Source organism: Allobosea sp. RAF48 (assembly GCF_052114025.1).
Lineage (GTDB): Bacteria > Pseudomonadota > Alphaproteobacteria > Rhizobiales > Beijerinckiaceae > Allobosea.
Map to the genome: position 1 here is coordinate 113484 of NZ_JBFRDZ010000002.1, position 112075 is coordinate 225558.

General features: G+C 65.9%; 99 protein-coding genes, 1 tRNA gene, 1 pseudogene and 1 riboswitch (2 of these 102 only partly in view). Of the genes and pseudogenes, 47 read left to right on the forward strand and 54 right to left on the reverse strand.

What is annotated here, in order from left to right; translation table 11 throughout:
* Together AB4Z10_RS03945 and AB4Z10_RS03950 are read left to right on the forward strand one after the other, a co-directional pair.
* Window positions 1-295, forward strand: partial view of an ABC transporter ATP-binding protein gene (locus AB4Z10_RS03945; protein WP_441469076.1) — the 3' end only. It extends 437 nt beyond the left edge of the window; 295 of the gene's 732 nt are visible here — the last part of the coding sequence; its start codon lies off the left edge, out of view; its stop codon occupies window positions 293-295.
* Window positions 296-512: 217 nt separating this feature from the next.
* Window positions 513-740, forward strand: coding sequence for a hypothetical protein (locus tag AB4Z10_RS03950; RefSeq protein WP_441469077.1), 228 nt, complete (start codon window positions 513-515; stop codon window positions 738-740).
* 108 nt (window positions 741-848) lie between these two features.
* On the opposite strand, the gene AB4Z10_RS03955 is transcribed toward AB4Z10_RS03950, so the two are convergent.
* Window positions 849-2243, reverse strand: coding sequence for an RNB domain-containing ribonuclease (locus AB4Z10_RS03955; protein WP_441469078.1), 1395 nt, complete (start codon window positions 2241-2243; stop codon window positions 849-851).
* 282 nt (window positions 2244-2525) lie between these two features.
* Here AB4Z10_RS03955 and AB4Z10_RS03960 point away from each other — a divergent pair, with 282 nt between their 5' ends.
* Window positions 2526-2789 carry a hypothetical protein gene (locus AB4Z10_RS03960; protein WP_441469079.1) on the forward strand — a complete coding sequence of 88 codons (264 nt, stop codon included), beginning with the start codon at window positions 2526-2528 and terminating at the stop codon, window positions 2787-2789.
* Window positions 2790-2870: 81 nt separating this feature from the next.
* Here AB4Z10_RS03960 and AB4Z10_RS03965 read toward each other — a convergent pair whose 3' ends face one another.
* The 5 genes from AB4Z10_RS03965 to AB4Z10_RS03985 form a co-directional block, all read right to left on the reverse strand.
* Window positions 2871-4145 (reverse strand): sensor histidine kinase, encoded by a 1275-nt coding sequence (locus AB4Z10_RS03965; RefSeq protein ID WP_441469080.1) that lies wholly within the window; start codon window positions 4143-4145, stop codon window positions 2871-2873.
* A 74-nt stretch (window positions 4146-4219) separates the two neighbouring features.
* A complete protein-coding gene (locus tag AB4Z10_RS03970) occupies window positions 4220-4894 on the reverse strand; it encodes a response regulator (RefSeq protein WP_441469081.1) in 675 nt (224 codons plus the stop codon).
* Window positions 4895-4936: 42 nt separating this feature from the next.
* Window positions 4937-7816: an NHLP bacteriocin export ABC transporter permease/ATPase subunit gene (locus AB4Z10_RS03975; protein WP_441469082.1), complete on the reverse strand. Its 2880-nt coding sequence runs from the start codon at window positions 7814-7816 to the stop codon at window positions 4937-4939.
* Entirely contained in the window at window positions 7806-10007 is a 2202-nt protein-coding gene (locus AB4Z10_RS03980; protein WP_441469083.1) for an NHLP family bacteriocin export ABC transporter peptidase/permease/ATPase subunit, read from the reverse strand. The genes AB4Z10_RS03975 and AB4Z10_RS03980 overlap by 11 nt, the downstream gene beginning before the upstream one ends.
* A gap of 12 nt (window positions 10008-10019) precedes the next feature.
* Window positions 10020-11306: an NHLP bacteriocin system secretion protein gene (locus AB4Z10_RS03985; protein ID WP_441469084.1), complete on the reverse strand. Its 1287-nt coding sequence runs from the start codon at window positions 11304-11306 to the stop codon at window positions 10020-10022.
* 178 nt (window positions 11307-11484) lie between these two features.
* Here AB4Z10_RS03985 and AB4Z10_RS03990 point away from each other — a divergent pair, with 178 nt between their 5' ends.
* Window positions 11485-11727: a hypothetical protein gene (locus tag AB4Z10_RS03990; protein ID WP_441469085.1), complete on the forward strand. Its 243-nt coding sequence runs from the start codon at window positions 11485-11487 to the stop codon at window positions 11725-11727.
* A gap of 268 nt (window positions 11728-11995) precedes the next feature.
* Here the strand turns inward: AB4Z10_RS03990 and AB4Z10_RS03995 are convergent, their stop codons facing one another.
* The gene (locus AB4Z10_RS03995) at window positions 11996-18055 is read right to left on the reverse strand and encodes an autotransporter outer membrane beta-barrel domain-containing protein (RefSeq protein WP_441469086.1); all 6060 of its coding nucleotides are present in this window, start codon (window positions 18053-18055) and stop codon (window positions 11996-11998) included.
* A 540-nt stretch (window positions 18056-18595) separates the two neighbouring features.
* The gene (locus tag AB4Z10_RS04000) at window positions 18596-20662 is read right to left on the reverse strand and encodes a sensor histidine kinase (protein ID WP_441469087.1); all 2067 of its coding nucleotides are present in this window, start codon (window positions 20660-20662) and stop codon (window positions 18596-18598) included.
* Window positions 20663-20760: 98 nt separating this feature from the next.
* On the opposite strand from AB4Z10_RS04000, the gene AB4Z10_RS04005 reads away from it, so the two are divergent.
* The gene (locus AB4Z10_RS04005) at window positions 20761-21519 is read left to right on the forward strand and encodes a response regulator transcription factor (RefSeq protein WP_441469088.1); all 759 of its coding nucleotides are present in this window, start codon (window positions 20761-20763) and stop codon (window positions 21517-21519) included.
* An 85-nt stretch (window positions 21520-21604) separates the two neighbouring features.
* Window positions 21605-22231 (forward strand): alpha/beta hydrolase family protein, encoded by a 627-nt coding sequence (locus AB4Z10_RS04010; protein ID WP_441469089.1) that lies wholly within the window; start codon window positions 21605-21607, stop codon window positions 22229-22231.
* Between the two features lie 200 nt (window positions 22232-22431).
* Here the strand turns inward: AB4Z10_RS04010 and AB4Z10_RS04015 are convergent, their stop codons facing one another.
* The 4 genes from AB4Z10_RS04015 to AB4Z10_RS04030 form a co-directional block, all read right to left on the reverse strand.
* Window positions 22432-22707, reverse strand: coding sequence for a hypothetical protein (locus AB4Z10_RS04015; protein WP_441469090.1), 276 nt, complete (start codon window positions 22705-22707; stop codon window positions 22432-22434).
* Between the two features lie 285 nt (window positions 22708-22992).
* A complete protein-coding gene (locus AB4Z10_RS04020; protein ID WP_441469091.1) occupies window positions 22993-23808 on the reverse strand; it encodes a hypothetical protein in 816 nt (271 codons plus the stop codon).
* The gene (locus tag AB4Z10_RS04025) at window positions 23805-24218 is read right to left on the reverse strand and encodes a DUF3617 domain-containing protein (protein WP_441469092.1); all 414 of its coding nucleotides are present in this window, start codon (window positions 24216-24218) and stop codon (window positions 23805-23807) included. The genes AB4Z10_RS04020 and AB4Z10_RS04025 overlap by 4 nt, the downstream gene beginning before the upstream one ends.
* Before the next feature lie 10 nt (window positions 24219-24228).
* Window positions 24229-25221: an OmpA family protein gene (locus AB4Z10_RS04030; protein ID WP_441469093.1), complete on the reverse strand. Its 993-nt coding sequence runs from the start codon at window positions 25219-25221 to the stop codon at window positions 24229-24231.
* A gap of 133 nt (window positions 25222-25354) precedes the next feature.
* Between AB4Z10_RS04030 and AB4Z10_RS04035 the strand changes: the two genes are divergently transcribed.
* From AB4Z10_RS04035 to AB4Z10_RS04050, 4 genes are all read left to right on the forward strand, one after another.
* Complete coding sequence (locus AB4Z10_RS04035; RefSeq protein WP_441469094.1) at window positions 25355-26401, forward strand: helix-turn-helix transcriptional regulator; 1047 nt, start codon at window positions 25355-25357, stop codon at window positions 26399-26401.
* A 150-nt stretch (window positions 26402-26551) separates the two neighbouring features.
* On the forward strand, window positions 26552-27604 hold the full coding sequence (locus tag AB4Z10_RS04040) for a glycosyltransferase family 4 protein (RefSeq protein ID WP_441469095.1): 1053 nt from the start codon (window positions 26552-26554) through the stop codon (window positions 27602-27604).
* Window positions 27605-27640: 36 nt separating this feature from the next.
* On the forward strand, window positions 27641-29911 hold the full coding sequence (locus tag AB4Z10_RS04045) for an amylo-alpha-1,6-glucosidase (protein ID WP_441469096.1): 2271 nt from the start codon (window positions 27641-27643) through the stop codon (window positions 29909-29911).
* 140 nt (window positions 29912-30051) lie between these two features.
* Window positions 30052-31008 carry a glycosyltransferase family 2 protein gene (locus tag AB4Z10_RS04050; RefSeq protein WP_441469097.1) on the forward strand — a complete coding sequence of 319 codons (957 nt, stop codon included), beginning with the start codon at window positions 30052-30054 and terminating at the stop codon, window positions 31006-31008.
* 470 nt (window positions 31009-31478) lie between these two features.
* On the opposite strand, the gene AB4Z10_RS04055 is transcribed toward AB4Z10_RS04050, so the two are convergent.
* Both AB4Z10_RS04055 and AB4Z10_RS04060 read right to left on the reverse strand, forming a co-directional pair.
* Entirely contained in the window at window positions 31479-33362 is a 1884-nt protein-coding gene (locus AB4Z10_RS04055) for a methyl-accepting chemotaxis protein (RefSeq protein WP_441469098.1), read from the reverse strand.
* Between the two features lie 496 nt (window positions 33363-33858).
* Complete coding sequence (locus tag AB4Z10_RS04060) at window positions 33859-34950, reverse strand: hydroxyacid dehydrogenase (RefSeq protein WP_441469099.1); 1092 nt, start codon at window positions 34948-34950, stop codon at window positions 33859-33861.
* Between the two features lie 188 nt (window positions 34951-35138).
* On the opposite strand from AB4Z10_RS04060, the gene hutC reads away from it, so the two are divergent.
* A complete protein-coding gene (gene hutC, locus AB4Z10_RS04065) occupies window positions 35139-35879 on the forward strand; it encodes a histidine utilization repressor (protein WP_441469502.1) in 741 nt (246 codons plus the stop codon).
* Between the two features lie 9 nt (window positions 35880-35888).
* On the opposite strand, the gene AB4Z10_RS04070 is transcribed toward hutC, so the two are convergent.
* The 7 genes from AB4Z10_RS04070 to AB4Z10_RS04100 are packed head-to-tail and all read right to left on the reverse strand — an operon-like array spanning window position 35889 to window position 41758.
* Entirely contained in the window at window positions 35889-36563 is a 675-nt protein-coding gene (locus AB4Z10_RS04070; protein WP_441469100.1) for an RraA family protein, read from the reverse strand.
* A gap of 36 nt (window positions 36564-36599) precedes the next feature.
* Complete coding sequence (locus tag AB4Z10_RS04075) at window positions 36600-37379, reverse strand: amino acid ABC transporter ATP-binding protein (protein ID WP_441469101.1); 780 nt, start codon at window positions 37377-37379, stop codon at window positions 36600-36602.
* Entirely contained in the window at window positions 37379-38044 is a 666-nt protein-coding gene (locus tag AB4Z10_RS04080; protein ID WP_441469102.1) for an amino acid ABC transporter permease, read from the reverse strand. The genes AB4Z10_RS04075 and AB4Z10_RS04080 overlap by 1 nt, the downstream gene beginning before the upstream one ends.
* A 2-nt stretch (window positions 38045-38046) precedes the next feature.
* Window positions 38047-38697: an amino acid ABC transporter permease gene (locus AB4Z10_RS04085; RefSeq protein ID WP_441469103.1), complete on the reverse strand. Its 651-nt coding sequence runs from the start codon at window positions 38695-38697 to the stop codon at window positions 38047-38049.
* Window positions 38698-38724: 27 nt separating this feature from the next.
* Window positions 38725-39567 (reverse strand): transporter substrate-binding domain-containing protein, encoded by an 843-nt coding sequence (locus AB4Z10_RS04090; RefSeq protein WP_441469104.1) that lies wholly within the window; start codon window positions 39565-39567, stop codon window positions 38725-38727.
* A gap of 41 nt (window positions 39568-39608) precedes the next feature.
* Window positions 39609-40520 (reverse strand): HpcH/HpaI aldolase/citrate lyase family protein, encoded by a 912-nt coding sequence (locus AB4Z10_RS04095; protein ID WP_441469105.1) that lies wholly within the window; start codon window positions 40518-40520, stop codon window positions 39609-39611.
* 2 nt (window positions 40521-40522) lie between these two features.
* Window positions 40523-41758 (reverse strand): CaiB/BaiF CoA transferase family protein, encoded by a 1236-nt coding sequence (locus tag AB4Z10_RS04100; RefSeq protein ID WP_441469106.1) that lies wholly within the window; start codon window positions 41756-41758, stop codon window positions 40523-40525.
* A 106-nt stretch (window positions 41759-41864) separates the two neighbouring features.
* Here AB4Z10_RS04100 and AB4Z10_RS04105 point away from each other — a divergent pair, with 106 nt between their 5' ends.
* The 3 genes from AB4Z10_RS04105 to AB4Z10_RS04115 are packed head-to-tail and all read left to right on the forward strand — an operon-like array spanning window position 41865 to window position 44219.
* A complete protein-coding gene (locus tag AB4Z10_RS04105; protein ID WP_441469107.1) occupies window positions 41865-42812 on the forward strand; it encodes a hydroxymethylglutaryl-CoA lyase in 948 nt (315 codons plus the stop codon).
* 55 nt (window positions 42813-42867) lie between these two features.
* A complete protein-coding gene (locus tag AB4Z10_RS04110) occupies window positions 42868-43974 on the forward strand; it encodes an aminotransferase class I/II-fold pyridoxal phosphate-dependent enzyme (protein WP_441469108.1) in 1107 nt (368 codons plus the stop codon).
* A gap of 59 nt (window positions 43975-44033) precedes the next feature.
* Window positions 44034-44219, forward strand: a complete 186-nt coding sequence (locus AB4Z10_RS04115; protein WP_441469109.1) for a hypothetical protein — start codon at window positions 44034-44036, stop codon at window positions 44217-44219.
* Between the two features lie 274 nt (window positions 44220-44493).
* On the opposite strand, the gene AB4Z10_RS04120 is transcribed toward AB4Z10_RS04115, so the two are convergent.
* The 3 genes from AB4Z10_RS04120 to AB4Z10_RS04130 form a co-directional block, all read right to left on the reverse strand.
* Window positions 44494-44570: transfer RNA gene (locus AB4Z10_RS04120), tRNA-Arg, on the reverse strand.
* A 136-nt stretch (window positions 44571-44706) separates the two neighbouring features.
* Window positions 44707-45081: a phosphoribosyl-ATP diphosphatase gene (gene hisE / locus AB4Z10_RS04125; protein WP_441469110.1), complete on the reverse strand. Its 375-nt coding sequence runs from the start codon at window positions 45079-45081 to the stop codon at window positions 44707-44709.
* Between the two features lie 134 nt (window positions 45082-45215).
* Window positions 45216-45422, reverse strand: a complete 207-nt coding sequence (locus AB4Z10_RS04130; protein ID WP_441469111.1) for a hypothetical protein — start codon at window positions 45420-45422, stop codon at window positions 45216-45218.
* Between the two features lie 306 nt (window positions 45423-45728).
* On the opposite strand from AB4Z10_RS04130, the gene ykgO reads away from it, so the two are divergent.
* Window positions 45729-45854 carry a type B 50S ribosomal protein L36 gene (ykgO, locus tag AB4Z10_RS04135; protein WP_038363015.1) on the forward strand — a complete coding sequence of 42 codons (126 nt, stop codon included), beginning with the start codon at window positions 45729-45731 and terminating at the stop codon, window positions 45852-45854.
* 137 nt (window positions 45855-45991) lie between these two features.
* Window positions 45992-46642: a tetratricopeptide repeat protein gene (locus AB4Z10_RS04140; protein ID WP_441469112.1), complete on the forward strand. Its 651-nt coding sequence runs from the start codon at window positions 45992-45994 to the stop codon at window positions 46640-46642.
* Between the two features lie 30 nt (window positions 46643-46672).
* On the opposite strand, the gene pyk is transcribed toward AB4Z10_RS04140, so the two are convergent.
* The 3 genes and pseudogenes from pyk to AB4Z10_RS04155 form a co-directional block, all read right to left on the reverse strand.
* Complete coding sequence (gene pyk / locus AB4Z10_RS04145; RefSeq protein WP_441469113.1) at window positions 46673-48112, reverse strand: pyruvate kinase; 1440 nt, start codon at window positions 48110-48112, stop codon at window positions 46673-46675.
* A gap of 209 nt (window positions 48113-48321) precedes the next feature.
* Window positions 48322-48717 (reverse strand): annotated as a pseudogene (locus AB4Z10_RS04150) (DUF1036 domain-containing protein); the annotation flags it as partial.
* 20 nt (window positions 48718-48737) lie between these two features.
* Window positions 48738-50051 (reverse strand): glycerate kinase type-2 family protein, encoded by a 1314-nt coding sequence (locus AB4Z10_RS04155; protein ID WP_441469114.1) that lies wholly within the window; start codon window positions 50049-50051, stop codon window positions 48738-48740.
* A gap of 230 nt (window positions 50052-50281) precedes the next feature.
* On the opposite strand from AB4Z10_RS04155, the gene AB4Z10_RS04160 reads away from it, so the two are divergent.
* On the forward strand, window positions 50282-50524 hold the full coding sequence (locus tag AB4Z10_RS04160) for a DUF2312 domain-containing protein (RefSeq protein ID WP_038363023.1): 243 nt from the start codon (window positions 50282-50284) through the stop codon (window positions 50522-50524).
* Window positions 50525-50557: 33 nt separating this feature from the next.
* Here the strand turns inward: AB4Z10_RS04160 and AB4Z10_RS04165 are convergent, their stop codons facing one another.
* Window positions 50558-51277 (reverse strand): ribonuclease activity regulator RraA, encoded by a 720-nt coding sequence (locus tag AB4Z10_RS04165; protein WP_441469115.1) that lies wholly within the window; start codon window positions 51275-51277, stop codon window positions 50558-50560.
* Between the two features lie 203 nt (window positions 51278-51480).
* Here AB4Z10_RS04165 and AB4Z10_RS04170 point away from each other — a divergent pair, with 203 nt between their 5' ends.
* The 3 genes from AB4Z10_RS04170 (at window position 51481) to AB4Z10_RS04180 (ending at window position 55160) form a co-directional block, all read left to right on the forward strand.
* The gene (locus AB4Z10_RS04170) at window positions 51481-52164 is read left to right on the forward strand and encodes a FadR/GntR family transcriptional regulator (protein ID WP_441469116.1); all 684 of its coding nucleotides are present in this window, start codon (window positions 51481-51483) and stop codon (window positions 52162-52164) included.
* A 202-nt stretch (window positions 52165-52366) separates the two neighbouring features.
* The gene (locus AB4Z10_RS04175; protein WP_441469117.1) at window positions 52367-53389 is read left to right on the forward strand and encodes an ABC transporter substrate-binding protein; all 1023 of its coding nucleotides are present in this window, start codon (window positions 52367-52369) and stop codon (window positions 53387-53389) included.
* Window positions 53390-53423: 34 nt separating this feature from the next.
* Entirely contained in the window at window positions 53424-55160 is a 1737-nt protein-coding gene (locus AB4Z10_RS04180; protein ID WP_441469118.1) for a cache domain-containing protein, read from the forward strand.
* A 6-nt stretch (window positions 55161-55166) separates the two neighbouring features.
* Here the strand turns inward: AB4Z10_RS04180 and AB4Z10_RS04185 are convergent, their stop codons facing one another.
* The gene (locus AB4Z10_RS04185; RefSeq protein WP_441469119.1) at window positions 55167-55832 is read right to left on the reverse strand and encodes a Crp/Fnr family transcriptional regulator; all 666 of its coding nucleotides are present in this window, start codon (window positions 55830-55832) and stop codon (window positions 55167-55169) included.
* Between the two features lie 702 nt (window positions 55833-56534).
* On the opposite strand from AB4Z10_RS04185, the gene AB4Z10_RS04190 reads away from it, so the two are divergent.
* The 3 genes from AB4Z10_RS04190 to AB4Z10_RS04200 are packed head-to-tail and all read left to right on the forward strand — an operon-like array spanning window position 56535 to window position 60377.
* Window positions 56535-58289: an adenylate/guanylate cyclase domain-containing protein gene (locus AB4Z10_RS04190; RefSeq protein ID WP_441469120.1), complete on the forward strand. Its 1755-nt coding sequence runs from the start codon at window positions 56535-56537 to the stop codon at window positions 58287-58289.
* A 50-nt stretch (window positions 58290-58339) separates the two neighbouring features.
* A complete protein-coding gene (locus AB4Z10_RS04195; RefSeq protein WP_441469121.1) occupies window positions 58340-59341 on the forward strand; it encodes a phosphatase PAP2 family protein in 1002 nt (333 codons plus the stop codon).
* A 10-nt stretch (window positions 59342-59351) separates the two neighbouring features.
* Complete coding sequence (locus AB4Z10_RS04200; protein WP_441469122.1) at window positions 59352-60377, forward strand: G1 family glutamic endopeptidase; 1026 nt, start codon at window positions 59352-59354, stop codon at window positions 60375-60377.
* 38 nt (window positions 60378-60415) lie between these two features.
* On the opposite strand, the gene AB4Z10_RS04205 is transcribed toward AB4Z10_RS04200, so the two are convergent.
* The gene (locus tag AB4Z10_RS04205) at window positions 60416-61369 is read right to left on the reverse strand and encodes a carbohydrate kinase family protein (protein ID WP_441469123.1); all 954 of its coding nucleotides are present in this window, start codon (window positions 61367-61369) and stop codon (window positions 60416-60418) included.
* A 398-nt stretch (window positions 61370-61767) separates the two neighbouring features.
* Here AB4Z10_RS04205 and AB4Z10_RS04210 point away from each other — a divergent pair, with 398 nt between their 5' ends.
* Entirely contained in the window at window positions 61768-62604 is an 837-nt protein-coding gene (locus AB4Z10_RS04210; RefSeq protein ID WP_441469124.1) for an alpha/beta fold hydrolase, read from the forward strand.
* A 65-nt stretch (window positions 62605-62669) separates the two neighbouring features.
* Here the strand turns inward: AB4Z10_RS04210 and AB4Z10_RS04215 are convergent, their stop codons facing one another.
* From AB4Z10_RS04215 to AB4Z10_RS04235, 5 genes are all read right to left on the reverse strand, one after another.
* Window positions 62670-64484 (reverse strand): ABC transporter ATP-binding protein/permease, encoded by a 1815-nt coding sequence (locus AB4Z10_RS04215; RefSeq protein ID WP_441469125.1) that lies wholly within the window; start codon window positions 64482-64484, stop codon window positions 62670-62672.
* Window positions 64485-64952: 468 nt separating this feature from the next.
* The gene (locus AB4Z10_RS04220; protein ID WP_441469126.1) at window positions 64953-65642 is read right to left on the reverse strand and encodes an ankyrin repeat domain-containing protein; all 690 of its coding nucleotides are present in this window, start codon (window positions 65640-65642) and stop codon (window positions 64953-64955) included.
* Window positions 65643-65717: 75 nt separating this feature from the next.
* A complete protein-coding gene (locus AB4Z10_RS04225) occupies window positions 65718-66206 on the reverse strand; it encodes a GlcG/HbpS family heme-binding protein (RefSeq protein ID WP_441469127.1) in 489 nt (162 codons plus the stop codon).
* Between the two features lie 157 nt (window positions 66207-66363).
* Window positions 66364-66969: a response regulator transcription factor gene (locus tag AB4Z10_RS04230; RefSeq protein WP_441469128.1), complete on the reverse strand. Its 606-nt coding sequence runs from the start codon at window positions 66967-66969 to the stop codon at window positions 66364-66366.
* Window positions 66966-68519 carry a sensor histidine kinase gene (locus tag AB4Z10_RS04235; RefSeq protein ID WP_441469129.1) on the reverse strand — a complete coding sequence of 518 codons (1554 nt, stop codon included), beginning with the start codon at window positions 68517-68519 and terminating at the stop codon, window positions 66966-66968. The genes AB4Z10_RS04230 and AB4Z10_RS04235 overlap by 4 nt, the downstream gene beginning before the upstream one ends.
* 167 nt (window positions 68520-68686) lie before the next feature.
* On the opposite strand from AB4Z10_RS04235, the gene AB4Z10_RS04240 reads away from it, so the two are divergent.
* From AB4Z10_RS04240 to AB4Z10_RS04255, 4 genes are all read left to right on the forward strand, one after another.
* Window positions 68687-69709, forward strand: coding sequence for an amino acid ABC transporter substrate-binding protein (locus tag AB4Z10_RS04240; RefSeq protein WP_441469503.1), 1023 nt, complete (start codon window positions 68687-68689; stop codon window positions 69707-69709).
* Between the two features lie 183 nt (window positions 69710-69892).
* Window positions 69893-71065, forward strand: coding sequence for an amino acid ABC transporter permease (locus AB4Z10_RS04245; protein ID WP_441469130.1), 1173 nt, complete (start codon window positions 69893-69895; stop codon window positions 71063-71065).
* 1 nt (window position 71066) lies between these two features.
* Window positions 71067-72188 (forward strand): amino acid ABC transporter permease, encoded by a 1122-nt coding sequence (locus AB4Z10_RS04250; RefSeq protein ID WP_441469131.1) that lies wholly within the window; start codon window positions 71067-71069, stop codon window positions 72186-72188.
* A 124-nt stretch (window positions 72189-72312) separates the two neighbouring features.
* Entirely contained in the window at window positions 72313-72996 is a 684-nt protein-coding gene (locus AB4Z10_RS04255) for a lysophospholipid acyltransferase family protein (protein ID WP_441469132.1), read from the forward strand.
* 120 nt (window positions 72997-73116) lie between these two features.
* Here AB4Z10_RS04255 and AB4Z10_RS04260 read toward each other — a convergent pair whose 3' ends face one another.
* Entirely contained in the window at window positions 73117-73923 is an 807-nt protein-coding gene (locus AB4Z10_RS04260) for an EipA family protein (RefSeq protein ID WP_441469133.1), read from the reverse strand.
* A gap of 72 nt (window positions 73924-73995) precedes the next feature.
* Here AB4Z10_RS04260 and AB4Z10_RS04265 point away from each other — a divergent pair, with 72 nt between their 5' ends.
* The gene (locus AB4Z10_RS04265; protein WP_441469134.1) at window positions 73996-75339 is read left to right on the forward strand and encodes a sensor histidine kinase; all 1344 of its coding nucleotides are present in this window, start codon (window positions 73996-73998) and stop codon (window positions 75337-75339) included.
* Between the two features lie 24 nt (window positions 75340-75363).
* On the opposite strand, the gene AB4Z10_RS04270 is transcribed toward AB4Z10_RS04265, so the two are convergent.
* From AB4Z10_RS04270 to AB4Z10_RS04305, 8 genes are all read right to left on the reverse strand, one after another.
* On the reverse strand, window positions 75364-76047 hold the full coding sequence (locus AB4Z10_RS04270; RefSeq protein ID WP_441469135.1) for a response regulator transcription factor: 684 nt from the start codon (window positions 76045-76047) through the stop codon (window positions 75364-75366).
* A gap of 146 nt (window positions 76048-76193) precedes the next feature.
* Entirely contained in the window at window positions 76194-76838 is a 645-nt protein-coding gene (locus AB4Z10_RS04275; protein ID WP_441469136.1) for an outer membrane protein, read from the reverse strand.
* Window positions 76839-77059: 221 nt separating this feature from the next.
* Window positions 77060-77935 carry an alpha/beta hydrolase gene (locus AB4Z10_RS04280; RefSeq protein WP_441469137.1) on the reverse strand — a complete coding sequence of 292 codons (876 nt, stop codon included), beginning with the start codon at window positions 77933-77935 and terminating at the stop codon, window positions 77060-77062.
* Window positions 77932-78939: an ABC transporter ATP-binding protein gene (locus tag AB4Z10_RS04285; RefSeq protein ID WP_441469138.1), complete on the reverse strand. Its 1008-nt coding sequence runs from the start codon at window positions 78937-78939 to the stop codon at window positions 77932-77934. The genes AB4Z10_RS04280 and AB4Z10_RS04285 overlap by 4 nt, the downstream gene beginning before the upstream one ends.
* On the reverse strand, window positions 78936-79916 hold the full coding sequence (locus AB4Z10_RS04290; RefSeq protein ID WP_441469139.1) for an ABC transporter ATP-binding protein: 981 nt from the start codon (window positions 79914-79916) through the stop codon (window positions 78936-78938). Before AB4Z10_RS04290 ends, AB4Z10_RS04285 begins: the two co-directional genes overlap by 4 nt.
* Complete coding sequence (locus tag AB4Z10_RS04295) at window positions 79913-80821, reverse strand: ABC transporter permease (protein ID WP_441469140.1); 909 nt, start codon at window positions 80819-80821, stop codon at window positions 79913-79915. Before AB4Z10_RS04295 ends, AB4Z10_RS04290 begins: the two co-directional genes overlap by 4 nt.
* The gene (locus tag AB4Z10_RS04300; protein WP_441469141.1) at window positions 80818-81795 is read right to left on the reverse strand and encodes an ABC transporter permease; all 978 of its coding nucleotides are present in this window, start codon (window positions 81793-81795) and stop codon (window positions 80818-80820) included. The genes AB4Z10_RS04295 and AB4Z10_RS04300 overlap by 4 nt, the downstream gene beginning before the upstream one ends.
* 85 nt (window positions 81796-81880) lie before the next feature.
* Window positions 81881-83494 (reverse strand): ABC transporter substrate-binding protein, encoded by a 1614-nt coding sequence (locus tag AB4Z10_RS04305; protein WP_441469142.1) that lies wholly within the window; start codon window positions 83492-83494, stop codon window positions 81881-81883.
* A 92-nt stretch (window positions 83495-83586) separates the two neighbouring features.
* On the opposite strand from AB4Z10_RS04305, the gene AB4Z10_RS04310 reads away from it, so the two are divergent.
* A complete protein-coding gene (locus AB4Z10_RS04310) occupies window positions 83587-84459 on the forward strand; it encodes a MurR/RpiR family transcriptional regulator (protein WP_441469143.1) in 873 nt (290 codons plus the stop codon).
* Between the two features lie 118 nt (window positions 84460-84577).
* Here AB4Z10_RS04310 and AB4Z10_RS04315 read toward each other — a convergent pair whose 3' ends face one another.
* From AB4Z10_RS04315 to AB4Z10_RS04335, 5 genes are all read right to left on the reverse strand, one after another.
* The gene (locus AB4Z10_RS04315; RefSeq protein ID WP_441469144.1) at window positions 84578-85561 is read right to left on the reverse strand and encodes a MurR/RpiR family transcriptional regulator; all 984 of its coding nucleotides are present in this window, start codon (window positions 85559-85561) and stop codon (window positions 84578-84580) included.
* Window positions 85562-85667: 106 nt separating this feature from the next.
* Window positions 85668-86513 (reverse strand): ABC transporter permease, encoded by an 846-nt coding sequence (locus AB4Z10_RS04320; protein WP_441469145.1) that lies wholly within the window; start codon window positions 86511-86513, stop codon window positions 85668-85670.
* 10 nt (window positions 86514-86523) lie between these two features.
* Window positions 86524-87465, reverse strand: coding sequence for an ABC transporter permease (locus AB4Z10_RS04325; RefSeq protein ID WP_441469146.1), 942 nt, complete (start codon window positions 87463-87465; stop codon window positions 86524-86526).
* A 98-nt stretch (window positions 87466-87563) separates the two neighbouring features.
* Window positions 87564-89129 carry an ABC transporter substrate-binding protein gene (locus AB4Z10_RS04330; RefSeq protein ID WP_441469147.1) on the reverse strand — a complete coding sequence of 522 codons (1566 nt, stop codon included), beginning with the start codon at window positions 89127-89129 and terminating at the stop codon, window positions 87564-87566.
* 245 nt (window positions 89130-89374) lie between these two features.
* Window positions 89375-90259 (reverse strand): LysR family transcriptional regulator, encoded by an 885-nt coding sequence (locus AB4Z10_RS04335; protein ID WP_441469148.1) that lies wholly within the window; start codon window positions 90257-90259, stop codon window positions 89375-89377.
* A gap of 88 nt (window positions 90260-90347) precedes the next feature.
* Between AB4Z10_RS04335 and AB4Z10_RS04340 the strand changes: the two genes are divergently transcribed.
* The 5 genes from AB4Z10_RS04340 to pcaDC all read left to right on the forward strand — a co-directional run bounded on the left by AB4Z10_RS04340 (window position 90348) and on the right by pcaDC (window position 94689).
* Window positions 90348-90788: a PACE efflux transporter gene (locus AB4Z10_RS04340; RefSeq protein WP_441469149.1), complete on the forward strand. Its 441-nt coding sequence runs from the start codon at window positions 90348-90350 to the stop codon at window positions 90786-90788.
* 200 nt (window positions 90789-90988) lie between these two features.
* Complete coding sequence (locus AB4Z10_RS04345; protein ID WP_441469150.1) at window positions 90989-91699, forward strand: CoA transferase subunit A; 711 nt, start codon at window positions 90989-90991, stop codon at window positions 91697-91699.
* Window positions 91699-92361 carry a 3-oxoacid CoA-transferase subunit B gene (locus tag AB4Z10_RS04350; protein ID WP_441469151.1) on the forward strand — a complete coding sequence of 221 codons (663 nt, stop codon included), beginning with the start codon at window positions 91699-91701 and terminating at the stop codon, window positions 92359-92361. Before AB4Z10_RS04345 ends, AB4Z10_RS04350 begins: the two co-directional genes overlap by 1 nt.
* Window positions 92358-93497, forward strand: a complete 1140-nt coding sequence (locus tag AB4Z10_RS04355) for a lyase family protein (protein ID WP_441469152.1) — start codon at window positions 92358-92360, stop codon at window positions 93495-93497. Before AB4Z10_RS04350 ends, AB4Z10_RS04355 begins: the two co-directional genes overlap by 4 nt.
* 10 nt (window positions 93498-93507) lie before the next feature.
* Window positions 93508-94689: a bifunctional 3-oxoadipate enol-lactonase/4-carboxymuconolactone decarboxylase PcaDC gene (gene pcaDC, locus AB4Z10_RS04360; protein ID WP_441469153.1), complete on the forward strand. Its 1182-nt coding sequence runs from the start codon at window positions 93508-93510 to the stop codon at window positions 94687-94689.
* A gap of 6 nt (window positions 94690-94695) precedes the next feature.
* Here the strand turns inward: pcaDC and AB4Z10_RS04365 are convergent, their stop codons facing one another.
* Complete coding sequence (locus AB4Z10_RS04365) at window positions 94696-95571, reverse strand: helix-turn-helix domain-containing protein (protein WP_441469154.1); 876 nt, start codon at window positions 95569-95571, stop codon at window positions 94696-94698.
* Between the two features lie 127 nt (window positions 95572-95698).
* On the opposite strand from AB4Z10_RS04365, the gene pobA reads away from it, so the two are divergent.
* The 6 genes from pobA to AB4Z10_RS04395 all read left to right on the forward strand — a co-directional run bounded on the left by pobA (window position 95699) and on the right by AB4Z10_RS04395 (window position 101842).
* Window positions 95699-96871, forward strand: coding sequence for a 4-hydroxybenzoate 3-monooxygenase (gene pobA, locus AB4Z10_RS04370; RefSeq protein ID WP_441469155.1), 1173 nt, complete (start codon window positions 95699-95701; stop codon window positions 96869-96871).
* Window positions 96872-97142: 271 nt separating this feature from the next.
* Window positions 97143-98336 (forward strand): ABC transporter substrate-binding protein, encoded by a 1194-nt coding sequence (locus AB4Z10_RS04375; protein ID WP_441469156.1) that lies wholly within the window; start codon window positions 97143-97145, stop codon window positions 98334-98336.
* A gap of 175 nt (window positions 98337-98511) precedes the next feature.
* Window positions 98512-99375, forward strand: coding sequence for a branched-chain amino acid ABC transporter permease (locus AB4Z10_RS04380; protein WP_441469157.1), 864 nt, complete (start codon window positions 98512-98514; stop codon window positions 99373-99375).
* Window position 99376: 1 nt separating this feature from the next.
* Window positions 99377-100384 (forward strand): branched-chain amino acid ABC transporter permease, encoded by a 1008-nt coding sequence (locus tag AB4Z10_RS04385; RefSeq protein WP_441469158.1) that lies wholly within the window; start codon window positions 99377-99379, stop codon window positions 100382-100384.
* Window positions 100381-101145 carry an ABC transporter ATP-binding protein gene (locus AB4Z10_RS04390; RefSeq protein WP_441469159.1) on the forward strand — a complete coding sequence of 255 codons (765 nt, stop codon included), beginning with the start codon at window positions 100381-100383 and terminating at the stop codon, window positions 101143-101145. The genes AB4Z10_RS04385 and AB4Z10_RS04390 overlap by 4 nt, the downstream gene beginning before the upstream one ends.
* Entirely contained in the window at window positions 101126-101842 is a 717-nt protein-coding gene (locus AB4Z10_RS04395; protein ID WP_441469160.1) for an ABC transporter ATP-binding protein, read from the forward strand. Before AB4Z10_RS04390 ends, AB4Z10_RS04395 begins: the two co-directional genes overlap by 20 nt.
* Before the next feature lie 157 nt (window positions 101843-101999).
* On the opposite strand, the gene AB4Z10_RS04400 is transcribed toward AB4Z10_RS04395, so the two are convergent.
* Both AB4Z10_RS04400 and AB4Z10_RS04405 read right to left on the reverse strand, forming a co-directional pair.
* Window positions 102000-102965 (reverse strand): 2-hydroxyacid dehydrogenase, encoded by a 966-nt coding sequence (locus tag AB4Z10_RS04400; protein WP_441469161.1) that lies wholly within the window; start codon window positions 102963-102965, stop codon window positions 102000-102002.
* A 20-nt stretch (window positions 102966-102985) separates the two neighbouring features.
* Window positions 102986-104662 carry a cephalosporin acylase I gene (locus AB4Z10_RS04405; RefSeq protein WP_441469162.1) on the reverse strand — a complete coding sequence of 559 codons (1677 nt, stop codon included), beginning with the start codon at window positions 104660-104662 and terminating at the stop codon, window positions 102986-102988.
* Window positions 104663-104800: 138 nt separating this feature from the next.
* Window positions 104801-104928: riboswitch (TPP riboswitch) on the forward strand.
* Between the two features lie 89 nt (window positions 104929-105017).
* On the opposite strand from AB4Z10_RS04405, the gene AB4Z10_RS04410 reads away from it, so the two are divergent.
* From AB4Z10_RS04410 to AB4Z10_RS04435, 6 genes are read left to right on the forward strand one after another with little or no spacing between them, the layout of a single operon-like run.
* Entirely contained in the window at window positions 105018-106094 is a 1077-nt protein-coding gene (locus AB4Z10_RS04410; protein WP_441469163.1) for a LuxE/PaaK family acyltransferase, read from the forward strand.
* A 5-nt stretch (window positions 106095-106099) separates the two neighbouring features.
* Window positions 106100-107548 carry an acyl-CoA reductase gene (locus tag AB4Z10_RS04415; protein ID WP_441469164.1) on the forward strand — a complete coding sequence of 483 codons (1449 nt, stop codon included), beginning with the start codon at window positions 106100-106102 and terminating at the stop codon, window positions 107546-107548.
* Window positions 107538-108335 (forward strand): ABC transporter ATP-binding protein, encoded by a 798-nt coding sequence (locus AB4Z10_RS04420; protein WP_441469165.1) that lies wholly within the window; start codon window positions 107538-107540, stop codon window positions 108333-108335. The genes AB4Z10_RS04415 and AB4Z10_RS04420 overlap by 11 nt, the downstream gene beginning before the upstream one ends.
* On the forward strand, window positions 108332-109081 hold the full coding sequence (locus tag AB4Z10_RS04425; RefSeq protein WP_441469166.1) for an ABC transporter permease: 750 nt from the start codon (window positions 108332-108334) through the stop codon (window positions 109079-109081). Before AB4Z10_RS04420 ends, AB4Z10_RS04425 begins: the two co-directional genes overlap by 4 nt.
* 5 nt (window positions 109082-109086) lie before the next feature.
* Entirely contained in the window at window positions 109087-110079 is a 993-nt protein-coding gene (locus tag AB4Z10_RS04430) for an ABC transporter substrate-binding protein (RefSeq protein ID WP_441469167.1), read from the forward strand.
* The gene (locus tag AB4Z10_RS04435) at window positions 110076-110843 is read left to right on the forward strand and encodes an SDR family oxidoreductase (RefSeq protein WP_441469168.1); all 768 of its coding nucleotides are present in this window, start codon (window positions 110076-110078) and stop codon (window positions 110841-110843) included. Before AB4Z10_RS04430 ends, AB4Z10_RS04435 begins: the two co-directional genes overlap by 4 nt.
* A gap of 138 nt (window positions 110844-110981) precedes the next feature.
* Here the strand turns inward: AB4Z10_RS04435 and AB4Z10_RS04440 are convergent, their stop codons facing one another.
* Together AB4Z10_RS04440 and AB4Z10_RS04445 are read right to left on the reverse strand one after the other, a co-directional pair.
* Window positions 110982-111935, reverse strand: coding sequence for a catechol 2,3-dioxygenase (locus AB4Z10_RS04440; protein WP_441469169.1), 954 nt, complete (start codon window positions 111933-111935; stop codon window positions 110982-110984).
* Window positions 111932-112075, reverse strand: partial view of a 5-methyltetrahydropteroyltriglutamate--homocysteine S-methyltransferase gene (locus AB4Z10_RS04445; protein WP_441469170.1) — the final stretch only. It continues 966 nt past the right edge of the window; only the last 144 of its 1110 coding nucleotides appear in the window; its start codon lies off the right edge, out of view — the gene reads right to left on this strand; its stop codon occupies window positions 111932-111934. The genes AB4Z10_RS04440 and AB4Z10_RS04445 overlap by 4 nt, the downstream gene beginning before the upstream one ends.

Sequence of the window (112075 nt, forward strand, 5' to 3'; positions counted from 1 at the left end):
GGTCGCGGTTGCGCGGGGGCTGATGGCGAAGCCGCGCATCCTGCTGCTCGACGAGCCTTCGCTCGGCCTGGCCCCTGTCATCGTCCAGGCGGTCTTCGCGATCATCGCCGAGATCAGGCGGCGGGGGACGACCGTGCTGCTGGTCGAGCAGAACGCCCGGATGGGCCTCTCTGTCGCCGATCGCGGCTATGTGCTGGAAACCGGCAAGCTCGTGCTCTCCGGCACACCGGAACAGCTCTGGTCGAACGAGGAAATCCGCGCAGCCTATCTCGGCGGACGCACCGCGGCGGCCTGACGGCCCGCGGGAGGATCCATCGTAAACTGAGCGTGCAGTGGTGCCTGAGGCCGACGGCTCCGGCAGGCGGCAATCCCGCTGGAGGCTCGGTGTCAGGTCGGATTTCGCTCAGGCGCGGGAGCTGGGGTGCTGTAAGAATCCTGTAAGCGCAAAGTGCTCCAATGCCTCTCATCGGGTCGGGCAAAGAGTCTGCCGGACCGAAGGAGGAAATCTGACGATGACTAACGACACCGAACCGTCCGTTGCCCTGACCGATGCCGAACTCGACACCGTTGCAGGCGCTGGCATCGCGAGCCAAACCGCCAAGGGCGTCGGCCTCATCGTTGGCGGCGTTTTTGTCACCGTCACAGGTGCAGCCATCCGCAATGACGGTGTCGCAGGTCACGGTCGCGACATGTTGGTCGAAGGAATTGGTCAGCTGACTGCTGCCGGGAAAAGCAGCTGACCGTGCAGGGCGCGAGGGGGCCCGATCAGCCGTTGCCGGCGAAGGCGCCTCCGCTCCCTGAGAGCAATTCATCGACGCCATACTTCTGCAGGATGGGATCGCACAGCGTCATGAAACGCCACCTATCCGCTCGAAGCTGATCGTATGCCGCAAAGGGTCAGCGGATGTGAGGCGGACCAGGATCCTGTCACCCGGCTTGTCGCCTTGCCCACGAACGCGCGCGGTCACGGGCACTTCGCAGAGCTGGATCCGCAGACCATGATCATCCATGTCGGTCACCAAAGCTTCGAACGACAGTCCCTCACTGCCCTGAAGCACCAAGGCTTCGGCTAGACTCACGACGGCCCGCTCGACTTGCCCGTCGCGGGCATCGGCCCGTCCCATCACGGCAGGCAGTGCCTCGAACGCGGCCGTCACCGCGGCCGGCACCGGTCGTCCGTTTGCTACCGCCAGGGCGGCGCGGATCACGTAGCGGTCAGCGAGGCGGCGCAGCGGCGCCGTGGCATGCGTATAGGTCGCCGCCATAGGCGCGTGCCAGGGCCGCACGCCTTCGCGATAGGGAACATAGCTCGCGCCGCCGCTGGCCCTGCGCACCGCCAGCATGAAGGCGGCATGGCTGCTGTCGGCGGGGTTCAGCGCCCTTTCGAACTGCACGAGTGTTGCTGTTTCCGGCCAATGCAGCCCCAGGGCCCGCGCGGTTTGGCGCAGGCGCAGGACGGCCTGCTGATCCGGGTCGGGCATGACCCGGAAAAGTCCGGTCCGGGCCGCCAGAAGCGCGTCCGCGATGGCGAGATTGCTGGCCAGCGACAGGGCCGCGTTATGGTCCTCGGCCAGTAGGCGCGGGCGGAAGAGCAACTGAAAATGGCCGCCTTCCACAGCCGCAACCTCCTGCTCGGGCGGATCCACGCGCGCCGCGCCGCGTCGGCTCTCGGCGGCTTCAATGCGGCGCGCCAGCTCGGCAAAATCGGGGGGCAGATCCGCGTCGCGGACACTGTCGTAGGCGAGTTTGGCGGTGTTGCGAACGATGGCGCGTTCGGCTCCGTCGAGATGAACGTTCCCGTCCGGGTCGATCCTGGTCGTGAAGATCACCGCCGGCCTGGGACCGGCGGGCAACAGGCTGGCCGCCCCCTCGGCGAGAATCGGCGGATAGAGCCCGGCCTTGCCGTCCGGCAGGTAGAGCGTCGTTCCGCGCTGCCAAGCTTCCTGGTCGACGACGTCGCCGTCGTCGACAAACCAGGCGACGTCGGCGATGGCGTAGTGGAGCAGCAGGTCGGCGCCGCTGCGCTCGACGGCGAAGGCCTGGTCGAGATCCGTTGATGTGGCGGGATCGAGCGTGACGAAGCGCCGATCGGTGCGGTCGACATGTTCGGTCGGCGCTCGCCGCGCCGCAACCTCCGCCGCCGCAAGGACGTCCGGCGGGAAATGCTCCGGCACGCCGAATTGCTGGCGTATCGCCGCGAGTCCGCCGATCAGCGCATTGGTGGAGTCGATGAGCGTCTTCATCGTTGGCTGCCGTGCCTCTGCCTTCAGTTCGGCTGGCCGCGAACGCGCCGGCACGATGACTCGCGAAATGCGATGAACACACTTGCACAGGCTTGGCATTCAGTGACAGCGGCCTGTCAAGTCGATCTCGCGCCCTGCCGGAGCGTTCCGCTCCAGCGCTCTTGTTGCGGCAGTAACGGGCTCGGGATCGGTAAGGTCGGTGTAAGGCAGCCCGGCCTAATGTCCGCTCACGAGAAGAGCCGATCGGGAGCCGGTCGGATGGATCGAGAGAGGACGAAGCCAATGACCAAGCAGGACCTGAACAACATCGCCCTGACCGACGAGGAGCTCGAAGCAGCTGCCGGCGGCGCGGGCCAGTGGGTGGCCCCCTCTCGCGGCTCCTGGTGGGTCTGGAAGGAGAGTGCGTCCTCCGTTTCAGGAGACGCCTCCTCCTTCCATCAACAGTCCAGCAGCTCGACCGGCACGGTGCGCAGTGAGCTCGCCGGAGGCAAGACGAACTTCTACAAGTTCGACGGCACCAAGGAGATCCTCGTCGGCAGTCGCTGACATATCGCGGGGACGTTTCATGATCGCCCGGTTCCGCGAGGAGCCGGGCGATTGCCGTACCGGGCGGGCAATGCCGCCGCTTCAGCCGGCCGGCGGTAGCCTGACGATGAAGGCGGTGCCTTGGCCGTCCGCCGATCGCAGAGTGATCGAGCCGCCATTCGCCTCTGCGACGCGCTGGACGATCGCCATGCCGAGCCCCGCGCCGGAACCGTCGCTGCGCTGACGTCGCCAGAAGCGCTTGAAGATATGCTCGTGGAGCTCTTGCGGAATGCCTGGCCCGTCATCCTTCACGGTCAGAATTCCATCGGCGCCGATCGCGACGTCGATCGAGGTACCTGGCGGCGTATGGCGGATCGCGTTTTCGATCAGGTTGCGCAACATGTGCCAAACGTCTTGCTCATGGGCGAGCACGAGCAGCGAGGATGTCCGCTCCGGCTCGGTCAGGCCAAGAATCTGCCCTTTCCGGATCGCCTCGATCGCGAGATCGCCGACGACTTCGCGTGCGACCGCCAGAAGATCCGTCTCGCCGCCCGTGGCGTCCGGCCGGTCGAGCTTGGCCATTTCCAGCAGTTGCCCGACGATCCGTCCCATCCGTCGCGCATCATCGAGCAGGGCAGCACGAGACTCGGATGTCGGCAGGTTCTGCAGGCGCGCGTCGAGCACGGTCAGCGGCGTGCGCAGCTCATGCGCCGCGTCGGCGGTAAATTCCTTCTGTAGCTGGTAGCTCCTTTCGACGCGTGCGAGCGCGGCGTTGAAGGCGTCTGCCAGCGGCAGGATTTCGGAGGGCAGGTTCGTGGTCGAGAGGCGCGCTTCAGCGCGTACCGCATCGAGCGCTTGCACCTGTCGCTTGACCTCGAGCACCGGCTGAAAAAAGCACCGCACCACCAGCGCGTTTAGCAGCAGCAGCAGGCCCAGCAACGGCAACGTGATGAACAGGGAGTTGCGCAAGAAATTGTGCAGCACATCGTCATGGATTACGTCCTCCTGACTGAGATTCCAGCCGAGCAGGATCCACAATGGGCGGTCTGCCACGGTCACGGGGAAGCTGACGGCCCGATACTGACGCCCATCCAGAGACAGGGAAGAGAAAGCTTCGCCATCGCTGCGGGCAAGCCCTCCGAGCAGCCGCTCTGCGAAGGGCGATGACGAAACCAGCTTTGCTCCCGACCCGTCAGCGACGACGTACCCGAATTCACCAGCCTCGCCCTCACGCGAAAAGCGGCTAGCCGACAGCGAAACCCCTCCGAATTGCGTGGTCTCCAGCGCTTCGGCGATCAGCCTCGCGCGGTCGGCGAGCACCTTGCGCTCGAAAAAGGCGGCTCGCTCTTGCAGCATCGTGTTGATGACGACCGGCACGGCCACCGCCGCCAGGCAGAGAAGCGCGGCCTGGAGCAGGAATATCCGCGAGAGCAGGCTCCGACCGAGGCGCCTCATGCCGAGGCCGTCAGCACATAGCCGACGCCGCGCACCGTCGTGATCGTCACTGCCGCCTGCCCGTCCTGCAGCCGCTTGCGGAGCCGGTGAATATAGACCTCGACCGCATTGGAGCCGAAATCGTCGTCAAGGCCGAAGAGGTGATCCTCGACGCTGCTCTTGGGCACCACCTTGTCGGCGCGCCGCATCAGCAGCTCAAGCAACTGCGCCTCGCGCGCCGAGAGCGAGACGGGGCGATCGTCCACGCGCGCTTGCTTGGCATGCGTGTCATAGGCGAGGTTGCCAACGGTGAGCTGCGCGCCCAGTAGCGCGCCCGGTCGGCGCAGCAGTGCTGCGATACGCGCCTTCAGCTCCTCGAAGGCGAAAGGCTTGGCGAGATAGTCGTCAGCACCGAGCTCCAGCCCCTTGACCCGCTCCTCCATCGCGCCGCGCGCGCTGAGGATGAGCACAGGCAAGGGCTGTTGCTTGCCGCGCACATGGCGCAGCACCTTGAGGCCGTCGCCGTCCGGCAGGCCGAGATCGAGGATCATCGCCGCGTAGCTGCGCGAATCCAGCACCGCGATCGCGTCGTCGACGCAATCGACGCGGTCGAGCCCGTAGCCACTCGCCTCGAGATGGCTGCCGACCAGGCCGGCGAGTTCGTCATTGTCTTCAATCAGCAGCAGTCTCATGGCCCTGGCCTTGATGGAAATGGGCTTCGGGAAGGGCGCAGATCACGTCACCTGGCGGCGGATCAGCCCGGCAAACACGCCGCCGGCGGCCGCCAGCGTCTCGTAGTCGCCGTGTTCGACGACGCGACCTTCCGACAGCACATAGATTCGGTCCGCGTACCGCACCGTGCTCAGCCGGTGCGCCACCACCACCCGCGTGACATTCATCCGCGCCAGCGTTTCCATGACATGGGCCTGCGCGGCGTTGTCGAGCGCGCTCGTCGCCTCATCCAGCAGCATGATCCGCGGCCGTCTCGCGATCGCGCGGGCGAGTAGGAGCCGCTGGCGCTGTCCGCCGGACAGCGTCGCGCCGGCATCGTCGACATAAGTGTGCAGCCCCATCGGCATCGCCGCGATGTCGGGGCCGAGGCCGGCGCGTTTCGCCGCTTCCCAGGCCTCCTCGAGGCTCAACGGAGCGGCACCTGCGATGTTGTGGTAGAGGCTGCCGGCCTCGATGCGGCTGTGTTGCAGCACCACGCCGAGCTGGCGCCGGACGGCACCTCGGTCGAGGTCGCGCAGATCGTGGCCGTCGAGCAGCACCGACCCGCTGTCCGGCTCGTCGAAGCCGAGCAGCAGCCGCAGCAGCGAGGATTTTCCGGAACCGGATGGGCCGACCAGCGCGACGAAGGCGCCGGCCGGAATGCTCAACGAGACATCGCTGAGCGCGGTCTGGCCACCGGGATAGCTGAAGCTCACGCGGGACGCCTCGATCTCGCCCTGCAGCGTTCCGGGATCGAGACTGCCCGCGCTGTCCTCGGTCGGCTCCGCCAGGATCGGCCGCGCGCGCTCCCACAGCGGCAGCACCGTGGCCAGCGCGGGGATGAGGCCGGCAAGCGAGAGGATGGCGGAGACGAATTGGCCGGAGACGCCGGAATAGGTGACGTAGTCCCCGAGTGACATCTTGACGCCGCCGAAGCCGACGAGCGCGATCAGCGCCGCCATGACGAGGATGTTCCAGCCCGCGCCGAAGGCGGTGACCGCGCTGCCGACGACGTTGGCACGAAAGTTCACCGCCTGGTCCACCGCGAAGAGATGCGTCCAACGCGCCAGGAAGCGGTTCTCGGCGGCGGCGACACGCAGCTTCGCGATGCCCTGGAAGATCTGCACGGTGAGCGTCTGCATCGCCCCGCCATTGTCGAGCGCGCGCCGCTGCAGCCGCAGCTCGAACAGCGCCATGCCGAGCAGGATCACCAGCTGGACCGCGCAGATGGCGAGGGCGAGCAGGGCGGGCTTCAGCCCGTAGCTCAGGAGCACGACGAGATTGACGGAGGAGAACAGCACGCCGATCAGCGCCGTGATGCTGGCGACGCCCACGGTCCGGCGGATCTGGTTCACCGCATCCGCGCGCAGGGCAAGATCGCCGGCCCCATAGCGGCGGAAGAAGCCGGGCGGCAGCCGCAGCAGGCGGCTCCACAGCGCACCTTCGACGGCGGAGCCGAGCACGGATTCGACGCGCAGCACTGCAAGGCCGCGCACCAGCTCGAAACCCATCACCCCGAAGGCGACCGCGACCATCGTCAGGATGAGCTGCAGAATCTCGCTGCGCACCCCGTCCGGAATGACCGATTGCACAAGCATGCCGGAAAGGAACGGCGTCGCCATCGCGAGCAGCCCGGCGGCGAGGCTCGCCAGCGCGATCAGCGCCATCTCCCCGCGCACGATCGCGAAGACGAAGGCGGCGAGCGCCCGGCCGGGACGCTCCTCGCTGCCGGTAAAGCCGCGATAGAGCACATGGGCATGCGCAGCCAGCGAACCCGCGACGCTTTCATCGAGCCGGATGTGCTCGCCGCTGCCCGGGCGGACCATCCGCCAGCCGCTGCGCGCCGGAAGAAGCGCGACGGGCGTGCCGTCGCGCAGTTGCCCGATCATCGCCTCGCCCGCTTTGCGCCACCAGCCTTCCTGCAGCCGCAGCTCGCGCGACCTCAGCCCGGCCTTCGCGCTGTAGAGCGCCAGTGCGTCGCCATCCGCGCCAGCGGCACGGATGCGGCCGAAATCCGCCGGAAGCCTGACGCCCATCGCCTTGGCGACGGTTCTGATCGCGGCCGCGAGCGGCGGTTCCAGCCCCGGGCGGTCTTGTCGCGCGCCCCGTGCTCCGTGCCCGGCGAGCCTCGACATCGCCGCCGAGATTGCGGCAGCGTCCGCGTCCGCGGCGGCCGCAACATGCCGGCCAAGCGCCTCCATCCTGGCGCCGCACCAGGCCTGCAGCAGCCGGCCGAGAACGGCGTTGAAGCCAGCGAGCGCGGCAGCGAGCGAGCCCCCGCGTGCCATCGTGAAGCTGTCCGCCACCAGAATCTCGCTCGCGTTCTCGGCGTGAAGCGGTGCGCTGCGCAACACCGGCACCGGAAGATCATCCGGACCGGAGCTCCGCCCCCACATGTTCAAGCAGGCGCCCGCCTGCACATGGCACCAGAGCACGGCCTGCTGACCTTGGGGCAAGGCAGCTTCGCCCGCCGCCAGGCTCTTCAGGCCCGGCTCCAACCGCTGCGATGGCGGCAATTCGCCCGGAACGCCGGCATGCGCGACCTGCCCGGGAACGTCGGCGAAATGCCGTGCGCGTTCGGCGATCGCGGCGACCCAGGCCTCGGCGCAGCGCGCGAAGTCATCGGGCCGGCCCATCAGGGCCTGCAGGGAAATCGTCTCCACGGAGGTGCCGTCCTGCGGGATCAGGACGAGGCGCGTCCCCTTCCCCGCGATGCCGAAGGCCGCGGCGCCCGCGCCGAGCGTCGCGACATGGCGCAGGCTGCCGGCCTGGTCCTTCTGCTCGACGAAGAGCTCGGCTCCTGTACCGGCGAGCCGGTAGGCGAAGCCTTCCTCGCAGCCGATGCGCGCGGCCGGCCGGCTTGCGGAGGCGAAGGTTGCGCTTCGGGTCAGCTCACTCTGCACGGACCAGCTCCGCGTAACGGCCGCCGGCCAAGATCAGCGTCTGATGCGTGCCGCGCTCCACGACGACCCCGCGGTCGAGCACGATGATCTCGTCGCAGTCCCGCACCGTGCTCAGCCGGTGCGAGACCACGAGGGCGCTGACGCCGCGCCGGCGCAGATTGGCGAAGACCTCTGCCTCGGTCACGGGATCGAGCGCCGAGGTTGCCTCGTCGAGGATCAGGATGGCCGGATCGGTCGCGAGCGCGCGGGCGAGTTCCAGACGCTGGCGCTGGCCGCCGGAGAAGTTCAGCCCGCCCTCGGCGACGGTCGCGCCATACTGGCCGCGCCGGCGCACGATCTCCTCGTGAACGCCGGCATCGCGTGCGGCAGTGATGATGCGGGCATCGTCGAGCGAGCCGTCCCAGAGCGCGATGTTGTCGCGGACCGTACCCTCGAACAGCACGACATCCTGCTCGACATAGCTCAGCGAGCCGGCCAGCACGCGGCGCGGAACATCGCCGGCAGGCGTTCCATCGAAGAGGATGGTTCCCGCCGCCGGATGCAGCAGCCCGGCGACCAGCCGCGCCAGGGTCGACTTGCCGCTGCCTGAGCCGCCGACCACGGCGACCCATTGGCCGGGGGCGATGGTGAGGTCGAGCTTGTCGAGCAGCCCCGCCTGGCCGGGATAAGCGAAGCCGAGCCCGCGGATGTCGATGCCGCCGGAGAGCCGGCCGTGCTGCACCGGCCAGCCGGCCGCGATCTCCGCATCCCGCTGCAGGCGGGCTGCAGGCGCGTGGCGCATCGTGTCCTGCACGCGCTCCAGGTCCCCGCGCAGCTCCTGCAGCCCGGCCACCGCGCCGACCAGCGACTGGACCGGGGTGTGGAAGGCCTGGAGCACCGCCAGAAACGCGATCAGCGTGCCGACGGTCATCTCGCCGTCCATCACCTTCAGCGCGCCCCAGCCGAGCAGCGCCGCATAGGACAGGCCCTTGATCGCCGAAGGCGCGAGAGTGAGGAAGAGCGTGGAACGCTCCAGCTCCTGCATCATGTTGAGCAATTGGGCCTGCGCGCCCATCAACCGCGCGAAGAAGGCGTCCTCGGCACCGGAGGCCTTGATCGTCTCGATCGACTGGATGCCGCCGAGTGCGACGCTGGCCATTCGCGAGCGCTGCACCACCACCCGCCGGACGCCCTCGACGCGGATGCGGGTGATGAAGGCAATCGCAGCGACATCCGCCGCCGCGAAAGCGAAGCAAGCCAGCGCCATCGGCACGTCGTAGACCATCATGATCGCGGCGCTGATCAGCGCGCCCATGATGCTGAACAGCGCCGAGGAGATCGAAACCACCGCGCTGTGCGACAGGCGTCGCGCAGCCTCCATCCGAGAGGCGATGTCACCGACATGGCGCTGCGCAAAGAAGCCGATCGGCAGCCGCAGCATATGCGCCATCAGGCCGATGGCCGATTCCGTGCCCCGCCGCCGCTGCAGCCGCGCCAGCACCAGCCCGTGCAGCCAGGACAGCAGAATCGAGAGTAGCGCCGAGCCGAGCAGCGCCGTCAGCAGTGGGCGCAGCCAGCTGGTCGCGTGCTGGACCATTATGTTGTCGGCGAAGATCTTGCCGGCCGCGGGCACGAAGATCGGCGGCAGCACGTTGCAGAGCGCGATGATGCCGAGGAAGCTCAGCGCCGCTCGGGTCTCGCCGCCCTTTGGCAGCAGCGCACGCAGCAGGCTCGGCCGCTCGCCCGCGGGCCGGAACGCCGGGGTGGGCGCGAAGGTCAGCAGGATCCCGGTGAAGGCGCCGTCGAATTCCGACACATCGACGCTGCGCCGGCCATAGGCCGGGTCGTTGATCTGGACGCGTCCGCGCGAGACGCCCTCGATCACGACGAAATGGTTCATCTGCCAGAAGGCGATGGCCGGAAAACGGTGCTGCGCCAGCGCCACGGGTTCCACGCGCCAGCCCTTGGCCTCCATGCCGAAACCGCGCGCCGCCCGCAGAAGCGAGGCGGCCGTGGCGCCGTCGCGGGTGACCTGGCAGGCCTCGCGCAGCCGCTCCAGCGGCAGCCAGAGCCCGTGATAGGCCAGCACCATGCCGAGCGCCGCCGCGCCGCACTCGACCGCTTCCATCTGCAGGATGGTGGGCACGCGGCGGGGCCGGCCCGCGCTCGGCAGGGTCGGCGCGGCGGCGGCCGTTGTGGCGCTCTCAGCCATGGTCGATCGCGCTCATAACCCGGTCCAGCGGCGGAGCGCCGGAATGACCAGGGTGATCGGCGGTGCGCGCCGCACCGTAACGTTCGCGTTGAACAGCAGCCCGCTGCTGAGCGGGATCTCCTGTCCGCGCCGGGACGTCCAGGCATAGCCTCCGGTCTCTCCCGGGATGGTCTCGAGCGTCGCTCGCACTTCGAAGGGGGCGCCGTTGCGTGCCATCTGCCGTGCGAGATCCGGATTGCCGAGCCTCTCGGCGATCTCGGCCTGCCCCTCCGGCTGCGGCGACACCGAGACGACCTTGCCGACGACCATGCCGTATTCCTCGCGCGGCGCGATCGACGGCGAGATCCTCACTTCCATGCCGGGCGTCAGACGCTTGCCCATGTCGCCGGGCACGAAGAACAGGGCCTCCAGCCGCTCGCCACCGGTCTCCAGCGTCATGATGCGCTGCCCGGCCGCGACCAGGGCATTCATCGTCACGGGCACCAGCGCGACCATGCCGTCGCGCGGCGCCCGGATCTCGTCGGCGAGCTTGCGGCTCAACCTGGCCTGTTCGAGCTGTCCCCTGAGGTCGAGGATCTGGCGCTGGCTCGCCTCCAGCTCCTGGTCGCGCGTTCCGCCCAGCGCGAGGATCGCGCCGTTCAGCGCAGCCAGCTCCGATTGGGTGCGCGACAGGCTCGAGCGTGCCCCAAAGAGCCGCTCGCGCGCTTCCTGCACGCGATCTGTCGTGCCGGCGCCGCGCGAGAACAGCATCTCGCGATTGGCCAGCGTCGCCTCGGCCTCGGCGATCCGCTGGCGGGTCAGGTCGGCGGCCTCGTCCAGCTCCTCGCGCCGGCGCTGCTGCGCGGCCGTCTCGGCCGCGATGCGAACCTCGTAGCGCTGGGTGATGGCGGTGCGATGGTCCTCGGCCTGGTCGATGCGCCGCTCCAGATCGGCGATGCGGGCATCCTCCTCCGGCGTCGTCAGCGAGGCCACGATCTGGTCGGCCGTGACCTTCTGGCCTGCCGGCACAAGGCCGTCGATCCAGCCCGCTTTCGGGGCATTGAGCCCGATGAAGACGCCGCCGCCACGCACGAAGATGCCCGGGCCTTCCACGGTCTCACGATAATGCGCGAGGCAGGCCCAAACGACGACGGCGACGCAGAGCGCGAGGCACAGCAGGCCGGCAATCCACTCGACGCGGCCGACCACACGCAGCGGCGCGTGGAAATCCTCCGGCCTGTCGAGCTGCTGCAGGGACTGTTGCCGGAACAAGCTTCCGGTGCCCCGCTGCGTCGCCGGGGCTGGCTGAACCTCTGACATCCGCAGCGATCCTGAACTCTCTTTTTCCGGGCCAGCTAAGCCGGCCAAATGTTGAACATTCGCAAATGCCGGCCGTATTTCTGCCGGCGAAAACCGCTGTCAGGTTGATGTAAGCGGCCCTCGCTAGGGTCTCTCATCGAAACGGCGGGCACCGAGCCCCTGGAAGCGGAGAGATCAGATGAATACCCGGCAGAACGGCATCGCCCTGAACGACGACGCCCTCGAGGCGATCGCCGGTGGCGGCCTGAAGAACGCCCTCACCTTCGGCATGGCCGGCTCGCAGACGGGCGTCCTGGGCGGCGGCGTGGTTGGCGGCCCGGTCGGAGCGCTGATCGGTGGCGTGATCGGTGGCGTCGGTGGCCTCATCGGCGGCGCTCTGAGCAAGGACGATCCGAAGGGCGACATCCACGTCATGTACTGAGCGGCAAAGCCGCGCGTACCCGGCCCGCATCCCGCGCGGCCTCACGGAACTGCCGCCCGACGGCGTGCAAGCGAATCCGGGGCCGCCTGCGCTCCCGCGCCGCCGGAAAGGCAGATCGCAGCAGCGCCCGCCGCGACGCTGGCGAAGAACAGACGTCGCGAGGCTCTTCTCAGTATCGTCGCAGCTCGCCCTCCACTCGGCGGTGGGCAGGGCCACGATGCCGGGCCCCACCTGCCTCGCAGTTTCTCGGGTGCTCCACATCCGGGGACTAGAAACGCCAGGCCAGGCGGGCCGAACCGGTGTGGGACAGGAAGTCCCGGCCAGTCTGCGCCTGGTACTCACCCGTAAACTCCAGCCCCGTCCCGGAGCTGATCTGCAGGCCCAGGCCAAGGTCCACGAGCTTGTCCGGGATGCGCGACCGGCTCTCGAAGGTCCCGATCTCGATCGGCGCTCCAACCAGACTGGCGCGCGTCGTGAAGTGATCCGAAGAGAGGAGCGTGAAACCGACGCTGGCATAGGGCCGCGCCCAGTAGCCGGAGGCGATCTCGAAGCGGCTGCCGATCTCGATGTTCGGGTTGAACGCGAAGACGGTTTTCCGCTGGCTGAGGACACTCAGATCGAGTCCTGCCGCGCCATATTCCTGGAAGGAGGGCGTCCGCAGATGGAGCGCGTCCACGTCGAGATACGGACGGACATACCAGTTCGCGAACGGCAGCTCGTAGGCAGCGCGGAACCGCGCTCCGAGCGCCTCGACATGCGACTGGCTCATCGCCACCGCCGTGGAGGAGCTGATCGTCATCGCGCGCAGGTTCTGCTGCTCCGTCTTTCCGGCGGTCGCGGAGACCGCGAACAGCCAGTTCCCGAGTTGACGCTTGACCGCGATGGACGCGTCGTAGCTGTCGGTCTTGCTTCCCGTGATGCCGTCCGCATCATCCAGCTCGCCGCGGGTGAAGGACGCGGTGGCACCGACGAACCAGCCAGGCGCGAATTCCTTCTGCGCGCCCATCCGGTAGCTGGTCTGCCGCTGACGGTAGCCGCCTTCATCCTGAGAAGGCGACATCCGCGAATAGCCGCCGCTGATCCGCCCCCAGACGCACTCGCCTTCGCGCATGAGCATCGTCGCGCTCTCGAAGGCGGGGCAGCTCATGGCCGCCCGCATCGCCAGCCGAGCATCCTTGATCTTGGTGTTGGTCACATATTGCGTCGGCTCGAGCGAGAGCTCATCGAGCGCCGCGCCATACTGCGCTGGCGATGCGATGCCCAGGAAGCGCGGGAAGACGGTGGCCTGCGCGCTCGATGCGGCATTCCAGGCGGCTTGCAAATGCCGGGCGGCCTCCCCCTGGTCGCGGGTGAGTGTCACGCCCTCCGGATTGTCGAACCTCGCCCTCGGCGAAAGCGTGATGCTGCTTGCGTCGCGTGCGACGGACCAGAACATGGGTATGCCGTTTCCCTGCGGCCCGGCGATGGCGGGCAGGCCGGAAATGCCCCCCGTCGCGGAGATGATCCGATAGTCGCCCGGCAGGAGCCACGAGACGTTCGGTTCGATCGTCCCTGCAAGGCCGGCCTTGCCCTCGATCTGGACGCGCCCGTTCTTCAGCCCGTTGTTGGTGGCGGGGTTCATGAAGTTCACGATCATCCGGCCGCTGGCGGCCTGGTCGAAATCGCCGACCACGCGGGCAGCGCCACCAATGCCGAAGATGCCTTCGTTCACGAAGCTTCCGCCCTGGCCGACGTTCACATAGCCCGAGCTCGCGATGGTGTAGCGGCCGCCGAGCTTGTTGATGAACTTGTCGCTGGCGAGCTTGTCCGCAGGTGCGAGATCGACGGAACCGATGATTTCGCCCTCGTTCTCCACCCGGTCGGCGTTGACCGAGCCGATGATCGCCTTGTCGGAGATCGCGCTGAGGTGAGAGCCGCTCTTCAGGACAATCTTGTTCTCGCTGCCGCCGCCGTCGATCCGAATGCCTGCGCCCTGGCCCGAGCCTCCGATGATCGTTCCTTCGTGGACGATGCTGATCACACCGCCGCGACGGCTGCGGTCGAGCGTTCCGTCGGTCTTCTGAACGCCGCTTTGCAGGAAGATACCGTAGGCATCCTCGCCGAAAGCCAGAATCTGGCCGCGCGTGTCGAGGTTTATGGTCTCACCCGCGCCGACGGCCCGCGACCGCGTCTTGCCGTCATCCTTGACGAGGCCGGCCTTGCCGTTGACGTCGTAGGTCCAGCCACCGCCGCCGCCCAAGCTCTGGGCGAAGATGGCATGCGCGGCCTTGCCGCTCGTCGCCAGCGTGAACGAGCTCTCCGAATCGGCCATCCTGATGGAGATCTTGCCGCCGTTTCCGCTCGCCGCTGAATCCCTGACGAACTCGGCTTTGAGGCCGGGCGGCGCCTCATAGCCAACCCCGCTGTAACCGCCGCCGCCGCCGATCGACTGCAGGAAGACGGCGTGCGCCCCGGCCCCCTCCGTTCTGACGGATGCATTCGCGCCAAGCGTGAGCTCGATCTTGCCGCCCGCGCCACCGGCCCCGCCTTCGCCACCCATTTTCGTGGTCTGCTCGAGGAAGCCGCTGTTCGAAGCATCCGCGCTGAAGCCGCCTCCCCCACCGATGCTCTGCGCGAAGATGCCGAAAGCACCCATCCCATGCGTGGTGATCTTGCCAAAATGCGACAGTTCGACAGTGCCGCCGCCACCGCCCGCACCGCCCTTGCCGCCATACGCCAAAGTCGAGGTCGGCATGGGCAGAACGGTGGTCGAAACATCCTCCTCGCCGCCGCCGGCGAACGTACCGTCGCCCTTGATGATCCCGGCTTTTCTCAGCAGCTCATAAGTCAGGTCGAGCACTTCCTTCTCATCCGCGTCGGCGGCCAGGACCGATGAGGAGGTCGGGTCGGGACGGCTGAAGATGAAGGCGCCACCGCCGCCGCCGACGCTCTGAGCCACGACGCCGTGCGCCTCGCGGCCGCTTGTCTCGATATTGCCGGAATTGACGACCTTCACGCCGCCGCCGGGCGAGCTCTGCCCGGCGTCGCCGCCCATCCTCACATTGCTGGATATGGAGATCGAGTTTCCGCTCGCAGCGAGGGCCCCGGCGCCGCCGCCGCCGCCAACACTTTGAGCGAAAACGGCGATCGAACCGGCGCCAGCCGTCGCGATATCGCCGACGTTCGTGACCGAGACCTCGCCTCCCCGGCCGCCCTTTCCACCATCCGCACCGAACGCAAAAGTGGCATTGATATTGTTGTTGCCAGTAGCCACGCCGCTGCCGCCGCGGCCGCCGCCGCCGCCGATCGACTGCGCGAAGATGCCCCAGCTGTTGTCGGCCCGGGTCAGAATCTGGCCGAAATTCTCGACCTTGCCGGTGCCGCCGTCGCCCGCCGTGCCGCCGGAGCCCCCGAAGGCGAGCGTCAGATCCACGTTCGGCAGCTCGACCTTCGACTTGGAACTGGCCTCCTTGTAGGCCGTCTTCAGTTCGGCCTTGAGTTTCTGGAGAGCGATGCCCGCAGCGATGAATCCGCCGGCTTTGACCGCGCGTTCGAGACGGCCCTCTTCCTTCTCAAAGATGGCGTTGATGACCTTGAGCACGTTCTTCGCATAGCCGATCCGCGTCTGCACCGGGCCCTTCTTGTCGAAGAACTTGTAGTCCTCGATTGCCTTTTTTTCACTGGGATCGCCAATCGCGTCGACGATCAGCCCGTCGATCTTGAGGAGATCGTCGACAATCTGCAGCACGAATTGCCCCGGCTTGTCGCCGAGTTCCGGAGCCTTCTTCGTCGTGCCGCTGAAGCTTCCGCCGTTGCCGCCACCGCCACCGACGCTTTGCGCGAAGATGCCGACCGTGCCGGCCCCGCCCAATTCGATGCGCGCGCCGTCCGCGTTGACCACGGCGACGTCGCCGCCCTTGCCGCCGGCTCCGCCACTGCCACCGATGGTCAGTTTACCGCTTAGCGTCCCCTTGCCGCTGGCCATGTAGCCGGCGCCGTTGCCGCCGCCGCCGCCGACGCTTTGGGCGAAAATCCCGAACGAGTTCTTGCCCGAAGCGGAAATGACACCGTGGTTCTCGACCGTCACGGCCCCGCCGACGCCGCCATCGCCGCCTGAGCCTCCCACTGCGATTCGAGCCGTGATCGAATCCGCGAGCGGAAGCGCCTCACTCGCGACGCTCTTGGCGATCTCGTTCCAGGACAGGCCCGGCGCGGCCATCGCCGAGCCACTGCCGCCATTGCCGCCACCGCCTCCGACGCTCTGCGCGATGATTCCGGTGGCAAAATCGCCGAGGGTGCGAACCGCGCCGTAATTGCGGACGGTGACCGCACTGCCGTTGCCGCCGCCGCCGCCGGAGCCGCCGACGGATACGGCGAGCCCGATGTTGAGGTAACCGCTGAGCATGTCGGCGGCCGTGGTCGCCGTACCGCCGGAACCGCCGCCCCCGCCGACGCTCATGGCCTCGATGCCGGTCGCGTCATTGCCGAAGGTCGAAATCGCGGTGCGGTTGTTGACGACGACCTCGTCGCCCCTGCCGCCCTTGCCACCCTTGCCGCCGACCGCGAAGCTCAGCGATACCGCAGGCAGGTCGGGTGGCGCGACCGCCAGGGCATAGCTGGAGGCATTGCCGGCATTGCCGCCGCCGCCGCCGACGCTCTTCGCCTGGATACCCAGGGCGGCGCGCCCGGTCGTAGAGATGATCGATTCATTGTCGACGACGACCCTGCCACCGTCGCCGCCATCGCCGCCTGCGCCCCCCACGGCGATCGACAGGCTCGCGACCACGCCGGCCGACGCAGCCTTCGCCGCACCTCCGACACCGCCGCCGCCGCCGACGCTCATTGCGATCACGCCGGTGGCGCCCGCACCGGTCGTGCTGATGGAGGGAGCCCTGGTGGGGTTGAAATCAAAGTCGGTGAAAGCGCCGGGAGAGCCCGAGACGACGACCTCGGCGCCGTTCCCGCCGCCGCCGCCATGCCCTCCCACGGCGATGCTGACACCAAAGCCCAGCGACTGTGACGACGAACCAGCGCCGCCACCGCCGCCGATGCTCTGCGCGAGCATGCCGTAGGCTTCCTTCCCGCTCGTCGAAATCGCCCCGAGATTGACAGCCCTGACGTTGCCGCCGTCGCCACCCGTGCCGCCATCGCCGCCCGAGCCGAAGAATGTGGAGCCACCCTGGCCGCCACCTGCGCCGCTCACGCCGGGCTTGATCTGCCCAAGCTGGAACGCCCCCGTCGCGTTGCCGCCTCCGACGCTCTGGACGACCATCGCGGTGGCCCCGAGCCCGTGGGTGTCCATGGTCCCATAGTTCGTGGCGTGAGCCTCGCCGCCGGCACCGGCCTTGCCGCCGTCACCGCCTCCGAACACGCCGCCGCCACCCTTGCCGCCGGTCCCTCCGAGCGACTGGGCCACAAGTCCAAACGAGTACTGGCCCCAGGTCGTTATCGTGCCGAGCTGCGAGACGCCAACACGGCCACCCTTGCCGCCCATGCCTCCCGGCTGGCCGCCGCTGTGATCCTGGTCGCCGCCATGCCCGCCGATGCTCTGCGCGAGGATGCCGGCCGAACTGGCACCGTTGACCGTGACCGTGCCCCGGTTCAGGACCTCGACCGTGCCGCCCCCGCCGCCATTGCTCGTATACGGACTGGAATAGAAGGCATTTCCGCGCTGCGAGCCCGCGCCGCCGAGCGACTCAGCGATAATGCCGGTTGAGCTCACGCCGTTGGTGACAATCGAGCCGGCGCGACCGATCTCGACGAAAACGGATCCGCCGGCGCCACCGGTCAGATCCGCGATACGGCCCTTCGTCGTTCCGCCACTCCCGGCATTGCCGCCGAGCGAACGGGCCCACACTCCAGCATAGTGCGAACCTCGCGTTTCGAGCGCGTTACGCAGGTCGAGGCTAACGGGTCCGCCGGCCCCGCCGCGTCCCATCGCCTCATTGGAAAGGCCGCCGTTCCCGCCCTGCGAATAGAGGATCAGAAGACCCGTGCCGCCCGCCCCCGCCCAGCGAGCATCCCGATGGAACCAGGGGTTGCCCCCCGACGTCGGCAGCGGCGGCCCGTTCTGATCGCCCGAACCGGCCAGCGATCCGGTCTGAATCACCGATACCGTGCCGCCTCGACCGCCATCAGCGCCATGAACATCGACAAAGGCCTGGGAAGGCCCCCCACCACCCAGCCCGCCGGTCGACCCAATGATGACCGCGCTTCCCTGGGCCGGGGCTGCGGTCGAGGAGAACGCGTTCTCGAGAAAAATGCCGGGCCCGTCCTCGCCCTTTGTCGCCTCTCGGTCGACGCTCAGCCAGCCGGCCTTGCCATCGATGCCGTCCGCCCCCCTGAGCATGCGCCTGTCGATCGAGACTTTTTCATGGGCCTGCTGAGCTGCCGCAGGCCCTGCCAACATCATCGGCAGAACGAACGGAGCCCAGCTGACACCGTAAAGGAAAGGTCGATCGAACCTCGCGCGAGCGGAAGCCGAACCTGCGCGTGTCTGATGACGGAGCTCGGACTTCACGACCATTCCCTTTGGAACGCAGCGGCGCTCGAAGTCAGGACGGATCGTCTCGACAGCCTCACCGATGGCGGACACACTCTTCGCTTGCGCCCCGCCCAGGGAATCCTGGGCCGGCTTCCTCGCGGCCCAGTTGCCGCGGCGAATCGCGCACGCCAGCAAAGGCTTACGGGTCGCACTGTTTCCGGGATAGAAACGAATAGGAACGCCCTGGAGCGATTTGGAACGGTTTGAAACGAAAACCGTCGCCAAATCATCACGCGCGCAGAAATACGATCGGTTTGCGCTCGTCCGCCTATGGTCGCCGCGAAACAATCACTTTTGTTAGACCGCCGTATGGGCTCGGCCTCGCCAATACTTACCTAAGGTAATCTATTGAGCGAGCGGAACGATCAGCCGCACCGTTGTTCCACTCCCCTCGGTACTTTCGATCGCCACGCGACCATTATGCGCCGCGACTATGCGTTGAACCAGGGAGAGGCCGAGCCCGGAACCGTCGATGCTGCTGGCATTCGAGCCGCGGACTGCTCGTTCCATGATGCGATCGATGTCGTTGACGGGGATTCCAATTCCACCGTCGGTGACAGCAATCTCGCCTTCATCGCCCGCTGCGCGGCAGCCCAGGATCACGCGCGGCCGATCTCCCGAGTTCGAGAATTTGACGGCGTTTTCCAGCAGGTTGATGATCGCGATCCCAAGCATCGGCATGTCCGCCATCAGATATGCTCTTTCCGCTTGCGGATCGATTTCAGTGATGATGTCGGCGGGAAAAAGATCCTGTGCCCGGAAGGCGGCGGATGAAACGACGTCGCACAAGAGAGTACACGCAAACTGAGGTGCGAAGCTGGGGCCCTGAAGGCGGCTGCGGCTCAGATTGAGCTCCAAGGTTTCGACCAGCCTGATAATACCGCGCCGAACGCGATCGAGCCTTTGGCGGTTGTCGATGTCGTCCTGCGGCAGGCTAAGACCGATGCTATCGACGTTGGACCGAATTGCCGCCAGCGGCGTGCGGTATTGATGTGAGATCACCTCCAGAAACTGCACTTGCTGGGCTTGCGATTCCAATTCGGTCTTGAGTGCATCCTCGGCGACTCGCTTTGCATCAGCGAGTTCGACCGTCCGCTCCCTCACCATGGCATTGGCGCGCTGTTCTGCAGCCTGCGCGGCGACGAGGGCTTCTTTGCTCATCGAGCGATTCATCGCCTCTGCGGCACGCAGGCGGACTGCCAGCGAGGCTGTCAGCAGAAGCGTTTGGATGAGGCAACTGACCGTGTAGCTGTGGGCTAGCCAGTTGGGCAGCAACCAATAGCCCGCGCGCTGCGTGACCGTCGCTACCAATCCGATCCAAACGATCAAGTAGGCGACGGCGCGCAGCACGGTCCCGGCATCGTCTCGGCGCATCTCCCTAAGGCCGAAGAGCATCGCCAGCGTGGCCAGGGCGAGAATAAAAAGACTGCCGTATGGAGCGAAACTCAGATTGGCATCGAAAGCGACGAAGATGATGCCGACGAAGCCGACGATAGAACCGCCAAGGAAGATGCGATGCAGCCAGGGGCTTCGCGCTCGCATTTCCAGGATGCTGCTTGCGGCCAATGGCGCAACCACGAGGCCGAGCCAAGCCGCACCTCCGGTGAAAAGATCGTTGCCGTTGCCACCGTCCGGGAAGAATAAAAGCCGCGAAAACCCGAGATTACCGACGTAAACCAACATCGCGGCAAAGGTGGAAAAGGCCAGCAGGAGATACGATGCCTTGCGCTCAAAATGATAAAACACCAATTGTATCAAGATCATCACCCCCATCCCTCCGAACCAGAGGGCCGCAGCAAAGCTGATGAGCGTGACGCGATACGTATGGCGAGCCGCGGAATAGAGCGCTGCCGAGATGTTGAGCGAGGAATTGACGCTCGCAATGCGCACGTAAACGATACCCTCTCGGTCTGCGCGCAGATTGAGGGGCACGACATTATCCAGCCCGGACACTTCGTCCGACGGGAACGGTCGGTGGTCGCCCATAGCGTAGTGCGTGAAATCGTCGACCTCGGGCTCGCCAGCGGCGTCCGCCACATGGACATCGATGAGGTCCACGAAATTCGGAGTTAGCGAAAGGAGCGCCTGTCCGCTCAGGGCATTCGGAATCCGGATGCGCAGCCAGGCCGCGTCGCGAACGTAGCCGAGGTTGACCCCGCTCCCTCGCACCGGCTTGAAGCGTTCGCCGGCGGCCAAAATATCCTTGAGCGCCATGTCTCGAGAGGGGTCGATGAGTACGGAGATGCGCCCGTCAAGCGGCAGCTCGTCCACGAGCCCGTTGGTCGCGAGCTCCTGCTCATGCGGACCGTTTTCGTGAGTCGATCCCGGCCGGGCCGAGTTGGCTAGCAGGGTGATTGAAGCAATCAGAAGAACGACAATCAGCCCCCACCAGCGGTTCGCAAATTTAGCCAAGTCGTTCCCTCGGACTTCATCCACCGGTTCCGGCGGTATAAACACATTGTCGATTCGAGCACCGCGTCGTGCTTACCCGAGTCGTGACAAAAGCTGCTATGCCGCGAGAGATCGATTTGCCGCCTGAGAAGCTGGATCCCCCGATCCACGTTCTCCTTGTCGAGGATGACAATGACCTGCGCGCCGGATTGGCGGACTACCTTCGACTGAGCGGATTGAAGGTCGCAGAAGCCTCTTCGGGAATTGCTTTCTACAAGGCACTCCGGGCGGATCGCTTCGATGTGGCGATTATCGATATCAATTTGCCCGATACGAGCGGCTTCGAGCTCGCCCGCGATGCGGCTGATGAAGCGAACATGGGTGTTGTCATTCTAACGGCGCGTGCGGGGCGCGATGACCGTGTCAGGGGGTACGGAGAAGGTGCCGACCTATATTTGACTAAGCCGGTTGACGGGGAAGAACTCGTGCTCGCCGTCCGCAACCTCGCCAGACGAGCACGAGCGATGGGGTCTCCGCGATCGTCTCTGGATCATCCAGCCTCATCTTTGCGCTCGGATTCGGCGTGGAGACTGGATGCAATGCGACAAGCGCTCTTGCACCCGAATGGCGCGCGACTGGCTCTCTCAGGACGCGAGATGATTCTCGTTGAGACGCTGGCACGCGCCGAAGGGGCTACGGTGTCGCGAAAGGAGCTTGCTCAGGGCCTGGGCTACGCCGAGGCGAATAGCGAAAGCCGTAGTCTGGACGCAGTGGTGCGGCGGCTTCGTCAAAAAGCCCAAGATGCAGGAGTCGAGCTTCCCCTCAAGGCGGTACATGCTGTTGGATTCCGGTTCGCCGCGCAGCTGACATTGATCTGAGTTCGGGATACGGGCGTTTCATGCGGCCGGCCCCGACCTCCGCCGGCGGTTGCGATAGCGATGGTCTTTCGAGAGGCGCTCTGCTGTGAACATTCTATACGACGGGCCGCAGCACGCAGGCGTGACGGTTTTGTTGGCTCACGGGGCCGGAGCTCCGATGGATTCTCCATCGATGGCGGCAGCCGCTGCCGCCTTGGCCAACCAAGATTTGCGCGTGGCACGCTTCGAGTTCGAATACATGGCTAGCCGCCGGATTGCATCGACGCGGAAGCCGCCGCCGCGCGCCGAGAAATTGATCCCGGAGTACCTCGCGGCCGTCGACGCCTTAAAGGCGGATGGGAAGCTGGTCATCGGGGGCAAATCGATGGGCGGCCGTGTTGCGAGCATGATCGCCGACGACCTCTATTCCGCCGGCACCATCAAGGGTCTGCTTTGCCTCGGGTATCCGTTCCATCCCCCGGGCAAGTCAGAGCAGCTCCGGACCAACCATCTCGCGGAACTCGCCACGCCGACCCTGATCGTGCAGGGGACACGCGATGTGTTTGGCGGCCGTGACGAGGTTGAAGGTTACTCGCTCTCGTCGCAGATCAGCCTGCTCTGGCTGGAGGATGGCGATCACGACCTGAAGCCACGCAAGGGCTCTGGCTTCTCGCAACTTGATCACTTCGCCACCATGGCCACCGCGGTCTCACGCTGGGCAATGGACCTCTGAGGTCTCTGCCGACTGAGGCAGCTCGACGTCGGATCCCTCAGACTGTCGCGGGTCCGCCTGTGCCGCCGCAACATGCCCCGATTTGGCCTCCTGCAGGGGCCTCTCGGATCGGCGGGCATGGCGCATCGCCACAGGAACAGAAGACACAGCCATCGGCTGTTGATCATGCCGCTCGCCCGTGCAATCCCGCTCTGAAGCGGCTAACGGACGACATCCTTGAGGGCGACGATTGCCTCGTTGACCTCATTGCCAATCTCATTCTTGATGCCGGTAAATGTGCCGACGACAGCTCCGAGGGCAGCGCCTGCGTATGAGCCGGCAGTGCCAGCCACATTGTCGCCAACGTCACGGCCCTTCAGAAAGCTGCTCTCGACAGAGTGGCCGAGCCTCGCCAGACCATCCACCACGCTGTACCCGCCGTTCACGTCTTCCAACGTCTCGTCGTTCAGCGGGACGTTATCTGGCTCCGCGCTCATCAACCTGCTCCTGCTCAAAGGGCAAAGCCCGTCGGTTCGGTGAGCAAGGTGTAGGCTGGCTGGCTTACAGAACGCTTACGCGCATGACGCGTGTTTTGGGCGGGAACCGGCATCGATCCGTCCAGCTAGGACTGTCCGACGCCGGGCGGCGAGCCAAAGTCCGAAACTCTTCACAAACTGGAAGCGGACATTCAACGCATCGGCATGCCAGCGTGGTCCTGCCGTTGAGGCGCCCCGTCCAAAATCGGGACGCCCCGCGTGCCGACGTTCAGGACGCCCCCATGGCTATCGCGTCAGCCAGGGCCACGACCTCTGACCTACCAGCTCGGGTGGCGCTCCGATGGTCTCGCCCGATGGCGCCACGGGATCGCCCGTGCAGGCGCGGCCGCTCCTGACGACCCAGTGACCCGCCTCCTGCTTCAGCCATAATTCGGTCTGGAGATCGTCGCCCTCGATACAGCCGACGCGCTTGCCATTCCGGTAGCGAGGCATCAGCACCGCCCAGGCGAAACCGGCCGCGACCTTCAACGTGACCACCTCGAAGACGATGTGCGGTGCGTCCTTGCCGAACAGGACGCGAGCAGCGTCGAGGATCGCCTTGCGCTCGGGCGAGCCCTGGGGTGGGGTTCTGACATCGCGGGCTGCGATCCGGGGCGGCTTGGGATAATCCTCGGCGCGGAGAACCTCGTCTATCTGCGCCTGGGACAAATCCCGCTCCGTCGCGCAGAGCGTCGAACCGACCGAGGTTTGGTTCAGCCAGCGGCGCTCATCCTCGCTCCAGTAGAACACGAGCTGCACGCCCGACCCGGCAAGGTTCTCTCCTGCGCAATTCGCCGTGTTCCAGCCGGACATGTCGCCGGAGGCAGCGAGAGGCTGGAAGCGGATGTAGGCCAGCCCGCCGACGGAACGGATCGGCGGGAAGAAGCGGCGCTGGAAATCGAGGATCCTGACGGGCCCGATGCCATCCTTCACCAGATTGGACTGCTGATAGCGCCAGATGTCGAGCAACTGCTCGGCGCTTGCCTCGCGATCCCTGGGAAATTCGAAGGCGTGGGCAGGGGCTGTGGCGAGCAGCCCGGCCACCAAACACCGTGCCGTCAAGGACATGCGCCGACCCGCTCGCCCCTGATCGACATGGCCAATGCCGGCGTCTCGGGACGGGTCACGGTGATCGTTCCCTCATAGGACGAGCCCCGATAGGTCGTCCGCGAGGTCGTGACGACCGCCCCGGCGCAAGTCGCTGTGAAATCGACCTGCATTCCCTCTGTGCGAACCTCCCCGATCGCGCAGCCCTGCCAGGCCGGGTCGACCTCCAGCACCTTGCGTATGGCGCTGGCGGAGCCGTTCATGGACTGCGCCTCCTGGGTTGTGACACAGCGCGGCCCCGTAACCCGCCCCTTCTTGCCGCCGATGAACGCGGTCGATTGCCATAGGCCGGGCTCGAAGCGCTCGCCGGCATAGGCACCTTGCACCAGAAGGAGAAGGGAGAAGGCCGCAAAGGCTCGTTTCACGACGAATCCCTCAGCGTTTCACGAGTTCGACGCGACGGTTCCTGGACCGGCCGGGCTCGTCATCATTGGAAGCGAGGGGCGCCGCCATGCCCGCGCCGAAGGGCAGCAAGCGCTCGGTGGCCACGCCATGGGTCCTCGTCAAAACATCGGCGACCGCCCTGGCGCGCCGCTCCGAAAGATTGCGATTGTAGTCAAACGCACCCCTGCCGTCGGTGTGGCCGGTGACGACCAGTCGCAGGGACGGCTGCGCTTGCAGGAGCTTCGCGATCTCGCGCAGCGTCGGCGTCGATTCCGGTTTCACCTCAGCCTTATCGAAGTCAAACTGAATGCCATAGAGCGCGACGCGCCCACCGCTCTCCAGCCCGGCCTGCATCTGCCCGGCATCGATGAAGGCAATCTGGTCGCCTTGCATCGGCTTGCTTTCCACGACACGCAACGCGATATGCGTGGCGCCCAGACCCTTGCCGACCAGAAGTGCGACATGCACGTCACCCGAGGCGCGGCTCAGCCTGGCAAGACGATATGTCAGCGCCTGGCCGTAGTTGCCGTTGCGACGGCTGTCGTCGAGATAACCGCCAAGCTGGTAGAAGCCGCTGTCGCCTGAGACGCATTCGCGATCGGCGCAGGACAACAAGGTCTCGAACCCTTTTGCCTTCAGACTCTCGGCAAAATTCGCGTCGATCTCCAATGCCGAGCGGTCGGCCGGTCCGCGATAGACGATACGGAAGCTCCTGCCTTCCTGGCGCGTGCGCAGATCCTCGGGCAACGCCGTCGACCAGTCGAAGCGCCGTGGTACGGGCTTCGCCAGGAGATCGACGCGGTCGAAATCCGAGCTTTGGTAGACGATGATCTCCGAGCCCTTGTAACGCCCGACAAGCGGATGGTCGGCGGAGCCCGGAGCGTCCTTGGCCATGGCGGAGGACAAAAGCGGGATTACGAGACAAAGCAGAACCCCGAATGCGAGATGTCTCGCCATGCGCGGTAGGGATGAGCCGTTTGGCATGGCAAGTCTCTGCAGGTGAAAATCGGGAGGAGCTCTGTGTCGGAGCTTTACTCCCGCCTTCCGCTACGGAACATTCCCTGGGCGGGGAGGATTTTGTCACCGCGCCCGCCAGCGGAGCCCACGACATTCGCCGATGCCGAGACTGAACAAGCGCAAATGGCATGAACTCGATCTTCTGTGCCGGAGCGGAGCAGGGATCGCGGCGATCGCGCCGATGGCATGCCGGCTTCTGCGCGAGTTCGTTGGTGCCGATGCCGGGGCACTGTTCTGGATGGATGAGACTGGTCTGCCGGAGGGCTTCTTCCACGAGGATTCGCCAGCGAGTGCGCGCGATCTCTTCGTCAACGAATTCGAACGTCTGTTTCTGGGGCCGGAGGAGCTGAACGTCGCGGCGCTCGCCCATATGAAGGGCTCGGATGCTGGGCATCTGCTGGCGCCGCCGGCCTCCTATTATCGATCGAACACCTTCAACCTGCTGGTGCGCGCCAGCGGCCATCGGCATGCGCTCGACCTGCGGATCGACCATCAGGGCCGCCCGCGCGTGATCGTCCTGCTGTTCCGGACCGGTGCATACCCGTTCGACGAGGAGAACCTCGCCACGCTGAGGCTTGCCTCAGCGCCGCTCCGGCGCGCGCTGTCGGGAAACGGACGCGCAGCGCAATGGGAGCCGACTCCCCTCAAGGGGCATGCGCTGGTCGACGCCTCGGGCCAGACCCTCCTGATGATGAGCGAGGCCGCACAGCAGATACTGCAGAAGACGAATTCGGTCGGGCAGGATATCCAGCTCGAGGGGCCGATCACCACGCCGCCGCGGTTCATGCGGCATCTGTGCTCCGACATAGCGGCAGGACGCGAGGCGCGCGGCTTCGTCGCGATCCCGGACGGCCGGCTGGTCATCACCCCCGAACAGCTTCACACGCCCGTCGGAGGCCGCAGCGCGATCCTGATGACCATGCAGATCGAGCGGCCGCGCAATTTGCGACTTGTCGAGCGCCTGCTGGACCTCGCGCTGTCGCCGAAGCAGCGCGGAATTATGCTGGAGGCGGCGCTCGGCCATGCCCGTTCCGAGGTCGCCGCGCGCACCGGCACGGGCACCGAGGCCATGAAGAAGCACCTCGGCGCGATCTACCAGGCGACCGGGGCTCATTCCTGGGACGCGATGGCACGTCTCCTGGATTGATAGCCCGGACGCTGACTGCCATGCCGGAGACGGTGCCGAGAGGCCGGACGGAAAGCCGCGCCGCCCGAATCTGATTCCGAACTTTCGCCCCGGACCGGCGTTGCTAGCTTGCCCATATTCGCGGGGGGGGCCGTCGCCGGGAGAATGCGTATGCGGATCGCGCAGGTTGCGCCGCTATCGGAGGCGGTTCCACCCCGATTGTACGGGGGCACGGAAAGGGTGGCCTCGTGGCTCACAGAGGAACTCGTCCGACAGGGACATGATGTCACCCTGTTTGCCTCAGCCGATTCCCAAACCTCCGCCGAGCTGGTTGCATGTTGTCCGAAGGGCTTGCGGCTGGCAGGCATTCGCGATCACACGGCCAGCCATCTCGCCATGCTCGCCAGGGTCCGTGAGCGGGAGGCGTCATTCGACGTCATCCACTTCCACCTCGATCTGCTTCAGCATGCGATGTTCTCGGACCTGGCTCACAAATGCGTGACGACGTTGCATGGCCGCCTCGATCTGCCCGATTTCCTGCCTGTCTATCAGGCCTTTCCGCGGATGCCGTTGATTTCGATTTCCCAGGGGCAGCGGAAGCCGATGCCCGCCGCGGTCAACTGGCTGGCAACGGTGCATCACGGCCTAGGGCCGGGTCTATGCCCGTTCGATGCGAGGGGAGGAGACTATCTCGCCTTTCTCGGGCGGATCACGCCTGAGAAGCGACCGGACCGAGCGATCGAGATCGCCAAACGTGCGGGGATGGCCCTCAAGATCGCGGCGAAGGTCGATTCGGTCGATGAGGACTATTTCCGGAAGCGGATCGAGCCACTGCTCGACGATCCGTCGATCGAGTTCCTCGGCGAGATCGACGAGGCGCAGAAGAGCGCATTGCTCGGCGGTGCCCGGGCGCTGCTATTTCCGATCGACTGGCCGGAGCCGTTCGGCCTGGTCATGATCGAAGCGATGTCGGCGGGAACGCCCGTCATCGCCTGGCGCAACGGCTCCGTGCCCGAAATCGTAGAGGAAGGCGTGTCGGGGTTCATCGTCGACACCATCGCCGACGCCGTTGCCGCCTGCCAACGCAGTATCACCCTGGATCGCCGTCGCGTACGGGCTCATTTCAACAGTCATTTTACTGCCGCTCGGATGGCCCGCGATTATCTCGCGGCATTCGATCGCTTGCTGACGTCCCCACGTAATTATCGCGGGGCCGCAGAATAGACGCAGAGACGTGAACCAATCGCCTGAACGAGCCCCATGACCTCCGACGACGGGGAGCTTCGGATGCATGAACAGAATACTGTCCCAAGGCAGCCCGAAATAGCGGCGCCGCATGAGGCCGACAGGCTTCTTGATGCGCATCCATCCCTCGTCGAGCGTCCGCTTCGCACCTTGAAATCCGGAGACGCCTTCGCGGTTCTGGATAGCTACGGCGACATCGGGATTACCCCGAACACGTCCGAGGGGCTGTTCTGCAACGACACCAGGCATCTTTCGCGGCTGCAACTGTTCTTCGAGGACAAGCGCCCCTTGATCCTTTGCTCCGTGATCCAGGACGACAATATCGCCCTGACGGTAGACCTCGCCAATCCGGAAGTTACGCGAAGGGACGGCTCAACCGTCATCCCGCGTGACGCGATCGCAATTGAACGGACGACATTCCTCTGGAACGCGGTGTGCTTTGAACGCGTCGGATTGCGCAACTTTGATCGGATTCCACATGAATTCTCGATGTCGTTGTCTTTCGAAGCCGATTTTCGCGACCTCTTCGAAGTCCGCGGGATGAAGCGCGCCCGTCGGGGCGAGACGGAGATCCAGATCGATTCAGGAGCCGCGCGCTTCGCTTATCGTGGTCTGGACGACAGGGTGAGACGAACGGTCCTGCGTTTCAAACCAGAACCGTACCATGTGACGAACGGGTTCGCCTCGTTCCGATTCCGCTTGGAGCCTGGCGAGCGAACCTCGCTCCTTGTCACCATCGCCTGTGATCTCATCGATGATCCGGAACGGCAGGTTCATCCCTTCAGCTGCGCCTCCGGCGTACCGCCCCAGGATTTCTCCAAGGCCTATCAGGATGCCCGCCGTGGCCTTCGCGCGCTCACGGCCAACATATCCAAGGTGGGATCGTCGAACGCCCCCTTTACGGATCTGATCAACCGATCGACCTCGGACCTGTACACGCTCATGACCCGCGGGATCGATGGGCTTTATCCCTATGCCGGCATTCCATGGTTCTCAACGATGTTCGGCCGCGATGGGATCATCACCGCCATGATGCTGTTGTGGGCCGATCCGACCGTAGCGCAGGGTGTCCTGCTGCAATTGGCGCGAGCACAAGCCGTGGTCAGCGACCCCACCGCCGATGCGCAGCCGGGCAAGATTCTGCACGAACGACGAAGCGGAGAGATGGCCAATCTCGGCGAGGTGCCGTTCAGGTTCTACTATGGCTCGGTAGACGCCACTCCGCTGTTCGTCATGCTTGCGGGCCAGTATTTCGATCGGACTGGTGACCTCGCCATGATCGAACGGCTCTGGGATAACATCGAGGCTGCGCTCCTGTGGTGCGAGACGTTTGGGGATCGCGATGGAGACGGATTCGTCGAGTATTTTCGCGAAACGGAAAGCGGGCTGACCAACCAAGGCTGGAAGGACAGTCACGATTCGATTTCCCATGCCGATGGATCCCTGGCGCGAGGCCCGATCGCTCTCGTCGAAGTGCAGGCCTATGTCTATGCTGCCAAACGGGCCGGAGCGACCATGGCTCGCGCCCTCGGGTTCTGGGATCGCGCCGACGAACTGGAGCAGCAAGCGTCAATTCTGCAGGAACGCTTCGATCGCGCCTTCTGGTGTGAAGAGATCGGCTCCTACGCGCTGGCTCTCGACGGCGACAAGCGCCCCTGTCGGGTTCGCTCTTCGAACGCCGGACATGCCCTGTTTGGGGGCATCGCCTTTCCCGAACGCGCCGCGCGAGTCGCTCGCACCCTGATGAGCGAAGGGAGTTTCAGTGGCTGGGGCATCCGGACACTGAATGTGGGGGAAACACGCTATAATCCGATGTCGTATCACAATGGCTCGGTTTGGCCGCACGACAACGCCTTGATCGCGATCGGCTTTGGCAGCTACGGCTTCAAGTTCGAGGCGGCACGATTATTCGAAGCCCTCGCCAATGTGGCGACGTATCAGGAACAACAGCGCTTGCCGGAGCTGTTCTGTGGCTTCCTTAGGAAGCCGCGACGCGGACCCACCGCCTATCCCGTGGCCTGCTCGCCTCAGGCCTGGGCCGCAGCGGCTCCCTTCGCCATGTTGGCGGCTTGCCTCGGACTGCAACTTCCGGCGGGGGCAAACGAGATCAAGCTGGTCGATCCTGTTCTGCCATCATTCCTGGATGACGTGATCATTCGCGGCCTGACGCTGGGTTCTTCGCAATTCGATCTGCGCGTGCATCGCCACCAAAGCGACGTCACGATCAACATCCTGAAGCGCTGGAACGACAGCAACGCACAGGTAACGATGATAAAGACTAAGTAATTACTTTTGATTCCGGTGCCTATACCTGCATATCCATCGCGCTCCTGACGGCAATTATAGCTTGGCTTATTGACTTTAATCTACAATAAACCTTGATATAATCCAATAGAGCGACAGATAAAAATGTCCGGGAGACTTGAATGGAAATCCCGAAATTTAGTGTGCTGATCGCAAACTATAATAATGCGCGCTTGATTCAACAAGCGCTCGATAGCATCAAAGCGCAAACGGTTCAAAATTATGAAGTTATCGTTGTCGATGATGGATCTACAGATGGCAGCCATTCTGTTATCGAATTGGCGAAATTGAGCTTCGGTGGAAAGCTGAGGCACTCATTTCAGGACAATCGCGGTGTCGCGAGCGCAAGGAACGCTGCCTTGAAGATGTGCTCTGGGGAATATATCACATTTTTAGATCCAGATGATTATTGGCATGATCGGCGACTTCAGATTCATGAGCATGTATTGGATCGAAACCCGAATATTGGATTTTGCTGCAGTGACTTTGAGTTGCTTTATGAAGATGGCCGTTCTGAGCGTCATTTCGACAAATGGTTGGTGTTTCCGGATTTCCCCTTCGAGCGGGAAATCCCGCGAGAGGACGCGCTGCGATGGCTTCTGCGTGTCAATTTTGTAGGAACAAATGGCGCGACAATTCGAAGAAGCTGCGTTGAAAACGTCGGTCTATTTAAAGAAAATTATAGGCAATCTGAAGATTATGATTATTGGCTTAGATGCGCAGCGAACTCGGAATTTTATGTAATCCCGCAAGTTCTTCATACATACAGAATTCACCGAGGCGGATTAACCAATAATTATCTTGAAAATTGCGAATATAGTCAACGTGCCGTCCAGGAATGCGCAAAAGCTTATAGCGAATTCATACGATATCACGGCCTGCAACACGCGGTTAAAAGATCGATCTCGCGGAGATGGTATGAGATCGGCAATTTGAATTTCGAAAATGGATACCTGGGAAAAGCCTATGGATCGTATTTTGCCGGGTTGCAATCGGATATGTCAGTTTCAAATATTCTAGATTTTCTATCGGTCACATGCCGTAAGACGATCAGGCTTGCTGCGTTTGATATTTGTTAAATGCGGCGTTTTGACTGTCGCCCCGAATGGGCCGGCGCATGCCCCTAGCTTGTTCCAACTGAGCGAGCGTCAGATGGCTTGGACATCGCCGTTCTTTCCCCTGGCACACGACGTGTCGATGGCCAGCGGGTTGTGAGCAAGATCTTGGCGATATCAATGTCGAGGGTCTCGATGGCCATCGCCGCTCGCCTCCGGTTGACAAGCCCTCAGCCTGCAAGGGGTAGAGAGAGCCGCCCCTACCATTAGCTGGCGCAAGGAGTTCTGTGGCCTGAAGAGTGGCCGGGTGAGCCGCATCCCCCAGCTCCGACGAGCCCTGCTGGCGTGATACCCATCGAACGATCTTGTGGGCCGCATCGCCACCGCGGTCAGCGCGTGCCCGGCTTGGCCGAAGCAAGCCGGGCAAATTGGAATGCAAGACAAAGAAGCTTAACTCGCCGAAGCCAGCCGCTCCCCTTCTGGCATGACGCCTGTCAGCCTGCCCGACGCATTGGCTCGCCGTTAAGCCGCGCTGCCATCTGACCGGCCATCCGACGCAATCCGACCGTCTTGTCTTCAGTTCGGAAGCTGGCGACGAGCTGGTTGAGCCGATCGATCTGATCACTGAGCGACGTTGCGCTCGCCGCACTTTCCTCTGCCAGGGCAGCATTTTGCTGCGTCATCTCGTCCATATGCGCGACGGTCTGGCTCATCTCGTCGATGCCATTCGCTTGTTCGTTCGACGCAGCCGATATGTCTGACACCGTTGCCGACACCTTGCGCGAGGCGTCCACGATGTGGCTGAGAACCTCACCGGCAGAGCGAACGAGCTCGACGCCCTGCTGGACCTCGCCAGCCGATTCCACGATCAATGCGGAAATGTCCTTCGCGGCTTCGCTGGACCTTTGTGCAAGCGTCCGAACCTCGGAAGCGACGACGGCAAACCCCTTGCCGGCATCGCCCGCACGCGCGGCTTCAACCGCGGCATTGAGCGCTAGAAGGTTCGTCTGGAAGGCAATCTCATCGATGACGGAAGTGATGTCTGAAATCTTGCGCGACGCCAATTCGATCCGGTTCATGGCGTCGACAGCATCATGGACAATGGCTCCGCCCCTTTCCGCTACTGTCATGGCCTCCTCGGCCATAGCAACTGCCTGACGCGAGGCGTGAGCCGAAGCTTTAACTGAAGCCGCGAGCTGCTCGGTAGTCGCGGCCGTCTCCTCAAGCGAGGAAGCCTGCTCTTCCGTTCTTTTCGACAGATCATCGGCGCCGATGTTGATCTCACGCGCCGCGGTGCCGACATCGACCGAAGTCGCTTGGATCGTTATGACCGTCTCCGCAAGACCGTCGATCGCGCGATTGAAATCGTTGCGCAGTTTTTCGTATTCGTCGGCGACCTCATCGGTGAGGCGACAGGTCAGGTCGCCTGCAGCCAAACGATCCAATCCTTCAGCCAACATCATGACGATCTGCTGCTGCTGCCGGGCGAACTCCATGCGCTCGGCCTCCGTGCGGTGACGTTCGGCCTCGTGCGCGTTGCGCTGCGCCTGCGCAGCTTGATCACGATCCAGCTTCTCCGATTCCATCCGGCGCATTTCGAGGCCGTTGCTTTTGAAGACCATGACTGCACGCGCCATGTCGCCGACCTCATCTTTGCGGTCGCCTCCCACGATTTCAGCCTCGAATTGCCCTTGCGCCAACTCGGCCATCGCAGCCTTCAGCCGCTGGAGAGGGCCGGTAATCGTTTTTGCAGCGAGGGCAACGGCGCCGAGAACGCCCAACAAGAGACCTGCGCCAGCTGTGATGAGCATGATCATCGTGGCCCGACTGCTTTCGGCAGCCAGTTCGGCCGAGCGACGATCGGTCTGTTGAAGCACACGCGTGTTGAGGTCTGAAATCGCGTTCACCAGATTCCGCAGTTTGCCGTCGAGCGTATCCATGACGGCAAGCGCCTTCTCGTTCTGGTCGCTTTCACCAAACGCAATAGCTTGTTTTACCGAGCCCTCCAGAGCGCGCGCATCGGCGGTGATACGTTCGATCGCGTCTTTTTCTGCGGGCAGAGCGATCTCTGCCTCTCTTAGAAAGGCGAGAACTTGCGAATATGAAGCGCTACCATCAGCCTTCGCAACTGCAATGCTCGGGGACCCCAGCGGATAGGCGATGATCTTGTAGGTCTGGGCGATCAGATTATTGGCGGCATGTGAGGCGCGCGCGGTTGCAAGGATGCCTTTGGGCCGCGTCTGCAGCATCTCTTCGTAATTTGCCTTGACGCTCATCAGCTGGACGCTGCCAAAGATTGAGACGCCGAGGCCAACGAGACTGGCGAACAAGACGGCCACCCCGATCTTGGTTCGGATTTTGATGTTACTGAATTTCATAGGGCGGCCCTGCAACGGGGAGAGGTGCAACGACAACCCGCATGCGCCCAGTATCACTAACGACACGCTAAAATTTTGATCGATTCTAAATTGCGTAGCCTTATGAAATCGCTGCGAAACTTGTAGTTGTGCAGCAGAGCAGATGCGATCATTTGGATCGACCTCGGACGAGCCCGAGTGAGCGGTCCAGGACCTGGTCCGGGCGGCGCGCCATTTCCGGCATCCTGCGCCTAGAGAAGGACGGATGACATGCTGCGGAGCCGATTTAGCCGGCCGCCGGGCTGTGACGCGGCGGATCTGATCATCTTCTGGGCGAAGGCCGGGGGAATGCCGGTTTGGGGCCGACGAGGCGGCCTGGTTCAACGAGCGACGGCATCTCGAGCGCCCCGGCAACATCGGGCTGGCCGAAGCCGAGGAACGCTACTGCCCGATGGCGGGCGAACCAGCGATGGCTGAATGGCTCAAACGAAATGGGCTCGGGAAATCCCGGGGCGATTCATCCGAGGAAACCGGGGCGGTTCAGAGCGTCGTTTGAGGCATCATCGCCCGGCGATCCGCCCGACAATCGCTGAAACCGATCGCGGAAGCGCGGCAGCGCCTCGGGGTTAACCAGACGGGGCGGAACCTTCCCTGTGAAGATATCGATCCATTGCTGCGCGGCCGCATGAGCCATGGTCCAATTCGATTCCTGCGTCATGGCGGCGATGTGCGGATTGGCGATCACGTTGTCGAACTGCATCAACGGGTGCGATGGCGGTGGAGGCTCATCGAGAAAAACATCGAGACCCGCCCCAGCAAGTTTGCCGGCTGAAAGCGCCCGCGCCAGGTCGTCTTCGCGATGGATGCCGCCGCGCGCCGTGTTGATGAAGAACGCGGTCGGTTTCATCATCTCGAATTCGCGCGTGCCGATACTTCCCAGCGTGGCTGACGTGCGCGGGCAGTGCACCGAGATGAAATCCGATTTGGCGAAGATCTGGTCGCGTGACGCCGGCACTGCACCGCGAGCGACGATCTCATTATCCGGCAAGTTCGGGTCGTAGGCGAGTACCTGCATATTGAAGCCGTAACGGCAGATGCTGGCGGTGATTCTGCCAATCTGGCCCAGCCCGACGATCCCGACGGTCTTGTTCTCTAGATTGTTCCCCAGCAAGCCGAAGCGGTCAGCATTTGGCCTGGACCGTACGAGCCGGTCACCGGCTGTGATCCGTTTCGACAGCGCCAGCATCAGGCCGAGGGCATGCTCTGCAACCGCACGCGCATTCGTGCCCGTTTGGTTGCAGACGAGGACGCCGGCCGCCGTGCAGGCTTCGACATCGATCACATCATAGCCCGCGCCTGTCGAGCTGACGGCCAGCAGGTTCGGGCATCGAGCCAGCAAGCTCGCATCGGCGAACCAAGGTTCTCGGAGTTCTACGCGTGAGGAGATCTGATACCCATGCGCGCTCGCCAAGGAGGCTCGGTTCAGCTCTTCTGCATCGTCATATCGCAAGCGTTCGAGTTCAACGGATGGATGTTGAGAGAACACGGCGTCTGCGGCTGAATCGTCTGTCCAGCGTTCGAAGAAAGCAAGTCTGGGAGTCTGGAGCATCAACGGTCGCTATGAGCTGGCAAGTTGTTGATAGAGTACAACGAAAATCTATCGTCGTGGGCATTTTATGTCTATACGAATATGGATACTTCGAGGAGCGGAGGTCGCTCGGGCGATACGTTTGAGGGAGACAGTGAGCTTTGAGCAGTCAGGCGGCGATCGGCGAAGATGCTCAGGCGCGTTCCCAGATCCGATCCGGGAGGGATATCGCCGAGGCGGCTGCGGAAGTGGGTACGCTCGGCCAGCGCATCCATGCCGATCTCGAGGCGAAAATCCTGTCCGGGGAATGGCCGCCCGGTCACAGGTTGCCCTACGAGCACGAGCTGATGGCCCAGTATGGGTGTGCCCGAATGACGGTGAACCGTGCCATGACGGCCCTTGCGAGCGCAGGGCTGATCGAACGTCGGCGCCGGGCCGGGTCCTTCGTAGCTAAGCCGCGGATGCACTCGGCGATCCTGCAAATTCCTGACCTTGCAGCCGAGATCCGTTCGCGCGGGGCGACCTACAGCTATGAATTGATCTCGCGCAAGCGGCGAAAGGCAGCGAAGCGCGACACGGATCGGACGACCTTTGCGCTCGGGACGCCGTTGATCGAACTGAGCTGTCGCCATCTCGCCGATGCAAATCCGCTTGTTTATGAGGAACGGCTGATCTCCGTGGAGATGGTGCCCGAGGCGGAGCATGTATCCTTCGAAACCGTTCCGCCTGGCTCGTGGATGCTCGAGCATGTGCCCTGGACAGAGGCAGAGCACCGAATCTCAGCGCTAAATGCCGATGAGAGCCAGGCAGAGGCGCTGTCGATCCAGCCTGGCGAGGCTTGTCTGTGCGTCGAGCGCCGGACCTGGCGCTCGGGAAAGGCCGTCACCTTCGTGCGGCAGATCTTCGTAGGCACTCGCTACGATCTTGTCGCGCGTTTCAGCCCACGCTGAGGCTCATCCCTAGGCCTCGTCGCAGCCCTGTCGCTTCAGGATCGCATCGACCCAACTCCGGTCGACCTCGCCCGACGCGATCTCGGCCAGGAGCTCCGCTTCCTTCTTGCGGATACCTGTGACCGTTGCGAAGACCTCGTCCAGGCTGTCATGGGGGACGGCAACGAGCCCGTCCTCGTCGCCCAGCATGAGATCGCCCGGGGCAACAACCATGCCGCCAATCGCGATCGGCACATTGATCTCGCCTGGCCCGTCCTTGTAGGGGCCACGATGGGTCACACCCGCCGCGTAGACCGGGAAGGGGCCGGCGCCGATGACGGCGCTATCACGGATGGCCCCGTTGATGACGATGCCGCCGAAGCCCCGTAGCCGCGCATATCCCAGCATGATCTCGCCGAACAGTGCGTTAGTCAGATCGCCGCCGGCATCGACGACGATGACGTCGCCGGGCTCGGCTATGTTCATCGCCTTGTGCAGCATCAGATTGTCGCCTGGACGCGCGAGCACTGTCACTGCAGGTCCGATCAATCGGCCGCCGGCATGGTAGGGCCGCAAGCTTGTGCCGCCATGGCGCATGCGCCCCATGGCATCGCTGGCATGGGCGACGGCGACGTCGCCAAAGCGCGCGAGATTGTCGGCGGACAGACGAGGGCCACGCGGGTGGACCCGGAAACCGATGGGCATGGTAAAGCCTTGCGAGAATGCGTTCGGGGGACGGGGCTAGAAGTCGTTGCGCTCGTGATAGGTCTGCAGGAACTGCTGGATACGCGGCTCGCTGGCTGCGTGAAGAATTTGTTGCGGCGTGCCGACCTGGACAATTCGGCCACCGTCTAGGAACGCGATCTTGTCAGCCACCTTTGCGGCGAAACCGATCTCGTGGGTGACCACGACCATGGTCATGCCTTCTTCCGCCAGGTCGCGCATGACCTGCAAAACTTCGCCGACGAGTTCGGGATCCAAGGCGGATGTCGGTTCGTCGAACAGCATGACCTGCGGATCCATCGCCAGCGCACGTGCGATCCCGACGCGCTGCTGCTGCCCCCCCGACAGGGCGGAGGGATAGTTCTGAGCCTTGGCTGCCAGGCCGACGCGCGCCAGCATGGCCTGCGCCTTCCCGGTTGCATCCGCCTGCGTGAGCCCGCGCACCCGCACGAGCGGCTCAGCGACGTTCTGCAAGGCGGTCATATGCGGCCAGAGATTGAACTGCTGGAAGACCATGCCGATCTGCTGGCGCATCGCTCGCAGGCGGCTTGCCTTCATCAGCTCCCGACGACCACCCGATTCGGTGAAGCCGATCGGCTGGCCGTCGATCTTGATCAGGCCCGCCGTATAGCTTTCGAGCATGTTGATGCAGCGCAGCAGCGTGCTCTTGCCCGAGCCGCTCGGACCGATCAGGCAGACCACCTCGGAGCGCTCGACGGTGAGATCGACAGCCTTCAGGACTTCGAGCGTCCCGAAGCTCTTCGATACACCCGACATTTCGATCATCGGTGTGCTCATCAAACTCTCGCCGCTCCAAGATGCCGTGTCACGCGCCGTTCAAGGAAGCGGCCGAGCGTGGAAAGGATTGCGATGATGGCCCAGTAGCAGAGCGCCAGGGCCAGTATCGCTTCAAAGGCGGCAAAGGTCTCGACCGCCATCTTTTGTATCTGAAAGGTAAGTTCGGCGACCGTGATGATCGAGAGGACCGCCGTTTCCTTGCAGATGATCAGAATCATGTTGACCAAAGGCGGCGTCGCCGAGACCAGCGCCTGCGGCAACACGATCCGCACCATGATCCAGGCCGGATGCATCCCGAGGCTGGCCGCCGCCTCGACATGACCGCGCGGGACGCCCGCCAAGGCGCCGCGGAATATCTCTGCGATATAGGCACTGCCATGGAGGCTTAACGCCAGGACACCGGCTGCCACGGGCTCGAGCACGAGGCCGATGGAGGGACCGCCGGCGTAGATCAGGAAGATTTGCACCAGCAGCGGCGTGCCGCGGAATATCTCGACATATCCCCGCAGCACGACCTGCAGAAGCCGCGATGGGATCTGCCGCAGGAGCGCCACCAACAGGCCGAGTACGCTCGCGCCGATCGAGCTCAGAATCCAGCACAGCAGGGTCAACTTGAGGCCGGTGACGAAATTGGGGCCGTAGGTCCGGAGCAGTTCGAGATCCATTCTCAGCCCCTGACGAAGCGCCGCTCGAGCAGATGGCCGGCAGACGAAATGGCAATGCTCAACACAAGATAGATTGCTCCGGCCGCGAGGTAGAACTCCATCGGCCTGAACGTACTGGCAGCGAAGGTCTGGCTCGTGCGCGTCAGTTCGGCCAGCCCCACGACGGAGATCAGCGAGGACGCCTTGAGCAGCAGGATCAGTTCATTGATCATGGCCGGCGTCGAGATCCGCAGCACCTGCGGCAACAGGATCGAACGCCAAAGATCGACGGGCGTGAAGCCCAAGGCGTGTGCCGCCTCGGATTGCCCGACCGGAATCGCATTGAGAGAGCCGCGCAGGATTTCGGCGATATAGGCGGCCCCGACAAGGCCCAGAGCGAGCACGGCCGAAGTCGTGCCCGACAAATTGATCCCCGCAAATGGCAGGAAATTGTAGAACAGCAGCAGTTGCACGAGGAGCGGCACACCCCGAAAGAAGCTCAGATAAAGCCGCGCAAACCCCGACAGCAGTCGCGAGCGTGAACTGTGCAGTAGATAGATCAGCAACCCGATGACGCTGCCGAGCGCCACCCCGAGCACGGAAATGGTCAGCGTGACGCCTGTCCCCTTGAGCAGGAAGGGGAACGCATCAATGACGGCTTGCACGCCGACCATGTCCGGTTACCTCGCTCGTGTCAGGCGTCAGAGAGCCGGCTCGGGCAACGTCGATGGAAGCTGCTCGGTGCGGCCGAACCACTTCATTTGAATGGCTGCCACGCGGCCGTCCGAGACCATCTTGGCGAGCGCCTTGTTCACGGCCTCGGTCAGGGAGGCGTCCTCGGGACCCTGGCGCATCACCCAGCAATAATAGGTCGGCGTGCCAAAACCGGGATTCACAACCTCGAGCGCGTCGGGACGCTTGGTAGCTGCATACGCAACGTTGGGGGTCGATGTCGCGGCGGCGGCGAGACGGCCCGATGCTACGTCCGCGAAGGCCTGAGTCGTGTCGCTGTATTCGCGGATATCGATCGGCGTCGGCAGCGTCTTGGAGAAGGCGTCGAGCTGCTTCATCGACGAGCTCGCCTTGATGGTGCCGACCGGCTTGCCGGCCAGATCCTCCGGCTTGGAGACAGCAGTGTTGCCCTTCTTCTTGATGAAGGCGTTGCCGGAATAGGCGAAGGGTGTCGAGAAGGCGTAGCGCTTGACCCGCTCCTTGGTGGCGTTGACCGGGGCGCCGACAAAGTCGAACCTCTTGGCTTCGAGACCCGGCAGGATGCTCGTCCAGGGCAGATCGACATACTCGACCTTGACGCCGATTTCCTTGCCGATCTCGTCGAGCAGGTCCTTGTTCACTCCGGTGTACTGGCCGTTCTCCATGAAGTCGAAGGGCGGAAACTGCATCTCGGTGACGACGACGAGTTTGCCCTCCGACTTGATGCGCTCAAGGGTGTCGGCCTGCGCGGCGGTCAGAGCCGCCGCCAGCATGGAGCCCGCCAGCAGCAAGCGGCCAAGGCCGCCGTTAATCCGTAGAAGTGATCCCGTCATGTCTGATCCCCTTTTTTGGTTTGTGATTGGTCTTGGTCGCGTCAGGCTCGATCGCCGGACGTGGAGGAGGCCGGTCTGCTCAAGGCTGCAGCCCGGTCGATGAGGCGTCTGGCCCGTTCGACAACGGGCCGGTCGATCATCGTTCCGTCGAGTGCCGCGGCTCCACCGCCAAGCGCGGTCTGAGCGTCGAAGGCCGCGACAACCCGCTTTGCTCGCTCGGTCTCTTGCTCCGTCGGAGAGAAGGCGGCGTTCAAGAGCGGGACCTGCGATGGGTGGATGCAAGGCGCCCCCTGATATCCAAACCGCCGCGAGCGCTCCAGCGTCAGACGCAGCGCGTCGAGGTCCCGATAATCCGCGAGCGTCCCGATGAAGCCGAGCGGTGCGATCCCCGCGGCTTTCGCAGCAAAGACGATCAGCTGCTTTGGGTGGAGCAGCGTCTCCGCTGTCGGCTCGATCCCGGCGGCGTTGGCGAAGTCCTCATCCCCGAGGCTGAGAGCCACAACGCGTGGATGGGCTCCTGCAATCTCCGCGGCCCTGAAAAGCGCCCCCGGGTCCTCGATCAGCGCAACGATGCCAATAGCGCCGGCGGCGAGGCCGCGCTCGGCTTCCAGCTCCGCGATGATCTCGGCTACCACCACGATATCGACTGCGCATGTCACCTTCGGCAGCACGATGGCCTTGACGCCGGCCATGATAGCAGCCTCGAGATCCCGGACCAGCAACCGCCAGTTACGGTTGACCCTGACAAGGATATCGGGACCGCCCTGCGCGGCGACTGCTGCAATGGCGCCGGCCAGCGCGCTGCGGGCGGCGGCTTTCTCGCCGAGGGGGATAGAGTCTTCCAGATCGAGAATCACCGCATCGGCGCCGCGTCCTCCGGCTCCGGCCACGAAACGCTGCGACGTCACGGGGACATAAAGCAGGGAGCGCCAGGCGGGAGAGACGGGGGCCATGTTCAGCTTGCCCGTGCCGCACCGGAGGCGATCATTGCGTCGATCGCAGCAGGCTCCAGGCCGATTTCCGTAAGCGCTTCCCATGTGTGTTCGCCGAGCTGGGGCGCCGGCATGCGCAGCGCCCCAGGCGTCCCCGAGAGGCGCGGCGCGATGTTGTGCATGGCGAGCGTGCCGAGTTCGGCATCGGGAACCTCGATCAATGTGCCACGCTGCTGAACATGGGGGTCGGCCAGAACCTGATCGACCTCGTAGACCGGCGCGACGGTGATCTCCTTCTCGCGGAAGAAGGAGAGCGCGTCATCGAGGCTCATCTTTCCGATGAAGTCGGCGATTGGCTCCTCGCAGGCATCGGCATTGGCGAGGCGCGATGAGTTCGTCGCAAACCGCGGATCGTCGATCATATCCTCGCGGCCGATGACCCGGAACAGGCGCTCGGCCATGCTCTTCATGGGCGCCGACAGCGACACCCAGCGGCCGTCGGCGGTGCGGAAGACGTTACGCGGCGCAGTGATTTCGGAGCGGCTGCCGTTGCGAGGCGGCACACGGCCGGTCTGGCGGTAGCTCTCGGCTTCCGGCCCGAGCAAAGTGATGACGGATTCGAGCAGGCTGAGATCGACGACCTGCCCTGGCGCACCCGCTTCCTGAGCCCGGACGGCGACCATCGTCGCGAAGGAACCATAGACGCCCGTGACGATGTCGGCGGTCGCCAGAGGCGGCAGGATCGGCGGCCGGTCGTCGAATCCGAGCCTGGCGGCAAGGCCCGACATACCCTCGACCAGGGTGCCGTAGCCGGGGTAGTCGCGATAGGGGCCATCCTGGCCGTAGCCCGAGACCCGAACGATAATCAGCGCCGGATTGATCGCCAGCAACTGCTCCGGCGAGAGATCCATCTTCTCAAGAGTGCCCGGACGGTAATTCTCGATGAAGACATGCGCGGTCTTGATCAGCGCCGTAAGCGCGTCGCGAGCTGCCGGCTGCCTGAGATTGAGCGCAAGGCTGCGCTTGTTTCGGGAATAAACCTTCCAGAACAACGGATGTCCGTTGACGAGCCAGTCGCGCAGGGCATCGCCGCCCTCGGTGCTTTCGACCTTGAGTACGTCGGCACCGAAATCCGCCAGCTGCAGACTTAGCACGTTTCCTGCAACCAAACGCGATAGATCGAGCACGCGCAGGCCAACCAGCGGGCCAGCCGCATCAGGTCGAAATTGGCGAGTCTGGATCATAGCGTCCCTTCGCATCTTCGACCTTCATATTGCAGATGCGAAAACATATGTCTATACGAAAGTGACGAATTAAGTTGGATCGCCTGTCATGGCGATCTCTTGTGCGGGGATAAATGCTGCGATGTCGGAGCTGCCCAAATCGGTTCGCCTCACGGAAGTCGGCCCCCGCGACGGCTTGCAGATCGAAGCCCGCATCCTAACGGTCGACGAGAAACTCGCGCTGATCGATGCGCTGGCCGCCGCCGGGTTGAGCGAGATCGAGGTCGGCTCCTTCGTCAACCCCAAGGCGGTGCCGCAGATGGCGACAACCGGCGAGCTCTTCCGGCGGTTGGTCAAGCGGCCCGGCACGTCCTATCGCGGCTTGTGGCTGAACCGCCGCGGCCTGGAGCAGGCGATCGCGACACCTCAGATCGACTTGCACGGCAAGCTTACGATCACCGCCAGCGAAACCTTCATCAGGCGCAACACCAACCGCTCGATCGACGAGGCTTTTGTCGAGATGGCCGCGTGGCTGCCGCTCTATCGGGAGGTTGGGGTGACCGACTGTTCACTGGGCGTCATGACGGCATTCGGCTGCACCTTCGAAGGTGACATCCCGGCTCAGACGAGCATCGCCCTGATCGCCCGCGCTCGCGATATCGTCGCCGACGGCGGCGTCAGGCTGACCGCGCTTGATCTCGCCGACACCACCGGCTGGGGAAACCCGCTGCTCGTACAGAGGCTGGTGGGCGGCATTCGCGAACGCTGGCCGGAACTGGCGATCAAGCTGCATCTTCACGATACCCGCGGGCTCGGCATCGCCAATGCGATTGCCGGCCTGCAGATGGGCGTCGCCGAATTCGACGGCTCGATCGGTGGGCTCGGCGGCTGCCCCTTCGCCGGATTGCGCGGAGCTGCGGGCAATGTCTGCACCGAGGATCTCGCCTTCGCCTGCGAGGAGCTCGGCATTGCCACCGGCATCGACCTCAACCAGCTCTGCGAAGCTGCGCGGCTGGCACAATCCCTGGTCGGTCGCGAGTTGCCCGGAAAGGTCTTCAGGGCCGGGCACAGACGCGCGAACTCGCAGTAAAGGCGCGCTTCAACGATCCCGTTCCTGCCATCGCTCTCCTAGGATGTCGTATCAGATGCCCGATTCCTTCATGGTCAATCCGAATATCCTAAGGGTCTCGCCTTACAATGCCGGGCTGAGCACCGCGGCGGCACGTCAGGCGAGCGGCAGGCAGGACATCGCCCGTCTCGCCAGCAACGAGAATCCATATGGCTGCTCACCGCTGGTCGTCGATGTGATCGCAGCCGCGGCGATTGAACCCTGGCGATACGCGGACCCGGCTTGCACGGCACTGCGCGGCGCATTGGGAGCCAGCCTGGATATCGCGACGGACCGCATCCTGGTCGGGAACGGTTCAGAGGAGCTGATCGCTGCAATCTGCCGCATGGCGCTCCGGCCCGCCGATGAGGTCGTCACGGTCGCGCCGAGTTTCGGCCTTCACGAGATCGAGCCGGTGGCCGCCGGCGCTTGTGTCCATAAGATCGCGATGACGGCCAGGCTGGACTTCGACTACGACGCGCTCGAACGAGCAATCGCACGCGGCCCGCGCATCGTTTTCCTGAGTTCGCCCTGGAACCCGGTAGGGACCGCACTCGACGCACAGCGCTTTCAGCGCCTTGTTGACGTGACCGGCCCGCAGACCCTGCTCGTGCTCGACGAAGCCTATGTCGAGTTCGTGTCGCCGGAGGCGGCGTTCGACAGCATCGCCATGCTGGACAAGGCAGCGGTGAACTATGTCGTGCTGCGCACCTTTTCCAAAGCCTATGGGCTGGCAGGATTGAGAGTCGGCTATGGGATCTTCTCCGACCCCAGGCTTGCCGGCCTCGCCGCTCGTGCCAAGACGCCTTTCAACGTCAACACCGCAGCCCAACATGCAGCGGTCGCAGCCCTCGCCGACGAGGCGTGGATGAAGGACGCTGCGGCGATGATTGTGGAGCAGCGCTTGATCATGGAACAGGCGTTGCTGGATGCAGGGTACAGGCCCGCTTCATCGGAGGCCAATTTCGTGTTTTTCGATTGCTGCGAGAACGCGGCTTCTCTCGCAGAACGCCTCCTGAAGGTCGGGATTATCGTGAAGCCATGGCGCGAGCCTGGCTTCGAAACGTTCATGCGTGTCTCTGTTGGACTGCCTGCGGAAAACCAGTTCGCTTTGGAGGCGATACGAAGCGTTCGCAGGCTGTGATCCACCCCCGTTGAATGGGGCCCCCTGCTGCATGTCTTGAAGCAGAGGGGAGGACCGGAATGCCGACGATCCGCGAGGACGTCGGCGACGTGCTGCTTGGCGATGTTGTCGCTGCCTGGGTCGAAGACCTGATGGAGGGCCGGGCAGTCGCGGCTACAAGGCCGCAAACGATCGCCGCCTGGCGCTGGAAAACGCACTTGAGCCGGCGGTCGAGGGTGATCGGATCGCGAAAGATCCGCTCCTGAAGGTGAAGAGCTGGCGCATCTGCGCGCAGCGCCGAGCTGGCGGTAACCGGCGCGAGCGACGCCGAGATCATGGCTCAGATCGAGCAGGCGCAGGGAAAGGCTGCCCGGATCCATCTATCGCCGGCAGACTGAACGGCGCAGGCTCGCTGACGACGGCCACGCGAAAGTCGACAACGTGATCAACGTTCCGGCCAAGCGGAAAGCGCAGAACAATGCGTAAATGGAAGGTGGTAAGCCGCCCTATGAACGGCGCTCTCTGGAGAGAGCTAAGTGATGGCGCGCCCGAAAGGATTCGAACCTCTGACCCTCAGATTCGTAGTCTGATGCTCTATCCAGCTGAGCTACGGGCGCGTCTCAGAACGTCAAGACGCTAGCGCGTCTGGCCTGATGAAGGCGGAGATAAAGGCTTCGTTTCGTCTTGGCAACCTCAAAATCGCCGAGACCGTCGAATTCTTCGCGGCTGTGGATAGCACGCGATCGCGCGTCGTTACGGTTGTGGTGCAAGCGGGGTAGAGCGCCGTCGTGGCGCTTTCCCGCGCTGCGCGTCACCTCTCTTGGGCAGCTTCTCGGCCATGCCGTACAAGCGCTCCCGGCGATCAAGCTCTCCCCAGATATCGGCCGGCTCAATGCCGAGGGCGGTCCAGAGCACGGTCAGATTGTAGATCAGGTCGGCGCTTTCGAGGATGGCGGCCTGGCGATTGCCCTGCAGCGCCTCCAGGCTCAGCTCGACAGCCTCTTCCGCAACCTTCTTGGCCATCTTGGGCAGGCCGTCGGCAAAAAGCTTGGCCGTGCGCGAGGTCGTAGGATCGCGAAGGCGCGAATCCAGGACGGCAGCATGGAGACGGCGCAGCGAATCGGACATTCAGGAAGGATTCGGCTGCCAGATGAGAGTTTGATGACAATCCCACCGGGGCACTTCGAGGCCCGATGCAGTTACAGCTGCCCTGCACCCGGACGGGCGCAGGGCAAGATGGCTGCCGAGACGTCGCTACTCTGTCAGTAAGAGGCCCGGCGCACCGCACGCGAGACGGAAGGACCGGTGACCGCACCGGCCGCACCGCCCACCACGGCCCCGACCGGACCGGCGACGACCGCACCGGTGCCGGCGCCGACCGCCGCGCCGCCGATGCGCTGCTCGACGGTGTTGCCGCAGGCGCCGAGCGTCAGCGCCGCAGCAAAAAGGGTCAGGATCGATAGGCGCATGTTCAAGTCCTCCGGATCAGGGGGCCGGGTGATTCCCGGCCGCGCTGCCGTCAAAGCAGGCACAGTCGGGCTTTTGCATGGCCGAGAGCTTCCGGAGCCGTGTTCGGACTTGCGGTCCGCGGAAAAATCCGTATACAGCCGGCATCGTATCAGTCGCACCATGGTCATGGGCGGCGAGGGCTCCCAAGCATCGGCCCGAAAAGTGGACCCCGGTTTTCGGGATAGCCGATGCTGCCAGAACCCGCGTCGCAGGCTGAAGGTTTTTGACCGGCGCGTTCGCGAGGACGGGTCGATGGAGTTGAGACAATGAAGATCCGCAATTCGCTGAAGTCGCTCCGCGCGCGCCATCGCGACAACCAGCTGGTGCGCCGCAAGGGCCGCGTCTACATCATCAACAAGGTCCAGAAGCGCTTCAAGGCGCGTCAGGGCTGAGCTTCTGCGCGACCTGGTCGCGCAGGGCCTGACCGGACTTTGCAAGGCGGGGCGCCAACCGGCGCGCCCGCTTTTTGCGTTGCGTGCTCGCCTCTGCGTGATTTGACCTGCGGGGCTCGGCGGCTACACTCCCCCACATGAAGCGCTTTTCCTCGCCTTCCGTCCTTGCCCTGGGGCTGGCCTTAGCGGGCGGCCTTGGGGCGAGCGCGGTCGTTGCTCAAACGACCGGCTCGCCGCGGCCCGGCGCAGTCGCGCCGTCCGACAAGGCCGATAATCCCGCTACGCCTTCAGCCCCGCAGCGCAGTCCGGCCGCGACACTCGACCGGCTGTTCGAGCGCCTTCATGACGCCGCGACGCAGGAAGAGGCCGAGGGTGTAGCCCGGCTGATCCAGCGTCGCTGGGCACGCTCCGGCTCCGATACGGCCGACCTCTTGATGAGTCGCGCGCAGCAGGCCTTGCAGGACAAGCAGACGGAACTCGCGATCGAATTGCTCGACCGCATCATCAGCTTGCAGCCGAACTGGGCCGAGGCCTGGAACCAGCGCGCCAACGCGCTTTATCTCGCCGGCGATTCGATCCGCTCGATGATCGATATCGGCGAGACGCTGAAGCGCGAGCCGCGCCATTACGGCGCAATGATGGGCCTGGGCATGATCCTGCGCCAGCAGGGCGACGACAAGGGCGCCATGATCGCCTTCCGCAAGGCACTGGCACTCTATCCGCAGTTCGATGCGGTGAAGAAGGCGGTGGACTCGCTCAAGAGCGAGGTCGACGGTCGCGACGCCTGACGCCCGGCGAGCCCGCCCTCCCCTCGCGGCTCATGCCTTCGCGACATGCTCCTGGCCGATGAAGGCGATGCGGACCATGTTGGTCGCACCAGGAGTGCCGAAGGGCACGCCGGCAACGACGATGATCCGGTCGCCGAGCTTGGCATAATGCTCGCGCACCGCGAATTTGCAGGCGCGGAAAGCCATGTCGTCGGCGTCGCTGGCGTCCTTGGTGACGATGGCGTGCACGCCCCAGACCAACGTGAGACGGCGCGCCGTGGCGCGGTTCGGCGTCAGTGCGATCACGGTCGAATTCGGGCGCTCCCGGGCGATGCGGAAGGCTGTGGAGCCGGATGAGGTCCAGGCGCAGACCGCCTTGAGGTGCAGGGTCTCGGCGATCTCGTGGGCGGCCTTGGCGATGGCGTCCGCGCCGGTGGCCTCGGGCTCGGCGCGCTGCGCCTCCAGGATCGAGCGGTAGACCGTCTCGCCTTCGACCTCCTCGGCAATGCGGTTCATCATCGTCACGGCCTCGACCGGGTACTGGCCGGCGGCGCTCTCGGCCGAGAGCATCACGGCGTCCGCGCCCTCGAAGACCGCGGTCGCGACGTCCGAGACCTCGGCGCGGGTCGGCACCGGGCTGGTGATCATGCTCTCCAGCATCTGCGTAGCGACCACCACAGGCTTGCCCTTGCGCCGCGCCATGCGGATCATCCGCTTCTGCGTGCCCGGCACTTTCTCGAGCGGCATCTCGACGCCCAAATCGCCGCGCGCGACCATGATGGCATCCGAGGCCTCGATGATCTCCTCCAGCCGCAATACGGCCTGAGGCTTCTCGATCTTGGCCAGCGCCAGCGCCCGGCCACGCACGATCTTGCGCAGCTCCGCCATGTCCTCGGGACGCTGCACGAAGGAAAGCGCGATCCAGTCGACGCCGACCTCGGCCGCGACCTCGGCGTCGGCCCGGTCCTTCTCGGTCATCGCCGAGACGGGGATGGTGGTGTCGGGCAGGCTGACGCCCTTGCGCGACGACAGGCGCCCGCCGACCGTGACGCGCGTGACGGCTTCCTTTTGCGAGGCCCTCTCCACGACAAGGCGCAGCTTGCCGTCATCGAGGATGAGGTTGTGGCCGGGCTCGAGCGCGCTCAGGATCTCGGGATGGGGCAGCTGGACGCGCTTGGCATCACCCGGCGCAGCGTCTGAATCGAGGGTGAAGATCGCTCCCTTTTCCAGCATCACACCGCCATCGCCGCCGAACTGGCCGACGCGCAGCTTGGGGCCCTGCAGATCGACAAGGATGCCGACCGGGCGCCGGAACTTGGTTTCCAGCCCGCGCAGCATCGCCACCTTCTCCGCCAGCGTCTCGCGCTGGGTGTGGCTCATATTGATGCGGAAGACATCGACGCCAGCCTCGAACAGCTTGGCGCACATCTCCTCGCTGGAGGAGGCGGGTCCGAGGGTGGCGATGATCTTGATCCGGCGTTCGCGCTTCATTGTCAGTCCCCGTAAGGCCGGGCCGTTTCCGCCCGGGCCTGTCAGCACCCGTGAATTCATCCGCGGGCCGGGCCGCCTGCGCGCTCTGCGGCGCTGGTCGCCCGTCTCCGCCTTCCCCAACCGGCCGACAAGGCCGGCTTCAATCATTGTCGCCGCAGCATCCCGTTCCGGTGTTCCCGTCAGGGGCGCGGCGATGCGGCTCCGCCTGTATCGGTGAGTTGGATCGTCCAGCTCTTCTGCTCGCCGGTATCGACTTCGAAGAAGCCGGCGCGGTCATAACCGCGAGCCAGGCAGTCCTCGATGCCGCGAATCGTGAATTCCTTGTTGCGGACGCACATGACGGATTTGCCGGTCCATTCGCCGCCTTTGTCGTAATCGAGAGCGTGGACGTAGTAGAAGCGCGCCGCCAGCGTGCCACGCAACAGCGTCTCGCAGCCGCGCGGGCTGATGTTCCACCAGCCCTCAGTCGTCCAGCCCTGCGCGTCACGGTAGCCGATCGCGACGCCGATGCGGCTCGAGGTCGTGTTGCACATGCGCAAATCGGCCTTGGCCGGCAAGGCGCTTGCGACGAAGGCGGCGGCGCAGCAGGCCGCCAGAAGGACCACTCGCTGGTTCAGGAGAAATCTCACGGCTCGATCAGGATTACGCGGCAGTCGTTGACATTGGTGAGCGTCGGTCCCGGCTGCAGCAAATCGCCCAGCGCTTCGAAGAAGCCGGTCGAGTCGTTGTCGGCGAGGGATCGGGCGGGATCAAGGCCGATTTCGGCCGCGCGCACCAAAGTTTGCGGGTCGATGAACGCGCCCGCAGGGTCGCTCGCCTCACCGCCGCCGCCATCGGTGCCGTCGGTATCGCCCGAGAGCGCGACAATGCCGGGCTCGCCGGCCAGCGCGATCGCCAGCGCCAGGGCATATTCCTGATTGGGACCGCCGCGGCCGGAGCCGCGCAGCGTCACGGTGAGCTCGCCGCCGGAGAGGATCGCGGCACGCCTGCCCTCGCGCTTCAGCCGCCGCGCTAGCTCCGCATGGCCCGCAGCAACCTCGCGGGCCTCGCCTTCCACGTCCGGGCCGAGATCATGGACCTCGTAGCCCGCCGCCTCGGCGGTGGCGCGAGCGGCCGCAAGCGCGTCGGCCGGACGGGCGATGATACGGAATTCGCTGTTCGCGAAGGCAGAATGGCCGGGCTTCGGCGTCTCGTTGGCGGCGTCGTCGAGCAGGGCTCGGGCGGCGGGCGGCAGGTCGAGCCCGTAGCGGGCGACGATGGCGCGGGCCTGCTCCGTCGTGGAGGGATCGGCGACGGTCGGCCCCGAGGCGATAGCGGTCGGCTCGTCGCCGGGCACGTCGGAGATTGCGAGCGTCAGCACCTTGGCAGGCGCGGCCGCCAAGGCAAGCCGGCCACCCTTGATCCGCGACAGGCGCTTGCGGACGATGTTCATCTCGCCGATCGGGGCGCCGGAGCGCAGCAGCGCCCTGTTGACCGCCTGCTTCTCGGCGAGCGCAAGCCTGCCTGCCGGGGCGACCCAATTGGCTGAACCGCCGCCGGAGAGCAGGACCAGGACGAGATCATCCGCCGTCGCGGAAGCGGCGAGCGCCAGGGCCTGTTCGGCGCTGTCGATGCTGCCCTGATCGGGCACCGGGTGGCCGGCCGCCACCATGGGAATGCGGCGCGTCGGCGTCGTATAGCCGTGGCGGGCGACCGCGTGGCCGAGAAGACGCTCGGGCGGAAAGCCGCCATCGAGATAGTGAGCTTCGGCAAGAGCGGTCATGCTGCCCGCAGCCTTTCCGGCAGCGAGCAGGATCAGGCGGCCAGTCGCCGGGGCGGGCGGAAGATGCTGCGGCAGGCATCCGGACGGATGAGCCCGCGAAACGGCGGCATCGTAGATCTTTCGCGCCGTCTCCCGCAGCTTCGCTGTCTCGGTCACAGGACTGTGCACGTTGCTCATTTCCACCCGGCGCTGCCGCTAGCCACAGCAGTTCTCTTGATCCTTCTTAGGTGCCGCGAAGGTCGGCGTCATCTGTCTTATGGCGATTAAGTCATACTTTTCTTCGGCGGTATCTCCGGATGGAATTGCGGCATCACAGCTGTTGAGGGCCGGGCGTTTGCGGCTTGACGCCCTGCCCCAATCCGGGCGAACGCTGCCCGCCGAATTTTCATACCCCGGAAGGATATCAGATGGACGATCCGGTTCAGGGCGATCAGCTCAAGAGCATTGTCGAGCGCATCGAGCGGCTCGAGGAAGAGAAGAAGACGATCGCCGACGACATCAAGGAGGTCTATGCCGAGGCCAAGGGCAACGGCTACGACGTCAAGGTGCTGCGCAAGGTCGTGGCGCTGCGCAAGCGCGATCTCGAAGAGCGCAAGGAGGAAGAGGCGATCCTCGACCTCTATCTCCAGGCAGTCGGCGAGACGGTCTGAGCCGGGGCGGCTGCGGACCGCGGCGAGCGGTCCTCAGCGGTTCCTATCCTTGCGCCAGGCGGCGAAGTCGATCTTCGTTTGCTCCTCCGTCGCGGGATAGAGGCCGAGAATCGAGCGGCCCTTCATCACCTCCTCGGTGACGAAATCCTCGAAGGCGGTCATCTCGACCGCCTCATCCGCCACCTCGTCGGCGAGATGAACCGGGATGACCACGACGCCCTCGCCATCGCCGAGCACGACGTCCCCCGGCCAGACAGCGACATCGCCGCAGCCGATCGGCACGTTGATGTCTACAGCCTGATGCAGCGTCAGGTTGGTCGGCGCCGCCGGCCGGTTATGATAGGCCGGGATGGGCAGCTGCGCGATCTCCGGGGAATCGCGGAAGCCGCCATCGGTGACGACACCGGCAACGCCCCGCTTCATGAGCCGCGAGACGAGGATGCCGCCCGCCGAGGCGGCACGCGCATCCTTGCGGCTATCGATCACCATCACCGCATCGGGCGGACAATCCTCGACTGCCTTGCGCTGCGGATGCGCCCGGTCCTGGAACACCGAGAGCGGATTCAGATCCTCGCGCGCCGGAATGTAGCGAAGCGTGAAGGCTTCGCCGACCATCGTGCCGGTATCCTGGCTCAACGGCCGGACATCCTGGATGAACTGGTTGCGGAAGCCGCGCTTGAAGAGGGCCGTGCAGACCGTGGCGACGGAGACGGCGCGGAGCTTGTTGCGTGTTTCCGGCTTGAGCTTGGACATCAGTTCATTCCCGAAGAGATGCGCCGCCCACTCGCGGCATCGACGCCCGAGTCGAAAGCGGTCCGGCGCCGGTTGCAGCACACTTCGACCAAACGCCTATAACTTGTAAAATAAGTTGTAAAGTAGCATCCTGAAAATGCATACCGGCTCTTGCCCGGCGGGAGTGCGATTGACGCGATGAAAAATGGCCCGCGGCGAAGACAATGAGCACCGGCAAGCTTGGCGACCGCGTCTACGAGTACATCCTGAGTCAGATCATGACCGGGGATTTCGCCGTAGCCGCTCGGCTGCCCTCCGAGAGCGAACTCGCCGAGCGCCTGGCCGTCTCCCGCCCGATCGTTCGCGAAGCGCTGGGCCGGCTGCGCGACGACGGCCTGATCGAATCGCGGCGCGGATCGGGCTCCTATGTCCTGCGCAGGCCAGCGCCCGATGTGCGTAGCTTTGCGCCGATCAACAGCATCGCCGACATCCAGCGCTGCTTCGTCTTCCGGATTGCCGTGGAAGGGGAAGCCGCCGCGCTGGCAGCGAAGATGTGCGACGAGGACGGCTTCCTGAAACTGCGCCACGCCTTCATCGCACTGGAGATCGTCGGCGAGCAGGGACGGCTCGGCGTCGAGGAGGACATCACCTTCCATCGCGCCGTCGCTGAGACGACCGGCAACCACTTCTTCGTGACGACGCTCAACGCGCTGCACGAGCAGATCGCCACGGGCATCAGCCTGAACCGCAACCTCTCGCTGATCCAGCCACGGTCGCGCCTGCTGACCGTCCAGCGCGAGCACAAGGCCATCCTCGATGCGATTGAGAGCCGCGACGAGGCTGCCGCTCGCCGGGCCATGCAAGTCCATCTCGAAAACGCGCGCAAGCGCGTCTTCGAAGGAAGCTAGCCCCCTCCGGTTCCTCCGGCCGCCCGCCGCGGCACGGCAACAGGCGCCGAAACGCATCTGGTTCTTCCCTCGCGGAGAAGGCGCAAGACGGGCCCCGGCTTCCGGGCTCCGGGTGACCCAACGCAACTATGCTGCTGCCACCTGACTGGGGTAGTATCCCGCCGCTCCAGATGAATGGACGATGTTGGAAGGAGAGAATGCCTTGCGCTTCTTGCCCTTCGCTTCGACCGAGGCAGGTGCCCGCGTCAACCGGCGCAACGTCCTCGCTCTTGCGGGCGGGGCGGCGGTGTGGGCCAGCCCGGCGCGGCCTCAGCAACCCGCAATGCCGCTGCTGGGCTATCTCGGTTCGGAAACCCCGGATCGCTACGCCAGCCGTCTTGTGGCCTTTCGCGCTGGGCTGGCCGAAGCTGGCTATGTCGAAGGGCGCAACGTCACGATCGATTTTCGATGGGCGGAAGGCGAGTACAAGCGCCTGCCGGCGCTCGCGCAAGATCTGGTCGGTCGCCAGGCGAACGTGATCGTCGCGCCGGGCGGCGCAGAGGTCGCGCTCGCGGCAAAATCGGCGACGGCCACGATCCCGGTTGTATTTGAGCTGGGCGGCGATCCCGTGGCACTCGGTTTGGTGGAAAGCCTGTCCCGTCCTGGCGGCAACCTCACCGGCGTCTCGAGCCTCAGCGTCGAAGTTTCGCGCAAGCGCCTGGAGTTCATGGCGGAGCTGCTCCCGAACGCCAGGCTCTTCGCCATCGCCGTCAACCCGGCCAGCCCGACCTCGAGCTCGCAATCGGCGAACCTCAACAGTGCAGCGGGCAGCCTGGGATTGGCTCTGCATCTGCTCAAGGCCAGCACGGAACAGGAATTTGACGCGCTCTTCGCCGGTGCGGCTCAAGCCGGTGCTGGCGGGCTCGTCTTCACCTCCGACCCCTATTTCGCTTACCGCAGCCCGCAGCTCGCCGCGCTCGCCGCCGCCCACGGCATCCCCGCGATCACCCAATCCCGCGACTTTCCCGTAGCCGGCGGATTGATGAGCTACGGCGGCGATTTCGAGCAGTCGCACCGTCACACGGGGGTCTATGCTGGCCGTATCCTCAAGGGGGCGAAGCCTTCGGAGCTGCCGGTCCAGCGCGTCACCAAGGTCGAGATGTTCATCAACCTGAAGGCGGCGAACGCCCTCCATCTGTCGATCCCCCCTTCGCTTCTGAGCAGCGCCGACTTCGTGATCGAATAACCCCGGCCGGTGAGCCGCCGAGCGAGCCAACGCGATGTCCAACCAGCCAGCGGCGCCGCGAAGATCGTTGTTCTGGAAGTACTTCCTTGCCCTGTTCGCTGCCGTCGTCGTGCCGTTGCTTTTTGCAGGAAGCGTCGAAGCATGGTTCGGCTATCGCGACCAGCGCACCGGGCTGAGCGATGTTCTCGATGCCGAGGCCCGAGGAGCCGCGTCCAGAATTCAGGATTTCATCGAGGGCATCCGCGATCAGCTCGGATGGGCGGTGCTGCTGCCCTGGCCCGACAGCGCGGATGAGAAGCGTAAGCTCGACGCCTACCTCGTGCTTCGCCAGGTGCCGGCCATCGAGAGCCTCAGCCTTGTCGACGCCGCCGGCCGGGAACGGCTGTTCCTGTCTCGCATCGGCCTCAACAGGGTCGAGAGCGGCAAAGACCAATCCGGGAATCCGGCCGTTGCGGGAGCGCGCTCGCATCGTGCCTGGTTCGGCCCGGTCACGTTTCAACGCGGCTCCGAACCCTTCATGACCATCGCGGTTGCCGGAAATCGCCCGACCGCGGGCGTCGCGATGGCCGAAGTCAATCTCAAATTCATCTGGGACGTGATCTCGGCGATACGCGTCGGGCGTACGGGGGAAGCCTTCGTGCTCGACCAGCCGGGCCGCCTCATCGCTCACCCGGACATCAGCCTGGTCCTGCGAGCCGATGAAACCGCCGCGAAGCCATTGCGGGACCTGCGAGCCTCCATCCTGACCCGCCCGGGGGAAGCGATCGCCGGCCGGGACGTCACGGGAGGCAGAGTGCTCGCCGCGATGGCGCCGATATCCGGCGTCGACTGGAGCGTCGTCGTCAAGCAACCCGTCGTCGAGGCCTTCGGCCCGATCTACGCTGCCCTGTGGCGCACCATGGCTCTGCTCATTGCCGGCGCAGGCCTCGCCGCCATGCTCGCCTACTGGCTCACCCAACGCATGGTCGAACCCATCGTCCTTCTGGAAGATGGCGTGGGCCGCATCGGCGCCGGACATTTCGAGCATCGGATTCACCTTGCGACGGGCGATGAGTTCGAACGGCTGGCGACCCGTTTCAACGAGATGGCGAGCGAGCTGGCGGTCTCGCAGGAACGCTCGGAGCGGATCAACCGCCTGAAGCGCTTTCTGGCCCCGCAGGTGGCAGAACTCGTGGAACGCACCGGCGACGATCACCTGCTCGACGGGCGGCGCGTCGACGTGGTCGTCGCCTTCTGCGATCTGCGCGGGTTCACCGCCTTCTCTGCCCGTGCGGAGCCCGAAACCGTCATCGGCATGCTCGGCCAATACTACACCGCTCTCGAAAAGGTGGTCAGCAGCCACGGCGCCACGCTGACGAACTTCTCCGGCGACGGCGCGATGGTGCTGTTCAATGCGCCGGTGCCCTGTGACGATCCCGCACTGGGCGCTCTGGAAATGGCGAGGGATATGCAGCTCGGCGTGCACGAGCTGTTGGCAAGCCGGCACAGCCTCGATCATCGACTCGGATTCGGCGTGGGCCTTGCAATGGGCCCGGCGACCGTCGGCCGGATCGGCTCGGAAGGCCGCCTCGACTATACCGCGATCGGCAATGTCGTGAACCTCGCCTCGCGCCTGTGTTCGATCGCGGATGATTTCGAGGTTCTTTGTGATCGCGCCGCGGCTCAAGCGGTGGGTTCGCGCCTGCCGCTTGTCGCTCTGGAGGCGCGTGTCCTGAAAGGATACGATCAGCCCGTTGCGGTCTATTCCCTCGTCATCGCCGGAAGAGCGTAGAACCGCTCAGGCGCTGTCGCGGCTGGGCTTGGCTGCCGCGATCTTCGCAAGCCTGCGAAACGCATCGATATCGAGGATCGTTAGACGTTCGCGCCCAAGCTCGATAACGCCCATCCGCTTCCAGCTCTGGAGCTGGCGGTTCACGGTTTCGCGCGTAATCCGGCTGAGGGACGCCAATTCGTCCTGCGTCGCGTGCACCTCCGCGCCGTAGTCGATCGCGAGCGTGAGGATGCGCCGGGCCAGCCGGGTCGCCGCAGGCAGGAAGGTTGTCTCCTCCATGCGCCGCAGGACGTCGCGCAGCCGCGCGCAAAGAAGCTCGATCAATTGCAACGAAATCGTGGGGTCGGTCGAAAGCAGCTTCATAAAATCCCGGCGGGGCAAAAAGAACATCTCCGTATCCTCCATGGCAACCGCATCCGCCGTTCGCGAGCGACCATCGAGAAGAGCGATTTCACCAAAGATGTCGCCGCCTCCGAGCAGATTGACCGTCATCTGCTGCCCCAGATCATTCGTTGTGCCGATGCGGATCAGGCCGCGACGGATCGCATAGAGGCCGTCGCCCGGATCGCCCTTCAGGAACAGGACCTCTCGCGCCGCCAGATGCCGAGGGCGACAGATGAGCGCGATCTCATCCAGCGTTCCCGGAAGCAAACCCGCGAAGAACGGGTTCACAGCCAGGAGGCTCGCGATGCGAAGAGGCCTATCGTTCATCTGGCGCCCCCCGACATTCGGGTTTCCGGAGCAGCCTGAGGCTATGTGATTCAGCGCACAGAACCTGCAGCGTGAACGGTAGAGAACTCCGTCGCCAAAGGCCGCCGCGACCGCATCCCGCGACCTCGGTGAGAGCCCGACCGAACGGAGCTCAATTGTGCACGACGCTCTGAACCTTTCTCATGCACTCTCAAGCCTAGCAGCTCAGGCTTCGCTGCGCGACCGGACGGCAGAAGTGTCGCCGGCGCCGCCGCCGGCACGCGCCGCCTCAGGTCTGCTTCGTTGGCTGATCCCGGCCCATATCCTATGGCGCAGCGAAGCTGATACGGCCCCTCTCGACGAACACACGTTGAGCGACATCGGGCTGTCTCGGATGGACATGCTCTACAGCGACCCGAAGAAATAGGTCGCAGGCGGCTCATGCCCGCGGTTCCCAGAGGTCGAATGGGCGCTCTTCCAGCCCGGCCCGGAACCTCATCTCGACAGATCGCTCCGCATCGGAAGACAACCGCCAGCGTTTTCGCTTCATGACCCAGGCACCGGTTCGGCAATGCTTGCGGTGGACCTCGCACCGCTCTCATGCCAGCATCCGGGGAGGCTTGATCCATCGTGGTGATCCCGGCCCTTACAGGGCCGGCTTCAGGTGTGAGAGCTTCTGCGAAGATGCAACGTCGTCTGGCCGCCATTCTCTCAGCCGACGTGGTCGGCTACATGCGCCTGAGCGAGGCGGCGGAAGAACCGACGCATCAACGGCTGATGAGCCTGCGCGCCGGCCTGATCGACCCTTGCGTGCGCGAGCATGACGGACAGATCGTCAAGAACACGGGCGACGGATTTCTGGCGACGTTCGATAGCGCGCCCGTGGCAGCCCGTTGCGCCCTGTCTCTCCAGCAGGCGCTTGCGGCAGCAACCGTCGATCAGCCCGCGTCCCTGCGGATCGCATTTCGGATGGGCATTCATCTTGCCGACGTCATCTTCGAGAACGACGACATCTTCGGGGATGGCGTCAATGTCGCGGCCCGGCTGCAATCCTACGCAGAACAGGGTGGGGTCATCGTTTCGGAGGCTGTTTTCGAGCAGCTCGACGTAGCGGAGAGGACGCAGGGCTCCGATATGGGTGAGATCTTCCTGCGCAATCACGAGCGGCCGGTGCGGGTCTTCGCTCTTCGTCCCGAGCCGGGGCATGCTCCCGTACGCAAGATCGGCGAGAGCCACGCCGGGACAGACGCAAGGGCCTCGATTGCCGTCCTGCCGTTCCGCATGAACGGCGCCCGATCGAACAAAGCCTCCATCGCCGATGGTGTGGTCGACTCGATCATTCAGTCGCTGTCGGGCCTCAAGGAACTGTTCGTCATATCGCGCGGGTCGACGCTGGAATTTGGCCGGCAGCGGATCGACCCGGTCACAGTCGGGCGCAAGCTCGGCGTCCGCTACGTCATGGACGGCACCGTCTCGCTGTCCCACAGCCGCGTACGCATCAGCACCGAGCTCATCGCCAACGAGAACGGGGCGGTGGTCAGCGCCGATCACTACGACGGCCAGGTCAACGAGCTGTTCGACCTCCAGGACCGGATCGCACTGGAACTTGTCAGAACTGTCGCGCCCCATGTCCGGGAACGCGAGCTGCGGCGTGCCTTGCGTCAGCACCCGCAGAACATGACCGCCTATGACCTGCTGCTCCAGGCGCTGGACCTGCTCTACAAGATGGACGCCGACAGCTTTGCCCGTGCGCGCGGGCTGCTGCAGCAGGCCATGGCGCTGGACCCGTCCTACGCGCCGCCCTTCACCTACACGGCTCTCTGGCATGTCTTCCGCGTCGGCGAACTCGGCTCGCCCGACCCGGATGGCGATGCGCAGGCAGCGGTCGATCGGGCGCGCGCAGCCATCGAGCGCGACGGAAACGACCCGCTCGCGCTCGCGATCTACGGCCATGTCCAGGCCTACTTCCTGCGCGACGCGATCACCGCACAGCGCTTCCTCGACCGGGCGATCGAGGCCGGGCCGAGCGTGGCGATGGCCTGGACGATGAGCAGCGCCGCACGCGGTTTCGCCGGCGACGGCCCATTGGCCGTCGAGCACGGCGAGACGGGACAGCGTCTCGCCCCCGCCGATCCCTACCGCTTCTGGCATGAGGGCATCCTGGCTCAGGCGCACTACATCAATCGCGACTACGATCAAGCGGTCGGTTGGGCGCGCAGTGCTGTTGCGCATAATCCCTCGATCCGCTTTACTTTACGTACGCTTGCCGCAAGCCTGGTCGCAGCAGGCCGCTCCAGGGAGGCAGCAAGCGCGGCTGATCGCCTTCTCTTGCTCCAGCCCGATTTTAGACTGACACCCTATGCGCCGCGCTGCCCGTTCGCTCCGCCTATTCTGGAGAAATGGATCGGGCACTTACGGGAAGCAGGCCTGCCTGACTGAGCCGACGCCTAACGAGTTTGCCGTAACAGCAACCGTGCGGGGTTCATGCGATGACCGGCAATACGGGCAATACCGGGAACACGGGTAATACCGGCAACACCGGAAACGCGGGCATCAGCGGCGACGCCGGCAACTGGTTCGTGCCCGACAGGGCGGATTTTCCGTTCTCGATGGAATCGACGGCGGCGGGCGGGCGGATCCGGGACCTCAAGAAATCGGTCCATATCCGGCTGGACCCGACGTCCGGACCGGTGAAAAAAGTCCTTTTCACAAATGCTGCCACCGGCGGGGAGCCGGCGACCTTCGCGGATCGCAACTGGGCCGCGCAATGGTATGCCTTCCGGGTGCTGACGGAGTTCGCCGCGACGAGCTGGAACACCGACCAGTTGAACAACGCCCTGGCGGACATCCTGATCGGCTTGAACGGCACGGAAGGGACGGAGACCAGGCAGGCGCGGGAGATCAAGAACCTGCTCGCAGCCGCGCGCGACGAGCGCGCATCGGCGCTGGGCGAAATCCTCGCGCAGGATGGCGAGTTCATCACCACCTTTATGGAAGCGCTGACGATGACGCCGGCCTCCCATCCGCGGACCTTCCGGGTCCTGCACATCGCCAGCCTGGTCGCGTCTTTCAGTGCCCTCTACTACAAGCAGGTTTTCCAGCGCCCGCGTCCATCCTGGGAATGCCCGGCGCTGATGCCCCCGATCCCCGTCCCCGGACATTCATCCTATCCCAGCGGCCATGCCACCCAGGCACATCTCATGGCGGCCTGCATGGAGCACATGTTGAAGATCGTGACTCCGGCATTGCCGCAGGCTGACCAGACCGCCGCGAAAGAAACGCTCATGGCCCTCGCGCGGCGCGTCGCGCGCAATCGCGAGATCGCCGGACTGCATTATCCGAGCGATTCCGCTGCCGGGGCGGCCCTGGCATTGGCGGCTTTCGCCAAATTGTCGAAACACACCGGCACGGGGCAAAACGCAGCTCATTACACGCTTAAATCATTCGGCGAGGCCGTGACGAAGGCCGCCGCCGAATGGAAAGCTGAGTGAGGAGGCGGCAATGGCCAGCCGCTCGCCCCACGGCACGACCAAGCCCCGCCCCCGGAACGGCGCCATCGCGCCCTATCCATTGCCACCGGAGACCTTCAATCCCGCGCATGCGAGCGACGAGGATTTGCAGCGGTTTGGCCTGCCTACCCCGGCGGAATTCAGGGGCAATCCGGCGGCCGCGGCATTTCGCCTGGCTTTCCTGCATCCGCGGCCGAACGCTCCGCCCTTGCAGTTCCTCAGCGTGCTGAAAGCCGCCGATGTGGCTCCGCCCACGGGCATCGTCCGCGTTGCCGCACAAGCCTCCTGGCCGATGCAGAAGAGCATGAACTGGTCGGGCGGTTATGTGACGCCCCGTGACGGCCGCAGTCTCGTCTCCGTCATGGCGAACTGGACTGTGCCCGCGGTCTCCGCGCCGCCCGGCGGAACGGAGCCGGAATACCAGAGTTCGACGTGGATCGGTCTCGACGGGCAGAAGCTCTATCTCGATTCCTCCCTCCCCCAGATCGGGACGCGGCAGCGCTGGCTTACGGGGCCCGCGCCGCATGCCGAGTATTTGAGCTGGTTCCAATGGTGGGCGCGGGGGCAGGATCTCCCGATTCAGGAGCTCGCACTACCTATCGATCCCTATGACGAGATCAGCGCGCTCGTCACCGTGCTCGACGAGACGACGGTGCGCTGCAATCTGAAGAATGTCAGCAAGGGCATCATCCTGCAGGCCTTCGACGCATCGGCGCCAGCGGGTTTGCGCATCAGCGGCGCCAGCGCCGAGTGGATCATGGAACGGCCAAGTCCGATGGGATCGGATGGGTGGGAACCCTACGCCTTTCCCATCTACACGCCTTTCGCCTTCACCCGTTGCGTGGCCGAATCTGCGGAGCCGGAGAAGCCCGATTTGTGGGAACACGACCTCGACAGCACGCGGCTGATCCGGATGTACGAAATCGACCGCAATCCGACGAGCGTCCGAACGATCTCGACCGCCCGCCGCATCCTGGAGCCGCCACAGCGCCTCGAACTGACCCGCGTCGCGCCCTGAGCCGGAGCCCGGACCACTTGCGCGGCGGACGGCGGCAACTACGCCGGTAGAGATAGCAACGCCTCCACCTCCGCAGCAGTCGGCAAGACCGCACCCCGGCGCGTGACCGAAAGCGCCGCCGCGGCGCTCGCATAGTTCAGCAGTTCGCGAACGGACGCGATATCGAGTTCGGCCAGTGCCGCCGGATGCAGCCGGCCGGTTTGCGCGAGCCGCGCCAGCAGCGCCGCGTGGAAGGCATCCCCAGCGCCGACCGTGTCGCAAACCGTGACGAGCCGCCCAGGCACGGAGATCCGTCCGGCAGCCGAGAAGGCCATTGCCCCTCGCTCCCCCTCGGTGATGACGACCAGTTGCGCGCCGAGATCGAGCCAATAGGCGGCGGCTTCGGCGATGGTGATCTGCCCATCCCAGGCGATCCGCACATCTTCCTCGCTGGCCTTGATCAGGTTCGCGGCGCGATAGAAGCGTTCGGCCGCCGCACGCCAGCCCGCCAGCCCGCCGAGCGCCGTCGGTCGCAAATTGGGGTCGACGCTGATGAACCGCCTGCCCTTCTCGCGCTCGGCCAGCGCGGCGAGGCTCGACCCCACCGGCTCGGCCGCCATGGTGTAGGACCCGAAAGCCAGTGCCTCGACGGCCCCGGGAAGCGTCGCAGGCAGATCGGACGGCAGCAGCGAGCGATCCGCGGCACCCTCGCCATGGAAGCTGTAGCTGGGCTGGCCGCTCTCGTTCGTCGCGATGACGGAGAGCGTGCTGAGCCGGTCCGTCCGGACCAGATAACGGCGATCGACTCCTTCCCGCGCCAGGATATCGGCCAGCAGCGAACCGAACGCGTCGCGCGAAATGCCTCCGAGGAATCCGGTTTCGACGCCGAGCCGCGCGAGCCCGATCACGACATTGAACGGTGAACCACCGGGAACCGCCCGCGCCGGCATCTCGCCACGCTCGGGCGCATCGACGAACAGGTCGATCAGTGCCTCGCCACAGACCAGAATCATGATGTTTCCTCAAATGCGACCTGCCGCAATCTGCAGCACCTTTGAGAGTGAGAAGCTGAAAGTCGACGCCATGCGCCGCGCGGCACCTTGGTCTCTCTTGACGGCCGCCCCCAATTGCGGCGCTGATGATCGGGTCATTTCGCACACGCCTTCACGCGCTATTCCGGGACCCCTCCGGCGGCATGGCGCAGCCCGCTTTGACGCATCTCTGCCAGATCGAGACGATAAAGCACAAAACTCCGGGCAATCGGACAAGACGGCCCGGTGATGCCGTTGCAGATTGCAGCGCGTCAGGCGCTGCCGATCCGACGACTGGCATCGCGAAGAAATTCGATGGAGCCGATTGCGCCGGCACCGTCGACGCAAGGACCATGTTTGGCACACTGAAGGAGACTGACATGCCATTCGTCACAACCAAGGACGGGGTCGAGATCTTCTATAAGGATTGGGGACCGAAAGACGCCCAGGCCATCATGTTCCACCATGGCTGGCCGCTCTCCTCGGATGACTGGGACGGGCAACTGCTCTTCTTCCTGTCGAAGGGCTATCGCGTCGTCGCGCATGACCGCCGCGGCCATGGCCGCTCCTCCCAGGTCTGGGAGGGGCATGACATGGATCACTATGCGGCGGATGCCTCGGCGGTCGCGCAGCATCTCGATCTCAGGAACGCGGTCCATATCGGCCATTCCACCGGCGGCGGCGAGGTTGCACGCTATGTCGCCAGGCATGGCGAGCCGCAGGGGCGCGTCGCCAAGGCGGTGCTCGTCAGCGCCGTGCCGCCTCTGATGGTCAAGACCGACAACAACCCCGGCGGCCTGCCGCTGGAGGTTTTCGACGGCTTCCGCAAGGCGCTCGCCGACAACCGGGCACAGTTCTTCCTCGACGTCCCAACCGGCCCCTTCTACGGCTTCAACCGGCCGGGCGCGAAGGTCGATCAGGGCGTCATCCGGAACTGGTGGCGCCAGGGCATGGAGGGCAGCGCCAAGGCCCATTACGACGGGATCAAGGCCTTCTCCGAGACCGATCAGACCGAGGATCTCAAGGCAATCAGCGTGCCGGCCCTCGTCCTGCATGGCGAGGACGACCAGATCGTGCCGATCGGCGCCGCCGCGCACGAGTCGATCAAGCACCTCAAGAACGGCAAGCTGAAGACCTATCCGGGCTTCAGCCACGGCATGCTGACCGTGAATGCCGACGTGCTCAACGCCGATCTGCTTGCCTTCGTGCAGAGCTGACACCGAGCCTGCGGCTGGTCGATCTCGGCCCGCCGCAGGCCGGCACCGGCAAGCCTCGCCGTGCTTCAGTCTGCGGTATCTTCACGGGCCTCCCGGCGGGCCCGGAAAAGGCGCCACAACGAACGCCCGATAGGCTTGGACGTGAGATGGGCTCCAGCGGGGCGGCGTTCGAGCGTGATCTTCTGTTCGTGATAGTCTTCCAGCCCCGGGCGGTGCCCGACGCTGATGAGCGTCGCATCGGCCAGTTCGCCGTCGAACAGCCCGAGCAGCACTTCCTGGCTCTCCTCGTCGAGCGCGGACGTCGCCTCGTCCATGACGATGATGTCAGGCTTCTGGATCAGCAGGCGCGCAAAGGCGACGCGCTGGCGCTCTCCCCCCGAAAGGATGCGGTCCCAATCGTCTTCCTCGTCGAGCCGCCTGGAGAGATAGCCTAGGCCACAGCGCTGCAGCGCTCCGGTCATCGTCTCTTCGTCGACCGGGCGCTCCGAAGCCGGGTAGAGCAGGATCGAGCGCAACGTCCCGCGCGGCAGATACGGCTTTTGCGGGACGAAGGCGATCGATTGCCCTGCGGGCACGCGGATCGAGCCTGATCCCCAGGGCCAGAGCCCGGCCAATGCCCGGATGATCGTGCTCTTGCCGGAGCCGCTCTCCCCGACGATCAGAACCTTCGCACCGCGCTCGATGGCGACAGTCGCATCCGCGACGACGATACGGCCATTGCTATGGGCCAGCGACAAATTCTCGATATGGATCGCCTCGTCCTCGCTCTCCCCGAGTTCGATCTGCGTATCCGCCTCCATGATCGTGCCGACATCGAGCGCCTGCAGCTCCTCGACCAGTTCGTCGACGCGCGTGACGGAGGCGAACCACTCCGCCAGCCTGACGAAATTGTCGACGAACCAGATTAGCGCCGCCTGAACCGCACTGAAGGCCGCCACGACCTGCACGACCGCGCCGAGCGTCACGGATCCCGCCAGGAATTTGGGCGCGATGAGCAGAAGCGGCACGATCGGGAACAAGGCTCCGTTGGTATTGAGCACGAGGGCGATGATGCCTTGCTGGCGGATGATCCCGAGCCAGGCGGTGACGACGCGCCGATAGTTCTGGCCGGCCGTGCTCAACTCGTCGGCATCGCCGCGGATCAGCGCGATGCTTTCGGCATTCTCGCGCAGCCGTGTCATCTCGGCCCGGAACTGGGCTTCCATCTCGTTCTTGTGCGAGACGAGACCCACGAGCGGCCTGCCGTTCAGATAGGCCGCGAGCGAGGCGATCGCCGCATAGAGCACGGCAGCGAAGGCCATATAGCTCGGAATCACGACCGTGACGGTTCCCAGCGTCACCTCGGCCGAGCCCGCGACCTGCCAGAGGATGGCGGCGAAGGTCGCCGCCGTGATGAAGGCGCTGATCAGCCCGATCGCCAACTCGACCAGTGGCTCGATCGAGAGGCGAACATCCTCGGCGATCCTGTATTCCGGCGCCGTCAGCTTCTTGGTCAGGAACCCCAGGCGGTAATAGCGCTGATCGGCGATCCACCAGCCCGAGACGCGCCGGGTCAGATTCTCGCGCCAGCGCGTCTGGAGCAGCATGCGGCAGACCACAAGTCCCGACACCGACAGGGTCGATGCCACGACCAGAAGAGGCAGCCATCCCGTCGCCGACCATACGCCCGGGACGTCGCGCTTCTCGAGCGCATCGAAGAACAGGCGGTTCCATTCGTTGATGCCGACCGCGCTCGCCGTTTGCGCGGCAATGAAGAGCAGTACGGCGGCCGTCAGCCCCCAGGCCCGCCAGCGCGTCTCCCGGTCGCTCCAGTAGCGGAGGGCGACCCGAAAGAACTGGCGCATGCGTGAACGCTGGGAGGGAGGCGGAGCGTCGGTCATCTGCTGTCCCGCCCCGCGGAGGTCACGAACAATGTTTGGCGGCAAGGCGGGCGCGTTATCGCTCAAGCCCAATGCGCAAAGGGAGCGTCCTTGCAGCGGCGCAGGCGCGTTCTGCCCGGCGTCTCGAACGTCTCGCCATCGACGCGCGCAAGCGATGTTCCGTCGAGGAGGGTAAAGCGCGCGATCCCGTTTGCGTCAGACCACACCGCGACGACATATCGGTTCCCGTCGGAATCCTGGCATCGTTCATATCGCGCCGGAGTGACGCGGACGTCCGAACGGCGCAATTCCATCGCTCTCGAGGGCATGTCGAAACTTCTCCCGCTGCCTGCCTAAACGGTGAAGCCGCAGGCGGGGTTCCATGCCGGAGGATCGGAGCCGGTCGGTCGCGAAGGAGCGAAATGAGGACCGGCGGCCGCGCATGCCTGCCCCGGCAAGCGTGATCGCGCGTCTTCGAGCCGCGCGGCTTCAGCGTCCTTCCGGCTTTTCCAGCGCTTCGGCCATGGCCTGATAGCCGCGCGCACGGGCGTGTCGCAGCGGCGTGACGCCCTGCCCGTCCGCGATGGAGCGATCTGCTCCCGCGGCGAGCAGAGCACGGGCCGTCTCGACATGGCGTGGCCCGCCGTCGCCCAGCACCACCGACTCCATCAGAGCGGTCCAGCCGAGATTGTTGATATGGTCGAGCGGCGCCCCGGCCTCGATCAGCGCGCGAACGACGCGGTCATGGCCGAGATGCGCGGCCGCGATCAGCGCCGTGCCGTCATAGCGGCTGGTGATGAGCTTGGCCGACGCGCCGGATGCCAGCAGCGCCTTCACCATCGGCACGTCGTCGCGCACCGCCGCGATCGTCACCGCGTCATAGCGCTGGTCATCGAGCAGTCCGGGCTTCGCCCCGGATGCGATCAGGAGGCGCGCCGCCTCGGCCCGGCCCTGGAAGGCCGCGACATGCAGCGGCGTGCGGCCATTGCCGTCGCGTGCGTCGAGATCGCTCCCCGCTGCGGCAAGCTGGCGGATGGCCGCGGCGTTGCCGGTCACGGCCGCCGCGTGCAAGCCGCGATAGGCTGCCAGCTCCGCCGGGCTCGGCGCCGTCTGCGCTTCGGCCTGACCCGAGCAGACGACGGCAAGGAGCGCCAGGGCGCCCAGCAGCATTCTCGGCATGGCCGTACTCCTCGAACGACAAGGCAGGCGGCCGCGCGAGCGGCCACCTGCCTGGCGATGACCGAAAGGCCGGGCTCAGCGCAGCTTCGCCTTCACCTTCTCGATGCCGGCATTGGCGCATTCCTCATCGAGATGGCCGCCGGGCGCTCCGCCGACGCCGACGGCACCGATCACCTCGTCGCCGACCTTGACCGGCACGCCGCCGCCGAGCAGCAGGAAGCCCTCGATCGAGGCCATGTGGCGCGCGGCCGGGTTCTTCTCGGCGCCCTCGGCGATCGCGCTGGTGACGTTGCGGGCCGAAGCCGCGGTGTAGGCCTTTTCGCGGCTTGCCGAGACGGTGTGCGGGCCGGCCCGGTCGGCGCGCAGCACGGCCCGGACAACGCCGGCGCGGTCGACGACCGTGGCGGTGACGTTGAAGTTCTTGGCAGCGCAGGCGTCGACGGTCGCCTGGGCGATTTCCTGCGCGACGGCGAGCGGCATGTTGCGCTCCTGCAGGACCTGGGCGCCGGCGACGGCCGGAATGAGAGCGAGCGCTGCGGCGGCGGCAAAAACGACCTTGGACATGATCTCTCCGATGCGGGGCATGGGCGAGCCCTGAGCTCGACCGGGACCAAGCTACCGAACCGCGCGGCGAAAAAAGATCGGTGCGGCGCCGGAGACCTCTCCGTAATCCTACGGAGAGGTCTGCAAGCGCGGTCTGGTCAGCGGACCTGTTGAGCCGCTACCCTTCGAGGGCGATACGGACCATCTCGGCCACCGAGCCGGCGCCCAGCTTCTCGGCGATATTGGCGCGGTGGGTCTCGATCGTGCGCGGAGAGACGTCGAGCGCGCGGGCGATTTCCTTGGTCGAAAGACCATCGGCGACGAGGTCGAGGATCTCGCGCTCGCGCTGTGTCAGCTTCGCCAGCAGCGCCTCTCGCCCGGCACGCGCGGCCTGCGTCCGCCAGTGTTCGTCCAGCGCCGCGAAACCCGCCTCGATCGCCTCGAGCAGCACCTGCTCGTCGATCGGCTTGGTGAGGAAGTCGACGGCGCCGGCTTTGAAGGCGCGACGGCAGGCGGCGACATCGCCATGGCCGGTGATGATGACGGTGGGCATTCGCTCGACCTCGGCCGCCATGCGCTCCAGCAATTGCAGGCCGGATGTCCCGGGCATGCGGATATCGGCGACGACGCAGCCGTCCGGGCGCGCGTTCGGGCGCTCCAGGAAGGCCTGGACACTGGCGAAGGCCTTTGCCGCGAACCCCATGGTTCGCAGCAAGAGCGCGAGCGCATCGCGGACATCGACATCGTCGTCGATCAGATAGACCATGCGGGCAGCAGGCTTCATTCGGCCGCGATCCCCTGCTCGCCGGCGAGAGCCGGAAAGCGAACCGTGAACACAGCGCCCCGACCGGCGTCGCTGCGCACTGATATGCGCCCGCCAGCCGACTCGACCAGGCGCTCGCAGAGCGGCAGGCCGAGCCCCATGCCGCCGTTCTTGGTGGTGAAGAACGGCTCGAACAGCCGCTCCAGATCTGCCTCCGCGATCCCCGGACCGGTATCGCTCACGGCGATCTCGGCCTCGTGCTCGACGAGGCGGGTCGCGAGTGTGATCTCGCGCCGGCCTCCGGAATTGCTCTCCATGGCCTCGGCCGCGTTGCGGACGAGGTTGTGCACCACCTGCTCGATCGCGACCCGATCGACCCGCGCCTGCAGCGGCGACGGGCTGAGTTCCAATCGCAGAGCGATTCCGCGCTCCTGCAGGTCGCGCTGGGTCAGGGCGACGACGTTGCGGACGATCCGGTTGAGATCGTGCGGCCGCGGCTGCGGCTCGCGGCGGGTCACATAGGCCCGCAGCCGCTCCAGGATCTCGCCGGCGCGCCGCGCGTGCCGCACATTCGCTTCGAGGACGCCGATCAGCTCGTCCGGCTTCGCCGCCCCGGAGCGCGCAAGCCGCAGGCCCGCCTGGCTCTGGCTCAGGATCGCTGTGAGCGGCTGGGTGATTTCATGGGCGATGCCGGACGCCATCTCGCCGACCGTGTTCACGCGCATCGCATGGGCCAGTCGCGCATCCTGTTGGTGCAGGCGCATGGCCTCGCGCGCCCGCTGGCTGGCGCGCCGTTCGCGCAGCACCGCCAGAAGCAGCAGCACGGCGAGCCCCGAAGCCACCGGCCAGCCAATCAGCAGCGCAGGCGGCAGGATCTCGGCGAACGCCGGCCGCCGCTCCAGCGTCAGGACGAGCGGCTGGGAGCGGCTGCCCAGTGCCCGCTCGAAGGCGAGCTCAGGCATCGCCATGCCGGGCGGACGCTCCCTTCCCTGCTGGACGATCACGGCCCCGGAGCTATTGCGAAGCGTAAGCGCGGTCTCCTCCGGCAAGCCACTCTCCGGCTCGGCCATGCGCGTGGCGTCGATGACGAGAACCAGCGCCCGCGGCTCGGAACCGTTATCCGGTACACGTTTGACGAGGGCGTAGAAGGGCTTTCCCCCGCGGCTGGGCAGCGTGCTGGCTTGCCCCGGCGAAAGCTCCCGGATGCGCGCCGCGAGCGCGGCCGGATCGAAATCCTTGAGGTTTTCGACTGCTTTCCTGTCGAGCCCCTCCGGCGGAGCGCCTGATCCTGCCAGCTCAACGGCCGCGATACGCGGATAAAAGCGCTGCATTGCCTCGACGACCGCCCGGAACGTGGCGGAGTCCGCGGTCGAACTCGCCAGTACCGCCGCCAGGCTGGTGAGATGCGCGTCATGTTGCTCGGCGCGTTGCGAGATCACGCGATGAAGCGTCGTCCCCTCGCGCTGGAGCGCATCACGCGCACGAATGGCTTCGATCGCCGCTCCCAGCCCCAGGCCGGCGAGCGCGAGCGGAATCCACAGCAGCAGGAATCTGGCGAGTCGGGATTTCAAGGGCACGATCCGGTTCGCCCCGAGCCTACTGCGCCAGCCTGGTGCCGTCACCGTGCTCTGTCATCACGCGATGCGCGGAAGGTCTTGCCGCGGCAACCGCAGCTCAATAGGCTCCCTTCCGACGCGCCGATGACAGGCGCGCACCAGGGGAAACGCCTATGCCAAAAATGTTCAGCAAGCTGGCCGCGCTCGGTCTCGCCGCGGCCGCCTTTTCCGTGTTCGCCGCACCCGCCTCGGCGCAAGCGACGCTCGAGGCTGTGAAGAAGCGCGGCAAAATTCTCTGCGGCGTCTCCCCGACGGCTCCGGGCTTCTCCTATGCCGACGACAAGGGCGTCCGTCAGGGCTTCGACAGCGATATCTGCCGCGCCATTTCGTCCGCCGTCTTCGGTGTGCCGGACAAGGTCGATTTCGTTCCGCTCAACACCAATGTGCGCTTCCAGGGCCTGCAATCGGGCGAGGTCGACATCCTGTCGCGCCAGACGACGATGACCTTCTCGCGCGACACCTCGCTCGGGCTCGATTTCGCGCCGGTCGTCTTCTATGACGGCCAGGGGCTGATGGTTTCGAGCAAGCTCGGCGTGAAGAGCGCGGCTGAGCTGTCGCAGTCGGCCGTCTGCATCCTGCCCGGCACGACGACGCTGCAGAACCTCGAAGACTACTTCAAGCCCCGCAACATCAAGTACGAGGCGGTCGTCTTCGAGAATCCCGACGAGTGGCGCAACGCCTTCTTCTCCGGCCGCTGCGACGTCATCACCACCGACCGCTCGGACCTGGCCTCGGTGCGCGCGATCGCGAACGACCCGAAGCAATACGTCATCCTGCCCGAGACGATCTCGAAGGAACCGCTCGCTCCCGTCGTCCGCCAGAACGACAGCAACTGGCGCGATATCGTCTCCTGGACGGTCAACGCCCTGATCGCGGCCGAGGAATACGGCATCACCAAGGCCAATATCGACGAACAGCTCAAGAGCAAGGATCCCGAGATCCAGCGCCTGCTCGGCGTCAACGGCGATCTCGGCAAGATGCTGAACCTCGACAACAAATGGGCCTACAACGCCATCAAGCAGCTCGGCAATTACGGCGAGCTCTTCGAGCGTCACCTCGGCGAGAAGACCCCGCTCGGCCTCACCCGCGGCCCGAACCAGCTCTGGACCAAGGGCGGACTGCTCTACTCCCCGCCCTTCCGGTGATCCCGGCCATCGCATCGGACCGCAAAGTGGCTTCCGCTTTTCGGAAAATCCGATGCAATACCAAATAAATAGATCGCCGTCGTCGCGTCCGGTGGGACGCGCGGCGATCTGGCGTTCCCTCGATTGACCTGAGACCGCCGGCCGCCGCGCGCGGCCGGTGCGTCTCCAGCACGGAACAGCCCGATGGCCTCTCCAGCATCCAGCCCGCTGCGGCTCATCTACGACGTGCGCGTGCGCGCCGTGCTCTACCAGGTCGTGGCCGTCGTCCTCGTCGTCGGGATCGGCCTCTATCTATTCGGCACTGTCTCGCGGAAGCTCGCCGAACAGAACATCGCGACGGGATTCGCCTACCTCTCGCGGCCGGCCGGTTTCGTCATCAGCCAGTCCTTCATCAGCTACGAATCCAGCGACAGCTACGGCCGCGCCATTCTCGTCGGGCTGCTCAACACGGTCTGGGTCTCGATCTTCGCCGTCATCCTGTCGACGGTGCTCGGCCTGATCGTCGGCATTGCCCGGCTGTCGCGCAATCCGCTCCTGTCCTTCCTCGCCCTGATCTATGTCGAGGCGCTGCGCAATGTGCCGCTGCTGCTCTACCTCTTCCTCTGGTATGCGCTGATCGTCGCGGTCTTCCCGCCAGTGCGGGATGCCTGGCAGATCCTGCCTGACGTCTTCCTGAGCAATGGCGGCCTGATCGTACCCTCGCTGCGCTGGTCCGCCGCCCATACCGGCGTGCTCGCCTCCGTCGCAGTCGGCGTCGCGCTCGCCTTCGTCGTCGCGTCCATCCTGCGGCGCCACCGGGTCGTGTCCGGCCATGCCCGGGCCGCCTGGCCCTTCGTGCTGCTTGCCCTCTTCGCGCCGCCGCTGATCGGCCTGCTGCTGTTCCAGCCGGACCTCGTGGTGAACTGGCCGGAAAAAGGGCGCTTCCGCATTACCGGGGGCCTGCAGGTCACGCCCGAATTCACCGCGCTTCTGGTCGGGCTCGGCCTGTCGGCTTCCGCCGGCATCGCCGAGATCGTCCGCGCCGGCATCCTCGCGGTCGGCCGCGGCCAGTGGGAGGCCGCGCGTGCCGTCGGCCTGCACGACCGCCAGACGATGCGGCTCGTCGTGCTGCCGCAAGCGCTGCGCGTGATCATTCCGCCGCTGACGAGCTCCTATCTCTCGACCTTCAAGAACTCCTCGCTCGCCATCGCGATCGGCTATCCCGATCTGGTGATGGTCTCCAACACGACCATGAACCAGACCGGGCAGGCCATCGAGGGCATTGCGATCTTCATGCTGGTCTATCTCAGTCTGTCGATCACGATCTCGCTGCTCATGAACTGGTACAACGCGCGCGTCGCGCTGGTGGAGCGCTGAGATGTCCGAGCTCACCAACACGGCCATGCTCGGCGTCGAGCGCAGCGACCGGCCCCTGCAGGGCCGCCGCCTCTGGCTTTCGGGGCTGAAGCCCTTTGTCGGCTCCCCGCTCAACGCCGTCATCACCCTCGCCTGCCTCTGGCTGATCTACCGCCTCGTGACCGGCGCCTGGGGCTGGCTCGTCACCCGCGCGGTCACGGAAGGTGGGCCGCAGGCCTGCAAGGTCGGAAACGGGGCCTGCTGGCCCTTCCTGGCCGCGAAGCTGCGCTTCATGATCTTCGGTTTCTACCCTTACGAGGAGCATTGGCGGCCGGCGCTGGCGGTACTGCTGTTCCTTGCAGCTTTGATCATCTCGATGATCCCGCGCTTCTGGTCGCGGCGCCTGCTCTGGCTCTGGCTCGCGGTCGTGCTGGTCTGCGGCGTGCTGATGTATGGCGGCGTGCTCGGCCTCACCGTGGTGAGCACCACGAACTGGGGCGGACTGCCGCTCTCCTTCATGCTCTCCTCGATCGGGCTCGCCTTCGGCTTCGTGCTTGGCGTGCTGCTGGCGCTGGCGCGCTCCTCGAAGCTGCCGGCGATCCAGGTCATCGCCGTGATCATCATCGAAACGGTGCGCGGCGTTCCGCTGGTCTCGATCCTGTTCATGGCCTCAGTGATGCTGCCGCTGTTCATGCCGGATGGCGTGACCATCGACAAATTGCTGCGAGCGCAGGTCGCGATCATCATCTTCGCCGGCGCCTACATCGCCGAGACCGTCCGTGGCGGCCTGCAGGCAGTGCCGAAGGGCCAGCATGAAGCCGCCGCCGCGCTCGGCCTCGGCTATTGGCTGTCGATGCGCAAGATCGTGCTGCCGCAGGCGCTCAAGATCGTCATCCCGCCGCTGGTCAACATCTTCATCGGCTTCTTCCAGGACACGACGCTGGTCACCATCATCGGCCTGCTCGATTTCCTCGACACGGTGCGCTCGGCGATGCGCGATCCGGTCTGGCAGGGCATCGCCGTGCTGGAGGGCTATGTCTTCGCGGCGCTGGTCTATGCCGTGTTCAGCTACGGCATGGGCTCCTACAGCCGCTTCATCGAGCGCCGCCTGCGGACGGATCACAGCCATGGTCGGAGTGCCTGACGAGGCCGGAAACGTGTTCAGACCCTGATTTCGCGCAAAACCGGTCTCCCGGCCGGCAGCCGCGCAATGTTCCAGCAAGCCGGGACGCCGACCACTCCATGTGATTCACCATGGAGGGCGGACGATGCGTTCCAGCTCAGGCCACTCAGCGGCGCTCGCCGGCCGCGCGTTGCATAGCTATATCAACCTCGTGCAGCGAACCACCCGGTTCAGGCCGGTCATTCCCGGGGCCTGTCCGTGGGAGCGCAGCCGCGAGCCGTTCATCGCCCTGACATGGCATGGCCAGCAGATGCTGAGCCTTGCGGCGCTCGAGGGGGCATCGCGCGTGGCAATCCTGGCATCTCTGCATTTCGATGGCGAGGTCGTCGCTTCGGTTGTCGAGAGGGCCGGTTACCGGACCATCCGTGGCTCGGGAACTCAGAGCCGCCCGAAAATTCAGACCAAGCGGGCGATTCCCGCCTTCTTCGAGATGCGGGATGCCCTCCGCGACGGCACCAGCGTCGTTCTCACGGCTGACGTGCCAAAAGTGTCGCGCGTGGCCGGCAAGGGCGCCGTGCAACTCGCCCGCGTTACCGGCCGGCCGATCTATCTCTTCGCCGCCGTCACCAGCGCCCGCTTCGATCTGACCAACTGGGACCGAGCCAGCATCGCCCTGCCCTTCGGCCGCGGCTGCATCCTCTGGTCGGAGCCGCTCTATGTCCGAAAGGGGGCGGATGACCGCGAGGTCGGCCTCATCGCCATGGACATCTCCGCCCGCCTCGACGACCTCCACGCCGCCGCCTATCAATCGCTCGAGCGGGCACGCTAGAGCGTTCGAAGAAATGGACACCGGTTCGCGCGAAGAAAAGGCAGCAAAACAAGGGCTCGGAGCATTTCCGTGGTTCGGAGAAACGCGGAAACACTCCAGGCATGGTTTTGCCCCGTACCGTCAGGGACGGCCCGGCGGCGGACAATCAGCCGGATTGCCGCAGATGTTTGCCGGAGGGCGCAGGATCTCCGGCTCGCCCGCCGGCTCGATACGAATGCGGCTGAGATCGCCCGAGAAGCGCAGGCCGAGGCCTGAGGAAATGAGGACGATCCGCGCGCGCGGCGATGCGAGGATCGTCGCATTGGCGCCGGCCAGGAAATGGGCGCTGCCGCCGAGGCTGGCATAGTCCCCGAACACATCCTCCCGGCGGTCGAGCCCATAGACCAGCATGATCACCCGGCCGTAATCCGCGCCGAGTCCAATGCCGACCGACAGCGCCGACCAGATCACCGGCTCGGGAGGCCCGTCCGAGAAACGCAACTCGCCGCTGCCATGCCGCCCGCCGACAACGAAAGAGCCGCTCAGCTCGCCGCCGACGATATAAGCGTTGGGCTCGCCGAACAGGGCGAACGCCCGTTCGATCGGAAGGCTCACCGTCTTCGACGCAGTATCGAATACCCCCTCGACCAATCGCAGAATATCGTTGCGCGATGTCGTCGGCAGTTGGCCCGGCCGGATCTGTTCCTTCGCCGGCGGTTTGCCCTGTGCCCATGTGGTGGTTTCGATCGGCGCGGCCGCAAGCAGCGCCCCCAGCGCCCAGACCATGAAGCTTCCCATTGCCATGGTGCGCAACACAGACATCAGGTCGGCAGATCCATGGAAGAGTTGAACGGCAACGCTATTACGGTCCATGCAGAGCGAGACAGAGCAGCGCGCCCTGTCCCACAAGCCATACCCGCACAGAGGCTCCGTGACGACCCGCAACATTGAACCGATTTCCATGCGGCTGTCGGCGGCGGCTTCGGGCGCTCATGATCTTCGCGATAGCGGAGGCCTGTGGTGACCTCGCTGTCGCGCGCCCTCACGATCCGGCTGGGCTTGCTGGGCGTCGTCCTGTTCGCGGCCTTCATCGCGGCCGTCCTGGCCTTCACCTTCATCACCGAAGACCCCGGCGCCCTACGCAACGACGTCACCTCACAAATCATCCAGCAAAGCGTGCGGCCGTCGACGGGCAGCGCACTTCAGGTCGAGAAGACCGCCGGGCTCGTGCAGATCGAGCAGGCCAGCCCCCGTCTCTGGTATCTCGTCTCCGATGGACGTTCCGTCGTCGAGTATGCGCCAGAGTTGCGTCCGGGGTTGCCCATCGACATCCGATTGGATGGACCGACGATCGCGGCGCAGATGCGCGTCGGCGGCGACAACGCGCTCGCCTTCGACGTGATCGAGAAGGATGGCAGCCGCGTCATCGTCGCGACCGGCGGCGGCGTGCCGGGCTGGGACCTGATCCTCGGCTATTTCCTGCGCGCGATCGCCGGTCCGGCGTTCGCGATCTCGGTGGTCTTCGGCATCATGATCGCCGCCGCGATCGCGATGTCGGTCTCCTACATCAGTGCGCGGCTCCGCAGCGCCGCCGAAGCGGCGGCACGCATCGATCCGCGCGCGCCGCGCGGCTTGCTGCCGACAGAGGAGACCCCGGTCGAGCTCATGCCCCTGACGACCGCGCTCAATTCGGCGCTCGACCAGATCGCCGGCAACATGGAGGGGCAGCGGCGCTTCATGAACAATGTCGCGCACGAGTTGCGCACGCCGCTCGCGGTGATGCGCAGCCGGGTCGACGCGCTTCCGGACGAACCGGCGCGCCTGCAACTGACCACGGATCTGAGCCGGCTGACCACCATCGTCTCCTCCATGCTGCAGCTCGCGCGCCTTCATGCGACCGAGCTGCCTTTCGAGCCGCTGCAGCTCAACGCGCTCGCTCGCTCCGTACTGGCCGAGCTCGCGCCGCTCATCCTCAGCCATGGCGTGGATGTCGCCCTGGAGGAGGAGGGCGATCTGCACGCGATGATCGATGCCAATGAGCCCACGGTCCGGGCCGCGCTCGCCAACCTCGTCGACAACGCCCTGCGCCATGCCAAGGCCAGATCGATCATCCTGGTCCGCGTCCTCGACGCAGCTGTTCTGGAGGTCATCGACGACGGGGTCGGCATCGCCGCGACCAAGCGCAGCCAGGCGATGGAACCGTTCAACCGCATGTCGCAGGGTTCGACTGGGGCCGGCCTCGGCCTGACGATCGTGCGGGACATCATGGCCGCCCATGGCGGCTCCATCGCCATTCTCGGCAATGAGGGCGGCGGCACCACGGTGCGCCTGGCATTCCCGCCGGACGGCACCGGCAGCGATTGAGGTGCGCCAGAGCCGACTCCGGCTCTAGCGCACCGGCTCCATCGTCTTCAGCATGTAGCCGATGCCGCGCAGCGAGGTGATTTCGACCTGGGCGCCGGCATCGCGGAGCTTGCGGCGCAGGCGCGAGATCTGAGCTTCGAGCGTGTTCGATTCGATCAGGTCGTCGAAGCCGTAGACCGCCTCGATCAGCACGTCGCGGGTGACGACGCGGCCGACCCGCTGCACCAGCGCCTCGAGGATCAGCCCCTCGCGCCGGCGCAGGTCGAGAGGCTCGCTCCCGACGCGGGCACTGCGGCCCTCGAGATCGAGCGAGAGATTGCCCGCCGCAATGACCAGCGATCGCTTGGGGTGGCGGCGCCGCACGATCACCCGCAGGCGCGCAAGCAGTTCTCCCGGCTCGAAAGGCTTGACCAGATAGTCGTCGGCGCCGCCATTGAGGCCTTCGATGACGTCGGTCTTCGCGTCGCGCGCGGTCAGGATCAGGAAGGCCGGGCGCGCCTCTTCCGCGCTGAGCGCCTTGACGATGGAAAGGCCGTCCCCATCGGGCAGCCGCCGGTCGACGATGGCGATATCGAAGGGCGCCGTCCGCAGGGCCGCCAATGCGGCATCGATCGTCGTGGTGCGATCCACGATCAGCCCCGCATTGGTGAGAAGCGACGAGAGGAAGCTCATCAGATCCGGCTCGTCCTCGACGATCAATGCGCGCATGTCGATCCTGTATAGGTGCAGGGATGGAACGTGATGCCGGACAAGGGACGGGAATTCCAGACATCCCGCCCCATCCCTACCAGGGAACGGTCCGAAAAGGACCGAGGATCAGGGCAGGCTTCGCAAAGCCGGCCGCAATAACGAGGTCAGAAGCGGTAATTCAGGCCGGCCTTGACGAGATGCTCGGTGACGCCAATGCGGCTGCGGGTGTTGCTGAACTGGAAGTTCTGCTTGCCGAGCGAAACGTAGTTGTATTCCAGCTTGGCCGAGAGATGGTCGGTGATGGCGTATTCGGCGCCGGCACCGACCACATAGCCCATCTTGCCCTTGGTCTTCGAGAGCAGGCCGTCGCTGGCCTTCAGGCTGCCATAGGCCAGACCGCCCGTGCCGTAGACCAGCACGCGATCGAAGGCGACGCCGGCGCGCGCCTTCAGCGTGCTGACATAGCGCATATCGACGCTGGTGCCCGCCCCTCTCCCCCTGGAGTTGCTGCTCGTGCCGTTCATCGACGCGTCGCCCTCCATGCCGAAGACCATGTTGCCGAGCTGCACGTTGTAGCCGAGCTGGCCGCCGAACAGCACTGTGTTGCGGCTCTTCTTGGCGGCGCCCTCGAAGCGGTCGAAGGCCGCGCCGGAATGGATACCGGCATAGATGCCGTTCCAGTTATAGGTGCGCGGCGCAGTATAGGCCGGCCACTCCTGGGTGCGCGGCAGGGCGCGATCCGCCGCCGCTGCAGGCACAGCGAAAAGGGCCAGCAGGCCAAGACCCGCCGTGGGGATGGTGCGAGACATAACAACTCCTTGCGGCGGCATTCCCTGCCACCGACGCAACTGCCTGCGCCCTGTCTCCGCGGATCGGAGCGGGTCGGCATGCGCAGATTGCGAACGAAGATTACGGCAATGTTGCCCAAGGAAGAGGCAGCGGCGGCGCGCTCAAGCGCCCCCGCCCGGGAAGCCCCATCGCCCGGCATCTCTCGCACCGGGTCGGCAATATTGCGCCGCAGCAGGAGTTGTCAGAGTACGGGTTCGACCTGCTTTCCAAGCTCCTCCACCGGCGGAATCCGGCCGGCCTCGAACCAATAGGCCGCCGCCGCGCGGGACATCGCCGCACCGTCATGCCCGATCCCTGGCACCGTGACGAGCTGCCAGTTGCAGGGCACGCCGAGACGCGCGGCCTCGGCCCGAGCGAAGTCGAGCATGAAATGCGCGCGGCCATAGCGATGCGGCCCCTGCGCCAGCGCCTCGGCCTGCGCCGGCAGGTTCGGATCGTCGGTGACGATGTCGCGGTCGCCGGCGAAGAGCATCATGGGATAGGCGAGCCAGCGTGTGAGCGCACCACGGTCGAGATCGAGCCCGCCGAGCCCTTCCGGGAAGCGCCTATCGAGCGTCGGCAGCGTGTACCAGCCGGGGTTGGAGGCCATCGCCGCCGCGAAGAGCTCCCCACCCTCTGTCGCCAGCATGCGGTGCACGAACTGCCCGCCGGCCGAATGACCGAAGATGCGGATGACCGGGCGGTCGATCACCCCGCCGGCGCGCAAGGCGTCCAGCACGCGCTCGGGCACGGCGTAGAGCCATTGCTCGCGCGGAGCGATGGCATCGTCGGCGGAGACGATCAGGCCGTTGTTGTAGCCTTCGGCCTTCGGGAAATGCGCGTCGGGAAAGGTCGGCGCGACGATCAGCAGGCCGTGCTTCTCGGCCGCATCGACCCAGAAATCGCGATAGTCGTCGCCATTACGCATCATGCCGTGCTGCACGACGATAACGGGATCGTTGGGCTGATGGCGGGCCGGCCGGTAGAAGTTCACGACGAGCGGCCGGTCAGGATGGCGGCGGTCGATGAAAGGCAGCGTGCTGCGGCCGACCGGCGGGTTGAGGGTGGTGGTGGTCATGCGGCCTCCGGAGCCTTGTGCAGATGACATGCGGCGCTGCGCCCGGGCGCGATCTCGACGAGCTTCGGCTGAACCTCGCGGCAGACCGGCATCGCCTGCTCGCAGCGCGGATGGAAGGGGCAGCCGGGCGGCGGAGCCAAGGGCGAAGGCAGCTCGCCCTTGAGCGGCTGGAAAGCGCGCTTGCGCCGGGCCGCCGAGGGGATCGCGGCGATCAGCGCCGCACTATAGGGATGCGCCGGCTCGGCGAATATCTCGGTCGCCCGCCCGACTTCGACGATACGGCCGAGATACATGATCGCGACTCGGTCGCTGATATGCCTGACGAGGCCGAGATCGTGGCTGACGAAGAGATAGGTCAGGCCGTGTCGCTCGCGCACATCCATGAACAGGTTGACGACCTGCGCCTGAATGGAGACATCGAGCGCCGAAACCGGCTCGTCGCAGACGAGGAAATCGGGTTTCACGGCAAGCGCCCGCGCGATGCCGATGCGCTGGCGCTGTCCGCCCGAGAACTGGTGCGGGTAGCGCTCGCGATAGGCGAGGTCGAGCCCGACCTCGCTCAGCGCCTGATCCACCGCCTTGTCGATCTCGGCCCTGGGCAGCAGCTTGTGGACGCTCAGCGCCTCGCCGACGATTCGGCTGACCTTCATGCGCGGGTCGAGCGAAGCATAGGGGTCCTGGAAGATCATCTGGACCTTCAGCAGGAAATCCAGCCGCTCCTTGCCTTTCAGCCCCGCGACAGGCCGCTGCTCGTAGACCACCTCGCCCGCGCTCGGCTTGAGGATGCCCGTGACGACGCGCGCGAGCGTGGACTTGCCGCAGCCGGATTCGCCGACGAGGCCGAGCACTTCGCCGCGCTTGACGCTGAGGTCGATGCCGTCGACGGCGCGCAGCACCGGCGGCGCCTTGCCGCGGCCAGTCGCCATCAGGATCCGCTCCGCCACCGTCGGGTTGCGGCGAAAATGCTTGGTGACGCCCTTGAGCTCGATGATGGGCGCGCTCATGCCGCCTCTCCAAACGGGACCGGGTTATGGCAGCGGAAGCTGCGGGCGCCCTCGGCCGTCGTGGTCGGATCCTGCTCGGCGCAAACCAGCTGGACGCGCGGACAGCGCGGCCGGAACGGACAGCCGCTCGGGCGCGCATCGATGCGCGGCGCGACGCCGTCGATCTGGTTCAGCCGCTCGCCGGGCGCGACATTGGCGGCGGACGAGTTGAGCAGGCCGAGCGTGTAGGGGTGACGCGGCGCATCGAGAACCTGATCGACCGGGCCGATCTCGACCACGCGGCCGGCATACATCACCGCCACCCGGTCGGCGAGCTCGGCCACGACTGCGAGGTCGTGCGTGATCCAGAGCACGGCGGTGCCGGTCTCGCGGCTGAGCTTCTGCACCTCGAACAGGATCTGGCTCTGGATGGTGACGTCGAGCGCCGTCGTCGGCTCGTCGGCGATGATCAGGTCGGGCGCATTGAGCAGCGCGGTCGCGATGGCGACGCGCTGGCGCATGCCGCCGGAGAACTCATGCGGGAACTGCTTCAGCCGCGCCTCGGGCGAGGAGATGCCGACCCGCGCCAGCGCCTTCGAAGCCTCCGCCAGCGCCTCGTCGCGTGTGCATTGACGATGCTCCAGGATCGCCTCGCTCATCTGCTCGCCGATGCTGAGCACCGGGTTCAGCGTCATCAGCGGATCCTGGAAGATCATGGCGATGCGGTCGCCGCGCAGGTCACGCAGCCGCTCTTCCGAAGCGGCGCGCAGATCCTCGCCGTCGAAGCTGATCGTGCCGGCGACGATCTCGCCCGGCGGGTCGATCAGCCGAACCAGCGAGAAGCCGGTCACCGACTTGCCGGAGCCGGACTCGCCGACGAGCCCCAGCACCTCGCCGCGCGCGACGCTGAGATCGACGCCGTCGACGGCGGGCCAGGCACCGTCGAGCGCATGGAAGACGGTCCTGAGACCGCGGACATCGAGCAGGGCGTCGGTCATGAGCGCACGTTGAAGCTGCGGCGCAGCCGGTCGCCGACGAGGTTGAGCGAGACGATCAGCAGCACCAGCGCAATGCCGGGGAAGACCGCGATCCAGTATTCGCCCGAGAGCAGGAACTCGAAGCCGTTGGCGATCAGCAGGCCGAGCGAGGGCTGCGTCACCGGCACGCCGACGCCGAGGAAGGACAGCGTCGCCTCCAGCGTGATCGCGCTGGCGACGCTGATCGAGGCGACGACCAGCACCGAGCCGACAGAATTCGGCAGAAGGTGAGCAATCATGATGTGTCGGGTCGGCAGGCCGAAATTCAGGGCGGCCTCGATATATTCCTTGCGGCGCTCGACCAGCGCGGAGGCGCGCATCAGCCGGGCATATTGCGCCCATTGCACGAGCACGATGGCAAGGATGACCTTGTCCACACCGCGGCCGATCGAGGCGAGCAGCACGAGCGCGATCAGGATCGAGGGAAAGCCGAGCATGAAGTCGACAACGCGCATGATCACGGCGTCGACCGCGCCGCCGAACTGTGCGGCAAGAAGCCCGGCCGAAATGCCGATGAACAGTGCCCCCAGCGTTGCCGAAAGGCCTACCATCAGGCTGGTGCGCAGCCCGTAGAGGATGGCGCTCAGCATGTCGCGGCCCTGTGAATCCGTGCCGAGCCAATAGGTCATGCCGTTCATGCCGGCCTCGCCCGGCGGCAGCCGGTTGTCCATCACGCTGAGGGCGGCGAGGTCGTGCGGGTTCTGCGGCGCGATGAACGGCGCAAGCAGAGCGAGCAGGACCATGATGCCGAGCAGGATGGCCGCACCGCGCGTCGTCGGCCGGCTGCGGATGCGGCGCAGTACCTTTTCGCGCAGGGGCGTGTCGGCATAGGCGGGAACGGCGGGCGCCCTGGTCTTTGCGCTCATGCCATCTCTCCCGTCAGCTTCACCCGCGGGTCGAGCGCGGCATAGAGGATGTCGACGAGGAAGTTCACCGCGACGAAGAGCAGCGTCGCCAGCAGGACATAGGCGACCACCACGGGCCGATCGAGCTGGTAGACCGAATCGATCAGTAGCTTGCCCATGCCCGGCCAGGCGAAGACCGTCTCGGTGATGGTCGAGAAGGCCACGAGGCTGCCGAACTCGATGCCGACCACCGTGACGACCGGGATCAGGATGTTGCGCAGCACGTGGCGGCCGACGATGCGTCGCGGCCGCACGCCCTTGGCGCGGGCGTATTTGACGTAGTCTTGCGTCATCGTCTCGGTCGTGCCCGCGGCGACCAGGCGGATCATCAGCGCCATGTTGGGAATGGCGAGGTTGATCGCCGGCAGTGCCAGATGCTTCAGCCCGTCCAGCGTCAGCAGGCTGGTCCTGAAGCCGAGGACGGAGACAGTCTCGCCGCGCCCGGCCGTCGGCAGCCAGCCGAGCAGCACGGCGAAGAGCAGGATCAGCATCATGCCCTTCCAGAAGCTCGGCAGAGAAAAGCCGAGGATGGTGCTGCCCATGATGATGCGCGAGGGCCGGCTTTCCGGATCGAGCCCGGCATAGAGCCCGAGCGGCACGCCGGTGAAGATCGCCAGCGTCATCGCCAGCAGCACAAGCTCGAAGGTCGCGGGCAGACGCGCCAAGATCAGTTCGATCGCCGGCACGCCATGAACGAAGGAGCGGCCCAGGTCGCCTTTCAACGCGTTACCGATGAAGACGAAATATTGCTGCCAGATCGGCAAATCGAGACCGAGGCGCCGGATCAGCGCCTCGCGCTCGGCCGAGCTGACCGAGGGCGAGACCAGAAGCTCGATCGGATCGCCGATGCCGTAGACGGCGAAGAAGACGACGACCGAGACCGCGAGCAGCACGAGCACGCTCTGGATCAGCCGCTGCAGGACATAGGCGGTCATGGGGTGAGACCGGCTCCGCTACGTGTTGCGAACGGGCGGCCCTGGCGGGCCACCCGTCACTTTCGGGGGACTTGCCCGGCGAGGCTTACTTGGCGGCCGGCTTGACCGACATCGCCAGCATGTACTGGTCGGCGCGACCGGTGACAGCGAGGTTGGACTTGAAGGCCCAGACGCCGCTCTCGAAGTGCAGCGGGATGAAGGCGCCGTCGGCGAGCACGAGCTTGCCGGCCTCCTGCAGCAGCTCGGCGCGCTTGGCGTCGTCGAGCGTGGTCACGGCCTCGCGGATCACCTTGTCGAACTGGTCGTTCTTGTAGCCGCCATAGTTCGAGCCACCCAGCGTCTTGGTCTCGTTCGGGGTCGGCGGCCACTGGCGCAGGAAGGACGCGGCCTCGCCGGTGCCGGAGCCCCAGCCGCCGAGCGCAACGCTGAATTCCTTCTTGGCCCGGCGCGGGAAGTAGATCGCCCGCGTCATCGCGTCGACCTCGGTCTTGATGCCGATCTGGGTCAGGTACTGTGCGACCGCCTGGGTGATCTGGCTGTCGTTGATGTAGCGATCGTTGGTGGTCGACAGCGTGAGCTGGAAGCCCTTGGCATAACCGGCCTCGGCCAGCAGCTTCTTCGCCTGCGCGGGATCATAGGCCAGCTTCGGCGGGTTCGGCAGCGTGCCGAACATGCCGGTCGGCAGGTACTGGTAGGCGGGCTCGGCCGCGCCATCCATGATGCGCTTGACGATGGCATCGCGGTCGATGGCGAGCGACATCGCCTTGCGCACGCGCGCATCCTTCAGCGGGTTCTTGCCGTCCTCGGACTTGACGAAGGGGCTCTGGTCGCGAGCGACGTCGAGCTGGAAATAGATCACGCGGGTCGAGGGCGTGATGACATGGCCGAAGCGCTTGTCGTCCTTGATCCGGCCGAGGTCGCGCGCCGCCGGATTCTCGATCACGTCGTAATCTCCGGCGAGCAGGCCGGCGAGGCGCGGGCCGGCATTGGTCACCGGCAGCAGGCGCACGAGCTCCCAGGGCTCGGCCTTGCCCCAATAGGTCGGGTTGCGCTCGAGCTCGATCGCCGAGCCCCGCACATAGGACTTCAGCTTGTAGGGGCCGGTGCCGACGGCAAGCGAGCCGTCATTGAAGCCGCTGACCGTCGGCCAGGGGCCGGTGACGCCGCAGTTCTTGGCGATGTCGTAGCTGATCGGCCCGTGCTCGGCGATGGAAGCCGAGAGGATGCTGAGCGCCGAGAGCAGGTTCGGCAGCAGCGGCTCCGGGTTGATGGTGTTGATCACCAGCGTGTGCGGATCGGGCGTCTCGACCGAGGCGAAATTCCCGGTGACGTCGGCAAAGGAATCCGACACCTTGGTCTCGTTCTTCAGCGTGCGGCAGAAGGTGAAGACCACGTCCTCGGCCGTGAACGGCTTGCCGTTCGAGAACTTCACGCCGTCGCGCAGCTTGAAGGTCCAGCGGTTCTTGCCGTCATTCTCCCAGGACGAGGCAAGGCTCGGATGCAGCTTCTGCTTCTCATCCTGGCTGACGAGCGAGTCGAAGATGTGCTGCGCCAGAGCGTTGTTCGGAGTGAGGTCATGATAGTGCGGATCGACGGCCGTCGGCTCGGAAGCCAGCGCGATGCGCAAGGTTTGGGCCGAGGCCGCCGTGGCGGACAGGCACGTTGCGGCGAGTGCCGCGACGAACAGGGATTGACGCATGATGGTATCCGCTCCCGCTTGTCGTTTTGACAGGTTTATTTTCGTCCGGTAGCAAACATGAAAATTTTTGAACGTCAACCGGGCGGAGGCACATGTCCCAGGGCCTGAAGCCGTCGACGGATCTCTCGAACCGGATCGCTCGGATTTACCCGTCCCTGAGCAACGGCCATCGCCGTGCGGCCGATTTCGTGCTGCAGCATCCGCTCGACGTCGCGACGATGACCATCGAAGGGCTGGCGGAAGGGAGCGGCACCTCCAACGCGACGGTGACGCGCTTCGTCCGGGCGCTCGGCTATGGCGGCTATGGCGAGTTTCGCGGCGCGCTCTCGGCTGCGCTGAAGTTCGCCCATGCTCCCGTCGACAGCTTCGCCGGCGCCCGCTCGGCCGCCGGCTCGACCTTCGCGACCGTCGAGGCCGCGCTTGCCGACCAGGCCGCCAATCTGCAGGCGGCCCGCGAAGGATTGACGGAGGAAGCGGTGACGCGGGCCGTCGAGCTGCTGCTCAAGGCGCCGCGGGTCTTCATCGCGGCCTCCGGCGCAAGCCACCATGTCGCTTCGTTCCTTGAAGACGGTCTGGCTCTCTACCTCGGAGCGGATGTGATCTTCGCCTCGGCCCGGACCGGCCCGGAGCGTGCGGTGCGCCACATGATGTCGGCACGACCGGACGACCTTCTGGTGGCGATCTCGGTCCCGCGCTACTCACGCTCGACGCTCGACCTCGCGAGCTTCGCCAAGAAGCGCGGCGCGAAACTCCTGGCACTGACCGACGGTCCGACTTCCCCGCTCGCGTCGATCGCCGATGTCACGCTCTTCGCGCCCGCGCGCAGTCGCCTGCTGCCCAATTCTCCCACCGCCGTCTTCGCAATCGCGGACGCCCTGATCGCTGCGGTCGCGCGCGAACGGCCGGATGCGGTCGAGGCCCTGAAGGAATTGAGCGAGAGCCTGCTCTGGACTTTCCAGCAGTAGCGGCCAGAACATTTTCCAGCGAAGTGGATGCCGGTTCGCGTGAAGAAAATGCGATAAAACAAAGAGCTAGAACACTTCCGCGGTTCGGAGACACGCGAAAATGCTCTCGCGGGCCGTCTCAGCCCGTTTCGGACGACCCAAGGTCGGAATCCAGCATCTGGCGCCAGCCGGCATGCAGGACGGACGGGTCTTCGCGGTCGACGCCGTAGGTGTTCAGCACGTGATGGAGATCGTTCATGCGGGCGATCAGTTCGGGTCCCTGACGCAGCCCGACCATGATCATCAGGATCTCGATCGCGATGAGCTGGACGACATAGGCGTCCGTCCCGACCAACATGGTGGCATCGCGCGGCACATCCATCGGCAGCACGATGTGGGCGAGTTCGGCGAGCGGCGTGCGCGCCTGCGTCAGGGCGATGATCGTAGCCCCCCGCGCCCGGCCAACCTCGACGGCGCGCAGCAGTGCCGGCATGCGGCCGACGAAGGAGATCGCGACAAGGACATCGGCCGAAGTCAGGGTCGCGGCGGCGACAAGCTGGAAATGGGCGTCGGAGAAGGCGTTCGCGGTCAGGCCGAGGCGAAAAAGCCGTGCCTGCAGGTCCTGCGCCAGGAAATGCGAGGTCGCGCCGGTGCCCAGGCAGTCGATCCGGCGCGCTCTCTTGATCGCCGCGGCGGCCCGGTCGAGCTCGGCAGGGTCGATCCGTCGCTGCCATTCGGCGATCACCGTGGTCATGCTGCCGGTGACGTTGCGCACCACATCGGCCGCCGTCTCGCCGACATGGACCGAGCGGTGCAGGAACGGCGCGCCGAGCGCCAGCGCCCCGGCGAGCTTCAGCTTCAGGTCCCTGAGACCCTCGCAGCCGATGGCGCGGGCAAAGCGCACGATCGTCGGCGCGCTGACGCCGGAGCGCGCCGCGATCTCCTCGACATTGGCCTTCACCGCCCAATCGGGATCGTCGAGGAAGAGCGCCCCGACACGCCGCTGGCTCTCCGACATGGCGTCGAGGCCGGTGCGGATGGTGCTGAGGATGTCGGAGGCGCCAACGGTATCCTCGAGTCCGGCCGCGCGCGACGTTCCCGTTGGATCGAACGTGCCGGTCATGTCGAAGCTCCGCCGAAACCAGCCGCGCGATCTGATGCCGCCCCGACCTTTCCCAGCCTCGCGAGGTTGACGCAGGTCTGGGAGAAGAACGGAACGGCGGCAGCCATCACAGAGCCTTCCTGAGACGCGGATCGAGCATGTCGCGCAGCCCGTCGCCGAGAACCTGCAACGACAATGCCACGAAGACGATGGCGAGGCCCGGGAAAGCGACGATCCAGAAGGCATCGTCAGCATATTGCTGGCCCGACGCGATCATCGTCCCCCAGGTCGGTGTCTCCGGCGGCACGCCGGCCCCGAGGAAGGACAGCCCCGCTTCCGCCAGCACGGCATAGGCGAAGATGAAGGTCGCCTGGACCAGCACCGGCGAGGCGATGTTGGGCAGCAGATGCACGGCCAGGATGCGCGGGGTCGAGACGCCGATGGACCGCGCCGCCTCGACGAAGGGCAGCTCGCGCACGACCAGCGTCGAGGCGCGGATCACGCGCACGACGCGCGGCGTGTAGACGATCGACAGCGCCAGGATGACGTTGCCGGCGGAGGCGCCGAGCACCGCGACTAGGAAGATCGCGAGCAGGATGTCCGGCAGCGCCATCAACGCATCGACGAAGCGCATGATCGGTGCGTCGAGCCGCTTGAAATAGCCGGCGATCAGGCCGAACGCCGTGCCGACCGTGACCGAAATCATCACCACGGCAAAACCGATGCCCAAGGAGGCGCGCGCGCCCCAGACAATGCGCGAAAAGATGTCGCGGCCGAGTTCGTCGGTGCCGAACCAGTTGACCTCGCTCGGCGGGCGCAGGCGCCGCGCGACACGCATCGCACCGGGATCGTAGGGCGAGATCAAGGGCGCGAGCACTGCGAGGACGAAGACCACCGCGAGGACGAGGGCGGCAACGAGCACGAGCTTGCGCCGGAACAGGCTGCGGAGGAAAGCGAGGACGGGAGAGTTCATCGTCGCTGCCTCAGTAGCGGACACGCGGATCGACGAACGTATAGATCACGTCGATGAGGAGGTTGATCAGGACGTAGATCGCTGCCACCGCGAGCAGCGCCCCCTGAATTACCGGATAGTCGCGCCGCAGCACCGCGGAGACGACGAGATTGCCGATGCCCGGCAGTCCGAACACCGTCTCCGTCACGATCGCGCCGCCGATCAGCAGCGCCAGCGTCAGGCCGAGCACGGTGATGACCGGGACGAGCACGTTGCGAAAGGCATGCCCCAGCAGGACGCGGCGTTCGGACAGCCCCTTCGCCCGCGCCGTGCGCAGGAAATCGGCGTCGAGGATGTCGAGCATGCTGGCGCGGGTAAAGCGCGTGATCAGCGCCGAGTTGACGACGCCGAGGACGGCGGAGGGCAGCAGCAGGTGCTGGAGCCGCTCGGCGAAGCTGGCCTGCGGCGGGCCGTAGCCCGCAACCGGGAACCAGCCGAGCTTGACCGCGAAAAGCTGGATGAAGATCAGGCCGAGCCAGAAGCTCGGGATGTTGGCCGCCAGCATCGCAAGCCCGCTGACCGCCTGGTCGACCGGGCGCCCGCGCCACACCGCCGAGGCGATGCCGGCGGGGATGCCGATCGCCGCAGCGATGGCGAGCGAGAACATCGCCAGGAAGAAGGTCGGTTCGGCGCGCTCCAGAAGCGCCTGCGTCACCGGCCGCTGCAGGAAGATCGACTGGCCGAGATTGCCGCCGGCGACCTCCTTCAGCCACAGGAGGAACTGCAGCAGCAGCGGCTTGTCGAGGCCATAGGCGGCTCGCAGCCGCGCGATGTCTTCCGCCGTCGCTTGGTCGCCCAGCATCAGCGCCGCCGGATCACCCGGCGCCAGCCGCGTCAGGAAAAAGACCAGTGCGGCGACGATGAAGAGCACGAGCAACAGGCCGGCGAACCGGCGTCCGATATGCGCGAGCATCCGATACGCTCCGTTGGCGAAGGCGGACTTGACTGGAAACCGGCCCGGCGTTGCCTGTGCGACACCGGGCCGATGATGGGCCGCTTACTCCGGCCGGATCACTTGGTCAGGCCGACGTTCCAGAAGGACGGCCACGGCATCGCGGCGTAGTCGGTCATCTTGGCCGAGGCGCCGGAGAGCGCGCCGAAATTGCCGGCGCGGATATAGGGCACCTCGTCATAGATCACCTGCTGGACCTTGCCCCAGAGCGCGCCGCGCTTGGCCGGGTCCGGCTCGGCATTGAAGGCGGCGAGCGCGGCTTCCTTGGCCGGGCTCGACCACCAGCCGGGCGCGCCTTCGCCGAGCTGCGGCGGGGAGAGCATCGGCTCGGGCAGGAAGGCCGAATGGGTGATGTAGATGTCCCACAGCGCCGGATCGCCACGCCGCTGGATCAGCGTCGCCCAGTCGACGACATCGAGCTGAACCTTGAAGCCGGCCGCCTTCAGCTGCTCGGCCATGACGAGCGCCATGCGGTGATGGAAGTCGTACTGCTTCGAATTGAGGATACGGATCGGCGTGCCGTCATACTTGGCCTCGGCCAGCAGCTTCTTGGCGCCGGCCGCATCGCCCTTGCTGTACTTGTCCTTGCCGGCCTCTGAGAAGAACGGCGAGCCCTTCGGGAAGTGCTCGGCGGCGGTCGCGAAGAACTTCGGCTCGCCGAAGCCGGCCATCAGCACCTCTTCGAGGTCGAGCGCCATCTGGAAGGCCTGGCGGACCTTCAGATCGGCCATCGGCCCCTGCTTGGTGTTGGTCGGGAAATAGGGAAAGCCGAAGGGCATGGTCAGCACGGCCCGCGCCGCGCTCGCCCCGGACAGCTTCTTGAAGCTCTCGACCGCGAGCTGGTCGGAGAACTGGTACTGGCCCGCGATCACGCCCTCGAGCCGGGTATTGGCGTTCGGCACCGGGATGAAGCGGAGTTCGTCGATCTTGGCCTCGCGCTTGCCCGCATAGCCGGAAGCCGGCTCGCTGCGCGAAGCATAGCCCTCGTGCTTCACCAGCACGACGAACTGGTCGGGCTTGCGCTCGCGGAACTTGTAGGGACCCGTGCCGACGAACTCGGTCAGCGGATTGGCGATCGATTCCTTCGCCATGATCGCGGCGAAGCCGGACGGCAGTGCCAGATGCGCCAGCAGCGCCGGCTCGACCTTGTTCAGCACGATCTCGACCGTGGTCGGCCCCTTCGCGGTCAGGCTGGCAAGGCTCTTCGCCAGGCCCTTGCCGCGCGGCGTCATGTCGAACCAGCGCTTCAGCGAGGCCACCACGTCCTCGGAATCGAGGTCGCGGCCATTGTGCAGCTTCACGCCCTTGCGCAGCTCGATCGTGTAGGTCTTGCCGTCGGCCGAGACGGTCGGCAGCGCGGCGGCGAGCATCGGCTGCGTTGCCCAGTTGGCGTCGAAGGTGAACAGCGGCTCGTAGACATGCTGCATGATGGTGCCGACGAGATCGGCGGTCGACGCCATCGGATCGAGCGACTGCGGCTCGCCGACCATGGCAAGGTTCGCGCTTGAGGCGGCCTGGGCCCAGCCGGCAGCCGGCGCGAGCACGGTCGAAGCGGCGAGACCGGCCGCGAGGCCACCCAGGCCGCGCCGCGTCACGGCAGCGCGAGAGAAGGAATCGTTCTGCATAATCACTCCCCACATGAAACCGCCCTCGGCGGCATTATGAAATTTTATTACCAATACGGATACTACGTCATCGCCCCGCGTGACAAGTCGGAGAGTCGAAATTCGGCATGAATGCCGATTTTCGCTCGATTTCAGCGCTGCTCTTCGGCAGAGGCCCGGTCGCGAGGATGTAATTTAATTCCGGATCTTGAGGCTAGCGAAGCCATGCAGTGCTTCGAGCTCCGCGCCGACGAAACTGGATGGGATCAGGCGGCAATGCGTGCAGCGGCAAAGCGCTCGCGCAGCCAGGCCGCAGCCGGGCCGCAGGGGCGCTGCTTGTGCCAGACCATCTCCAGCGCCACGGGCAGGTCGAAATTATCGAACTGCAGGTCGGGCGTTACGAGGTCGGCCGCCACTGGCGAATGCTCGATGACGTAGCTGGAGACGAAGGCCCAGCCGATGCCCTGCTTCACCAGCTGCAGGATGACCCAGTGGCTCTCGACCCACCAGACCTCTGCCGCGACCCGCAGGCGCTGCTTCTCCGGCCCGTCCCCTCGCGCCGCGATGAGGATCTGGCGGTGCCGCTTGAGATCTTCCCAATCGACGCGGGTGCCGGCCAACGCATGGCCCTTGCCGCAGACGAGCTTGATCGGCACCCAGCCGACCGTCTGGAAGCCGAGCTCAGGCGGCAGCACCTCCTGCCGCCACATCACCCCGATATCGGCCTGCCCGACCAGGACGAGCTGGCTGACATCCTCCATCAGCGGGAAGAGCAGCTCCAGCTCGACATGCGGGAACTGCAGGGCGAAATCCGCGAAGAGCGTACCCAGCAGATGCTCCGGATAGAGCTCGTCGATCGCGACCACGAGCCGCTTTTCGACATGCGCCTCGAAGCCGCTGGCGACACCGACCAGATGCTCGCGCCGGTCGAGGATCACCTTCGCCTCGCGCAGCAGCCGCTCGCCCGCCGCCGTCAGCACGGGGCTGCGGCCGGCCCGGCTGAACAGCGCGATTCCCAGATCCTCCTCCAGATTGGCCACCTGCGTGCTGACGGCCGACTGCGCCTTGCGCAGAGCCCGGCCCGCCGCCGAGAAGGAGCCGCGCTCGGCCGCCGCGACAAAGGCTTCCAACTGCTCGAAAGATACACCCATCTATCTGCAATCCAGATAATACCTAACTTGAGACGCTCAAATTTGGCGATAGAAAGCGGCGCGTCAACGAGAACAACAGGTGTTTTGAATGTCGATGCGCTCCTTTCCCGACCGGGTTCGCCATACCCTGCTGTTCGAGGCGATCGGACTGGCGCTCGTGATTCCCGGCGGCGCCCAGCTGTTCGGCCTGCCGGCGACGCATATGGGCGTGATCGGCGTCGGCTCGGCCACCGTCGCGACGATCTGGAATTTCTTCTTCAACCTTGGCTTCGACCACGCCATGCACCGGCTCGTCGGGCACACGCGGAAGAACATCCCGACGCGCGTCCTGCATGTGCTGCTCTTCGAGGGCGGCCTTCTCCTGCTGCTGCTGCCGCCGATCGCCTGGTATCTCGGCATGAGCCTGTGGGAGACCTTCCTGATGGATCTCGCCATCGTGATTTTCTACGTGGTCTACGCCTTCCTGTTCAATCTGGCCTATGACCGGGTCTTCCCGATCCCCGGGCCGGAGCGGATGGCCGCAGCCTGAAATCCGCAAGGCGGGGCCGCGTGCCCAACCTTTCTTCAAGGGCTTGGCCTCTGTTGCGTCGCGGCCATGGACATTCTCCCGCGTTCGTATTCTGATCGCGCCGGAAACTTTGGACCGACCCGAAGGCGGCGCTTTGGCGCCACGGCGGCAGGGACACCGGAGCGAATGCCGCGGCGCCAAGCCGCGCCCTTGGAGGACCGATGACGCGCAAGATTTACGACGGCCCTGCGGCTGCGCTGGAGGGGCTGCTTTTCGATGGGATGACGATCATGTCGGGCGGCTTCGGCCTGTCGGGCAATCCCGAGAGCCTGATTCCGCAGATCCGCGACTCCGGCGTGAAGAACCTGACGGTGATCTCTAACAATGCCGGCGCCGACGGCTTCGGCCTGTGGATGCTGCTGCAGACCCGGCAGATCAGGAAGATGATCGCGTCCTATGTCGGCGAGAACAAGCTGTTCGAACAGCAATATCTCGCCGGCGAGCTCGAGCTCGAGCTCAACCCGCAGGGCACGCTGGCCGAGCGCATCCGTGCCGGCGGCGCCGGCATCCCGGCCTTCTACACCAAGACCGGCGTCGGCACCGTGGTCGCCGAAGGCAAGCCGGTCGAGGAATTCGAAGGGCACCTCTATGTCCGCGAGACCTGGCTCCGGGCCGACCTCGCCATCGTCAAGGCCTGGAAGGCCGACACCGCCGGCAACCTCGTCTATCGGCGCACGGCCCGCAACTTCAACCCGAACATGGCGACCGCCGGCAAGGTGACGGTCGCCGAAGTCGAGGAGATCGTGCCAGTCGGATCGCTCGACCCCGAGGCGATCCACACGCCGGGCATCTATGTCGACCGCATCATCAAGAGCACGATCAACGAGAAGAAGATCGAGAAGCTGACCGAGCGCAAGAGGGAGGCGGCATAATGGCCTGGACCCGTGAAGAGGTGGCCGCGCGCGCGGCCAAGGAACTGAAGGACGGCTTCTACGTCAATCTCGGCATCGGCATTCCCACGCTGGTGGCGAACTACATTCCCGATGGCGTCGACGTGACCCTGCAGTCGGAGAACGGCCTGCTCGGCATCGGCCCCTTTCCCTATGAGGGCGAGGCCGATCCCGACCTGATCAATGCCGGCAAACAGACGATCACGATCCTGCCGAGCTCCAGCTTCTTCTCCTCGGCCGACAGCTTCGCGATGATCCGCGGTGGCCATATCGACCTGACCATCCTCGGCGCGATGGAAGTGGCGGCCAATGGCGACATCGCCAACTGGACCATCCCCGGCAAGATGGTGAAGGGCATGGGCGGCGCGATGGACCTCGTCGCCGGAGTCAAGAAGGTCATCGTGGTGATGGATCACGCCAACAAGGCGGGCGAATCCAAGGTGCTGGAGCGTTGCAGCCTGCCGCTGACCGGCGCCGGCGTGGTCGACCTCATCATCACCGATCTCTGCGTCATGAGCTGCGACAAGGAAAAGGGCGGCGGGCTCACCCTGATCGAGCTCGCGCCAGGCGTCACCCTCGACGAGGTCAAGGCCAAGACGGCGGCTCCCTTCGCCGTCGCCTCCACCCTCGCAAAGGCCGCGTGAGCGCCCTCCTCAGAACGAGGCAGGCGACCACCGAAGCGATGCTGGCCGTGTTCGCGGACACGGCCACGCTTCGGCATGCGCTCGCCTTCGAAGCCGAGCTCGCACGTGCCGAGGCGGCGGAAGGACTGATTGCTTCCGAGGCCGCCGAGGCGATCGCCGCGCTTTGCGCGACCATCGCGATCGACACCGCCGCGCTCGCCGAGGAAGCCGCGCTCGCCGGCACGCTGGCGATTCCGCTGGTGGCACGGCTTCGCGCCGCCCTGACGGGCGAAGCCGCCAAGGCCCTCCACAAGGGCGCCACCAGCCAGGATGTCGCCGATACCGTACTGGCCTGCCAGATCCGCGCCGCGAGCAGCCTGCTCGACCGCGATCTCAAGCGCGTCGCGACGGCGCTCACCACCCTCGCACAGCGCCATGCCGCGACCCCGGCCATCGGCCGCACACTTCTGCAGGACGCGCTGCCGATCGGCTTCGGCCTGCGCATCGCGCATTGGCAGGCCGGCGTGGTGGAAGCGGCCGCGCGCCTGCGACGCGAGGTCGAAACGGGCGCAACGCTGCAATTCGGCGGCGCCGCCGGCTCGCGCGCCGGTCTCGGCGGCAAGGGCGCGGCTGTGTCGGCGCGCCTCGCCGCCGCGCTCGACCTGCCCGACACGCCGCCCTGGCATGCCCGCCGCGGCGGCATCGCCGGCATTGCGACGGCGCTCGCCATCGCCATCGGCGCGCTCGGCAAGATGGCGCGCGACGTCTCGCTCCTGGCCCAGAACGGTGTCAGTGAGGCCCGCGAACCCGCGATCCCCGGCCGCGGCGGCTCCTCCGCCATGGCCCACAAGCGCAACCCCACCGGTTGCCAGGTTGCGCTTTCGGCCGCCTTGCGGGCGCCCGGCCTCGTCGCCGGCATCCTCGCCGGTCTTCCGGCCGAGCAGGAACGCGGTCTCGGCGGCTGGCAGGCAGAAGGCCCGGCCTTGGCCGAGCTCTTCCTGATCGCAGCCGGCGCGGCCGAGGCAATGGCGACGATCGCGGAAGGGCTTGAGGTCGACGAGGCAGCGATCGCCCGCAATCTCACGGCAGCCGGTCTCGGGAGCGATATCGGCGAGAGCCCGGCCTTGGTCGCCGCGCTGCTCGCGCAGCAGGACTAAGGGACGGACGATGCCTTTTGCAGCAAGCGGCGGCGCCCGCATCTACTGGAAACTCGAAGGCACGGACGACAAGCCGGCGCTCGTGCTGCTGAACTCGATCGGCACTGATCTCGGCCTCTGGGACGCGGCGATCCCCGCCCTCCTGCTCTCCTTCCGTGTCCTGCGGCTCGACACCCGCGGCCACGGCGCTTCCGACGCTCCCGACGGCGACTACACTCTCACCCAGTTGGCTGGTGATGTCGCTGCCGTGATGGACGCTGCCGGCATCGCGCAGGCCGCCGTTGCCGGTGTCTCGCTCGGCGGCATGATCGCGATGGAGCTCGCGCTCTCCCGACCCGAGCGCGTCTCGGCGCTGGCGCTGATCTGCACCTCGGCCACCATGGACCCCGCGGCATGGCAGGATCGCGTTGAAAAGGTCCGCGCCGGCGGCACGGTGGCGATCGCCGATCTCGCCATGCAGCGCTTTCTCTCGCCCGCTTTCGCCATCGGCCAGCCGGCAGTCGCCGAGAGTGTGCGGCGCGGTCTCGTCGCCATGGCCCGCGAAGGCTATGCCGGTGCCGGCGCCGCCATCCGCGACATGGATCTGATCGGCCGCCTTCCCGGCCTCGCCTGCCCGACGCTCGTCGTCGTTGGAGAACGCGATGCCTCGACCCCCTTCGCCGGCCATGGCGAGAACCTCGTCGCGGCAATCCCGAACGTGAAGCTGGAACGGCTCGACTGCGGCCATCTCGCCCCGCTCGAGGCACCCGCTGCCCTGGCAGGCGCGCTGCGTGGCTTCCTGTCGCCCGGCCCGGATGCGGCCGATGCTGCGCAGACCCTGTTCGAGGCCGGGCTGAAGAATCGCCGCCGCGTCTTGGGTGACGCCTGGGTCGATCGCTCGCTTGCCAATCGCACGCCGTTCAACGCCGACTTCCAGGCCATGATAACCCGCATCGCCTGGCAGGAGATCTGGAGCCGGCCCGGCCTCGACGACCGCACGCGGCGCCTGCTGGTCGTCGCCATCACCGCGAGCCTCGGCCGCTGGGAGGAGTTCCGCCTGCATGTCCGGGCAGGGTTGAGCCGGGGCGGCTTCACGCAGGACGACCTCAAGGAAGTGCTGATGCAGACGGCGATCTATGCCGGCGTGCCTGCCGGCAACACCGCCTTCGCCGAAGCCGCGGCTGTGATGAAGGAAATTGAAGCTTCGGCCTGATCGGCGTCAGGCCTTCACCCGATAGTCCGAAGGTGACAGGCCCGCGCGCTTGGCGAAGAAGCGCGAGAAATAGGCCGGATCGGAAAAGCCCAGCCGGAACGAGATCTGCGAGATCGACATCGCCGTGTAGACCAGATCACGCCGCGCCTCGATCATCAGCCGATCCTGGATGACGCGGGCCGCCGAATGGCCGAGCAGTTCCCGGCAGCTGCGTGACAGATGCGGCACCGAGGCGCCGAGCGCTCGCGCGTAGTCAGTCAGCGCATCATGATGCCGGAAGCGCGCCTCGACCTGCTCGACGAAACGGCGGACCAGTTCGGCCCTCGCGTCCCGCGCCGGCTCGGCCACCGCCCGCGCCCCGCGCGTGGCCCGCACGAACCAGGAAGCGATCAGGTCGGCATAGGCGCCGAGTGAAAACTCCCGCACCGGCAGGTTCGCGGCGAATTCGCTCATCGCCAGCCGCATCATCGCGTCGAGACCGGCGAACTCCGCGCTCCCTACCGGCACATGCAGCACTGCGGCGGTTCCGAGCAGGGCACGAGCCTCCGGCTCGCTGGCGAACAGGCGCTTCAGCGAGGTCGCCGCTGCGCTGGCGACGAAGCCGTTGGTGCCATCGAGGAAAGCGAATTCGTGGATCGTCGACGGCGGCAGCAGCAGCACCGACCCCGGCGAGAGACCCTGCTCGCGGCCGTCGACGCGGGTCCGGCCGCCGCCCTGCGCGACCAGGAAGAACTGGAAGAGATCGTGGTGCAGATGCGGCTGGATCGTCCAGCCATGCAATGAGCTGCGCGCCACGATGGGCTCGATATGCAGCGCGTCGGGGAAGCGGTCCGTCAGGCGCTCGCCATAGAGCCAATAGGCGGGGACGCTTCTGCCGGGCATGCTGTCCTCAGGATCGATTTGTCCAAGACAATGCGCGAATCCTCCATTCCGTCAATTGCAGCGAAAGCGTTACTCTCGGCTTGCGGATCGAACGGTGCAAATCGTCGCTTCGTGGGAGGAAAAAAGAATGCGAACGCAGGTCGCCATCATCGGCGCCGGACCTGCCGGCTTGCTGCTCGGGCAGCTTCTGTCGCGTGCCGGCATCGACAACGTCATCCTCGAACGGCGCAGCGCCGATTATGTGCTCTCCCGCATCCGTGCCGGGGTGCTCGAACAGGGCATGGTCGATCTCCTGCACGAGGCGGGCGTCGGCGGCCGGCTCGACCGTGAAGGTATCGTCCATGACGGCTTCGCGCTCGCCTTCCGCGGCGCGCTCCACCGCATCGACCTGAAGGAACTCAGCGGCGGCAAGACAGTCACCGTCTACGGCCAGACCGAGGTGACGCACGATCTCATCGACGCCCGCCAGGCGCTCGGCCGGACGACATTCTACGAAGCCGAAGACGTCGCGCTGCACGATTTCGGCGGCACTTCGCCGCGCGTGACCTTCCGGGCGAGCGGGCAGGCCGAGGAGCTGCACTGCGACTTCATCGCAGGCTGCGATGGCTATCACGGCGTCTCCCGCGCCTCCGTCCCGGCAGATGCGCTGCATATCTTCGAGCGCGTCTACCCGTTCGGCTGGCTCGGCCTGCTGGTGGATCGCCCGCCGGCGGCGCATGAGCTGGTCTATGCCAATCACGAGCGCGGCTTCGCGCTGTGTTCGATGCGTTCGGCCGAGCGCAGCCGCTACTACGTCCAGGTTCCGCTGGAGGAGCGGGTCGAGAACTGGTCGGACGACGCCTTCTTCGACGAGTTGCGCCGGCGCCTGCCCCCGGCGGTAGCCGATGCGGTGATGACCGGCCCTTCGCTCGAGAAGAGCATCGCGCCGCTGCGCAGCTTCGTGGCCGAACCGATGCGCTTCGGCCGGCTCTTCCTCGCCGGAGACGCCGCCCATATCGTGCCGCCGACCGGAGCCAAGGGGCTCAACCTCGCGGCGAGCGACGTACGCTATCTCTTCGACGCGCTGCGCGAGCACTATCGCGACCATTCGGACGCCGGCCTCGATGCCTATTCGTCCCGCGCGCTCGCCCGCGTCTGGAAGGCGGAGCGCTTCTCCTGGTGGATGACGAACCTGCTGCATCGCTTCCCGGAGAAGGATGGCTTCGGCCAGCGCATCCAGCAGGCCGAATTCGACTATCTCACGCAGTCGCGGGCAGCAGGCACCACCATCGCGGAGAATTATGTCGGCCTGCCCTATTAGACCCTGTTACGCAGGGCACGACGAGCCAGCAGGACGGGCAGACCATCTCGTGGCCCACCACCGGGAGACGAATTCACCTTCGAGACTGTTTCGACCTGATGGCTTCCGGCATCCGAAGGCGATGGGCATTGCCCTCAGGCGAAAAATTGCGTTGGTGACAACAAGAGCCGGACGCCTCCGCATGGCGATCCGACCAGGAGCGAACGGCGACGCCCGCCGCACGGCAGAGAACACAGCCGCAGCGGCGCACGATATCGGGAGGTAGAGAACAATGCAGAAGACATCCTTCGGCCGGCTGCTGCGCGCCGGGGCCCTGGCACTCGCGGGCGCCTGGGGCCTGAGCGGCGCGGCCAGCGCCGACACCATCAAGGTCGGCATCATCGGGCCTTTCTCCGGCCCCTTCGCCTTGCAGGGCAAGAACTTCCAGGCCGGCGCCGAGGCCTGGCTGGCGCAGAACGGCAAGACCGTCGCCGGCCACGACATCGAGCTGGTCTATCGCGACCTTCCGACGGCCAATCCGCAGCAGGCCCGCGCTCTCGCGCAGGAACTGATCGTGCGCGACAAGGTGCAGTATCTCGGCGGCGTCTATTTCACCCCGGACGCGATGGCGATCACCCCGCTGCTGAAGCAGGGCAACGTGCCGCTGGTGATCTTCAACGCCGCGACCTCGGCCATCATGAACTCCTCCCCGCTGGTGGTGCGCACGTCCTTCACCACGGCGCAGACCGCGACGCCGATCGGCAAGGCCGCGGTGGACCGCGGCATCAAGAAGTTCGTCTCGGTCGTCACCGACTACGGGCCGGGCGTCGACGCCGAGGGCGCCTTCAAGAAGGCGATCGAGGCCGCGGGCGGCGAGGTCGTCGAATCGATCCGCATGCCGCTCAACACCACCGAGTTCAGCCCGATCATGCAGCGCATCCGCGATGCCGGTCCGCAGGGTGTCTTCGCCTTCCTGCCTTCCGGGCCCCCGACGCTCGGCTTCGTCAAGGCGTTCAGCGACACCGGCCTGAAGCAGGCTGGCGTCAAGCTCTTCGCCACCGGCGACCTGACGCAGGAATCCGATCTGCCGGCGCTCGGCGAGGCCGCCGCAGGGATGGTGACCTCCTTCCACTACGCCGTTTCGCACGACTCCGAGATCAACAAGCGCTTCGTCGCCGCCGCCGACAAGGCAATCGGCGCGCCGGACTTGCTCTCCTTCCCGGCCGTCGGCGCCTATGACGGCATGTTCGTGATTTCCAAGATGATCGCGGCGACCGGCGGCAAGCAGGATGCGGAAAAGGCCGTCGAGGCCGTGAAGGGCCTTGCCTGGGAGAGCCCGCGCGGCCCGGTCAAGATCGATCCGGAGACCCGCCACATCACCCAGACGATCTACCTGCGCGAGGTCGCCAAGGACGCGCAGGGCCGCTGGATCAACAAGGAGATCGCCAGCGTCCCGGATCAGAAGGATCCCGGCCTCGCCAAGTGAAGACCATCTTGCGGTGGCAACATCCGTCGTTCTCGGGCGAAGCGAAGCGCAGACCCGAGAATCTCCTTCAGAAGGAGGCTCTGGTGCCTCCCCGTCGCGAGATGCTCGGGTCAAGCCCGGGCATGACGGCGGCATTGCCCGGCTGCGGCACGCCGAGCAGTAACGAGGCCCGCAGATGCAGACCGCGCTGAGCATCGCCATGGACGCCTTCGCCTATGGCATGGCGCTGTTCATCATCTGCATCGGCCTGTCGCTGACGATGGGGCTGATGCGGGTGGTCAATCTCGCCCATGGCGCCTTCGCGATGATCGGCGGCTACATCGCCTCCTATGCGGCGCGCGACCTCGGTCTCGGATACGGCTTCGGCATCTTGCTCGCCATGCTCGGGACGGTGCTCCTCGCGATCCCGCTGGAGCGCCTGCTCTATCGCCGCATCTACGACCGCAGCGAGCTTTCCCAGGTGCTGATGACGATCGGCATCACCTTCTGCGTCATCGGCATCACCAACTACTTCTTCGGCCCGACGCTGAAGACGATTCCGCTCCCGCCGGAGCTCGCTCGGCCGATCGATCTCGGCTTCCGCAGCATCGCCAGCCACCGCCTCTTCGTCATCGCGAGCGGCCTCGTCGTCGCCGGCGGCCTCTGGCTCCTGATCGAGCGCACCGGTTTCGGCATCCTTCTGCGCGCCGCCGTCGAGAATGCCCCGATGGCCCGCGCGCTCGGCGTGCGCACAGATATCATCTATGCGGCGAGCTTCGCGCTCGCGATCGGGCTCGCCGCCTTCGGCGGCGTGGTCGGCGCCGAGTTCCTGCCGATCGAGCCCTACTACGCGCTGCGCTATATGGTGACCTTCCTCGTCGTCGTCTCTGTCGGCGGCGCCGGCTCGATTCCCGGCGCGCTTGCCGCCTGCCTGCTGCTCGGCGCCATCGACGTCACCGGGCGTTATCTCGTGCCGGAGTTCGGCAATTTCTTCTTATATCTCGCGGTGATCCTGATCGTCTGCGCCTTCCCGCGCGGCCTGATGGGGCGGGCACAGTAGGATGACGGACGCCTCGCTCCCGCGCCCCGCCGCCCGTCGCCTCCGGCCGCTCGGCCGTGACCTGGTCGGCCTTGTCCTGATCGCGCTCGTCGGCCTCGCCGGCTATGTGCTCTTCCCCGACAACCTCGCCTTCCTGACCCGCGTCATCTCGGTGGCGCTGCTCGTGCTCTCGCTCGACCTGATCGTCGGCTATTGCGGCATTGCCTCGCTCGGCCAGGGCGCGCTCTACGGCGCGGGCGCCTATGCCGCCGGCATCGCCTGCGTGCACGGCGTGACCGAGCCCTTCCTCCTTATCCTGATCGGCGCCGCCGCTGGCGCCGTCATGGGCCTGCTCATGGGCGCGGTGATGCTGCGCGCCCATGGCCTGCCACAGCTCGTGCTCTCGATCGCGATCGTCCAGCTGCTGCACGAGGCCGCCAACAAGGCCTCCTCGATCACCGGCGGCAGCGATGGCCTTTCCGGCATGGTCCCCGCGCCGCTCTTCAGCGTCTTCGAGTTCGATCTCTGGGGCCGCGCCGCCTATCTCTTCGGCCTCGCTCTGCTCATCGTCGTCTTCGCGGCCCTGCGCCTCATCGTGCGCTCGCCCTTCGGCATGGTCTGCCGCGGCCTCAAGGAGGACCCGTTGCGCATCAGCGCGCTCGGCATCTTCGCCTTCCCGGTGCTGGTCAAGATGTTCGTGATCTCCGGCGCCGTCGCCGGCATGGGTGGCGCGCTCGCGGCCATCGCGACGCAGGTCGTCGGCCTCGACAGCGTGAGTTTCGAGATTTCGGCCAACGCTCTCGTCATGCTGGTGCTCGGCGGCATCGGCAGCCTCTACGGCGCGCTGATCGGCACCGTGATCTTCATGGCGCTCGAACATATCGTCGCCGCGATCAATCCGTTCCACTGGATGACGCTGGTCGGCGCCGTGCTCATCGCCATCGTGCTCTTCGCCCCCCGTGGGCTTTCCGGCACACTGGACGAACTGGCCCGCCTGCTGACGCGCGGACGCTGGGGAACAGGCCGATGACCGCGCTGTTCGAGGTCTCCCATCTCTCGAAGGAGTTCGGCGGGCTCAAGGTCAATCACGACCTCTCCCTTGCAATGGCCGAAGGCGCGCGCCTCGCGCTGATCGGCCCCAACGGCGCCGGCAAGACCACCTTCGTCAACCTCGTCACCGGCCGCATCAGGCCGAGCACCGGCACCGTCCATCTCGCTGGTGAGGACATCACCGCGATCGGCGCCGTCCAGCGCGTCAGGCGTGGCCTCGTCCGCACCTTCCAGGTCACGCGCCTCTTCCTCGACATGACGCCGGAAGAGCATGTCGTCATGACCATCCTGCAGCGGCTCGGCCGGGCGACGCGCATATTCGCCCGCTTCCATGGCGCCTCCGAAGTTCAGGACGAAGCAGCCGAGATCCTCGCCACGCTCGGGCTCACGGAGGTCGCGCGCCGCAAGGTCGCCACCATCGCCTATGGCCAGCAGCGCCTGCTCGAGATCGCGATCGCGCTGGCGCAGCGTCCCAAGGTACTGCTGCTCGACGAGCCCGCCGCCGGCGTACCCTCCGCCGATACCCCGCGCATCGAGGAGGCGCTGGCCCGCCTGCCCGCCTCGCTCGCCGTGCTGATGATCGAGCATGACATGGACCTCGTCTTCCGCTTCGCGAAACGGGTCGTGGTGCTGGCTGCTGGCGAGCTGATCTTTCAGGGCTTGCCAGCCGACGTCGCCAGGGACCCCAAGGTCCGTGAAGCCTATCTCGGGAATTACGCGCATGCCGGCAGCCACGCTTGACGTCAGGGCCTTAAGCGCCGGCTACGGCCAGACCCATGTGCTGGAGGACGTTTCCTTCTCGGTGCCGGCGGGCGGGCGCCTCTCCATCCTCGGCCGCAACGGCATGGGCAAGACCACGCTGATGGCGAGCCTGATGGGGCTGACGCGCCGCTATGCCGGCAGCATCAGCCTCGGCGGCACCGACATCACCGCGCTCGGCACCGCCGCCCGCGCCCATAGCGGCATCGGCCTCGTCCCCCAGACCCGCGAAATCTTCAAGGGGCTGACGGTCGAGGAGAACCTCTTCGCCGGGCTGAAAGGCCGCACGCGCAGCGCCATCGAGGAAGCCTATGCGCTCTTTCCCCGCCTGCACGAGCGCCGCCGCAATCTCGGCTCGCAGCTCTCCGGCGGCGAGCAGCAGATGCTGGCGACGGCCCGGACCATTCTCGGCCAGCCCTCGGTGCTGCTGCTCGACGAGCCGCTGGAAGGCCTCGCTCCCGTGATCTGCGACATGCTGATGGAGGCCTTCACCCGGCTCGCCGGCAGCGGCGCGATGACGATCCTCTTCGTCGAGCAGCGCCTGGAGAGCGCGCTCGACTTCGCCGAGGATGTCATCGTCCTCGAACGCGGCCGGATCGTCTGGTCGGGCAAGCCCGCTGCGCTACGCGCCGACGCCGCGGTGCTGGAACGCTATGTCGGCGTCGGCGGGCTGCACTGAGCACGCGCGGTTTGGCCGAAGCGAGGCTCGCGCCAAGCTCGGCCGTCATGCTCGGGCTTGCCCCGAGCATCTCGTGCCGAAGGAGGCTCTAGCGCCAATCCTGCTCGAGATTCTCGGGTCTACGCTTCGTTTCGCCCGAGAATGACGGGATCCAGCGTCAAACCACCAGATCGAGCGGCGGCACCGGCTCGCCGCGCGAGACATGCTGCATGTTCGTGAACATCCGCTTCACCACCGGGGCGAAATTGTCGGACGCCATGGCGGCCAGATGCGGCGTGGTCACGAGATTGTCGAGCGTGAGCAACTCGCTGTCGGTCGGGAGCGGCTCGATCTCGTAGACATCCATCGCCGCGCCGGCGATCTCCTTCGCCCTGAGCGCCGTGACGAGATCGGCCTCGTTGACGACACCGCCGCGCGCGACATTGATCAGCACCGCCGTCTTCTTCATTGCCTTCAGGGCCGCCAGATCGATCAGGTCCTTGGTTTCCGGCGTCAGCGGGCAATGCAGCGAGACGACGTCCGCCTGCGCCAGGATTTCGGCCATCGAAGCATGCTTCACGCCCAGCGCTGCTTCTTCGGCGACGTCGAGCGGCGTGCGCTTGCTGTAGAGGATGGTGCAGCCGAAGCCCTTCAGAAGCTTCGCGACATTCTTGCCGATCGCCCCGAAGCCGACGATGCCGACCGTCTTGCCCGAGAGCGTATAGGTATCCGACGGCAACTGACCCGTGCGCCAATGGCCCTTCTTGAGCTCAGCATTGCCGTAGGCGATGAGGCGCAGGGTCGACAGCATCAATCCGATCGCGAATTCGGAAACGGCTACGGCGTTTGAGCCGGTCGTGCGCGCGACCTGGATGCCGAGCTCCTTGGCTGCGGCGATATCGATGTTGTCGTAGCCGACGCCCCATTTGTGCAGCAGCTTCAGCTTCTTCGCCGCCCGCAGCACATCGGCCGAAACGCCGACCTGCCCGGAGATCGCGTAGTCGGCCTCCGCGATGATCTCCTTCATGTGCTCGTCGCCGCGCGCGGTCCCATGCGTCAGCACAAAGCCATCAGGCAGCAGCGCACGCAGCCGGTCGGCCCGCTCGGGGCTGGTCATGTCCAGGAGGACGATGGTCTCGGGCATGGAAAGGTCCGGCAATTCGATCAGATCGTGAAGCGCGCGCCGGCACGGGCAAGCCCGCCGGAGATGGCAACCGGCGTGCCGTCGGCGCGCCAGCAGGCGGCCCCGGTCAGCGTGCCGTCCGCATTGAAGGCGATGGCGTTCATGCCGCCGGCAACGCGCGGCGAGCGCACGATCCGGTGGCCGCGTGCCGCAAGCTCCTGCGCGACCGCTTCAGGGATCGCCTCCTCGAGCTCGAGCACCCCGCCCTCGGTCCAGACCCGCGGCGCCTCGACCGCCTCCTGCAATGTCATGCGATGGTCGATCAGGTTGACGATCGCCTGCAGCGCCGAGGGGAAGATGCGCAGCGCGCCGGGCAGGCCGAGCGCGAAGGCGAGCCTGCCCTCCTTCAGCGCCATCATCGGCGCCATCGAGGTGAAGACCCGCTTGCCCGGCGCGATCGAGAGCGCGCGGCCGGGATGCGGATCGAAGTTGAACATGTAGTTGTTGGCGATCATCCCCGTGCCGGGGATCTGGACGCAGGCGCCGAACAAGCCGTTGATCGTCTGCGTCGCGCTGACGACGTTGCCCTGCGCATCCGCGACGGTGACATGGGTGGTGTCCGCGGATTCGCCGCCGGAAAGCCCGGCTGTCCAGCTCTTCGCCTGCCCCATCGCGATCAAGGCGCGGCGCTCGTCGGCATAGGCCTTGTCGATCAGCCTCGCGACGGGGACCTTGACGAAGGCCGGATCGGCCGTCGCCACGGCGCGGTCGGCGAAGGCGATCTTCAGCGCCTCGGCCAGCAGATGCACGGCATCGGTCGAGCCGAAGCCGAGCGAGCCGATATCGTAGCCTTCGAGAATGTTGAGCATCTGCGTGATATGCACGCCCGAGGACGAGGGCGGCGGCGGGCCGATGATCTCGTAGCCGCGATAAGAGCCCCGGATCGGCTCGCGCAATTCGATCTTGTAGTTCGCGAGGTCGGCCTGATCGATCAGGCCGCCATTCGCCGCCATATAGTCGGTCAGCGCCCGCCCGAGCTTGCCGCCATACAGCGCCTCCGGCCCCTCCGCCGCGATCAATTTCAGGCTCGCGGCATAGTCGGCCTGGACGAGCCGCATGCCCGGCTGAAGCGGCTTCCCACCTGGCAGCAGCATCGCCGCAAGACCGGGATCGCGGGCGAGATCGCTGGCGTTGTCGGTGATGCAGTTCGACAGATAGGGCGTCACCACGAAGCCGCGCTCCGCCAGCCCGATCGCCGGTTGCAGCACCTCGGCCAGCGGCAGCGTGCCGAAACGGGCGAGCGCCTCGCACCAGCCTTTCAGCGCGCCGGGAACCGCCACCGCCTTGGCGCCAACGACGTTCTCGCGGTCGCGGGTGTCGCGTTGCCTGCCGATCTCGTCGGACAGGCAGTCATACATGTCGGGCGTCGCATGGCCCGGCGCGGTCGAGAGATTGTCGATCACGACATGGCGTCCATCCGCGAGGCGGATGTGACTCAGGCCGCCACCGAGAATGCCGACCATCATCGGTTCGGCGACGGTCAGCGCGAAGAGCGAGGCGACAGCGGCGTCGATCGCATTGCCGCCGCCGAGCAGCATCTGCGCGCCCGCCGCCGAGGCGAGCGGATGATTGGTGACGACCATCCCACGCGAGCCCGTGGCCGGCTTCTTTTCGCAGGTAAAGGAGGCGATGCGGGGTGGCGGCGCAGGAACGTTCATGGCCGGCACAGAAACGGTTTTGAGGGCCCGCGTCGAGCCTCTTCTTCAGCATGCGCGCCATGTCCCGGCTTCTCGCCGAAAGCGGCGGGCCCTGCGCCGGCAATGCTTGACAAGCCATGGCCCGAAGCCCCACCTAAAACCCGTTCCCAGGGGGGCCTCGCTAGGAGGCTGAGATTCCGCCGGCCGGGCGTCAAACCCGGCAACGCGGTGACCCTCCGAACCTGATCCGGATCATACCGGCGTAGGGATGCGGGACATGCGGCCGTCACAGGCCCTGATTCCAGCTTGCGCCCATGATCCTGTTGCGATCGACGCTCCCGGCTTGCCAGCGAGCGTCCGAACGGAGTGAGCCGCAGTGACGCAAGCCGAGATCATCGAGGCGCTCCTCGCGTTCATCTCGCTTCCCGATGCCACGGAAGCCGAATTCGAGGCGATGGCGCTGAAAGTCTTCACCTATCAGTTCCGCAACAACGAGCCCTACAAGCGCTTTGCCCTGCAGCGCGGCCGCACGCCGCTCTCGGTGAGACGCTGGCGCGACATCCCCGCCGTGCCGATCACCGCCTTCAAGGATCTGACGCTGAGCTGCAGCCCGCCGGAGGCGGCAAGCCATGTCTTCATGACGAGCGGCACGACGCAGGGCGTGCGCGGCCGCAGCTACCACCCGACGCTCGACGTCTGGAAGCGCTCGATGCTGGTGAACTTCCGCGCGCGTTTCATGCGTGGCCGCGAGCGCATCCGCATGGGCATCCTCTTCCCTGACGAGACGAAGCTGCCGAACTCCTCGCTCGCCACCTACCTCTCGCTCGCCCGGCGCGAGTGCGGCACGCCGGACTCGCAAGTCTTCATCAATGCGGACGGGCTCGACCTGGACGGCCTTCTGTCGGCGCTGGAGCAGGCGGAGACGAGCGGTGAGCCCTATTCCCTTCTCGGCGCGAGCTATTCCTTCGTGCCCGTGCTGGACGCGCTCGCCGCGAGCGGCCGGCGCTTCGCCCTGCCGGAGGGCAGCCTGATCCTCGACACCGGCGGCTTCAAGGGCCAGTCACGGGAGCTCGGCCCTGATGAGTTCTATGACGGGCTCGCAGCCGCCTTCGGCGTGCCGCGCTCGGCCTGCATCAACATGTACGGGATGACCGAGCTGAGTTCGCAGCTCTACGATGACGGAAACGAGACCTGCCCCTCGGTCAAATCCGGCCCGCACTGGATCCGCAGCCGCGTCGTCGATCCGCTGACCGGGGCGGACCTGCCGGAAGGCCAGCGGGGCGTCATCGTCCATCACGACCTCGCGCATTTCAACTGCGTTTCCGCGATCCTGACCGAGGACGCCGGCGAGATCGTCCCGGGTGGCTTCAAGCTGTTCGGCCGCGTCGACGGCGAAGCCTCGAAGGGCTGCTCGGTCGCGGTGGCCGAGTTCCTTGCGGCGGCGCGGGGCTGACCGCCGTGATCGAGCACGCAGGCCATCTGCCCGGCCTGGACCGCGAGGCGCTCCGCTGGCGCGAGGTCAGTCACAGTGCCTGGGGCGAAAGCGTCACTATCGCGCTGCCGGAGCTCGACGGAGCACAGGCCGCGGCTCTCTGCGAGCATGTGCGCAGCAATGCACGCGCCCGGCTGAAGCGGATGGACACCGCCCGCATCGTCACCGCGATCGACGCCGCCGTCGCGCGTCTGCTCGACCGCGGGCACCCGCTCCGACGCAAGGCCGAGCATCTCCTGCCGATCGTCACCGGCTATGATCGCGAGACGGTCCGCCTCGGCCTGACCGGCTATCTCAAGACCTTCCGGCGCCCGCAGCTCCTGCGCTTCCTGGCCGAGGATTTCGCCAATCCCGCCGTGCTCGACGGTTTCCAGCCGACGCCCAAGGGCGGCTACCTGCGCGCCCACGGCCCGGAACTGCTGCTGCATGTCTGGGCCGGCAACGTCCCGGCGCTCTCGCTCTGGAGCCTGATCTGCGGATTGCTGGTCAAGGCGGGCAGCGTGGGCAAGCTCGCCTCGGCCGAGCCGTTGACCGCGGGGTGGTTCGCCAGCCTCCTCGCGGAGATCGACCCGGAACTCGGCGAATGCCTCGCCATCGTCTGGTGGAAGGGCGGCGAAGCGGCGGCCGAACCGGTTTTCCTGCGCGAAGCCGACACCGTCATGGCCTATGGCGGCAACGACACGCTCGCGGCCCTGCGCGCCAAGCTGCCGGTCACCACGCGCTTCCTGCCGCATGGCCACAAGATCGGTTTCGGTGTCATCGCCCGCGAAGCGCTCGACAGCCGCAAGGCACCGGCGCTCGCCCGGCTCGCGGCCCATGACGTCGCCCGCTACGAGCAGCAGGGCTGCTACTCGCCGCAGCTGCTCTTCGTCGAGCGCGGCGGACGGGTCGCCCCCGCCGAATTCGCGCGCTACCTCGCGCAGGAGCTCGGCGCCCTCGTCCATCGCCATCCACGCCGCGCCCTGTCGCAAGGCGAAGCCGCGTCGATCGCCGCATGGCGGGGCGCGCAGGAGATGCGCGCGATGGACGGTGGGGCCGAACTCCTCGGCGAGCCCAGCGATTCCTGGAGCGTGATCCATGTCGAGGCGCCCGAAACCCTGAGCCCGACTGGCCTGAACCGCATGCTCAAGCTGGTCTCGGTCGACAGCCTCGATGAGGTCCCCGCCCTCGTCGCGCCCTACCGCAGCTTCCTGCAGACGGCGGGTGTCGCTGTGGCGCCCGAGCGGCTGTTCCTGCTCGCCGAGCGGCTAGGCGCGGTCGGCGTCAGCCGCGTCGCCCCGCTCGGACGCATGACCGCGCCGGAAGCCGGCTGGCATCATGACGGGCGCTTCAGCCTGCTCGATCTCGTCACCCTGACCGAGATCGAGCAGAGCACTGAGGCCGTGGCGGAAGGGTTCGCACCCTATGTCGATTGACCCTGCCATGCCCGGCTTCGTCGCGATCGAGCAGGTCGGATATAGCTATGACGCGTCCGGCCCCGCCATCGTCGATCGCGTCGACTGGGCCATCCCGCGCGGCGAAATTCATTGCCTGCTCGGCCGCAGCGGCTGCGGTAAGACCACGCTGCTCAAGCTCGCCGCCGGCCTGCTCATGCCGACAGAAGGCTCCATCCGCATCGGCGGTGAGCCGCTGCAGGGCCCAAGCCCGCGAGCCGGCTTCGTCTTCCAGGCTCCCACCCTGCTCGATTGGCTGAGCGCCCTCGACAACGTGCTGCTGCCGATCTCGCTGAAGCGCCGCCCGACGGCCGTCGACCGCGACGCGGCGCTCGATCTGCTCGCCCGCGTCGGACTTACGGACTTCGCCGCACGCCGGCCTTCCGAGCTCTCCGGCGGCCAGCAGAGCCGCGTCGCCGTCGCCCGCGCGCTGGTCGGTAACCCGGACCTGCTGCTGCTCGACGAGCCCTTTGCCGCGCTCGACGCCCTGACGCGCGAGGAATTGCAGGACGACCTGCTGCGGCTCTGCGCGCTCAACGGCACGACCGCGCTTTTCGTAACGCACGATATCGGCGAAGCCGTCTATCTCGGCGACAAGGTCGCGGTGATGGCCACCGGCCAGCTCACCCATGCGCGCCGTATCGAGCTGTCCCGCCCGCGCCACCGCGACATGCGCTACACTCCAGGCTTCACCGCGGCCTGTCACGATCTGCGCGACGCCATGGATGGCGGGCCGCAGGCCGCCACGAGCCGGAGGCCGGCGGCATGACGGCGCGCCTGCCCTCACTCCTGCTGCTGCTCGCCCTGCTTGCCGGCTGGGAAGCCTGGTGCCGGCTCGGCGGCCTCTCGGCGCTCGTCCTGCCGCCGCCCTCTGCCGTGCTCGCAACGCTGTGGAGCGAGATCACCACCGGCCGCCTCTGGCCGCATCTTGCCGTCACCGCCGCAGAAATGGCTCTGGGCCTGAGCATCGGCACTGTCGTCGGGCTCGGCGTCGGCATCCTGCTGGCGGAAGTCCCCGCGCTCAGCCGGCTGCTGCGCCCCTATATCCTCGCGAGCCAGCTCGTGCCCAAGCTCGCGCTCGGGCCCCTCTTCATCATCTGGTTCGGATTCGGCATGACGCCGACCGTCGTGATCACGGCGCTGATCTGCTTTTTCCCCCTGATGGAGAACACGCTGACCGGGATCAGCGAGGTCGATCCCGCCCGGCGCGAGCTCTTCCGCATGCTGGGTGCCGGCCGCCTTCAGACGCTGTTGCGCCTCAAACTGCCGGCGGCGCTGCCCGTCATCATGGCGGGCCTGCGTGTCGCCGTCGTGCTGGCGCTGGTCGGCGCCGTCGTCGGCGAATTCATCGGCGGGCGGATCGGCCTCGGCGCCTCGATCATCGCCGCCCAGAGCGTGATGGATTCGAGCCTGATTTTCGCGCTCTTCATCGTCATCACCGCTCTCGGAATGCTGCTCTATGAGGCCGTGCGCCTGCTCGAGCGCCGCGTCCTGCACCGTTTCTCGAAAGGCTAGATCCCATGTCCACGCTGCGCGCCCTTCTCCTGCTCGCCCTGTCCTGGCTGGCCGCCTCGCACGCTACAGCCCAGCCACTCGACAAGGTCACCGTCGCTGGCTGGAGCCAGCCGATCAGCGAGATCACCAATCTGCTGGCCGAGCCGGACAAAGGCTTCTTCAAGGCCAAGGGCATCGCGCTCGACTACGTGCCCGGCAATGGCGGCGGCGCAGCGCTCCAGACCCTGATCGCGGGACAGGCCGATGTCGCCTTCACCGATCCCGCCGCGCTCTATCTCGCGCTCGACAAGGGCGAGAAGCTCGTCGCGATCTACAACATCTATCCGCAGAACGTCTTCAACGTCGTCGCGCTCAAGAGCAGCGGCATCCGCTCGGCAGCCGATCTCAAGGGCAAGCGCATCGGCGTCTACAGCCTCGCCAGCGGCACCTATCAGAACCTGCTCGTGCTGCTGCATCAGGTCGGCCTGAACGAGAAGGACGTCACCATCCAGCCGACCGGCCTGCTCAATTTCGCGCCGCTGATGCAGGGCCAGGTCGACGCCACGGCCGCGACCGATACCGGCCTGCTCGTCGCCCGCGCCCGAGGACTGGGCGACGCCAACGTCATCGAGGTCCGCGACCAGCTCAACCTGCCCAGCGACATCTTCGTCGTGAAGGAAAGCTATTACGAGCAGAACAAGCCGCTGCTGAAGCGCTTCCTCGCCGCCTATCGCGACGCCGCCGCCTGGATGATCGCGAATCCCGCTGAAGCCGCCCGCCTCGCCGTCACCCGGGCCATCAACGGCCGCGACGAGGCTGTCAATCTCGAGATCATCAAGTTGCGCAACCTCTCCAGCGTCTCGCAGACGACGGAACGCGAGGGTCTCGGCCGCTTCGATCTCGACGCACTGCAGAAAGGTGCCGATACCTTCCGCAGCCTCGGCCTGATCGCCCGCCCGCTCGATATGAAGGCCGTCGTGAAGAGCGATCTCATCCCGCAGAAGGACGGCGCGCCGTGAAATTCCGCGACCGGTCCATCCTCGTCACCGGCGCGAGCCGCGGCATCGGCGCAGCGATCGCGAAGGCCTTCGCCGCCGAGGGCGGGATCGTCATCGTCAACTACCGGACGAACGATGGGGCAGCCGAAGCCGTCGCCGCGGAATGCCGCGCGCTCGGCGGCGAAGCGCTGGCCATCGCGGCCGACGTGACCTCGCCCGAGGCGGTCGCCGCCATGGCCGAGCGCATCTCGGAGGAGGTCGGCCGGCTCGACGTCGTCGTCAACAACGCCTTCGCGCCCTATCGCTTCGACCCGGACAATCGCGCCCGCTTCTGGGAGACGCCCTGGGAGGCCTATGGCCAGCAGTTCGAGGGCGCGGTGAAGGCGACCTACACGGTCTGCCGGGCTATGCTGCCGCTGCTCCAGCGCCGCAGCGGCGCCAGCATCGTCAATCTCGCGAGCGATCTGGTGACGCGCCCGAGCATTCCCTATCACGACTACACCACCGGCAAGGCGGCGCTCATCGGCTTCAGCCGCAACCTCGCGGCCGAGCTTGGCCCGCTCGGCATCCGGGTGAACTGCGTCGCACCGGGGCTGGTCTATCCGACACAGGCGAGCGAGGCGACGCCGGAGGAGGTGCGCGAAATGCTGGTCGCGCAGACGCCGCTGCGCCGCATCGCCACGCCGGCCGATATCGCGGGCCCTGTCCTTTTCCTCGCCAGTGACTGGAGCGGTTTCGTCACCGGCCAGACGCTGCATGTCGATGGCGGGCTGGTGATGGCCTGAGCCGCGGGGTGGTTAGCGACTGCTGATGTGACACCAACTCACGGTGTCATCCCGGACAAGCCGCGTCAGCGGTGCCGATCCGGGATGACGGCGTGTTTCCGCCAGGGCTCATCTCCACACTAGGCCGCCACGCTATCCCTACGCCGCTGGCGGCGTCCCATGGGTATGGAAGCTCTCGATCGTCCTGAGCCCCCAGGCCTGCCCCTTCTTCCGCTCGGTCTCGGTCCAGGTCACGGTCTGCCAGTCCGGATCGAGGATCAGCCGCGCCCCGGCATTCGCGATCTCGACGCGGTTGCCGGCCGGCTCATAGACATAGAGGAAGAAGGTCTGCTGCACGGCGTGCTTGTGCGGGCCGGTCTCGATGAAGACGCCGTTCTCAAGGAAGAGATCGGCCGCCTCCAGGATGTGCTCGCGCTGGTCGACCGCATAGGTGACATGGTGGAAGCGGCCCTGCGCCGGCGTGTGGTCGCGGGTATAGGCGATGTCGTAGCTCTTGTTGTTGACGGTGAACCAGCAGCCGCCGACTTCCCCCGAATCCAGCACGATCTGCTCGGTGATGCGGCTGCCGAGCGCCTTCGGCATGAAGTCTCGGATCGCCGCGACGTCCTGCGCCAGCAGGTTGAGATGGTCGAGCCGACGCACCGCGCAGCCACGGCCATGGTTGCGCTGTGCCTGGTTCTTCAGCGCCGGCCGCTCGCCTTCGGGGGCAACGTACTTGTTGGTGTCGAAATAGATCTCGAAGATGTGGTTGTCGGGATCGCGGAAGCGATAGGCGCGGCCGTGACCGAGATCGCCTTCGCTCCAGCCGATACCGGCCCCCAGCGCCTCAATCGCGGCGACGCGGCGCAGCAGCGCCGCCTCGCTCGAGGCGCGATAGCCGATATGGCCGACGCCGGTGGTGTTCGACGCCGTGAGTTTCAGCGTGTGGAACTCGTAATCGTCCCAGGCACGCAGATAGACCGAGTCGCCCTCGCGTCCGCTCTCGGTCAGCCCGAAGATGTTGACGAAGAAGTCGAGGCTCGCCTCGGGCTTGTTGGTGAAGAGCTCGACATGGCCGAGATGGGCGATGTCGAAACAGGGCTCGCTGCTCATCCCCAGACTTCCTTCGCGACTTCGAGGATGCGCGAGAGCTTGGCCCATTGCTCGTCCTCGGCCAGCACATTGCCTTCCTCGGTGGAGGCGAAGCCGCATTGCGGCGACAGGCAGAGCTGTTCGAGCGCGGCGTATTTCGT

Excerpts from the sequence above, each read along its gene's own strand:
- AB4Z10_RS03950 (WP_441469077.1), top strand. The coding sequence starts at position 513 with ATGACTAACGACACCGAACCGTCCGTTGCCCTGACCGATGCCGAACTC.
- AB4Z10_RS03955 (WP_441469078.1), bottom strand. The coding sequence starts at position 2,243 with ATGAAGACGCTCATCGACTCCACCAATGCGCTGATCGGCGGACTCGCG.
- AB4Z10_RS03960 (WP_441469079.1), top strand. The coding sequence starts at position 2,526 with ATGACCAAGCAGGACCTGAACAACATCGCCCTGACCGACGAGGAGCTC.
- AB4Z10_RS03970 (WP_441469081.1), bottom strand. The coding sequence starts at position 4,894 with ATGAGACTGCTGCTGATTGAAGACAATGACGAACTCGCCGGCCTGGTC.
- AB4Z10_RS03980 (WP_441469083.1), bottom strand. The coding sequence starts at position 10,007 with ATGGCTGAGAGCGCCACAACGGCCGCCGCCGCGCCGACCCTGCCGAGC.
- AB4Z10_RS03985 (WP_441469084.1), bottom strand. The coding sequence starts at position 11,306 with ATGTCAGAGGTTCAGCCAGCCCCGGCGACGCAGCGGGGCACCGGAAGC.
- AB4Z10_RS03990 (WP_441469085.1), top strand. The coding sequence starts at position 11,485 with ATGAATACCCGGCAGAACGGCATCGCCCTGAACGACGACGCCCTCGAG.
- AB4Z10_RS03995 (WP_441469086.1), bottom strand. The coding sequence starts at position 18,055 with ATGCTCAGGGGGGCGGACGGCATCGATGGCAAGGCCGGCTGGCTGAGC.
- AB4Z10_RS04005 (WP_441469088.1), top strand. The coding sequence starts at position 20,761 with ATGCCGCGAGAGATCGATTTGCCGCCTGAGAAGCTGGATCCCCCGATC.
- AB4Z10_RS04015 (WP_441469090.1), bottom strand. The coding sequence starts at position 22,707 with ATGAGCGCGGAGCCAGATAACGTCCCGCTGAACGACGAGACGTTGGAA.
- AB4Z10_RS04030 (WP_441469093.1), bottom strand. The coding sequence starts at position 25,221 with ATGCCAAACGGCTCATCCCTACCGCGCATGGCGAGACATCTCGCATTC.
- AB4Z10_RS04035 (WP_441469094.1), top strand. The coding sequence starts at position 25,355 with ATGCCGAGACTGAACAAGCGCAAATGGCATGAACTCGATCTTCTGTGC.
- AB4Z10_RS04040 (WP_441469095.1), top strand. The coding sequence starts at position 26,552 with ATGCGGATCGCGCAGGTTGCGCCGCTATCGGAGGCGGTTCCACCCCGA.
- AB4Z10_RS04045 (WP_441469096.1), top strand. The coding sequence starts at position 27,641 with ATGACCTCCGACGACGGGGAGCTTCGGATGCATGAACAGAATACTGTC.
- AB4Z10_RS04050 (WP_441469097.1), top strand. The coding sequence starts at position 30,052 with ATGGAAATCCCGAAATTTAGTGTGCTGATCGCAAACTATAATAATGCG.
- AB4Z10_RS04055 (WP_441469098.1), bottom strand. The coding sequence starts at position 33,362 with ATGAAATTCAGTAACATCAAAATCCGAACCAAGATCGGGGTGGCCGTC.
- AB4Z10_RS04060 (WP_441469099.1), bottom strand. The coding sequence starts at position 34,950 with ATGCTCCAGACTCCCAGACTTGCTTTCTTCGAACGCTGGACAGACGAT.
- AB4Z10_RS04070 (WP_441469100.1), bottom strand. The coding sequence starts at position 36,563 with ATGCCCATCGGTTTCCGGGTCCACCCGCGTGGCCCTCGTCTGTCCGCC.
- AB4Z10_RS04075 (WP_441469101.1), bottom strand. The coding sequence starts at position 37,379 with ATGAGCACACCGATGATCGAAATGTCGGGTGTATCGAAGAGCTTCGGG.
- AB4Z10_RS04080 (WP_441469102.1), bottom strand. The coding sequence starts at position 38,044 with ATGGATCTCGAACTGCTCCGGACCTACGGCCCCAATTTCGTCACCGGC.
- AB4Z10_RS04085 (WP_441469103.1), bottom strand. The coding sequence starts at position 38,697 with ATGGTCGGCGTGCAAGCCGTCATTGATGCGTTCCCCTTCCTGCTCAAG.
- AB4Z10_RS04090 (WP_441469104.1), bottom strand. The coding sequence starts at position 39,567 with ATGACGGGATCACTTCTACGGATTAACGGCGGCCTTGGCCGCTTGCTG.
- AB4Z10_RS04095 (WP_441469105.1), bottom strand. The coding sequence starts at position 40,520 with ATGGCCCCCGTCTCTCCCGCCTGGCGCTCCCTGCTTTATGTCCCCGTG.
- AB4Z10_RS04100 (WP_441469106.1), bottom strand. The coding sequence starts at position 41,758 with ATGCGAAGGGACGCTATGATCCAGACTCGCCAATTTCGACCTGATGCG.
- AB4Z10_RS04105 (WP_441469107.1), top strand. The coding sequence starts at position 41,865 with ATGTCGGAGCTGCCCAAATCGGTTCGCCTCACGGAAGTCGGCCCCCGC.
- AB4Z10_RS04110 (WP_441469108.1), top strand. The coding sequence starts at position 42,868 with ATGCCCGATTCCTTCATGGTCAATCCGAATATCCTAAGGGTCTCGCCT.
- AB4Z10_RS04115 (WP_441469109.1), top strand. The coding sequence starts at position 44,034 with ATGCCGACGATCCGCGAGGACGTCGGCGACGTGCTGCTTGGCGATGTT.
- hisE (WP_441469110.1), bottom strand. The coding sequence starts at position 45,081 with ATGTCCGATTCGCTGCGCCGTCTCCATGCTGCCGTCCTGGATTCGCGC.
- AB4Z10_RS04130 (WP_441469111.1), bottom strand. The coding sequence starts at position 45,422 with ATGCGCCTATCGATCCTGACCCTTTTTGCTGCGGCGCTGACGCTCGGC.
- ykgO (WP_038363015.1), top strand. The coding sequence starts at position 45,729 with ATGAAGATCCGCAATTCGCTGAAGTCGCTCCGCGCGCGCCATCGCGAC.
- AB4Z10_RS04140 (WP_441469112.1), top strand. The coding sequence starts at position 45,992 with ATGAAGCGCTTTTCCTCGCCTTCCGTCCTTGCCCTGGGGCTGGCCTTA.
- pyk (WP_441469113.1), bottom strand. The coding sequence starts at position 48,112 with ATGAAGCGCGAACGCCGGATCAAGATCATCGCCACCCTCGGACCCGCC.
- AB4Z10_RS04155 (WP_441469114.1), bottom strand. The coding sequence starts at position 50,051 with ATGAGCAACGTGCACAGTCCTGTGACCGAGACAGCGAAGCTGCGGGAG.
- AB4Z10_RS04160 (WP_038363023.1), top strand. The coding sequence starts at position 50,282 with ATGGACGATCCGGTTCAGGGCGATCAGCTCAAGAGCATTGTCGAGCGC.
- AB4Z10_RS04165 (WP_441469115.1), bottom strand. The coding sequence starts at position 51,277 with ATGTCCAAGCTCAAGCCGGAAACACGCAACAAGCTCCGCGCCGTCTCC.
- AB4Z10_RS04170 (WP_441469116.1), top strand. The coding sequence starts at position 51,481 with ATGAGCACCGGCAAGCTTGGCGACCGCGTCTACGAGTACATCCTGAGT.
- AB4Z10_RS04180 (WP_441469118.1), top strand. The coding sequence starts at position 53,424 with ATGTCCAACCAGCCAGCGGCGCCGCGAAGATCGTTGTTCTGGAAGTAC.
- AB4Z10_RS04190 (WP_441469120.1), top strand. The coding sequence starts at position 56,535 with ATGCAACGTCGTCTGGCCGCCATTCTCTCAGCCGACGTGGTCGGCTAC.
- AB4Z10_RS04195 (WP_441469121.1), top strand. The coding sequence starts at position 58,340 with ATGACCGGCAATACGGGCAATACCGGGAACACGGGTAATACCGGCAAC.
- AB4Z10_RS04200 (WP_441469122.1), top strand. The coding sequence starts at position 59,352 with ATGGCCAGCCGCTCGCCCCACGGCACGACCAAGCCCCGCCCCCGGAAC.
- AB4Z10_RS04205 (WP_441469123.1), bottom strand. The coding sequence starts at position 61,369 with ATGATTCTGGTCTGTGGCGAGGCACTGATCGACCTGTTCGTCGATGCG.
- AB4Z10_RS04210 (WP_441469124.1), top strand. The coding sequence starts at position 61,768 with ATGCCATTCGTCACAACCAAGGACGGGGTCGAGATCTTCTATAAGGAT.
- AB4Z10_RS04215 (WP_441469125.1), bottom strand. The coding sequence starts at position 64,484 with ATGACCGACGCTCCGCCTCCCTCCCAGCGTTCACGCATGCGCCAGTTC.
- AB4Z10_RS04220 (WP_441469126.1), bottom strand. The coding sequence starts at position 65,642 with ATGCCGAGAATGCTGCTGGGCGCCCTGGCGCTCCTTGCCGTCGTCTGC.
- AB4Z10_RS04225 (WP_441469127.1), bottom strand. The coding sequence starts at position 66,206 with ATGTCCAAGGTCGTTTTTGCCGCCGCCGCAGCGCTCGCTCTCATTCCG.
- AB4Z10_RS04230 (WP_441469128.1), bottom strand. The coding sequence starts at position 66,969 with ATGAAGCCTGCTGCCCGCATGGTCTATCTGATCGACGACGATGTCGAT.
- AB4Z10_RS04240 (WP_441469503.1), top strand. The coding sequence starts at position 68,687 with ATGTTCAGCAAGCTGGCCGCGCTCGGTCTCGCCGCGGCCGCCTTTTCC.
- AB4Z10_RS04245 (WP_441469130.1), top strand. The coding sequence starts at position 69,893 with ATGGCCTCTCCAGCATCCAGCCCGCTGCGGCTCATCTACGACGTGCGC.
- AB4Z10_RS04250 (WP_441469131.1), top strand. The coding sequence starts at position 71,067 with ATGTCCGAGCTCACCAACACGGCCATGCTCGGCGTCGAGCGCAGCGAC.
- AB4Z10_RS04255 (WP_441469132.1), top strand. The coding sequence starts at position 72,313 with ATGCGTTCCAGCTCAGGCCACTCAGCGGCGCTCGCCGGCCGCGCGTTG.
- AB4Z10_RS04260 (WP_441469133.1), bottom strand. The coding sequence starts at position 73,923 with ATGTTGCGGGTCGTCACGGAGCCTCTGTGCGGGTATGGCTTGTGGGAC.
- AB4Z10_RS04270 (WP_441469135.1), bottom strand. The coding sequence starts at position 76,047 with ATGCGCGCATTGATCGTCGAGGACGAGCCGGATCTGATGAGCTTCCTC.
- AB4Z10_RS04275 (WP_441469136.1), bottom strand. The coding sequence starts at position 76,838 with ATGTCTCGCACCATCCCCACGGCGGGTCTTGGCCTGCTGGCCCTTTTC.
- AB4Z10_RS04280 (WP_441469137.1), bottom strand. The coding sequence starts at position 77,935 with ATGACCACCACCACCCTCAACCCGCCGGTCGGCCGCAGCACGCTGCCT.
- AB4Z10_RS04285 (WP_441469138.1), bottom strand. The coding sequence starts at position 78,939 with ATGAGCGCGCCCATCATCGAGCTCAAGGGCGTCACCAAGCATTTTCGC.
- AB4Z10_RS04290 (WP_441469139.1), bottom strand. The coding sequence starts at position 79,916 with ATGACCGACGCCCTGCTCGATGTCCGCGGTCTCAGGACCGTCTTCCAT.
- AB4Z10_RS04295 (WP_441469140.1), bottom strand. The coding sequence starts at position 80,821 with ATGAGCGCAAAGACCAGGGCGCCCGCCGTTCCCGCCTATGCCGACACG.
- AB4Z10_RS04300 (WP_441469141.1), bottom strand. The coding sequence starts at position 81,795 with ATGACCGCCTATGTCCTGCAGCGGCTGATCCAGAGCGTGCTCGTGCTG.
- AB4Z10_RS04305 (WP_441469142.1), bottom strand. The coding sequence starts at position 83,494 with ATGCGTCAATCCCTGTTCGTCGCGGCACTCGCCGCAACGTGCCTGTCC.
- AB4Z10_RS04310 (WP_441469143.1), top strand. The coding sequence starts at position 83,587 with ATGTCCCAGGGCCTGAAGCCGTCGACGGATCTCTCGAACCGGATCGCT.
- AB4Z10_RS04315 (WP_441469144.1), bottom strand. The coding sequence starts at position 85,561 with ATGACCGGCACGTTCGATCCAACGGGAACGTCGCGCGCGGCCGGACTC.
- AB4Z10_RS04320 (WP_441469145.1), bottom strand. The coding sequence starts at position 86,513 with ATGAACTCTCCCGTCCTCGCTTTCCTCCGCAGCCTGTTCCGGCGCAAG.
- AB4Z10_RS04325 (WP_441469146.1), bottom strand. The coding sequence starts at position 87,465 with ATGCTCGCGCATATCGGACGCCGGTTCGCCGGCCTGTTGCTCGTGCTC.
- AB4Z10_RS04330 (WP_441469147.1), bottom strand. The coding sequence starts at position 89,129 with ATGCAGAACGATTCCTTCTCTCGCGCTGCCGTGACGCGGCGCGGCCTG.
- AB4Z10_RS04335 (WP_441469148.1), bottom strand. The coding sequence starts at position 90,259 with ATGGGTGTATCTTTCGAGCAGTTGGAAGCCTTTGTCGCGGCGGCCGAG.
- AB4Z10_RS04340 (WP_441469149.1), top strand. The coding sequence starts at position 90,348 with ATGTCGATGCGCTCCTTTCCCGACCGGGTTCGCCATACCCTGCTGTTC.
- AB4Z10_RS04345 (WP_441469150.1), top strand. The coding sequence starts at position 90,989 with ATGACGCGCAAGATTTACGACGGCCCTGCGGCTGCGCTGGAGGGGCTG.
- AB4Z10_RS04350 (WP_441469151.1), top strand. The coding sequence starts at position 91,699 with ATGGCCTGGACCCGTGAAGAGGTGGCCGCGCGCGCGGCCAAGGAACTG.
- pcaDC (WP_441469153.1), top strand. The coding sequence starts at position 93,508 with ATGCCTTTTGCAGCAAGCGGCGGCGCCCGCATCTACTGGAAACTCGAA.
- AB4Z10_RS04365 (WP_441469154.1), bottom strand. The coding sequence starts at position 95,571 with ATGCCCGGCAGAAGCGTCCCCGCCTATTGGCTCTATGGCGAGCGCCTG.
- pobA (WP_441469155.1), top strand. The coding sequence starts at position 95,699 with ATGCGAACGCAGGTCGCCATCATCGGCGCCGGACCTGCCGGCTTGCTG.
- AB4Z10_RS04375 (WP_441469156.1), top strand. The coding sequence starts at position 97,143 with ATGCAGAAGACATCCTTCGGCCGGCTGCTGCGCGCCGGGGCCCTGGCA.
- AB4Z10_RS04380 (WP_441469157.1), top strand. The coding sequence starts at position 98,512 with ATGCAGACCGCGCTGAGCATCGCCATGGACGCCTTCGCCTATGGCATG.
- AB4Z10_RS04385 (WP_441469158.1), top strand. The coding sequence starts at position 99,377 with ATGACGGACGCCTCGCTCCCGCGCCCCGCCGCCCGTCGCCTCCGGCCG.
- AB4Z10_RS04390 (WP_441469159.1), top strand. The coding sequence starts at position 100,381 with ATGACCGCGCTGTTCGAGGTCTCCCATCTCTCGAAGGAGTTCGGCGGG.
- AB4Z10_RS04395 (WP_441469160.1), top strand. The coding sequence starts at position 101,126 with ATGCCGGCAGCCACGCTTGACGTCAGGGCCTTAAGCGCCGGCTACGGC.
- AB4Z10_RS04400 (WP_441469161.1), bottom strand. The coding sequence starts at position 102,965 with ATGCCCGAGACCATCGTCCTCCTGGACATGACCAGCCCCGAGCGGGCC.
- AB4Z10_RS04405 (WP_441469162.1), bottom strand. The coding sequence starts at position 104,662 with ATGAACGTTCCTGCGCCGCCACCCCGCATCGCCTCCTTTACCTGCGAA.
- AB4Z10_RS04420 (WP_441469165.1), top strand. The coding sequence starts at position 107,538 with ATGTCGATTGACCCTGCCATGCCCGGCTTCGTCGCGATCGAGCAGGTC.
- AB4Z10_RS04425 (WP_441469166.1), top strand. The coding sequence starts at position 108,332 with ATGACGGCGCGCCTGCCCTCACTCCTGCTGCTGCTCGCCCTGCTTGCC.
- AB4Z10_RS04430 (WP_441469167.1), top strand. The coding sequence starts at position 109,087 with ATGTCCACGCTGCGCGCCCTTCTCCTGCTCGCCCTGTCCTGGCTGGCC.
- AB4Z10_RS04440 (WP_441469169.1), bottom strand. The coding sequence starts at position 111,935 with ATGAGCAGCGAGCCCTGTTTCGACATCGCCCATCTCGGCCATGTCGAG.